The organism is Nocardia sp. NPDC058114 (assembly GCF_042884695.1).
Lineage (GTDB): Bacteria > Actinomycetota > Actinomycetes > Mycobacteriales > Mycobacteriaceae > Nocardia.
Genome location: NZ_JBHVTK010000001.1, coordinates 1 through 115,343 on the forward strand (window position 1 = coordinate 1; position 115,343 = coordinate 115,343).

Below are 115,343 nucleotides of genomic sequence, written 5' to 3' on the forward strand. Positions count from 1 at the left end.
CGGCCCCCCCCCCCCGCCCCCGCCCCCGGTAAACCGCCCCCTGTCGCTGCGGTCCACACCCCCCCCCCCGGACTGCTTGCGCCGCCCGGGCGGCCGCTTCCTCTCCTAGTCCGGGCCGCCTGCTCCACCCTGCGGGGGTGGGATGCGCACGACGCGGTCGTCGAATTCGCCTGGCTCGCCGTCGGTCTTGTTGGTGGTGGTGACCCAGATGCTGCCGTCGGCGCTGGCGGTGGCGCCGAGGAACCTGCCGTACTTGTCCTGCGCGATCAGGGTGGGGGCGGTGGTGACGGCGAACGTCGTGGGGTCCGCGGCGACGGCGGCCAGCGCCTTGCCCTCGCTGAGTGCGATGCCGACGCCGTCACCGGTGGCCGTGCAGCCGCCGACGCCGGGACGGTCGGGCCAGGTCCAGGAGACGCTGAGGGTGCCGTCGGGGCTCAGGTGCTGGAGCCGATCCTCGGCGGCGGTGCGGTCGGTGACCCACATGCCTTCCTTGCCGTCGCGGCAGATGTCGCCGGCCGAACCGATGCCCGACGCCACCACCTGTGGGTTGTTCGTACCCGCCGACGGCGACTCCAGGCGAAGCAGCTTGCCGCCGAGCGAGCCGGGATCGGCTGCGGCGCCGGGGTTTCCGGCGTCACCGGTGAGGATCATCAGCTGCGTCGGCGTCGACCATTCCAGTGCGCCGCGATTTCCGTCGGCGCCCTTGGGAATCCCGGTGAGGATCGGCTTGGCCGCCCCGCCCTTGGACAGCCGCACGACCCGATTGTCGCTGCCGGTGGTGATGTAGGCGTACATCAGCCCGTCCTCACCGAAGGTGGGGGAGAGCACGATATCGGAGATGCCGCCGTCGGCCGACCCGTCGACGGGCACGCTGGCGATCTCCACCGGCGTCTCCTGCGGTGTGCTCGCGTCGACCGGTTTCACCTGCAGGATCCGCCCCGTCTTTCGCTCCGCGACGAAGGCGCCCTCGCCCACCGCGATCAGCCCGGCCCCCGATTCCATGCAGGTGGCGATGACATTGGGATCGGGATCGATACACGGTCCGGTCGGTCGCGGCGGCTGCGAGGGGTCCTCCTGCGGCTTCTTCGGTTCCGCGCCGGACCCACCCAGTTGCGGTTCGGTGGTGAACGGACTCGACGCCGACTCGTCGAAACGGGCGCACCCGGCTAGCAAAACGGCGCTCAGTGCCACCCCGACTGCCACGCGGCCCGCGATTCCCGAACTCATAGGTCAGACGTTACCGGCAGCGGTGCGGGCCTGACACGCCCGTCGCGTCCGAATGCGGCGGCCCGGACGCGACCGGAAGTCGAGCGGGGCTGACACGCCCGTTGCGAGGAAGGGCGGCACACCGGGACGGCACGTCATAAGGTGAGTCGGTGACCGACAAGTCGAATGACACTCCGAAGGCCGAAGGTTCGGCACCGGCCGGGCAGGGCGCGTCGGCGGCGGGTCGCCCGGTGACCAGCCCGTTCGATTCGCCGACGACGCAGATGCGCAAGCCGGATCCGAAGGACATCCCCCGCACCGACGAGGATCTCGGTCTCGACCCCGGTGATGAGGTTCCCGGTGCGAGCACCGCGCAAACCGGTCGTGGCGGCGGCGACGAAGATTACGGGTACGCGACGATCCCGCCCGCGTCGGCGGCCTCGGCGGGCACTGTCCGCTTGCAGCGCCGCAACCGCGAGGCTCGCCGCGGCACCCTGGACCTCGGCCTGTTCGTGCTGCGCCTGGTGGTCGGCTACACCTTCATCTACCACGGTCTGCAGAAGCTGACCGGCTGGTTCCACGGACCCGGCCTCGACGGCACCAAGACCATGATGGAAAGCGGCGGCTGGGACTACCCGTCACTGTCGACCGCGCTGGTGATCGCCGGTGAACTCGGCGGCGGCATCCTCCTGGTGATCGGCCTGGCCACCCCGCTCGCCGCGGGCGCTGTCCTGGCCACGATCCTGAACGCGTGGATGTGGAAGCAGGGCATGGTCCCCGGCTTTCAGTACAACGCGGGCACCCCCACCGGCGTCGAACTCGACTCCGTCCTGGCCGGTTCCGCCTTGGCGATCATCCTCACCGGCCCCGGCCGCTGGTCCTTCGACCGCACCCGAGGCTGGGCCACCCGACCCTCCTACGGGTCCTTCGGGGTCGTCGTCCTGGCTGTCGCCGCCGCCATCCTCACCTTCTGGTTCCTCCACGGCGGCAATCCCCTGAAAGGCGTCGGCCCCTTCTGATCCGACTTTCCGCGTCTTTCGGTCAGATCCAGAGGCGCGGTGCGTCGATGACGCGGCAACTCGGTGAGCCGGTACCCGGTGAGTCGCCGATGTTCTCACGACATCAGTGGTCGCGATGGTGCGGGTTCAGTCAGGTGGGCGGTCATGGTGGCGTGCACGTCGGCCAGGAACGACTCGAACCGTCGCAGCTCCTCGGGGGAGTATTTCCCCATCACCGACTCTTCCACCTTCGTGCCGAGTGGGCCGAAGAAATCGTTGGCGAGAGTGTGGATGCTGGGTGTGCTGCGCAGTGTGATCACGCGACGGTCGTCGTGTTCTCGGCTGCGCACGATATGACCGGCCTGTTCCAGCCGGTTCAGCAGTGCGGTGGTGGCGCTGTTGGACAGCGAGATCCGTTCGCTGAGCCGTGCCGGTGACAGTGTGGTCCCGCGTTCCTCGGCGGTGAGGATCTCGATCAGGGCCTCGGCATCGGTCGAGTGCAACCCGAGCCAGGTCGCGAATCGGCGGGCGAGTTCCCGGTAACTCGCGCCGTAGGCCCGCATTCCTTCGTGGATTCGTTCGTACTGGGCGCGAGCGTCCGACTGGCTCATAGGTTCCTTTCGCATCGTTTGACATCCTATTGCCCTCAATATACTTTGACCATGGAAATATTCCACCATAGAAATAGGAGTGTGCGATGAGTCAAGAGTCGTCCCTTCGTCGATGGCTCGGCTTGATCGCCATTGCCCTCGGCGTGGCGCTGATCGTGGTCGACACCACGATCGTGAACGTGATCATCCCGTCGATCATCGAAGACCTGGACACGGGTTCCACCGAGGCGCAATGGATTCAGGAGTCCTACGCGATCGTCTTCGCGGCGCTGCTGCTGGTGGTCGGCCGGGTAGCGGACATGGTCGGGGCGCGCCGGGTGTTCGTCACCGGTGTGGTGGTGTTCGGCGCGACCAGCATCCTGGCCGGGCTGGCACCGGACGGCGGACTGCTCGTCATCGCCCGATTCCTGCAGGGCGCGGGCGCGGCGATGATCCTGCCGACCTCGCTCGCCCTGCTCAACGCCACCTTCACCGGCAAAGCCCGTGGTCAGGCCTTCGCGGTATGGGGCTCCACGATCGGTGCGGCCGCCGCGCTCGGTCCGCTGCTCGGTGGCTGGCTGGCCGAGCATGTGTCGTGGCGCTGGGCGTTCGGCATCAATGTGCCCCTGGCTGTGCTGATCGTGGTCGGTGTGCTGGCGTGCATCGCGCCGTCGCCGAAGGTCGCCGGTCGACTCGATGTGCTCGGCTCGATCCTGTCGGTGCTCGGCCTCGGGCTGCTGGCCTTCGGGTTGGTCGAGGGCCGCACCTACGGCTGGATCACCACCGTCCATCCGATGGGGATCGCCGGATTCACCTGGGAGAGCGGGCCGTCGCCGGTGCTGGTCGCGCTCGTGCTGAGTGTGCTGGCGCTGGGCGGGTTCGTCGTCCGGCAGGTGCTGTTGCGCCGCGGCGGCAATGCCGACAAGGCGCTGATGGACTTGAGCCTGTTCTCGCTGGCCTCGTTCCGCAACGGCAATATCGCGACGCTGATCATCGGCCTCGGTGAGTTCGGTATCGTCGCCGTGCTCCCGCTGTGGCTGCAGTTCACCCTCGGTTACAGCGCCCTGCAGTCCGGTCTGGCTCTGGTGCCGATCGCCATCGGCAGCTTCATCGCCAGTGGTGCCAGCTTCGGGATGGCAGGGAAGGCCTCGCCGCTGAACATGGTCCGCCTCGGTCTGGGGCTGGAGGTCGTCGGCCTGGCCGCGCTGGGCTTCTTCGCCGCCACCGACAGCTCGTGGTGGTCGATCGCGCTGGTCCTGTGTGTGTACGGCATCGGCGTCGGTTTCGCTACGGCGCAGGTGACCAACGTCGTCCTTGCCGACATCCCCGAAGCCGACAACGGCCAGGCGTCCGGTATCCAAAGCGCCTTCCGCCAACTGGGTTCCGCCCTCGGCATCGCACTGCTCACGACGATCTTCTTCACCACGCTGAGCTCGAATGTCGAAGACGACCTCACCGCGGTCGGTACGCCCCCGGCGCAAGCCCAGCAATACGCGCACGCCATCACCGGCAGCGCGGGCGCGGCGATCGAAGGCTTTGCCGCCCAACCGGATACGCAGGAAGTAGCCACCGCCGGTCGATCAGCCATGACCGCCGGCGTCAACCTCGGCGCCTACCTGGCCGCGGGCTTCGTCCTGCTCGGCCTCGTGGCCACGGCCCTGATTCCCTCCCGAACCGGCCGCGACGACGAGTCGTCGACGTCGACAACACAACCCGCGCTCGTCTGACAGCAGGACAGTCCGCCCCGCCCGCGAATCGCAACCCGTGATTTCGCAAGAACATGGGTAACTTGCCGGGATCGGGCTACCCGATAACAGGCTCGCCGCCGGTCGCATCAACGACCGGCGGCGAGCCTGAATACGCGGGGAGGCGGCTACGGCACCTGACGAACGGCACCCTTGTCCGCCGACGTGGCGAGCGCCGCGTAGGCGCGCAGGGCGGTGGTGACCGTGCGGTCGCGGTTGACGGGCTGCCACGGGCGCTCCGAGGCTTCCATCTTCGCGCGGCGCTCGGCCATGACCTCGTCGGAGACAAGCACTTCCAGCGCGCGGGTGTGCACATCGATGCGGATGCGGTCGCCGTTCTCGATCAGGCCGATGGCACCGCCCGAGGCGGCCTCGGGAGAGATGTGACCGATCGACAGCCCCGAGGTGCCGCCGGAGAAGCGGCCGTCGGTGATCAGCGCGCACACCTTGCCGAGACCGAGACCCTTGAGGAACGAGGTCGGGTGCAGCATCTCCTGCATGCCCGGACCGCCGGCGGGGCCTTCGTAGCGGATGACGACGACGTCACCGGGCTGGATCTTCTTGCCGAGGATCATCGACACCGCGTCCTCCTGCGACTCGACCACCACGGCCGGGCCTTCGAAGGTGAACAGGTCTTCGTCGATGCCCGCGGTCTTGAGGATCGCGCCGTCGGGAGCGATATTGCCGCGCAGCACGCACAGCCCGCCTTCGACGGTGTAGGCGTTCTCGACGTCGCGGATGCAGCCACCGGCGGCATCGGTGTCGAGCGAGGACCAGCGGTTGCTGGTGGAGAACGGTTCCACTGTGCGCACGCCACCGGGGGCGGCGTGGAAGAGCTCGATGGCCTCTTCGGATGCCTTGCCCGAGCGCACATCCCAGGTGTCGAGGTATTCCTCGAAGGAGGCGGTGTGCACGGTGGTGACGTCGGTGTCCAGCAGCCCACCGCGACGCAGCTCGCCGAGGATGGCCGGGATGCCACCGGCACGGTGCACGTCTTCCATGTGGTAATCCGAGTTCGGCGACACCTTCGACAGGCACGGCACCTTGCGGCTGATGTCGTCGATGGTCTGCAGGTCGAAGTCGATCTCGCCCTCCTGCGCGGCGGCGAGGGTGTGCAGCACGGTGTTGGTCGAGCCGCCCATGGCGACGTCGAGGGCCATCGCGTTGCGGAAAGCCTTGGCGTTGGCCACGTTTCGGGGCAGCACAGAGGCGTCGTCGTCCTGGTACCAGCGCTTGGCGATATCGACGATCACCGTGCCCGCCCGCTCGAACAGCGCACGGCGCGCGGAGTGGGTGGCGAGGGTGGAACCGTTGCCCGGCAGCGCGAGGCCGAGCGCCTCGGTCAGGCAGTTCATCGAGTTCGCGGTGAACATGCCCGAACACGAACCGCAGGTCGGGCACGCGGACCGCTCGACTTCGTCCAGTCCTTCGTCGGACACGGCCTGGTTCGCACTCGCGGAGATCGCGCTGACGAGGTCGAGCGGCGCCTGCGCGACACCGTCGACGATCACCGCCTTACCGGCCTCCATCGGCCCGCCGGAGACGAACACGGCGGGGATGTTGAGACGCATCGCGGCGTTGAGCATGCCGGGAGTGATCTTGTCGCAGTTGGAGATACACACCAGCGCGTCGGCGGTGTGGGCGTTGGCCATGTACTCCACGGAGTCGGCGATGATCTCGCGCGAGGGCAGCGAGTAGAGCATGCCGCCGTGACCCATGGCGATGCCGTCGTCGACGGCGATGGTGTGGAACTCGCGCGCGATGCCGCCGGCGGCGGCCACCGCCTCGGCGACGATCTCGCCCATGTTCTTGAGGTGCACGTGACCGGGCACGAACTGGGTGTAGGAGTTCGCGATCGCGATGATCGGCTTACCGAAATCGGAATCGGTCATGCCGGTCGCGCGCCAGAGTGAGCGCGCGCCCGCAGCATTGCGGCCGATGGTGGTGGTGCGTGAGCGAAGCGGTGGCATGGAAGTCCTCGTGATGTCGCTGGGTGCGTGGCGAGCGTGCGCACAGGGGGCTGACCTGCGTGGCACGTGCGCGATCGCGGTGCGTCCGGCAGCCCTTCACGTTACTCCGGCGAGCGATGGTCGCATCGCGCCGGTGGTGGCGTGCGGGGGAGCGGGAACCGGGGCTCGAGGCGGGAGTGTCGCTCCGTGAGGTGTCGCCGCGGTGGTGCCGTCGGCGCGGGGTGCCCGGTCGCCGTCAGCTTACCGGTACAAGGATCGCGCCGACGTGCTCATTCCCACAGTGCCCACGGTCACTGCTCGGTCTTCGGCTCCGCGTCCGGTTCGGCCTTCGCCTCCGACGCTGCAGCTTCGGGCTCGGCCTTCGCGTCGGCTTCCGCCTTCGCCGCGGCCCGCTCGGCGGCGAGACGCTCGGCTTCGGCCGCTTCGGCGGCGGCGAACACATCGGGCAGGCGCCCGCCGGACGCTTCGATCAGCTCACGCAACCGGTCGTAACCGACGGCAGGCAGCTTCACCTCGGATTCGTCGTCGAGCCGGGCGCGCACAGAGCCGCGCTTGGGAATGCTGATCCCCTTGATCCGCGCCCAGTCGAGGTGCTTCGTGCTGGTCATCGAGCTCAGATCCAACCCGGACTCGGACACGGTCGTGTGCGTGCGCACCACCCACCACACCGCGATCACCGGGGCCAGCAGCAGCGGCCACAGGACGGCCGGCCACCCGACGAACGGGAAGAACACGCAGAACGCCAGCACCAGTACGCCGATATAGGCCAGGCGGGGAACGCCGATCACGTGCACACCCGGCGTCGGCGTGTTCGTCCGGCGCGGCATCAGCAGCCAGACGACCACCGCGACGGGCACGATCACCCCGATCCGCACCCCCAGCGACCAGTCCTGCACCGTGCCGACGACGATGAAGACCAGGTAGGCCAGCACCACCGCGCCGATCGCCGCGAGCCGCCCCGGACTGGCCGAGCGCAGGCCGCCGGGTCGCGACGGGCGACCCGTATCGGTTCCCTCGTCGGTGGTGTGGGACGATTTAGCCGGTGGCACGGACTGATGCGGTGATGACACCCTCCTATCCTCGCATCTTGGTACACGGACCCACGCAACCACTCGAGTCCCACAGAATGGGACCGGAGCGGAAAGCCTGTTTGACTCGACGCACTACGCGCGCCTAACGTCGTATGCGTGATTCGAAACGAGCTCGTAATCGGCCGGCGCGTCCAGCGCTGAGCCTGACACCTAGTCAATACGTCAGCTCGCGTTTGCGACGCGCCACCCTCGAACAGCCATGCGCTGGGCGGGGGCTTTTTTGTGTTCGGGCGAATGCCAGCGGCCCTGTCGGGTCAGTCCGAGTCAGAACGAGACAGTGAGGAACGAAGACGGTGAGTGCACCAACCGCACGACCCGGGCCATCGGCCCGCAGGTCAGCGCCTTCAGCTACCCCTGGTAGCCCGGCGACCAACCCCGCCCGCCGCCAGGTCGCGCCCGAGCGCGTGACCGGCGCCCAGTCGGTGGTTCGGTCCCTCGAAGAGCTCGACGTCGACACGGTATTCGGCATTCCCGGCGGCGCGGTCCTTCCTGTCTACGACCCGCTGTTCGACTCGAAGAAGGTCCGCCACGTCCTGGTCCGGCACGAGCAGGGCGCCGGTCACGCGGCGACCGGTTACGCGCAGGCCTCGGGCAAGGTCGGTGTGTGTATGGCCACATCCGGCCCCGGCGCGACCAACCTGGTGACCCCGCTGGCCGACGCCCAGATGGACTCGGTCCCGATCGTGGCGATCACCGGTCAGGTGCCGTCGAGCCTGGTCGGCACCGACGCGTTCCAGGAAGCCGACATCTCGGGCATCACGATGCCGATCACCAAGCACAACTTCCTGGTCTCCGACGCCGCCGAGATCCCGCGCACCCTGGCCGAGGCGTTCTACCTCGCCGCCTCGGGTCGCCCCGGCGCGGTCCTGGTCGACATCACCAAGGACGCGCTGCAGGCCCAGACCACGTTCTCGTGGCCGCCGGAGATGCGTCTGCCCGGCTACCGCCCGGTCACCAAGCCGCACGGCAAGCAGGTGCGCGAGGCCGCCAGGATGATCCTGGAGTCCAAGCAGCCGGTGCTCTACGTCGGTGGTGGCGTCATCAAGTCCGACGCCTCGCCGGAACTGCTCGAGCTGGCCGAGCTCACCGGCATCCCGGTGGTCACCACGCTGATGGCGCGGGGCGCGTTCCCCGACAGCCACACCCTGAACATGGGCATGCCCGGCATGCACGGCACCGTCGGTGCCGTCGCCGCGCTGCAGAAGTCGGACCTGCTGATCACCCTCGGCGCCCGTTTCGACGACCGCGTCACCGGTCAGCTGGATTCCTTCGCGCCCGACGCGAAGGTCATCCACGCCGACATCGACCCGGCCGAGATCGGCAAGAACCGCCACGCCGACGTCCCGATCGTGGGCGACGCGCGTGAGGTGATCGTCGAGCTGATCGAAACCCTCAAGGCCGATCCGCAGGCCGGCGACGCACCGCTGCTGAACCTCACCGAATGGTGGGCCTACCTCAGTGGCATCCGCGAGAACTACCCGCTGGGCTGGAAGACGCCCAGCGACGGCTCGGTCTCGCCGGAATATGTCATCGAGACCCTCGGCCGTCTCGCGGGCCCCGAGGCCATCTACTGCGCCGGCGTCGGCCAGCACCAGATGTGGGCCGCGCAGTTCATCAAGTACGAGAACCCGCGCACCTGGCTCAACTCGGGCGGTCTCGGCACCATGGGCTACTCGGTGCCCGCTGCCATGGGCGCCAAGATGGGCGCGCCGGACAAGGAAGTCTGGGCGGTCGACGGTGACGGCTGCTTCCAGATGACCAACCAGGAACTGGCCACTTGCGCCATCGAGGGGGTGCCGATCAAGGTCGCCCTGATCAACAACGGCAACCTGGGCATGGTCCGTCAGTGGCAGACCCTGTTCTACGAACAGCGCTACTCCAACACCGATCTCGGCACGCATTCCCTGCGCATCCCCGATTTCGTGAAGCTGGCCGAGGCGCTGGGTTGCGTCGGCATCCGGGTGGAGAAGGAGTCCGAGGTCGAGGACGCGATCCGCCAGGCCCAGGCCATCACCGACCGCCCGGTCGTGATCGACTTCATCGTCGGCAAGGACGCCCAGGTGTGGCCGATGGTCGCCTCGGGCACCAGCAACGACGAGATCATGTTCGCCCGCGGCATCCGTCCGCTCTTCGACGAGGACGAGTCGGTCTCCGAGCCGGCCGTCATCCACGAGGCGATGGAACGCGAGCAGGCCACCTCCGAGAAGGGCGACGACGAATGAGCACCACCCACACCCTGAGCGTCCTCGTCGAGGACAAGCCGGGCGTGCTGGCGCGAGTCGCGAGCCTGTTCTCGCGCCGTGGCTTCAATATCGAATCCCTGGCCGTCGGTGGCACCGAGATCCCCGAGATCTCGCGGATGACGATCGTCGTGACCGTCGACGATCTGCCCCTCGAGCAGGTCACCAAGCAGCTCAACAAGCTGATCAACGTCATCAAGATCGTGGAGCAGGACGCCGACGCCTCGGTGGCCCGCGAGCTGATCCTGGTGAAGGTGCGCGCCGACGCGTCGGTGCGCACGCAGGTGATCGAGGCCGTGCAGTTGTTCCGCGCCAAGGTGATCGACGTGTCGCCCGACGCGCTGACCATCGAGGCGACCGGCACCCGTTCCAAGCTCGACGCGCTGCTGCGCATGGTCGAGCCGTACGGGATCCGCGAGATCGTGCAGTCCGGTGTCGTGGCCGTCGGCCGCGGCCCCAAATCGATCACCGCGACCCGCTGAACCTCCTTCAGCAACCTCCGCGATAACTTTTCCTAACCGCATTCATTCAGAAGGGACCAACCAAAGTGGCAGTCGAGATGTTCTACGACGACGACGCTGACCTGTCGATCATCCAGGGCCGCAAGGTCGCCGTGATCGGTTACGGCAGCCAGGGCCACGCGCACTCGCTGAGCCTGCGCGACTCCGGCGTCGACGTCCGCGTCGGCCTGGCCGAGGGTTCGAAGTCTCGCCCGAAGGCCGAAGAGGCCGGTCTGACCGTCGGCACCCCCGCCGAGGTCTCCGCCTGGGCCGACGTGATCATGGTGCTCGCGCCCGACACCGCGCAGGCGTCGATCTTCACCAACGACATCGAGCCCAACCTGAAGGACGGCGACGCGCTGTTCTTCGGCCACGGCCTCAACATCCACTTCGGTCTCGTCAAGGCTCCGGCCGGCGTCACCGTCGCGATGGTCGCCCCGAAGGGCCCCGGCCACCTGGTGCGTCGTCAGTTCGTCGACGGCAAGGGCGTTCCGGCTCTGATCGCTGTCGATCAGGACCCGACCGGCGAGGGCCAGGCCCTGGCGCTGTCCTACGCCAAGGGCATCGGCGGCACCCGCGCCGGCGTCATCAAGACCACCTTCAAGGAAGAGACCGAGACCGACCTCTTCGGTGAGCAGGCTGTGCTCTGCGGTGGCACCGAGGAACTGGTCAAGATCGGTTTCGAGGTCATGGTCGAGGCGGGCTACGCCCCCGAGATGGCCTACTTCGAGGTCCTGCACGAGCTCAAGCTGATCGTCGACCTGATGTACGAGGGCGGCATCGCCCGCATGAACTACTCGGTCTCCGACACCGCCGAGTTCGGTGGCTACCTGTCGGGCCCGCGCGTCATCGACGCCGGCACCAAGGAGCGCATGAAGGCGATCCTGACCGACATCCAGGACGGCACCTTCGTCAAGCGCCTCGTCGCCAACGTCGAAGGCGGCAACAAGGAGCTCGAGGGTCTGCGCAAGGAGAACGCCGAGCACCCCATCGAGGTCACTGGCGCCAAGCTGCGCGGCCTGATGAGCTGGGTCGACCGCCCGATCACCGAAACCGCGTAAGTACTTCGCACATCCGAAAGGCCCATTCGCCATGTGCGAGCGGGCCTTTCGGTATTTCGGTGTACAACGCTGCGCGCCGAGTCTTGCGAATTGCTTGCTGCAACAGGCTGGATATCGAGGTGTCGCGATGCGGGCCGCTCGTTGTTTTCCGGGAAAGGCTGGACAGCGTGCGCGCGGTGTCCCATCCTGGGCCAGGTGACCAATGTGTATGCAGCCATACAGGTTTGGGGTGGACGGTGGCTGCCGTGGAAGCGGTCGATGAATCGACCGCGACAACCCGACGTCTTCATCTCCTACAGCCACCGAGCCGATCATGATCTCGCGCCCGCAGTGCGCACCGGCCTCGCTCACCTCGCGCGCCCGTGGACCCGCACGCCCGCGCTGAGGGTGTTTCTCGACGAGAACGACCTCACCGCGACACCGACCCTGTGGCCCGACATCGAGAAGGTACTCGCCGATTCCCGGTACTTTCTGTTGCTGGCCTCGCCCGAGGCCGCCGCGTCGGGGTGGGTACGCGATGAAGTCGATTACTGGCGTCGGCACAAGGATCCCAGCCGGTTCCTCTTCGCGCTGACCGACGGTACCGCGCCACAATGGGACGCCGGCACCACGGACTACGACTGGGGCGCGACCGATGCGCTGCCGGATGTCTTGCGCGGCTACTTCACGCACGAGCCGAAATGGGTCGACCTGCGCGACGGGCGATTCGATCGGCCAGATCTGCGTGATCTGCGGTTTCAGGATGCGATAGCGACCCTCGCCGCGCGAGTGCACGGGCGCAGCAAGTCCGACCTGGTCGGCGAAGATATCCAGCAGCAGCGAACCTTCGAGCGGCGCCGCAACGCCGCTGTCGCCGGGTTGGTGGGGTTGCTCGTCGTGGCGATCCTGACCGGCATAGGGCTGTTCTTCCAGGTGCGCGAAACACGGGAACAGCGAGACGCCGCCGAACTGCAGGCACGGATCGCGACCTCCCGGGCGCTCGCGGCCCAGGCCGCGAACCTGATCGGCGACGAAGACGATCTGGCGTATCTCCTGGCGTTGGAAGGGCTCCGGCTCGGCGCGACCAGGGAATCGGTCGACGTCTTGAATCGGGCACTCGCCAACGACCGACTGGCGCGGACGCTACGTGGCCACCGCGGCCCGGTGCCGTCGGTCGCGTTCAACGCGAACGCCACGCTGGTGGCCAGTGGCGGTTGGGATTCGACGGCGAGGGTGTGGGACGCGCGGTCCAGTCGACAGCTGCGGCAATTGGAAGGCCACACCGGAGGGGTGTCGGCCGTCGCCTTCAGTCCGAAGGACGCGGTGCTGGTCACCGCGGGCAACACGTCGGACGCGACTGTTCGGGTGTGGAGCACCGAAACCTGGGAGCAGGTAGTTCCGCCGTTGCCACAGGCGGGCGGCGCGGGTCTGCTCGCTTTCAGTCCGGATGCGTCGCTGCTGGCGAGCGCGGGCAGTGGCGACTCGGTGCGGTTGTGGGATACGCGGACCTGGACCGAGCTCAGCGATCCGGTGATCCACCCCGGAGGGGTCACCGCATTGGCTTTCGGCGCGGACGGCACCCTGGCCACGGGCGGGGCGGACAGGACCGTGCGGTTGTGGAACCCGAGTACTCGCCAGCTGTTGGGTGCTCCGCTGCCGGGCGCCGACCAGGGTGCGACCGGGGTGACCTCGATGTCGTTCAGCCCGGATATGCGGCTGCTCGCCATCGCCGATGCCAATCTGCGAGGCACCGTCACCTTGCTGGATCTCGCTACCCGAACCGCGATCGGTGACCCGTTGCAGGGGCATTCTAGTGTTGTGCCACGGGTGGCGTTCAGCGCTGACGGTCGGTGGTTGGCGACGGCGAGCTGGGACGGTGACGTGCGCCTGTGGGATCCGAATACCAGACAGCAGATCGGCGAACCGCTGACCGGCCACGACAATCCGCTGTTCGCCGTGACGTTCAGCGCAGTCGGCAGGCAACTGGCGGTCGGTACCGGCGATGGGTCCGTGCGGCTGCTGGATCCGGACAATGTGAAGGAGACCGGCGGGGTACTCCGTGGTCACCGTGACAGCGTCACCGGTGTCGAGTTCAATGGTGACGAGGTGGTGACCGCCGGGCTGGACGGGACCGTGCGGCGCTGGGACCCGAAAACCGGCAAGCCGGCGGGCAAGGACCTCATCGGTGCGGGCGACCCGTTGCCTCCTGGTCAGATCTTCCGTACCGACGATTCCCGCGTCGGATACAACGGGCCGGTGACGGCGATGGCCATGCGCCCCGGCCCCACGCTGGTCGGCGCGCTTGGACTGATCGAGGAGGACGTGTGGATCTGGGATGTCGAGAACGGGAAGAAGCTCGTCACCGAACTCGATGAGAGGGATGTCGAGGCGATCGCTTTCCATCCGAGCCGAGATGTCCTCGCCGCGGGGTCGGACGGCACGGTCCGGCTGTGGGACGCCAGGACGGGCCGACAGCTCGTCGGGTCGCCGATCGTAGACGCGGGCACGGTGTCGGCGCTGGCGTTTCATCCGCGTACCGGGTTGCTCGCCGTTGGCGCCTTCGACGGTTCCGCGCGGGTCTTCGACATCGACACGGGCAAGCCGATCGGTCCACCGCTGGTAGGTGGCACGGGAAAGATCGAGGCGCTTGCCTTCGATCCCACCGGGGAACGACTGGCGGTTGCCGGTGTGGCGGTGCAGCTGTGGGACCTGCCCTCCGGACAGCCGCTCGGGCCGCCGATGCGTGGCGATATCGAGGGGATGAACTCGGTCGACTTTCACCCGAGTGGAAAGTTGTTGGCCACCGGCGGTGACGACAAGACAGTTCGACTATGGAACGCGCAGACTCGACAGCAAGTAGGCGAACCGCTGCGCGGGCACTCCGGCCCGATCACGTCGACGGCATTCCATGGGGGCGGCGAAATGCTGGTTTCCGCGAGTGACGACGACACCGCCAGGGTTTGGGGTCCGGCGCTGTGGATTCGTGAAGCCTGTCGACGGGCTGGTCGCAATCTCACCGAGACGGAGTGGGATCGGTATCTCGGGGACAGGGCGTACACGCGAACCTGCCAGGAATTCGACGCGGGCGAAGGAGCGGAGCCGAACGCCGGGATCGGCGCGGCCTATCCGACGCTGTACGACATCTTTGTCGGATGAGCCGGACGAGACCACGAATCTCGCTGGTTCGATGAACACTATTGCGGTGCAAGCTGATCGGACGGTCAAGCATGAACGACAGCGTTTTCTCGGCGAAGCCGTTGTGCTTCGTGATCATGCCCTTCGGTACCAAAGGCGAGGCGGCCTCGGCGATCGAATTCGACCGGGTGTACGAGTCGATCGTCAAGCCCGCGGTGCAGGACGCGGGCATGGCCTGCCTGCGGGCCGACGAAGAGCAGTTCGGTGGGTTCATTCACCGAGCGATGTTCGAGCGGTTGATGGTGTGTGACTACGTGGTCGCGGACCTGACGCAAGCCAACGCGAACGTGTACTACGAGCTCGGAATCCGCCATGCCCTTCGACCCTGGAGTACCGTCCTGATCTCGGCCGCGGGATTCCGATTGCCGTTCGATCTCGCTCCTGAGCGAGTCCACCGGTACGAGCTGGACGCGGTCGGGTGCCCGAGCCGCCCGGAGGTCGACCGCGCGGAGCTGACGAAACAGCTGCGGCTCGCACGCGCCGAACAACGTACCGACAGCCCGTTGTTCGAGCTGTTCACCGGGCTGACGACGCCCAAGCTCTCGAAGTCCGATCTCGAGGCCTTCAACGACCGCTTCGAAGTCTCCGAAGCGGTCCGTCGGCAACTCGACGAGGCACGTGAGGCGGCGCGCGGCGATGACCGTCGTGGACGCGAAGAGGCCGTCGAGCAGATATCGCGGGTCCGTCTGGCGCTGTCGGACCTCCACGGGTACGACGAGAGCCTGTTGATCGATCTGTTGCTGGCCTATCGGGACTTTCGAATGTGGCGGGAGATGATCGACCTGGTCGATGACCTTCCGCCCTCGCTCGCCCGCAGTGTGACCGTGCGCGAGCAGCGGGCCTTCGCGCGAAATCGATTGCAGCCGGGAAGCATCGTCGCCGAAAACGAACTGCGTGAGCTGTGTCAGGAGTACGGCAGCAGTAGTGAGACCCTCGGCCTTCTCGGCAGAATCTATAAGGATCGATGGTCCGCCGCGCAGGGCACACCGCAGGCGCGCGGGTATCTTCGGCTCGCGATCGACACCTACGCTGCCGGATTCGAGCTCGACTGGCGCGACTACTACCCTGGCATCAACGCGGTTCATCTGCTGTGGATCGATGACCGACGCAGCAAGCGTCTCGCGCAGCTGCTTCCGGTGGTGGAGTACGCGGCACGCGCCCGCATCGTCCGAGGTGGGGCAACGTATTGGGACTACGCCACCATGATCGAGCTCGCGATCTACGACGGCCGAATGCCTGATGCGCTGGATTGGCTGGACCAGGCGCTCGGCACAACGCCGAGTGATATGGAAAAGGAATCGACCTACACCACGATCAGGCGATTGCGTAGTTACTGTGACGGCGACGACGAATACTGGGACGCGCTGATCGAGGGGTTGGCCCCTGGTTCGCGTGGGCTCGCGGATCAGCCCTGAGCGAACGAAGTATGTTGCGTCACAAGTGAAGTCGACAGAAAGAGCGCCGTGCCCCCGCCAACTATCACCATCCTGGATTCGCTGGATACGATCGACGAATCCCTGCGACGGACCACGCTGACGCCCGGTCGCCCGGTTCTCGTGCTGGTCGGCGGCGCCGCCGGGCTGCCCGTCGACCCGGACAGTCCGCTGGCCCGTCTCCTCGTCGAGCACGTTGTGCCGCTGATCGAACAGCTGGGCGCGGTGGTCGTCGACGGCGGCACCGACGCGGGTGTGATGCGCATGGTCGGTGATGCGCGGCGCTCGGCGGACGCGACTTTCCGGCTGGTCGGTGTGGTGGCCGAAGGCACAGTGCGGTTACCCGGAGCGCCCCCACCTCGAAGTCCGGATTGGGCGCACGTCGAGCCGGGGCACACCGACATCGTGCTGGTGCCGGGCTCGGAGTGGGGTGACGAGTCGCCGTGGTTGGCGGCGGTGGCGACGGCGATCGCGGGCCGTGCGGGCTCGGTGACGATGCTCGTCAACGGCGGTGCCATCGCCTATGTGGATGCGCTCAACAGTTTGGCGGTGGGTAGGGCGGCTGTCGTTTTGGCGGGATCGGGTCGAACGGCCGACGAGATCGCCGATGCCAGGACGATCGGGACGAACGACCGCGCCCTGGCGATCGCGGACTCCCCGCTCACCACGGTCGTCTCGATCGCGGACCCGGTCGCCGTCGCGGCCGCTCTCCGTGCCCGGATCGCCGAATCCGCCGAACTCGAATAGCTACTTCTGTGTCTCGTCGGCGTCTTCGTGCAGCGCGACCCATGACGACGTCTCCGCGGCGATGATCGCCTCGGTGCGATCGGCGAGTGCCCGCTTGCGCCCGCCGTCACGGTAGGGCCCGGACTTGGCCAGATACAGGAACTTCTCGCGTTTGAGCGCCTCCGCCGTCGCGCGATAGCGAATCCAGTTCGACTGCCACTGAAACAGCTGCAGGGCTCCCTCGGCCGCCACGAGGGTAGCCGCGATGGTCGCGGTGATGACAGCGGGGGCGGCCAGTGCCGCGACCGGTAGCAGTGCGCCGATCACGATCTGCGCCAGCTTGATCCGTTTGTATACGCGCTGAGCAGCCGCGGCCTTGGTGCTGTACCACGTCAACTGTCCGGTCAGCCGTTCCCAGGCGACGTCATCGTCGCCGTGGTCAGGGCGGACCGGTGTGTCGATCTGGGTGCTCATGGTTTCTCCGATGGGACCGCGAGAGGGATCGCTGCCGTCCGGGAAAGCGACCGTTTGGTCCAGTCCTGTTGCGGCAGAGTCGATCAGCTGTGCGGTCGAGAATAGACGACCCATTGGTGGTGTGCGGCCGGAACAATCTCGATGTTACCGGCCGGAACCTCCGCCCTCGCGGTGCCATAACTCGTACTATGCCGATGAAATCTGTTGCACAGGAACCTTTTCCAATCGACTCGACCTGCCGGGCAACAATCCGTAACGCAGTGAGGTACTCGACGTGATCAGAATCGACGTGCTCCACCGGCCCGAAGACGCGGACCGAATCCAGCCGCTACTGGCCGCCTTTGACGCGGAAGGGGTGAGAACAGGTGCCCCCCAGGCCGAGCCACCGTCGGATGCGACGCTGGTCGTGGTGTTCAGCGAGGCAATGGCGGACGAGGTCGAGCGGACCGGCATGGATCTCTTGACCGAGGTGACCAGTCGCTACCGCACGGTGGTGCCGATGGCCTACGTCCCCGACGTGCCCGACCCGTTCGACAAACTCAATCCGTGCTATCTGCCCCGGGTCACGGTCAGTGATGCCGCCAAGCGGGTCACCGCGATCGCCCGCTACGGCGGCGCCGATATCGTCGAGTGGGCCAGACTCGTCGACCAGGCCTCGAAGTGGCGAACGGCCGAGTCGACGGCGTTGTTGAACGAGTCGGCGCTGTCGGCGACCCACGGGCTCCTTCGGTCCGTCCCCGCCCGATCGTCACCCCATGTCGAGACGGTGCGCGCGTTCGTCGCCGCGAGCTCGTCGGCGGTGGCCCGGCGTCGCCGTCGAACGGGCGCTGTGCTCGCGGTGACCATTGTCGCGTTGGCCGCGCTGGTCACCTTCGCGACCGTGCAGACCGTGGGAGCGCGTCGAGCACAATCGGCCGCCGACCGAGCCGCCGACGCCGCCACGGCCGACCGTCTCAGTAGGGTCGCCGTCGAGCTGATCGGGTCGGATCCCGACTTGCCGAGCATTCTGGTCACACGAGCCGAGCAGCATGCTGCGACCGACGCCGTCCGTGGTGCCGCCGCCGCCGTCGCGGCGCAGACCTGGCCGCATACCGCTGTCCGGCTCGACTACCTGCCGCGTGAGGTGAGCGCCGCGCAGACCTCGACGCGCATCGCGATCACCGCGTACGACCAGACAGTCATCCGGGTTTACGACGCTCCGGGTGGCAATGAGATCGGGGTTTTCGACTATCACGAAGGTAGCGGGGAACCGGGTGGTGGCTTCGGCGAACTCAGCCCGGACGGCGAGCTGCTGGTGACCACCGAGCGTCTGCCCGGTCCGATCAAGGTCTTCGACGTCGCAGCGCGCGAACAGTTGACACAATCCACCAGTTGGCGAACCGATTACGATCGGCTGCTCGGTTGGTGGGACAACGACGAGGTACTGCTCGCCAGGAACTCGTCACTGCTGCGTATCGACGCTCGAACCGGGGCGAGCGTCGACGCTTTCGCGGCTCCGCCGGGCACGGTCATCAAGGCCGCCGACCGCAGCCGCAACGGCCGTCATCTCGCCGTCGCCACCGAGGAGTCGGTGTTCCTGGTCGACGCGCAGACCGGTGCGGTCACCGGAACTGTCGACGCGCGCGGAATCTCGAAACTACAGGTGAACGATAACGGCACCCGCGCGCTCGGGATCGCCGATGATGGGAATCTGTGGGATCTCGAGCTCGACGACGGCTCCGGCAATGCCGGAGCCACCGATTTCGACGCGTTCGCGTCGTCGATCCTGGATGTCGACGGTCAGTACCAGCTGGTCGGCGATCCGGGCGGTTCGCTCAGTCTGGTCGCCGCCGAGTACACCACCAAGGCGATCCAGCGAGTGCGCGCACACACCGCGGGCAGGGTTCAGCTGGCCGCGTTGTCGACAGGACAGGTGGCGACTGTCGCGGTGGACCAATATCTGCGGATCTGGGACACCCCGGCGAGCGCGCGACTCGGCGTCCCGACCGGAATGGGCATTGTGAGCAGTTCCGCGCGGATGACCAGCCACCTGGTCGAGACCTCGCCGCTCGGCTCGGCCCGCAATCAGATCCGTCACGCGGCTGCCGGGTTGTATCCGACGACGATCCTGCCGGGGTACGCGCGCTTGATCGACCGCGAGACGATGGCCGATGTCGGCACGAAACCCTACTTCGGCGGACTCGATACCGATGTCTTTCTCTCCGACAACGGCCGATACATCGCGACCGTCGGTACGAAGCGGACGCGCGTGTGTGCCTTTGCCGAGCAACCACGATCGCTCAGCGAAGAGTGCAAACAGGCCAAGGGCGGTCCGGTCCCCATGGCCATCGGTGCGGGCAAGCGGGGAATCGGCGATCTCAGCGACGACGGGTCGATAGTCGGCGTGGCAGACAGCCTCACTGTGGGATCTGTCGAGATATCGAGCGCGACGAACCGAACTCATCGCTTCGATGTCGAACGCGCGCCGGTCGCGGTCTTCGCCGCCGCCGGGGAGGCGAGCGTGGTCACCGCCGATGGATATCTCCGAACTCTGACCGGCGCGGAGTACGAGCTGGCGGGCCCGGTGGATCTGGGCGCCGCGGCGATGACCATCGCCGCGGCGGAGGTGATCGACCTCGGTCACATGTACTTCGTGACAGTTGGCGGTGACATCGTGGCACTGCGCTCGGGCCGGACCCGGATCGTCGGCAATATCGGTGCGGAGGCCGCGCCGTTCGCGCTGCGTGTGTCGCCGTCGGGCGAGCGCATCGCGGTGATGACCGAACGCGGGATCGTCGTGGTCGACACGCAGCGCGGAACCGAACTCCTGCGTGAGCCGAGCCTTGGATCGGTGATGGTGACCGATGCGGCCTTCACCGACGATGCGCGGGGCCTCATGCTGGTCACCGGGATCGGGACCGTGCGCAAGCTCGAGCTCGGCGGCTCGGTAACCGGCCACCGAGCACCACGCGAGGCGACCGCGGCGGAAGTTTCCGTATTCGACCTCGGGGGAGAGCCACACCATGGCTGACATCGCGATCTCGTACTCGCATCTCGACACCGAACTCGCGTACGAGGTGCGTAACGAACTTCTCGCCGCGGGGCACACGGTCTGGATCGATGAGACCGGCGACTTCGGGGCAGACGCCGACGGCATCGCGGTGCCCTTCGGTGCCGATCATTGGCAGGTCATCGAGGCGGAGTTCGCGGCGGCCGATCTCGTCGTGGTGATCGACACTGCGCGGTGGTGGGCCTCGCCCAACTGTGCCAGGGAATACGACACGCTCACGAGCTGGGGAAAGTGGGTCGAATTCCACCAGCCCGGTACCACCGACGTCGTCGCGTTGGCCGCACCGCTGGCGTCGAGACGCCACATCACCGGTGCGCACGCGCGGCTCATCCAGCGGATGGAGTCGACCGGCCCGCACTCACCCGGGCTGGTCGAGCGCTGGTTCCGTCGAGCAGACGCCGATGACGCCAGGACGATACTCGGTCCCGACGCCGCCACCGCCGGGATCACGGTCGGCGAGCGACTGGGGGTCGTGGCTGAGCGCGCCATCGACAACGCGAACCGGGTCCGCCGGCGAGTCCTTCGATCGGCGACGGTGCTCACGGCGGTATTGGCCGTCTGTGCTGTTGTCGGGTTGATCGCGCTGAACGTCGCGGTGCGACAGCGTGATTCGGCTACTCGTTCGGCGAATACGTCGATGTCGTTGAACACCGCGTCGCAGGCAGGTGATCAGGACGACACGAGTCAGGCGTTGGCTCTGGCGCATCGAGCGGCCGGTTTCGCGCCGACGTCGGCCGCGACGTCGGCACTGAATGTGGCCAACGCGAACAACAGACGGCTGCAGTCCTTTTCGATAGCGCATCGTGAGTATGTCGGCGCCCAGTGGGCGGCGGACGCACCGATCATCGTGGCCTACACCCGTACCGGGATCTACCAGCTCGACGCGCGCAGCGGACGCGAGATCGCGTCGATCGGGCTCGGTGAACGCTCGATCACATCGATCGCGGTCTCCCGGACGGGCGAGCGGGTCGTGCTCGGCGACGGCGTCTTCCTGCTCGTCGCGGACTTCGTTGGTGGCCGAGTCGAGGAAGTGACCGGCAACGTCAACTTTGTCGCAACCGCTGACGGCGAGCACGTCTGGGTCGCGTCGAGCGCGGAGTGGCCGCAGTTGCGTCGGACCGCGTTCCGTGACGCCGCGAATCCGATCGGTGGTACGACCTATCGGCTGCCGACTGCCCCGAAGGCGCTCGCAATCGATGAGAGCCGCCGCGTCGTCGACTATCTCGACGGTCGGGGAACCTTGCACTCGGCCCGCTTCACCGAGACCGAATTCGTCGACGTCGGCACGCACGAGCTCGTGCCGCCCGCGGAGGTCGACGTGGACGAACGCGGTGCGAGGATCTCGCGTTGCGGGGAGAACGTCTACGGCGTCACGCCGAAACGTGGACTGTTCGACATAAGCTTTTCCCGGATCGGTGGGCGAGTAACCACCGAGGACGTGTCGTTCTTCAGTTACCCGCCCATTTGCAACCCGGACGGGACCGCGTGGGGTACCTACGTCTCAGGGCCGAGCGGTCGGGCTTTCGGTGGTGGTCCGACGCCCTACCTTCCCTGGGGCGTCAACCGGTATGTCCCGGTGGTCGACACGGTCGGCGCCCGAACAGCGGTGGTTACCCCGGACGGGTGGCTCTATGTGATGCCGGGCGAGCGTATCGAGGTGCGCGAAATCGACGATGCCACCGCGCTGATCGCCTTGCCGACCACGGAATTCGCGATCCGGCGCGACGGTTCGGTCGTCGACACCGCCACCGGGGTGGTCACCGGCCACGCGGGAAGCGAGGCACTCAGCCCCCTCGCTCTGACAATCGGCAGTGTCGCCATGATCGGCACCGACGACGGCATCGTGCGCATCGATGAGCGAGGTAGTGCCTCGCTGGTGGTCGCGGTCGACCGTCGCGAGGTCGCCTCGATTCGTGCTGGTTCGGACTCGAAGACGTTCGTGGCGGCCGGCGGTCGAACGGTGCGACTGCTCGGTGTCGACGGCAGCGTTCGCGCGATCGAGATGAGCTGGCTCGACAGCCGATATCGATTGGCCGACGCCGACATCTCCCCTGACGGCCGCTCCCTTGTGGTATCGACGACCGGCGGGCAAGTCGCGGTCGTCGACCTGAACGCGCCCGCTTCCGCGAGATTCTGGGCGCAACAGATGCCGGTCGGCTCGATCCTGCCGGTCGCCTTCGTCGCGCGCACCGGCGCGGTCTTCGTGGTCGGCGCCGATGGGATCGTCCGGTTGCTCGGTCCCGAGCTCGACGTTCGTGCAACGGCCTTTGTCGGCGATCAAGTGCGGCAGGCCGAGCTGTTCGGTGATCACGCGGTCGTCACCTCCTCGCGCAACGGCATCACCGTCTTCGATACCGGCTCCCTGGTCGTCACCGATGCGATCCCGGCGAAGGTCACCTCGGTGACGGCGTTCACCGTTCGGGGGAACCAGTTGGTCGGACTTTCTGTAGGTACCGAAGGCGAGGAGGCAACGCAGAGCCGCCGGATCCGGATTCCATTGCCATGAGGTAGCCGCGTCGACGGCAAGGGCGTTCCGCCTCTGATCGCTGTCGATCTCGAATCGGCCCTGCTGCGCGCGCGAGCCGACATCGACAACGTGGGCTGACGAGATCGAGATCGTCCCCGACCTGAGTCTGCCGGTGGCGGCAACCGGGCACCGACCGCGGCTTCGACCGAGACCGCGACCTGGGGTCGAGTCTCGATGCCCTGCTCGCATTCTGAAGCCCGTTCTCGGGCAGATCGGATCGCTCAACTATCTCCGGGTAACCTGAATCGGTGACGGAAACGACACCAGCCCAACGATTTTGGATCGAGCCAACCGAGGGGTGTGTGTCATCCGCGTCACGGATCTGAACCCTGTGCCTTCGGCTGACCTCGGTGGCGGTGATCTCGCGATTCCGTTCGAGCTGCCCAACGGCGATGTCGGCTTCATCTGGGGCGACTCGTTCTCCGGGGACGGTCCGTACGGTCCACCGATGGGCGGTATCGGGAACTGGCGTTCCCCCATCATCACTCGCACATCTGCGCGCGACCCCGCCGAGCCGATCGTCATGGCCACCGCGCCGGGTACCGACGGCCGCCAGCTGTGGGACTACCAGCACGACAACGCCGAGTACTCCACCGTCCTGCCGTGCGACGCGATGACCATCGACGGCCGGATCTACCTGTGGGTCATGTACACCCAGGGCCTGGGCAACGAGAAGTGGTGCGAGGTATGGACATCCGACGACAGCGGTGTCACCTGGGCGCGCAGCGGGTCGAAGTTCTGGTGCGGCGCGTTCGACGGCAAGCGGGTCATGATCTCCTGGGCCAAGGACCCGCACAGCGACTGGGTGCACATCATCTCCACCGGCGGCCTGGCCAGGAACAAGGACATGCTGCTGTGGCGCGCGACGGTCGACGGCCTGTCCGATCCGCACGCCTGGCAGGGCTGGGGCTGGGACGGCGGCAACTGGGCCTGGAACCGTGAGCCCACGCCGATCCTGCCCGGTTGGCAATTCGGCGAGATCTGCCTGCGCTATGTCGAGAACAGGGCCGTGATCTCCGGATTCGACGCGGGGGACTACTCGATCTTCGTCAAGGTCGGCGACCGCATCGACAACACGAACTGGATCACGACCCACACACACCGGCCGATCACCGGGATGTCGCGCGGTGTCGACACCGTCGCGCGCCTGTACGGCGGCTACATACACCCCTACAGCAGGCTCGAAGACGGCAAGTTCACCCTCATCGTCTCCGAGTGGGCGCAGAACGGGAATCCCTATCGGGCGACCCAATTCACCTGCACCGGGATTCACCGGAAGGTGCTCGTCCCGGCCCCTGACCCGGAACCGGCGCCCGAGCCCTGGCCGACTACACCACCGGACCCGCATCGGACCTGGTGGCAGGAGCTCGTCCGCCGAGTCGACGAGTGGCGCAGGCGCCTTGGTCCGTAGCGCCACCCGCCCCCTTGCTGTCGGCGGTCGATAGCGGGAGTCATCGCTCGATGAGTTGTTCGTGTTTGCTGGGTGGTGGCGCACTCTGTCACCGCATGGTTACCCGCTGGTCCTTGCCGTGGTGGTCCAGTAGCGCGAGACTTGCTCGATGACGACGGTTGAGGATTTCGATCGGCAGGCGGCGGAGGTCGGTAAAGCGGCGCGGAAGCGGGTTTCTCGTACCGCGTTGGGGGAGTGGAAACCGGAGCCGGGCCGGGAGGACCCGGTGGCGATTCTGCTGAAGCAGAACGCGAAGCGGGTGCCGAGCCTGGTGCCGATCCGGATGGCGCGAATGGCGGTATCGCCGTTCACCTTTCTGCGTGGTGCCGCGGCGGTCATGGCCAATGACCTCGGATCCGGTCCCGATACCGGGCTCATCGTGCAACTGTGCGGTGACGCGCACCTGTCGAACTTCGGGCTCTTCGGCACTCCTGAACGCAATCTCGTGTTCGATGTGAACGATTTCGACGAGACGCTGCCCGGCCCGTTCGAGTGGGACGTCAAACGCCTGGTCGCCAGTGTCGCGGTCGCGGCGCTGGGCAACGGCTGTTCGGATGAGGACGCGGCCTCGGCGGCGGAGGCCACCGCCCGCGGCTATCGCGAGGGCATCGAGGCGATGGCTGAGCAGGACAGTCTCGAGATCTGGTACGACCGGGTCGACTCCGACATGGTCCTCGAGCTGGTCCAGAAGAAGAAGGGCCGCAAGCTGGCGGAGAAGACGATCGCCTCGGCCAAGAAGCGCACCAGCCTGCAAGCGCTGGACAAACTCACCGAACCCGATGCCGACGGCATTCCGCGGATCAAGAATCAGCCGCCACTGCTGGTACCCATCACCACCCCTGACGCGGCGACCGTGACGGCGCTGTTCGCCGAATATCGGCGCACCCTGCCCGACCACATGCGCGTGCTGCTCAACCGCTACACCTTCGTCGAGGCCGCCGTGAAGGTCGTCGGGGTCGGTAGTGTCGGCACCCGGTGCTTCATCGCGCTGCTGATGGACAAGGAGTCCGGCGCTCCGCTGTTCCTGCAGTTGAAGGAGGCCGACACGTCGGTGCTGGCGCCGTATCAGAAGGCGAGCCGGTACAAGCACCAGGGACATCGCGTCGTCGCCGGTCAGCGCTTGATGCAGGCGTCGAGCGACATCTTCCTCGGCTGGGCCACCGGCCCCGAGGGCGTGCATCACTACTGGCGTCAGTTCCGCGACATGAAGGGCTCCGTCGATATCGACAATCTGACCCACCGGCAACTGTCCAACTATGGCGCCGTCTGCGGTGGCGTGCTGGCTCGGGCCCACTGTCGCTCCGGTGATCCGCTGGCCATCGACGCCTATATCGGTGGCAGCGAGAAGTTCGACACGGCTCTGAGCGATTTCGCGATGTCGTATTCGGATCAGAGCAAAGCCGACTACGGCCTGCTACAGGCCGCGATCAAGGACGGCCGGGTCGAGGTGGCCGACAACCCGTACTGAGGCCGAACAGGCGGCGTCGGAGCTACAGGGGCTCGCGTCGCCGCCATCTCGGCAACACTCGATACACTCATTACCGATGAGTAACTTCTTTTCCTCGGTGGACCAGGTGACCGACCGGCTGACGGCCGCCGGTTACCTGCCGTCCCTCGATATCGCGACTGCGGTCTTTCTCGCCGATCGCCTCGGTAAACCGCTGCTGATCGAGGGTCCCGCCGGTGTCGGCAAGACCGAGCTCGCCAAGGCGATCGCCGCCGCGGTGAGCGCCGAGCTCATCCGTCTGCAGTGCTACGAGGGCGTGGACGAAGCTCGTGCCCTGTACGAGTGGAACCACGCCAAGCAGCTGCTTCGCATCACCGCCACATCCGGCGAGGACTGGGACAGCACCCGCGACCACGTCTTCACCGAGGAGTTCCTGCTCGCCCGCCCGCTGCTGGCGGCGATCCGCAACCCCGACCCCACGGTTCTGCTCATCGATGAACTCGACAAGGCCGACGTGGAGCTCGAGGGTCTGTTGCTGGAAGTCCTCGGCGACTTCCAGGTGAGCATCCCCGAGCTCGGCACGGTCACCGCCGTCCGCAAGCCCTTCGTCATCCTCACCTCCAACGCTCACCGCGACCTGTCCGAAGCGTTGAAGCGCCGCTGCCTGTATCTCCATATCGACTATCCGACAGCGGAGTTGGAGAAGGCGATCGTCGCGCTCAAAGTCCCCGAGCTGGATGCGTCGCTGGCCGAACCGGTGGTGGCGACGGTGAGCGCACTGCGGCAGCTCTCGCTGCGCAAAGCACCCTCGATTGCCGAAACTGTCGACTGGGCAAGAACTTTGGTCGCGTTGGGAACGCGGACGCTGACCGGCGGCGTGGTCCGCTCGACACTCGGAGTCCTGCTGAAGTATCAGTCGGACCATCGCGTGGCCATCGACCGTCTCGGCCTCGACGATCAGACGGACGGCAGTGTGCGGTGACGAGCCGCGATCACCTCGGCAGCTCGGCGCCTGTCGCGGCAACGGATTCGCGCTTCGCACCCACGGGCGCTCGGCTCGTCGATTTTGTCACTCTGCTGCGCGAGCACAACATTCACGCGGGCCCCAGCGAAACCATCGACGCGGCCGCGGCGGTGGTAGCTCTCGGCACCACCGACCCCCGCGTCCTGCGCTCGGGCCTGGCCGCCTGCTTGCTGCGCCGCAATGGCCAACGCAAGGTCTTCGACCAACTCTTCGACCTGTACTTCCTCGGCGTCTCGCTGCCACCCGTGCGCCCGAGCGAGAGCGCCGAGGACCTGCGCGAGCGTCTGCTGGCCACCCTCGTCCAAGGTGAGGACACTGCCGAGCTGGCCCGCGAAGCACTCGACACCTTCGGCGCCTACGGCGGTGCGGGGGAGAGCGCGGGCCGGGTCACCCAGGCTTCGGGCGCCGGCTGGTCCTCCTACCTGACGATGAAATCGCTACGCCCGGATGAGATCTCCGAGCAGCTCGCCCGAACCATGGGTGGCTCGGGGCAGTTCGATACGGCGGTGCGCACCATCGAGGCCCGTCGCCGTGTCGACCAGTTCCGCACCGATGTGCAAACCGAAGCACGCCTGCGTTCGGCCGAACTGCGCGGCACCGACTACATCGCCCGGCGCGGCGTCGAGAACTCCGCGGACCGAACGGATTTCCTCGGGGCTCGCGAACAGGACCTCGCCGAGATGCGCCGCCTGGTGCACCCACTGGCCCGCAAGCTCGCCTCCCGGCTGGCGGTGCGCCGCAAGAAGGCGGTGCGCGGTCAGATCGATCTGCGCCGCACCCTGCGCCGATCGATGGCCACCGGTGGTGTCCCGGTCGATCCGGTGCTGCGGGCCCGCAAGCGCGGTCGGCCCGACCTCGTTGTGCTGGCCGATGTTTCGGGCTCGGTCAGCGGTTTCGCCGAATTCACGCTGCAATTGGTGCAGGCGCTGCAGGACCAGTTCAGCAAGGTCCGCAGCTTCGGTTTCGTCGACACCTGTGCCGAGATCACCCAGTACTTCACTCCCGGTGAGCCGCCGTCACCGGGCTTCGCGCAGGACATCGTCCGTGAAGGTGGCGTCGCCCGGTTCGGATCCAGCAACTACGGCGAGGTCTTCCAGGGTTTCGTCGACCACTATCTCGACGCTGTCGGCCCGCGTACGTGCGTCCTGATCCTCGGCGACGCCCGCACCAACCGCACCGATCCGAATCTGGCCGCGCTGCAAGCGATCACCGAGCGAGCGAAGGCCGTCTACTGGCTCAACCCGGAGCCGTCGCGCTCCTGGTCGACCGGCGACTCGGCCGCCGAGGACTACACCGACATCGTCACCATGCACGAATGTCGCAATGTAGCCCAGCTCGCCGAGGTGATCGGCAGACTGCTGCCCGCCTGATTCAGCTCGGCTAGGTCGACGCTGACTGTGGGCGATGGTCGCGCCGAGGCGTCCTCGTGGGGCGCTCGGTCCCCCGTGCCTGCCGAGAAGTCTGAAACGCCTCGGCAGGCCCTCTGCTTTCGACACGAGCGTTCAAGCGGTGGCCGCCAGCCGCACGACCGCGTACTCCCGGCCCGCCTTGGCCTGGTACTTGTCGTAGCGGGGCTGGGCTGCGGCGATGTGGTCCCAGGCCGTTGCCCGCTCGGCGCCGTCGAGTACCCGAGGCGTCACGGCGACCGGGTCGCGGTCGGGCAGCTGGACGGTCGCCTGATCGGGATGGCCCATCAGGTTGAGGAACCAGTCGGGGTGCCCGTCCTTGCCGCCCGAGGCGACCAGCAGCCAGGAGTCGTCCTCGCCGGGGAACCAGCTGATCGGGGTATCGCGTGGCTGGCCACTGCGGCGGCCGACCGTGTGCAGGATCAGCACGTCCATTCCCATGAAGGTGCCCTTGCCGCGCCGGATCTTGCGGTTCATGCGCGCGTTCATCCGGTGCTGCATCCACCGGGAGAACCCGCCGTGTGAATTACTCTTGCTCGCTTGCTGATTCGCGGACATCGTCATTGTTCCTTTCGAGGAGAGGGGCGCCTCAGCCCCAGGCGCCGGCGATCTGACGGGTGGTGGCATTGAGCCGGTTGAACATGTTGGTGACGCCGATCATCAGCACGATCGAGGCGAGCTGCTTCTCGTCGAAGTAGCTGGCGGCGCTGTCCCAGATCTCGTCGGTGACCGCGTCGGGACGGTCGGCCAGCCGGGTAGCGGCCTCGGCGAGTTCGAGGGCGGCGCGCTCCTCCTCGGAGAAGAAGGGGGTCTCGCGCCAGGCGACCACGGTGGCGAGGCGGTCTTCGCTGACGCCCGCTTTGCGTGCGGTGGTGGTGCCGCCGTGCACGCAGGCGCTGCACCCGTTGATCTGGCTGACCCGCAGGTGCACCAGCTCCAGGATCTCGCTGTCCACGCCACCGGTCTCCACGGCCTTGAGTACCTGCTGGATGGGGCCCATCGCGTCGGTGAGGACCATGGCGGGGTTCTTCATCCGAGACTGCATGTCGTTCTCCTTGTTCGGTGTTTCTCCGCTGCTTGCGGTGTGACCCAATAACAGCCCGTCCGGCGCTGGAACAGAATGGCTGTGGGACACTGTGGGACAGCTGAAAACGGCCCTGACCACCGGCTTGTCCGTCGTGAGATTTCTGGTTCAGGCCGGGACAACGGGAGTGGAATACGGTGGTTGTGCAACAGCAGACGGCACGGGCGTACCCGCAGGACGAGCTCGCTTCGCGCCTGCGCCTGATCCAGGAACTGTCCGGTCGTGGCGTGCGCGCCCTGGCCCGCGACACCGGCCTGAGCTCGTCCTCGCTCTCGCGCTATCTCAGCGGCCAGACGGTCCCGCCGTGGCCGGCGGTCATCGAGCTGTGCCGCCTGGTCAAACGTGACCCGCGCCCGCTGCGTCCCCTCTGGGAGCGCGCCAACAACCCTCTGCCTGCCCCGCCGAAGACCAGCCGCCAGCCGGCCCCGCCGAGCCCGCCGGCCGACGCCCCACCGCCGCCCCGCAACGACCTGCCCCGCGACGTGCCCGACTTCACCGGCCGCGAGCAGGCACTGGCCGAGGTGATCGCCGCCGTGCGTGCCGATCGCGTGGTCGCCATCGACGGCATGGCAGGCGTCGGGAAGACCTCACTGGCCGTGCACGCCGCGCATCAGCTCACCGCCGAATACCCAGACGCCCAGCTGTACCTGGACCTCCACGGTTTCACCGACGGACGTCAGCCGCTCGACCCCGACGCCGCCCTCCGTGCGCTGCTGGCCGCGTTGCAGGTCCCTTCGGAAAGGGTGCCGCAGGACGGGGGAGTCGAATTGCGCGCCGCCTGTTGGCGTTCGGAGCTGGCGCGGTTGCGCGCTGTCGTCGTGCTCGACAATGTCGCCGACGCCGCGCAGGTCAGCCTCCTGTTGCCGGGTGCGGGCGAGTCGGTCGCCATCATCACCAGCCGCAACCGGTTGCTCGAGCTCGACGAGGTCCCGCCGGTGACCCTCGACGTACTCACTCCCGAAGAGAGCGCCGAACTGCTGGTGCGGGCCAGCGGTGACGCACGGGCCGGACGGCTCGCCAAGGAACCCGAGCAGGCCGCCGAAGTGCTGCGCCTGTGCGGCAATCTCCCGCTGGCGTTGCGCCTCGCGGCCGCTCGTCTGCGTCATCGCCCGGGTTGGTCGATCGGCATTCTCGTGGAGCGGATGTCCGAGGGGGCAAGCGAATTCGACACCGCCTTCGGCATGTCGGTTCGTCAGCTGAACCGGGACCAGCGTCGCCTGTTCCGGCTGCTCGGCCTGATCCCCGGCTCCACGTTCACCGATTACGTCGCCGCCGCCGTGGCCGACGTCTCGCTGCGCAGCGCCCGCGCCATGCTCGAGGACCTCCTCGACGCGCACCTCGTCCAGCAACCGGCTGACGGCCGCTACCGCCTCCACGACCTGGTCCGCCAGCATGCCCGCACCGCCACCTTCGAACACGACACCCCCGCCGACCGTGAACGCGCACTACACCGCATCCTCGACTACTACGTGCACACCGCGGCCGCCGCCGACGGCGCCATGCCGTTCCTGTCGCCGACCCGCCCGGTCTCGGCCGGCGCACCGCCCGCCGAACTGCCGCGGTTCCCCGGCCGCGACGCCGCGTTCTTCTGGTTCGTCTCCGAGTACACCAACCTGATGGCCGTGTTCTACGCCGCCGTCGAAGTCGGCGCCGACACCCACGTCTGCGAATTGCCGCGCTTCATGCGCGCGTTCTTCGCCCGCCGGTGCGGCACCACACATCTCAACGCGCTCTTCGAGCAATCCCTCACCGCCGCACAGAATCTCGGCGACCCACGCCAACTCGCCGAAGCTCACAGTGACCTGGGTTTCGCCCGATACAACGCAGGGCGGATGACCGAAGCGGCCGCCGCGTACGCCGCGGCCGCACCCCTGGTGGCCGCAGTGGGTGACCCGCTACCCCGAGCCGAACTGACGATGCGCTGCGCCCAATTGCGCTGGGACGAGGGCAGTATCGAAGAACCACTGGAACTGTTCCGCCAGGCCCGCGACCTCTACACCACCGGCGGCTGCCCGACGAGCGCCGCCGACGCCATCGCCAGCGAAGCCTGGGCCCTGCTCCAATTGGGTCATCGCGAACAAGCCGTCCAACTCGCCCGCGAAGCCCTCGCGATCCCCGCGGTCAACCCCTCGCTGCAGGCCCAGATCACGCTCGGCGTAGCGATCGCGGCAGACGAACCCGCGCAAGCTCTGGACCACCTCGACCAGGCCCTCGCCCTCGCTCGTGAGGACGGCCACAAACACAACGAAGCCTGGTGCCTGAACTGCCGGGGCGTCGCCCTGCGTGAAATGGGTCGCTACGACGAAGCCCTCGCCGGCCACCGAGAGGCCTTCGCCCTCTTGGACGCCCTTTTCGAAGACCACTGGAAGATCCACTTCCTCAACGGCTACGCCGAAACCTGCCGCCTCGCAGGACTTCCCGAACAAGCCCTCGACCTCTACCGCGAAACCCTTGCCCTGGCACCGAGACTGGGACACCGCTTCGAGGAGGCGACAGCCCACCAGGGCATTGCCGACGTTCTCGACGCGACGGACCCGGCTGCCGCCACCGAACACCGTACGGCGGCCGAGTCCCTGTTCGCCGAGATCACCCCATCGACTTCGCTCCGTCCAGCGATTCACGAATGATGTCGGCGTGCCCGGAGTGCTGGGCGGTCTCGGTCATGATGTGCATCAGCGTGCGGCGCGCGGTCCAGCGTCCGCCGGGCTCGAACCACGGGGCCTCCGGCAGGGGCTGACTCACGTTCAGATCCGGGAGGGTGCGCACGAGCTCGTCGGTGTGTGCGGCCACCCGCTCGTACTCGGCCAGGACGCCCTCGAGCGTGTCGCCCGGCAGCATCCGGAAGATCTCGCCCCACTGCGCGATCTGTTCCTCGGTCATCGAGGAGAAATCGGGGGCTTCCGTGGGCCCGTTGAGGATGAAACCCGCCCAATTCGCTTCCACCGCGGCCACATGCTTGATCAGTCCGCCCAGACACAGCTCGCTGACGGTCGTGCGCAGACCCGCCTGCTCGTCGGTGAGGTCGCGGACAGTGAAGCGCAGGAAGTGGCGGTGCTTGGCGAGCATCTCGAGGATGTCGGTGCGCTCGGTGTCGATCTGGGTGCTCGTGGTCATGTCCGGATCCTTTGCTTGTCGGTGTTGTGAAACCCAAGGTAGAACCCATTGCGGCCAGTTTCTGACCGCAATTGCGAGATACTCGGAATATGGCCGATACGAGCGCACGCACCCTCCGACTGCTGTCGCTGCTGCAGACCCACCGGTCCTGGTCCGGCACGGAACTGTCCGAACGCCTGCGTGTTTCGGCCCGCACCCTGCGCCGCGACATCGACCGCCTTCGCGAACTCGGCTACCCCGTCGATGCCCGCCCCGGCGTCGACGGCGGCTATCAGCTGGCCGCGGGCGCGGCCATGCCACCCCTGGTCCTCGACGACGACGAAGCCGTCGCCATCACCGTCTGCCTGCAAGCCGGTTCTCAGGGTGCGGGCGACGGCCTGGCCGAACCGTCCATCCGCGCACTCGGCAAACTGGTGACCGTCCTGCCCACCCGCCTACGCCGCCGCGTCGACGCCTTACGCGCCATGACCGAATCCACCGCCTGGACCGCCGTCCCCCTGTCCGACGTGGACCCCGCCGTCCTCACCGATCTGGCCCTCACCTGCCGTCGCGAAGAACGCCTGACCTTCACCTACACCGCCGCGGACGGCCGCACCAGTACCAGGGAAGTGGAACCCCACCGCCTCGTCTCCCTGGGCCGGCGCTGGTACCTCGTCGCCTACGACCTCACCCGCCACGACTGGCGCACCTTCCGGGTCGACCGCCTCACCGGCTCCGCGAGCACCGGCGCCCGCTTCCGCCCCCGCACCCTTCCGGCCCCGGACGCCGCCACCTTCGTCCACAACGCCATCGGCGCCCGCCGTTCCGGCTATATCGTCACCGCCGAAATAGCAGCCCCGGCCACCGACGTCCACGCCCGAGTGGGCCGCTGGTGCGCCATCACCGCCCTCCCCGACAACCGCACCCACATAGAAATGACCGTCGACAGCCTCGACTGGCCGATGCTGGTGCTCGGCAAGGTAGAAGCGAATTTCCGCGTCCTCGGCCCACCGGAACTGGTCGAGCAGTTACACGAATGGGGAACCCGCTTCACTTGCTCAACGTAGCGGGTTGCCCGGTCGGTAGGCGCCCTGCGGTGGCTGGTTCGGCTGTTGCCAATGTCCTTGTGGTGCACCGTAACCACCTGTGGGAGGCATTCCGGGTCTGGGCATCGGGTAGGGCTGCATCGTCGGCGCGCCGGGGGCCCAACCTGCCGGGCGCCGATCAGCGCCGCCTCGACACCACCGTTTCGTCGACGGCAGCACGGCCAGGACAACAGTGATCACCGGAAACACCATCATGAGCAGCGAAATTGCCCAGGGAATGTCGACGTCGGCCCCGAGTATCGAGTCGATGCTGGAATTCCCGAGTATCGCTTCCAGCTGCCGACTCAACGGAAACCGGTAATCCATGAGCTGGATGACCGTCGACAGAGCTCCGAGCGCATACGTGCCGATCACGCCGAGACAGCCCAGAACCACGAGCACGCGCCCCGGGTTGCGCTTGCGGAAGATCAGGATGGCCCCGGAGACCAGCATGATCGAGGCGACCAGGTCGATCACCAACAGCACCGCCGTCACGATCGACGCCCATCCCGGCACGAGCCCCCACGCGAGCCACCGCGCGTCGAAGCGCAGCGTGTTCACCACGTACATGACGACCCCGCCGAACGCCGCGAACCCACCGAGCAACGCCAGGATCGCCGCGGTCACCGCCGTTCCTCCGGTGGTTGGGCGCTGGGCGGGAGCGGGATACATGCGGGTCCTCCTGGAAATCAACGGTCGATGTCCGATATACCCACTTTGTCGGACTCGCACGCGGATGTCGCGTCACCCGTTGCGATAGCGCCCCTTCTGCCGCCGCTGATAGAACAGCAGATCCACCTCCACCGGCTCGACCAGCGCGGTGATCTCGGCCAACCGCGAGTCGTACCTGAGCTCGGTGATGCACCGGTGCAGATAGGCCCGCCGCTCCGGCCCCAACTGCGCCCAGATCGACCCGAACCGCGACTGCCCCCGCTCCCCAGAAACCGCCACCAGATCGAGTAGCGCAGGCCAGCAACCGGTTTCGGTCGCCCGCGCGGGCAACTCTGCCACCGCGGACTCCGAGAGCAAAGCCAGCGCGTACCCCACAGCGCTCCTGACATCGTCATCCATCCGCGACATCAACGTGAACAAGCCACGCCAACTCTCCGCATCGCCGCGCCCATCCATCGGCGCGACCAGATCCACCCCGACATCCGGATCGCTGAACACCGGATTGCCGACCAGCGTCCACAGCCCCAGCGGCGTGAGATACCCAGCCAGCGTGAGGAATTCGGGAACCGCCCCGAGCGCGAGCGCGTTGCGCACCAACCGCGCGACATCACCGGGCTGCGCATTCCCGAACAGAATGTCACCGACTCGGCGGATCACATCGGGCGCGCACCGGGAAAACACCGACAGCGCAGCATGCTGCAGGTCGGGAGAACCCGCCAACACCGTCTGCGTCATCCGCGGCACCCGCCGATGCGGCCCATCCAGCAGTTGGCGAACCACCGCACTGAGCACGTCGACGTCGTAGGAGAACGCAGCCGAGAAGATCAGCCCCGCGTCATCGCGCACCCCCGCCTCGACCGCGGCGATCAATTCCGGTGTCGCACAGGACAAGAACGGACCGGCTGTCACATAGTCCTGCCGCCGCAGCAACTCGTTCACGATGTCGACGATCGGCCCCGGCGCCATCTGATCGGCCAGTTGCTCGATGGCCCGTGGATCGAGATAGGGCGCACAATCCGCCGCGTACCCCGCCTCGAGCATCGTCAACGTCTCCGCCGCCTTGCCCGGATGATCCAACCCCACCGACCCCGCCGCCCGCCCCGTCATCATCGGCGGAACCAGCTTCTGCACCAGCGGAATCGAGATCGTCAACGGAATGAACGGCACCAGCGCGCTGATCCGCCGAAACGTGTCCGTGTGCTGATCGAACAACACCCCCGAGATCTGCTGATGCAACGCATGCAGCCGATCGGCCCCCAGATACCGCAGGTGATCCAACCGCTGCGGATGAACATGCAATGTCCGAGCCAGCAGAATCAACTGCGCCCGCGTAGTCAGGTCCGTCATCTGCCGCCGAACATGATCTTCTTCGTCACCCGGCGCAACGGCCGCGGCAACGCGGAGACCATCGAATCGATGGACTTGTCCAACGCGGCCGCCTCGAACGTACTCGCGGCCCTCATCAACTCGAACAGATCCCGAGCCTCATCCGCCGGCAACTGCTCCAGCGCGGGCAATGTCTCCGGCAAGCCACCTTCACGGTCACTTCTGACAGTCATGCGGCTCCTGGGTAACGCGATCCTCTACTCCGAGGGTCCCCCTTCCCGCCGCCACGCGCCAGAACTTCGCCGAATCACTGTGCATGGCAACGAAAACCCCAGCCCAGGTACATGTGAACAGACGTACCACTATTTGGTAACGCGCGACTGCCCGTCCCGCTGGGAGTGGGAGAGCGGAGGGAGTGCAGGGGTACCCCGGTACCGCGAGGTACGGATGCACCCGTGACGCGAAGTCCGCCGGTCGGTCGTCGCTACGGTCGTTTGGTGATGCACGCCCGCCGGGCATTACTCGGCAAGGGCCGGGACTGGGTTGCTGCACAGAGTCAGGAACACCCAGGGAAGCCCTGGTATCCACGCCACCAACCACGGTGGAGCCGTCCGAGTCCGCCTTTACCGGCCGACCCTGTGTCATCGGAATAGATGCATCGGCCCCTCTGACGGGCGACGACTGCGCGGGTAAGGCGCATCACCCGCACAACTCGCCCGGGCGCACAGCGGCAAGGGGGAGGTTGGCGGAGACGCCAGAATCATCGGTAGGCTTCCTGCCTACGGCGGTGAGTCTGCTGGTACCAGATTCTCGCCCAGGGCCTCGGCGGTGTTAGCGCACCTCCGGGGCCTGACTTGTGCGCCGACCGTACCATAGCCGTCGGCTATCCAAGAAACGTCGTCAAATCCTCAGACCACCGATCCTGGTCTGACACAGCCCTTTTCCATCCTTTGGGTGGAGGCCAGGGCACTCCCCACTCGGCCAGCGCGGCCTGCGTGAACCCACCCTTCGACGTCTCGTTGGCGATCAGCTCATCCGGAGAGACGTACCGCGTCGGCACCCATTCGGTCACGGCATCAAGTATGGCCAGGACGCCGGTGTTGTCCGTCGTGGAACGGTATTCTTGGTCGAGTTGCAGTCATCATGACGGCGAGGGGGTGGCGATGAGGGGTGAACCAGCTCACGGTACACAAAGCTTGCCGCGGACAAACCGCCTTACCTCGGTGGAGTTATGCGCAGGTGCTGGTGGACTTGCGCTCGGACTGGAACAAGCCGGATTCGACCCGCTGCTCCTGCTCGATAACCGCGACGTGGCATGTGAAACCCTGCGAGCAAACCGTCCTGGCTGGAATGTGTTGCACAAGGACCTACTCCAATTCGAGCCCAGATTCGAACTGCCGGGACACCGTGAAATCGATGTCATTGCCGCGGGACTTCCGCGGGTGAAGTCGGCAGCTACGGCATCGCGACCCAGGGGCAGCAGTTGGGAGCTGGAACTCTTCGAGACGACCGCACGGCTGACGGTGGAATTGCGACCGCGTGCATTGCTGATCGAGAACGTCCCCGACCTCCTCAAACGTGACGAGTACGAGTCGAGCAGGTCCCGCGTTGCCAAGCATCTCGAGGACGCGGGATATGAGCACTGCTGGTTGTTGTTGGATGCCTGCGAGTTTGGTGTACCACAGCATCGCGAATACGCCGTGATGGCTGCCGTGCGGGAAGGCGGGATCACGTCCTTCATCGAGGGCTTACGCCCGTTCCCTCCTGCGCCAGGGCTGACAGTGGGGGCTGTGTTAAGGGCATCGATGAGTGTCAACGGGTGGCCGCAAGTAGGCGAGTGGGCCGCCCAGGCCGACGTCATCGCACCGACGATCGTCGGCGGCTCATGGGATCGGGGTGGTGGAGATCTTGGGCCGCAGGGATCGGTTCGCGCCTGGGCGAAGGTCGGAGTCAACGGACGAGCTCTTGCCGACAGCTCACCATCGGCAAACTTCGTGTGGAACCCATCGCAGGGACCCGCCCACATGCTCAAGCTAACTGTCGAGCAGGTCGCAGCTTTGCAGGGATTCCCGTCGTACTGGACGTTCGAAGGGCGGAAGACTGCACGATATCGCCAGGTTGGCAACGCAACGCCGCCGCCTTTCGCCTGCGCGCTCGGCGTTGCCTTACGGTCGGCCCTGACGACGCTGTGACGGCCATCGCGGGGGCCGCTGCCGCAGAGCTAAGATTCCGAACCATGCCCAACGACCCACAACAGACCTTGCCGTGTCGAGCGGACATGGTCGATCTGTTCGCCGGGCCTGGTGGTCTCGATGTTGCAGCTCGGTGGTTGGGTCTTGACGTATATGGGTTCGAGTGGGACCGAAATGCGTGTGAGACCCGGCTCGAGGCGGGGTTGAATTTCACGCCCCACGACGTCCGCGAATTCGGCCCAGGTCATGTGCCTGGCGCGTGGATTCTGGCGGGTGGCCCGCCATGCCAAACCTTCACAGTTGCGGGCTCCGGCGCGGGCAGGGATGCGTTGGCCAAGGTGCTGTCGTTCGTCCGGCGGATGGCAGCAGGCGAGAATGTCGCCCGTGAAGTCGCCCGTTTGGACGATGAACGCACCGGTCTGGTTCTCGAACCGCTCCGCTGGGCGATGGATGCGGCGAACGCAGGTACGCCTTACAAAGTCATTGTGCTGGAACAGGTTCAAGCCGTTTTGCCTGTGTGGAAGGAAATGGCCCGGGTTCTGGAAGATAGCCTCGGATACCACGTCGACTATGGGGTTCTACGCACTGAAGAGTTCGGTATACCGCAATCGCGCAGACGTGCGATCCTCATCGCGAGCCTCGACGATGACCGCAAACTGCCTATGCCGACGCATCGCAGATACCGCAAGGGTGTGGACCGGTCTGAGGGGAATGCATCGCTGTTGCCGTGGGAGTCAATGGGTGAGGCGCTCGACCGCGGCGGCCCGTTCAAGGTGATCTCGAACTACGGGACGGGTGGCTTCGCTAAGCAGCGTGGTGTCCGTACCTCGGACCAACCATCGGCCACGATCACAGGGAAGGTATCGCGCAACAGGATTGTCGACCTTGAAGGTAACCCGCTTGAACGATTGACACCGTACGAGGCGGGTCGCTTGCAGACCTTTCCAGCGGACTACCCATGGTCGGGTAAGGAGGTTGCGCAGCAGATCGGCAACGCGATGCCGCCGGTTCTGGCATTGCACGTGCTCGCGGCCGCGCTCGGCTTCAAGGTGAGCCACGAAGACGCCAGAAAGGTGGTCGATCGCCCCTGGCTCGACACCCGAGACTCGGCGCCGATCGACCATCTGCAGCGAATGGATCGCCTGTTCAGCTGATGGTGTAGCGAACTGCTGTTGCCCACCGATAGCCCACATCGACCGGGTAACAACTATCGCACTCACTTCCAACTGGTCGGAACGAGCCGATACTGTTACCCGCAACGCGGGGGAGCGAAACCTCCCATCGTCGACCGAGGGTTAGCGCAGGTGGGAGCATCCGATGAGTGATCTGATCGACAGCCAGTACGACGTGTTCAAGTCCTTCTTGGACAAGGACACCCCAGTCGAGGCGATCAAGAAGCTCCGGCTGTTCGCCTCCGAAGACGTGATCAAGCGGATCATGGAGCGCTACGACGAGGACATGGTTCGGATCAAGGAGATGCGCGAGCCGCACTCGGTGGTCATCGACAACTACGAAACCTGGTATGCGGGACCGCATCCGGATGACAAGCTGTGGCCGGCGATCGAGGACGATCTCATCAAGCAGGGGTGGCCGAGGGATCCGGCCATCAACAGTCTGGACGACTCGTCGACACGGATCGTGTCGTTGCTCCAGCATCCTCGGAAGAACGAGTTCTCCACTCGGGGTCTGGTGGTCGGCTACGTGCAGTCCGGCAAGACCACCAACTTCACCGCAGTGATGGCGAAGGCTGCCGACCGCGGCTACAAGCTATTCATCGTGTTGGCCGGCATCCACAACGGCCTGCGCCGTCAGACCCAGGCGCGACTCATTCAGCAGCTGGTGGAACCGAACCCGACGTTGTGGACGCAGATCACCGACCTCGATCGCGATTTCTCGCCGACTGCCAACCCAGCTAGCTTCTTCGGGAAGTCGAACAAGACCCATGTGCTGTGCGTGGTCAAGAAGAACGCCACGGTGCTGCGCAAGCTGGTCAAGTGGTTGGGTGACGCTTCGGAGTACCTGTCAGACTGTCCCGCATTGATCATCGATGACGAGGCCGACCAAGCGACTGTTGCGACCAAGTCGATCAACCCGCTGATCCGTCAAATCCTCAACACGCTTCCCAAATCCGCCTATGTCGGGTACACGGCCTCGCCGTTTGCGAATCTGCTCATCGATCCATCAGCAGACGATCTCTATCCAGAGCACTTCATCGTGAATCTGCCGAAACCGCACGGACATTTCGGCACCGAGGTGCTGTTCGGCCGCTATGCCCTCGATGGCGAAGACCCGACAGACGTCGACGATGGCTACGACATGATCCGCAATGTTCCGGACGATGACGTGGCGCTCGTTCGCCCGAAGACCAGGGCAGATGCCGAAGATTTCTACCCGTCGATCACCGACACGTTGCGGCGCGCCGTTCTGTACTTTTGGCTGACGACGGCCGCCCGTCGGATTCGCGGTAGCGGAAATCCGCACTGCACCATGCTGATTCATACCAGCGTGCGAACCGCTGTCCACAACAGCTTTCGTGACCCGCTGATGTTGCTGCGTGCCAGGGTCGCGAACAATCTGTCTGACTCCGCCTTGCGGCGCGAACTACGCGACCTGTGGGACGAGGAGACGTCGAGGGTTCCTGCTGTCGAGTTCGATGAGAAGCTGGTCTCATTCGATGAGCTCGCCTCGGAATTGGCTGGTGTTCTGCGTGATTGCCGGATTGTGATGGACAACTCCGAGAGCACTGACCGTCTCGACTACGAGAACGGCCCGGTTGTCGCTATTGCGGTGGGCGGCAACACTTTGTCTCGCGGACTAACTCTGGAAGGCCTGTCGGTCAGCTACTTCGTTCGGACAGTCTCCACCTACGACACCCTCCTGCAGATGGGGCGTTGGTTCGGATACCGGAACGGATATGCGGATCTGCCGCGCATCTGGATGACCGAAGAACTCGAGGATTGGTTCCGTCACCTCGCGACGGTCGAGACCGAGATGCGCCGCGACATCGACGTTTACATGACCGAGGACAAGACTCCGATGACCTTCGCGGTGCGACTGCGGACACACCCGTCGCTCCGTGTTACGGCTGCAGCGAAGATGAAGGATGCTGTGTCGGCGCTGTCCTCCTACGGCGGGCAACGAGTTCAGACCCGATACTTCCGCAAAGACGCCGACTGGCTGCTGGGTAACCAGGCGGCGGCGCGGGCGCTCGTGAAGGCGGCGCTCGGCAGCAGTCGAGCCGAAGGAAACGGCGCGGATGGCCGCTACCTGATTCGCGACGTGCCGAGCGAGTTCGTTCTGGACTTCCTGCGCGACTATCAGTTCCACGAGAAGTCGCAGGAATGCGACGCGAAACTGATGAGCGGGTACATCGAGAAACGAATCCGCAACGCAGGCACCCTGCGGCGGTGGAACATTGCAGTCGTTGGCAAACCAGCCGCAGTAGAGCAGAACCTGTTCGACTTCGCGCCAGGAGTCAGTGTGGGCCGGATCGTTCGTTCGCAATTCGCATCCGGTATCGACCATACGGACATCAAGACGTTGATGAGCCGCAGAGACGCGGGCCTCGATCTCGACGGGATCACTTCTGCCACAACGGAAGGCGATATCGCCAAAGCCCGCAAGGCGCAGCAGCCAGATGCCGGTCTTGTGGTGTTGTATCCGATCGACAAGGTGTCGGAACCCGAGCCGTCGAAGGACAAACGCGAGCCACTGAACGCGCCGGAACATGTGATCGGCGTCGGCCTCGTGTTCCCATCGCCGGCCAACGACGACAGCACTGTCGCTTGGGAATCCGACTACATTTCCGCTGATCTTTCTGGTGTCGAGATCGAAGAGGAGGATTTCAGCCTCCTCGACTCCGAGGACATCTGATGCTGAACGATCTGAAGGAAGTTCTCGACGATCAGTGGCGGCGGCTGGAACGGAGGCCGAGCGCCGAAGCATCCGTCGTCACTGTGTCCGATCTTCCGGTCCCGACAGCGAATGGGTCATTGGCCGCAGGCCTGGACAGCGAAGGAAGCCGCCATCTGCTCGTACCGATCGGTGCACACCAGGTCGTGCGGAAGGGTCTCAACGGCCCGGTTCTGCAGCTGCGCAAGCGAACGTTGGAACACGATGGGCGAGTGCAGGACTACGCTGATCTCACCTGCCTCCGTCGGGATTTGAACGATATCTTTGCGACCCTGTGCGCAGACATTCTCGTTGCCACCGAGGAGTCTTCGGGGAACCCGGTGAAGGTGCTGTACCGCGTCCTCGATCGCTGGCGCGCCCTGTTTCTCAATCCCGGGCCACCACTGGGGACACAGCAGCTCGCCGGACTATTCGGTGAATTGGTGGTGCTGGAGATCCTGCTCGAACATGACAGCGGTGCGATCCAGCTGTGGAAGGGGCCGACTGGCCACCGGCACGACTTCGCGACGAGCGTAGGCGCGCTCGAGGTGAAAACCACGACGAATCCGGATGGGCGATCGGTACGTATCCACGGCCTGGACCAGTTGGAGCCACCGCTCGGCGGCATCTTGGGATTGGTGTGGTTGCGGCTGGAGGCCGACGTCCAGGGCGGTATAGGTTTCCTCGAACTGATCAAGCGTGTGCTGGATCTCTCCGACGACGAGAGCGAGATCCTCACGCGCCTCGCGGCTGTCGGCTATCGCGCCGCCGATAACGATCACTACGTACATTCGCGGTACTCGATCAACGAACACCATTGGTATAACGTCGATGTCGCCTTCCCGAGGCTCACGACCGTAGACCTGGCGGCCGCGTCGATCTCCACCAACGTCCGCAATGTCGACTACACGATCGACCTGTCCGGCGAATCACCTGCTCCGATGGAAGCCAATGACGTCGAGAGGCATATCAAGGTAATGCTCGAGGCATCCCGATGACGGCACCTGCCTGGGTCTCCCAACCATTTCCACCCGACGGCGCGAGCGCTGCGGAAGGTATCAGGAATCAGCTGGGTAAGCCCGAGCTGGATCATCTGACGATCCTGGTCCGCGAATCGGCACAGAACAGTTGGGACGCGCGCCAGGGAGACGGAATTCCGGTCGACTATCGCATCGACCTGCAGACTGTCAGTGCGGCCGATGCCCCTGCATGGCGCGATAACCTTCTGCGCAAGGCGCCCGCCAAGCAGCGGCTACCGTTGCGAGATGCGCTGCAACAGCCCACAATTCGTGTGCTGTCGATTTCCGATCGGGGCACGCGTGGTCTCGGTGGACCGACACGAGCTGACGCAGTCACCGACCAAGGCCGCGATTTCGTAGCATTTCTTCGTAATATCGGCGAGCCACGCGATCGGGCATTGGGTGGCGGAACCTATGGCTTCGGCAAGGGAATCCTCTATCTCGCATCGGGGTCAGGCACGATCCTCGTACACACCCGCTGCCAGTACCAGGGGAAATACGAGACCCGCCTGATGGCTGCCGCGTTATGGAAGAGTTACGACGCCAAGGAAAGCGACCGCGAACGCCGGTACACCGGTAGGCACTGGTGGGGAGACGCATCAGGTGACGTGATCGAGCCATTGGTCGGGGATGCGGCCGACGCGATGGCGCGCAAGTTGGGTCTTCGCCCGTTCGGGGCGACCGAAACCGGAACGACGATCTCGATCCTGGATCCGAACCTGGACGGCAGTGAACCGTCCGATATTGCTCGGTACCTGGCAGAGACCATCGTCTACCAGTTGTGGCCGAAAATGCTGCCCGACAGCTTCGGTGTGCCGCCGATGCGGTTCTCGGTGACCTGTGACGGCATCGAGTACCCGGTCCCTGATCCAGCCCGAATGAAGACCCTGAAGCTGTTCGTCGAGGCCTACCGGAAGATGGTCGGCAGCGGTGCCGACGAGCTCCACTGCAGGCGGCCCAAGAAGCTGCTCGGACGCTTCGGATTGCATCAGACGGTTGCCCTTCGATTCGAACCGAGCAACGCTGAGCACATGGCCGGTTTCGAAACCGGCATGGTGCATCATGTGTGCCTGATGCGACCGGCCGAGCTCGTGGTCACCTACTGGCCAGGACCGAAGCCTGCCAGTGAAATCTCCGCCTATGCAGGGGTTTTCCGTGCTGACAAAGAGCTCGATGATGCGTACGCGAAGGCCGAGCCACCGACGCACGACAATTGGAACTATCAGACGCTTGACCACCCTGAGTATTCGTTCGTGAAAATGACATTCACACGGATGAAGGAGGAGATCGACAAGGTCATCGGGCCCCGTGGAAGCGCCGGCGTCGAGGTGGCGCAAGTATCCCTCGGTGCGGCAAGCGACCGCCTGTCACCCCTCGTCGGTGGTGTCTGGGGCATCGGGTCGGCAACCGACTACGGCAGGCCCGGCGATACCGCGCCACCGCCGCGAGCTGCACCGAAACGGCGGCCTAGCGGGAGGCGAGACGATCCCGCAGAGTCCGATGACCTCGACACTTCGGAAGCGTTCGAGTCCGGCGGCTTGGGCGAACCCACCGTGTCGGACGGCGGCGCTCGAGTCGGTGAAGCGGCCGATCACCAGCCGGGACAGGCTGCGAGGCAGGTGTCTGCCCGTCGTCGTCGGCCCAAGATCGAGTACGTCGGTGATCCCGAACCTGACGAGCTCTGGGGGCATGGCGTTGTAGTGCAGCGATTCAAGCTGCCGGTGCCGATCGCACAGCGGGTCAGCGCGGACGTTGCTGTTGCGTTGAACAGTGAAGGTGGGCTCGAAATGGACCCGCCCATAGGCGCCGAGATGCCTGGCCTCGTGGGCTGGGAAGACCCGCATGGTGAGGTCCACACGACACCCAGGTACGTCATCGAGGGTGGCGACGGCGGTGTGTGGAAGGTTATCGTCAAGCCCGCCCCGGACACGATGACCGATATCGTCCTGTACACCGAGGCGGTCAGCTGATGGCCAATCGTGTTCTGCCGTATAAGAAGCCGACTGCCGGCGTGATCCGGGCGGGGGAGTGGCTACTGACGATCGGTGATGAGGAGATCCCATTGCCGGATCATCTCCCGCACTGGGACTACCAGACGAACCTGCCGCTGCGACGGATTATTCGCATCGATCTCGAGCGAGCGCTGGCCGAGTCGATGCTCGCTCCCGGTACCGAGGTGGCGTTGGCAGCAGTCTGGACATCCACCGGGTCCAAGCTGCGCGGAACGGTGTCACGAGTCATCGTCCCCGCCAACGGCGAGGTCGAGCTGCGGGCGGATCTAGTCGGAGCAGATTTGGGTGGCGTGTTGATGCTCGACACCGTACTGGTTCTGGCGCGCCGCAGACATGGCACCGATCGGCCCGTCGCGCCCCGTCGTGCAGGATCTGTGCTGTGGAGCGATCGTGCGCAGATCCGGCTGCAGGGTGACGCTCCTCAGTTCCCCATCGCTATTGTCGATTTCGAGCAAACCAACTACCCCGGTGATGCCGCCTGGCACCTCGAGATCGGTACAGACCTCGATGTCGCCACGATGGGGTCACTGCTGCTGCTGGTCAATGAAAAGAAGACACTGATCGCTGAAGCATTGCAGCGGGCAGGAAGTCCTCGACTGCAAGACAAGATGGCGCTGTCGATGCTGTACGCAGATGTGGCACGAACCATGGTCGACCACTCGCTGCGAATCAGTGAATTCGACGACGACGCGACATATATCGACGAGACTCTGGGAGCCACTCTGCAGGAGTTGTTCGGTCGTCTGTTCCCCGGCCGGTCCATCACCGACATCCGGCTCGCCGCGCAAGAATCCCCGAACCTCTTCGCTTCACAATTGCAGGCAGCGGTAAAGATTTTCGAGGGGGTCGCATGACACTCCTCTATCCGCGACTCCTTCGTCACCGCGCGAAACTCCTTGCCGCGGAATACAAGGAACTCGGTCCGATCGAGTTGAACAGTCGTTGGTCGCTTGCCGACAGCTCCGCGGTGTTCGTCGCAACCGGTGGTACCCGGATCGAGCAGTCCAAGCTCCAACTCCTGCGCGACATCGTCGTCGACTTGGCCAAGGATTCCGGGTTTCCGGAACCACCGGATGTCAAGCAGAAGAACAGCTTCGATCTGCGACTTGCCGTGGCGCTGCACAGCGAGATGCGAATTTCGCCCGCCGAGGCGGCCTCCGGCGATGTCTGGGCGTTTCTAGCGCTGATCGTTCTTCCTGATGTCGCGCACTGGCGCTACCCGAAACCCCCTGGCGATCGGGTTCTGAGCTCTGATCTCACCCGCCACGTCCTCGGGCGCATGTGGTGGAGAGCCCAACTCGTGTATGCCCCCGCCGATTCCGACCCATACACCGCGCTCCACGTGCTCGGCGAAGCAGCATTCGACCAGATCTACGCCCGGCGCGCCGCGCTCGGCGGCAGCCCTCACCTGATCCAATCGATCCTGCGGACCTGGAAACAGATGAACTTCGCCGGCCCCGACCTCACCGAACGAGACGTCCTTCGAGACTTCCTCAAACGACTCCTACGCTTGGCGCCGTTCGTGGTCTTCGAGGCGCTGGATAGTCGAGCGCTGGACGAGGAGTTGCTCGCGATCGCGAAGGAAACGGTGGTCGGCTATCTGTCGTTCGGCGGACGGGTGCCTGCAACTGAGGTGGAATCCCGAGCGGCGCAGGTCTTCGTCAGCGCGATGGCCTAAATTCTCCACGCTGACGTAGTGCGATCATCTAGCGCCGGACTTGGTTCCAGATCTGACCAAGGCGCGTAGCTGGTCCGGCGTCAGCCAAGGAGACTTGCGGTGGATCATGCGGTGGCAGTTGGCGCACAGGAGGATGAGGTCGCTTGTTCGAGTCTCGGTGGCCCCGGATACATGTAGCGGCGTGACATGGTGGCATTCGGTGTAACAAGACCCTCGTTCGCCATAGACCGTCTCGAAGTCGAACTCGCAGATCTTCAATCTCACTGACGACCAACATGCGGCCGTACGGAGCGGGGTCCAAGTATATTCATCGGAGTTCTAGTTGGAGACTGTGGTTGGTGAAGTTTCGGCTCCGGGTCGGCTACCGTGGCGACCGGCAGTCAGCTACGTTGACGCGGCGCCACGAATGGTGGTGTTCCGGCCGGCGAGTGCCATCAGCAATACGTCGAAGGTCGGTGCGTCCGGCCACGACGGGGTCAGACGTCCTACACGGTCCCAACCCCAGCGGCGATACGCGGCGTACGCCCGGTCGTTCTCTGGCTCGACCAGCAGCGTCGCACGATCTTCGGTGCGGCCTGCGAGTAATTCGTCGTGTAGACGATGGGCAAGGCCGCGACCTGCATAAGATTGGTCGACCATGATCTCGCTCAGCGCGAAAGTTCTTGTGCCGCTCTCACGAATGAAATCTCCGTTGGCAGCGAGCGGACCATCGAGGGTGAGGCCATCCCACCATGCGGTGTTGGGCGTCAGCGGCCAGCCCCAGGTCTGGCCAATCGAGACATCGTTCAGGTAGGCGATGACGAGTTCGATGCCGCTCTCCCGTGTTGGATCGGTGTAGGCGTCGAAACGGTGCATGAACGCCTCCGGCGAATCGAAGGTATGCCCCGAGTCGATAGCCTCGCGGTAGGACCGGCGGTAGATGTCTTCCACAACGCTGCGATATTGGCGCGAGGCGGCAGCCGAGTAGTGGGTGAAATGCAGTCCGTTCACGCTGTGAGAACGCTCCGATCGAGTTGGTCGTAGCGGTCGGCGAATCCAGAGTCCTTGGCGGCGTGGAGCGCTCGAATCGGTGCCATCGTCCTCAGGGTGCGGGTCGATCCGATCGCGTCGAGAGTGTCTAGGACCGATTGACCCGTCGAGAGTGCTTCACGGGTATCCCCCACGGAAGCAAGAGTTGCCGCGTGCCAGGCACGGGTGTTCGCCTCGTTGCGCACGCTCTGACCCTGTAGTGCGCGCTCGTAGTGGGTTAGAGCGGTCCGATAGTCGCCGAGGTCGCTGTGGCCACGTGCCTCGTGTCCCGCCAACTCCGGCGGATCGACAAAGCGCAGCCAACGCGGACAGCGCCCGAGAATCTCGGAGTTCAAGGCTGTATCCATCGCGGCGTGTGCCTTGCTCATCGCGGTTCGGAATCCGTCATGGTTGCCGACTTGCCCCCACGCCTGTGCTTGCCGGACGGCGATCAGCGCGTGCACTCGGCCAGGATTCCAATGCTGTGCCAGACGATCCGCCCGACTCGCATTTTGCAGCGCCAGATGCGGATTGCCCATGCCTTGACGGGACAGCGCGATCTCTTGGTTCGCCGAATAGAGCAGAGCGTGAACGGCGAGTTCATCATCGCCGGAGCGCACGGACATCTCTAGGGCCGTGCGATAGCAAGACCGGGCCAATGCGTGTTGATCGGCATCGTATGCCAGCCATCCTGTAGTGACGGCGAGGTTGCCCACCGCGCTGGCGGCCGCCGCGCCTGTTGCCTGATCACAGTGGCTCTCGTCAACCTCGCGACGGGCATGGGCCAACGCGGAGCTCGCGGCCTTCACCAATCGAGCTCCTCCTTCCCGCTGGTCGCGTTGTTCGAGTTCCTCGGTGTATTCGATCCATGCTCGCACCTCGGAGAGTCCGATTCGCGGTCGTTCCACCACTGGGCCGCGGCTGGCTGCGGGGCCGACAAGCGAGGCCGCGCTCGCGGTGGTTGCGATTCCGAATTGCCGACGGTTCACGTCGTCCTCGCTCTCCGTGTCCAGCGCCGTGAGCGCCAACTCCATTCGGCGAAGTTGGTCGGCGGCAAGTCGAGCAAGTTGTGTGTCGAGCGCGGCCGCTGACGCGCCACGAACCGGCTTTGCCTCGGTTGCCCGGTACTCCCACTTACGAATCGTGACGGCCTCGAAGCCCAGTCGCTCGGCGAATGCCGGCTGGCTCTCTCTCAGTGCATCCACCCGGAGCGCCCGGACATGCGCTGCCGTCCACCTGCCGACGATCATCGTCGCCCCCTCGCCCTTCTTGGTAATCGATGGATCGGGTTCATACCACCTTCGTATCGGGCTCGGCGCTGTTCGGAACCTGCCAGGCCCGCCACGCTGGAAGACGTTCTCGTCCACCCTCTTCCAACGTCGTATTGCCAGGCTACGCGGGCAAATGTGAGAAGAAGATACATTCCAGGGAGACAACGATGTCCACGGTCGACCAAGCACTCGTCCTTCGCATCCTGCAACCCGGCGGACAACTCACCGACCGCCAGATCGCAACCGTTACAGCGCTGTCCATCCGCCGAACCAGGCGAGCATTGCGCACCCTCCACCTCGACGGACTACTCCGCCAGGTCACCTACCGGGCCGCTTGGGAACTATCGCCCTGTGGTAGTGCGTACACGGCTACCCTGACCGGTCAGGCCATGCTCGACGTGCCACGATCGGCTCTCGCCGGATGAAACCGGTCGCGATCGGATACCTGCGCTCCGATCTCTCCGGATCCGCGCAGAACTGGGATGAGATCCGACTTCGTTCACTGGCAAAGCGATTCGGATACGACCTCGCGAAGACGATCGTATTCGACGCTCGAACCCAGAACCCGATGAGCGAGCTGATCGGCATTGCTCAGCGGACCAAAGCCGAAGCCGTGTTCACACCCCACCGTCGACATCTCGGCACTGATGTCCCCGACCTGCTCGTCCGCACTTGCGACGTCATTACCGTCGATGACCAGATGACCTATGCGAGGTCCTATCTAGGTGGCAGAAGTCCGAGCTGACTCGGAAATTCATCGAGTCTGCTTTGCAAGCGCTAGCGCACCGTGTGGTTGCCGAGGCTCCGTCCGGGCGTGACTGAACGTCCGCGACGCGATCCACAATCTGGTTGTCCAACGTCATATGATCTAGGGGCGACGGCGGAGACGTTCGCTGTCTGCCGAACGGCGGCAATCCGACCAGCCCTTTCGGATGTTGATGGCGTGGCAATAGCATGCGACGAGCGCGCGATTGACCGCGCCATCGAAGGGGCCGAGTATGGGCAGAATCGAGTACTACCACGATCCGAAGGCGCCGAAGCCGAATTCGCTTGTGGTGGCCTGCAATTTGTTGGTTGTCGATGGGGCCGGGGCGATCCTGCTGCAGCGTCGGCGTGATACCGGGCAGTGGGCGCTGCCCGGCGGAGCCATGGACTTCGGCGAAACCGCGGCCGAATGTGCGATCCGGGAATGTCAGGAGGAATCGGGCATCACAGCTGAGATCACTGGATTCCTGGGTATTTACAGCAATCCCCACCACATTGTGGCCTACAGCGACGGTGAGGTGCGGCAGCAGTATGAGAACACCTACATCGGGCGACCGGTGTCAGGTGAACCGACGATCAATGATGAAGCCGATGGCGTAGTGTATGTCGCCCCGGATGACTTGGGCGCCTACGACATCCACCCGAGCATGCGGCAGCAGATCGGTGACTTCCTGTCCGGAAGCTATCCATATCTCGGCTGATTCGCCTTCGCTTGTTCGATTATTGTCGCAGCGAACCAAGATTGCCGGCCCTGCGCGTTGAATGAATCTGCCCACCAATGTGTCCGGTTCGTAGCGGCCGACGATCTCGACGACCCGGGCGGACGGGGTACCCGATCACCATGGCTATCCGCCCGCGGAGGTGCGACGATGACCGAGTTCTACGCCGAACTGATCGAACAGGGAATTTCGCATACCGACGCCGCCCAGCTCTGGAGGGAAAAAATGGACACGGATCTGTCGTTCTTCCGTTCGGAATCTGCTCAGCGGCTCCGCGCTCAAGGGCGTGAGCAAGGATTTGAGCAGGGCTTGGAGGAAGGGCGAGAGCAGGGGCGGGAGCAAGGGCTCGGCCAGGGTGTCGCGCGCTCGGTGTTGACCGTGCTTACTGGCCGTGGAATCGAGCTCTCCGCAGACCACCGAAAGCTGCTTGCCGACACCACTGACGTTGATCAACTCAACGCGTGGTTGTTGCAAGCGGTCACCGCAACCCGCGCGGAAGAGCTTTTCGGCTGAGTTCCACCTTGTCGTCGGGGTGTTGGGGTGGCAGGGCTGGTCAGTAACTATTCGTCTACGAGATCACCAGCCGGAGTGGGCGGGGAATAGTGGACAGAACGCTGCGGCGGCGTTCACCCTCTACATCGCGCAGCAGCCATGCGTAGTAGGGCCGAAGTCCTCGGAGTCCGATGCGGCGGCGCATTTCTCGGTCGAGTAGCGACCACTCTCGGTCGTTGATCAATGGCAGTGTTTCTTGCTCTTCGTGGCGCAGGTGGTTGTGCAACAGCTCGGACAGTGCCCCGAGCGTCGGTCGCGCGGCGTCCGGTCCCGCGCTATCGAAGGCCCGGTCCACCTGGGCGAGGAGTGGGTCGATGCGGTCGTGTTCTGCGGCCATCGCCTCGACCAACTGCGCGTTCACGCCGCGGCGGCGCAGACTCGGCCAGAGCACGACGTCCTCCGCGGTGTGGTGGACGGATAGTTGGGTGTGAAACTGCGTCCAGCGTTCACGGTCCGGAGCGCTGGCGAGCGCTCGGAGATCGCGCCGGAACGCGTCGTGTGCTGCGTACATCATGGTCACGTCACGTTCGGTCATGGTCCAATTACATCCGCGCGAGACGAGACGAGACATCGTTCATTTGCTCGAGTCCATACGCGAACGTCTCAGGATCCGAGGCGCTGATCAGTTCGTCTGGCGGACTTTGATGGCGTCTCGGGAGATGTAGACGTCGTATTCGCCGGGGGTGGCGATGGTGGCGTTGCCGTACGCGGAGCGGATGAAAGGGCTGGTGTACCAGCGGTTTTTGTTCATGTCTTCGAAGAAGTCGCGGTCGCCGCCGTTGAGGAAGGTCTGGTCCTGGGCGGGGGATTTGCCGTCGAGGCGTTGGCCGTACAGGCGGCTGAGCTTGTAGCCGGAGTGGAAGCCGAGGGCGTTGACCCACGGTTCGAGTTCGACGATGTTGGACTGGAGGGCGAACATGTCGCCCTCGATGCGATGGGTTGTCGGCTGCCCCGCGTTTCCGTCTTCGTCGAACTGGGTGAGGACGAGGTCGAGTTGGTGTTCCTGGCCGGCAACGGGTTTGGCGACTACGTGGGCGGCCTTGATCTCGCCGGTGAGCCCGAGATAGGTCTGGAGGAGGGTGGCGATCCAGAGCAGGAGGACCGCGACGAGGAGGAGGGCGGTGCCGGGGACCGCGCGGCCGAGAACGGCTTTGGGGCCGCGACGGCGGGTGGCGGCCAGTGCGGCCATGACCAGTAGGGCGATGGCGAGGGCGATCAATGCCAGGAGACCGACCTGGGCGAACCCGAAGGAAACCGGGAAACTCATGATGTGGGTATACCCCGAAAACATCTGCAACAGCGGCGGTCTCGAAGTTCTTGGGTGGGCAATTCGATCAGGAGGGGTGACAGTGGAGAAGTACCGGGTGCTCGTGGGGGTTCACCTGGTGTTGGTCGACGCACAGGGACGGGTGTTGTTGGGGCGCAGGGCGAATACAGGGTTCGGCGATGGGTTGTTCCATGTGCCCGCGGGACATCTGGAGGCGGGCGAGTCGGCGGTGGCCGGGTTGATCAGGGAGGCTCGCGAGGAGGTGGGGGTCGAGATCGACGCTCGGGACGTGGAATTCGCGCATGTGCTGCACAGCGATGAGCGGGTCCAGATGTTCTTCACCGTACGACGCTGGACAGGCGGGGTCGCCAACCGGGAGCCCGAAAAATGTTCGGAACTGGGATGGTTCGAGCCCGAAGCGCTGCCCGAGGAGATCGTCGACTACTGCCGGGTCGGGATCGGCAAGGTGATGACAGGGGAAGCGTTCTCGGAATACGGCTGGGATTCGGCTAGGGGCTGACGATCTCGGAGGTCTCGGAGCGCAGGCGCATCAGGCCCAGGACGGCGATCGCGCAGCCGAGTGCCACGACGATCGCAACCGCGCCGGGCCCGATCCCGCGGTCGACATCCGTGGTGCGGTACCAGGACGACGAATAGGCGAGGTGGCCGAAGTCGGTGTCGCTCAAAGCGACACCGATCGAGGGCACGAACAGGATCGCCAGTCCGACGGTCCCGGACGTGGGACTTTGTGGAACAGCCGTGCCGAGGCAATACCCGGCGACCGAGCCGAGGGCGAGGCAGCCGAGGGCCGCGGTGAGCGTGGCGGGTGGGTCGAAGATATCGGCGGCCAGGACGAGGCAGGCCAGGGCGAGCACACTCGTCGCGGCTACCAGTGGACGCGGTGTGCGGATACCGATCAGTAGGCCGGCGGCGGTGGCGGCGAGGGTGGCGAGATCGACCCAGCCGGAACGCGGCAGCGTGATGACGAGGCTGCCCGCGACCGAGAAACTGCTCATCAGCAGGACCAGAATCCCGTCGCGTCCCGGCAGGATCATCGCGGCGGCGACCGCGGCCGCGATGGCGACGACCGAGGCGACGATCAGATAGGGGGCGCTGGTCTTGTGCGATGCCACGGCGAGCGCGGTGATGATGGTCGTCGTGAAGGCGACGACGGCGGCGAACACGGGCGCCAGCGGAATGGCGGTTTCGGTGGTCCAGCGGGGCGTGGCCACGGTGGTGAGCGCGAAGTAGGCGAGAGCGAGCACGCTCGCGGCGATGAACCACAGGGGCAGTGCGCCGCCGAGCGCACCGCTGAAACCGTCGGAGTTCGGGTCGGTGGGCGACTGGGTCAGGTCGCCCAGGATGGTGCCGCCGAGCGTGCCGAACAGATACACGGTGCGCAGGAGCGGTTCGTTCCAGACCGCGACCGCGAGCGCGCCGATGACAGCCCCCGCCAGTAGTGCGTCGATGAAGTTCAAGGTGGGCAGCGACAGAATGTCGAGGTGACCGTCGGCGCTGTCGGGGAGCAACGCGAGATGGTTCACCAAGATGCCGACCAGGGCGATCAGCGCGGTCCAGCGGGCCGTTCGCACGCTGCCGATCGCCACCGTGACGGCGGCGGTGATCACCGCGATGAACGCCGCACCGGTCATCGCCCGCGGAATGTTGAACACCAGCAGGTCGACGTGCAGCGATGCCGCCAAGGACGCGAAACTGATCGGCAGCATGATCACGAGCGCCGCCACCGAGGTGGTGACGAAGATCGTCACGGTTTCGGCCGCGCAGCGAACGGTCGAAGGCTGCACCGAATCCCCGTTCTCGCGGCTGAGCCGGTCCGGTCGGACCGTGTCCGGAGCATATCCACTTCGTCACCGGGCGATCGGCTCCTCGAATCGAATGCCGGTCGTGTCGCGGGCAGCGGCATGCGACGATTAGCGAATCAGGTTGGCAGGCACAGGAGTCGGAAGGTCGGTGGATGCCGAGCGGGATCGTGGCCTGGTTCGACAGCGGCAAGGGATTCGGATTCATCACTCCCGACGCCGGCGGACCCGACGTATTCGTCGAATACACCGCGCTGGCCGGTGCGGGGTTCCGCACGCTGCGCGACGGTCAGCGCGTGGAATACACCGTCACCGAGACCCGGCGCGGACCCGAAGCACACGATGTGCGGGCCGGGTGATCAGAAGACAGCCACCGCGTAGGCGGCCAACCCCGTTGCCGCCAGTGAGACGACCGCGCTCAGGATGAGCAGCTGATTGGTGAGGCGGTGCGGCCGGCGGGGTCCGACAGGTTTCAGTTCTGGCCGCTGGGCCAGAAGCGGCTGGCGCGTTGACCGTCCACAGGGCGGGTGAGGTTGGGGTCCTCGGCTTCGGTGATGCCGACCTGCATCAGCAGGATCATGGTCACCATGCTGATGCCGATGATCAGGGGTGTGAGCAGCTGGGCCGCGGTGGCGCCGCTGGCATGGGCCACGTGGGCGCTGGTGTGCGCGCTCATCGAGAACATGCCGGTGTAGTGCATGCCGGTGACGGCCACGCCCATCAGCAGGGCCGCGCCCGCGGTGGCGACGATGCCGTGGATGTGCAGGGCGAACCACAGCGCCGCGATCGAGGCGACCACCGCGATGGCGAGCGACGCGGCGACCACGACGGGGTCGTAGATGATCTCGGCGTCGGTTTTCATCGCGTACATGCCCGCGTAGTGCATGGCCCCCACGCCGAGCCCGGTGATCGTGCCGCCGACCGGTAATGCGGCGCTGTCCCAGCTTCGGCGCACCACGATGGACAATCCGAGCCACACCACACCCATGGCGACAGCGGCGCTGAACAAGGTGACGGGAACGTTGTAGCGGATGGTCACGCCGCGTACCGAAAAACCGAGCATCGCGATGAAATGCATGACCCAGATTCCGGTGCCACCGAGTGCGATCGCGGCCGCCGTGAGCCAACCGCCGTGCATGCCGGAAGCGCGCGAGCGAACCATGCAACGCAGCGCCAGCATCGACCCGACGACCGACATGGCATAGGCCAGCAGGGGGGTCACCCAGCCGTAAGTGAAATGGTTGATATCCAGCACCGTCTACTCCTAGCGTGATTTCTCGGCGAGGCGTGCGATCCCTCACGATCTCGGAAAATACGCTGGTAGGGAATTTGCCGTACTGGGTTTCTCGAAAATGTCTAGGGTTGCTGACGATGACATGGCCCTATTGCATAGAGCTCTCGATGGTGAAGCGTTCCAGTCGGTTTGGTGTGCGCTCCCGGCTAATCCGGCATCCGTGGAGCAACTACCTCGGCATACGGCGAGCATCCACCCCGAAAGCAGCCCGCGTCACCTCCGTGCCAGTGGCTGCTGGCAGGATCTGGGGGTTGCCTTCCTCACAGTTCGCACACTTTGCACTGTGCGATGTGGCCGAATTCGTCGGATCATGGCATGGTGGACACCGAGACCAGGGCCGGACTATTAGGACCTAGCTCATCTACAGAAGGTTTTTGAAATGGCACAGGGTGTTGTTAAGTGGTTCAACGGCGAAAAGGGCTTCGGCTTCATCGCCCAAGACGGAGGCGGCCCGGACGTCTTCGTTCACTACTCCGCGATCGGCGGCTCCGGCTTCAAGTCCCTCGAAGAGGGCCAGCGCGTGGAGTTCGAGGTCGGTCAGGGTCAGAAGGGCCCCCAGGCTCAGGACGTTCGCGCCATCTGATTCTGCGCTGACCAGCGTACGAATGTGAAGCTCCGCACCAGTTGGTGCGGAGTTTCTGCTATCCGGGGGTAGTCACCGCAGCGCCTCGGCGCGGAAGAACTCGCCGGTGACGGCCATCGACGCGGTGAGATCACGCGGCCCGCGGGAGTTGAATTCCGTGGTGGCCCTGTCGAATTCGGCGTCGATGAACGCCGTGATCAACGCCGGCGGGGCGGCCGAACCCATCTCCCTCGTCTTCGACTTGAGATCGGTCAGTTCGGTGATCGCCGCCACCAGGTCGACCGGCAACTCGCACTCGGCGAGCAGCGTCGGCAGATGCATCGGCGCCACCGCGGCACCCGGATGCTCACGCAACCAGCGCAGCGCCATCGCGGGCCGCAGCGCGTAGAACACCTTCTTCAAACCGCCGTTGCGCTCGAACAGCGCCCACTGGCGCGCGCCCAGGTGCAGGTAGTGCCGAGCGATCCGGTCGCGATCGGCCACCTCCCTCGCCACCTCGCGCAGCCGGGCGCGAAACGCCTCGTCGCCGCGGTAGACGATCGGCGACGTCAACCATTCGACGAGCACCGCGTTGCCCGCCACCAGCAGGCGCAGCGCCTTGGCCAGATCCCAGCCGTTCACGTCGAGCAGCCCGATCAGCGGCGTTTCGATCACGTCGCGGGTGCGCCACGGAGACAGGTAGGTCTCCAGGCCTGCCACATAGACGAAACGGCAGTCGTAGTCGGAATCGGGCGAGGGGAAACCCCAAGCACGGCTGCCACTTTCGATCGCGAGACGGATGGACACGTTGTGCTCGGCAGCCACCCGATCGAGCTCTGCGTCGACGGCGGCCACCACGGCCGGGTCCATCGATTCGGGGACGGTGCGCAAGGACATGCGGTGATCGTAGAGCGGTGGGTGCCCAGGGTTCACCCGGTTTTCGGGCAGGGGGGTAAGGGCAGCCGAAGTCCGGGCGACTATCCTGGTCGGCGGTAACTGCCGACCCCCTTTCTTCCCCAGGAGTACCCCACAGTGAGCCAAGCAGGCCGTCCTGTAGTTCTGATCGCCGACAAGCTCGCCCAGTCGACCGTCGACGCACTCGGTGACGGTGTCGAGGTTCGCTGGGTCGACGGACCCGACCGCCCGGCGCTGCTCGCCGCGGTCCCCGAGGCCGACGCACTGCTCGTGCGCTCCGCCACCACCGTCGACGCCGAAGTGCTCGACGCGGGCAAGAAGCTGCAGATCGTCGCCCGGGCCGGCGTCGGCCTCGACAACGTCGACGTGCCCACCGCCACCGAGCGTGGCGTGATGGTCGTCAACGCGCCGACCTCCAACATCCACACCGCCGCCGAGCACGCCGTCACGTTGCTGCTCTCGGCCGCCCGGCAGATCCCGGCCGCCGACGCGACCCTGCGGGAGAAGACCTGGGCGCGCAGCAAGTTCAACGGTGTCGAGATCTTCGGCAAGACTGTCGGCGTGATCGGCCTCGGCCGCATCGGGCAGCTGTTCGCGCAGCGCCTGGCCGCTTTCGAGACCAAGATCGTCGCGTACGACCCCTACACCTCGCCCGCTCGCGCCGCGCAGCTCGGCATCGAGCTGCTGAGCCTGGAGGAGGTGCTCGAGCGCGCCGATTTCATCTCGATCCACCTGCCGAAGACGCCCGAGACCAAGGGCATGCTCAACGCCGAGACGCTGGCCAAGACCAAGCCGGGCGTGATCATCGTCAACGCCGCCCGTGGTGGGCTGATCGACGAGCAGGCGCTCGCCGACGCCATCAAGTCCGGCCACGTGCGTGCCGCCGGCCTGGACGTGTTCGAGACCGAGCCGTGCACCGACTCGCCGCTGTTCGACCTCCCGCAGGTCGTCGTGACGCCGCACCTCGGCGCCTCCACCTCGGAAGCCCAGGACCGCGCAGGCACCGACGTCGCCAAGTCGGTGCTGCTGTCGCTGGCCGGTGAGTTCGTGCCGGGCGCGGTGAACGTCACCGGTGGCGCCGTGAACGACGAGGTCGCCCCCTGGCTGGACGTCGTCCGCAAGCAGGGCGCGCTGCTCGGCGCCATCGCCAGCGAGCTGCCCGTCAGTGTCGAGGTCCAGGTGCGCGGCGAGCTGTCCGCACAGGACGTCGCCGTGCTGGAGCTGTCCGCGCTGCGCGGTGTGTTCTCGGCGCTGGTCGAGGACCAGGTCACCTTCGTCAACGCCCCGGCGCTGGCCAAGGACCGTGGCATCACCGCCACCGTCACCACCGCGTCGGAGAGCCCCACTCACCGCAGCGTCGTCGACCTGCGCGCTGTGTTCGGCGACGGTTCGACCCTGAACGTGGCGGGCACCCTGACCGAGCCCAACCTGGTCGAGAAGATCGTCAACATCAACGGCCGCAACTACGACATGCGCGCCGAGGGCCTGAACCTGGCCGTGCTGAACTACAGCGACAAGCCGGGTGCGCTGGGCAAGATCGGCACCCTGCTGGGCGAGGCCGAGATCGACATCCTGGCCGCGCAGCTGAGCCAGGACGTGGACGCCGAAGGCGCCACCGTGGTGCTGCGCGTCAACGCCGAGGTGTCCGCCGAGGTGCAGACCGCGATCGCCGAGGCCGTCGGCGCCTCGAAGGTCGTCCTGGTCGACCTGGCCTGAGTTGTTTCGTCCCGGTACAGCCGGGACATCGGCAGCTGCGCGCCGTCACCTCACGGTGGCGGCGCGCACCTGTATCCCGGCGCGGCACGGTCCGCCCCGACTTCGAACGGAGCTAGTTCATGAAACTCGCAGTAATCGCCGGTGACGGCATCGGTCCCGAGGTCATCGCCGAGGCGCTCAAGGTGCTCGACGTGGTGGTGCCCGGTGTGGACAAGACCGAGTACGACCTGGGCGCCGCGCGCTACCACCGCACCGGGGAGATCCTGCCGGAGTCGGTGCTGCCCGAGCTCAAGCAGCACGACGCGATTCTGCTCGGCGCGATCGGCGATCCGTCCGTGCCCAGCGGCGTGCTCGAACGTGGACTGCTGCTCAAGACCCGTTTCGCGCTGGATCACCACGTGAACCTGCGTCCGTCGAAGCTGCACGCGGGCGTCACCAGCCCCCTGTCGGGCAACCCGGATATCGACTTCGTGGTCGTGCGCGAGGGCACCGAGGGCCCGTACACCGGCACCGGTGGCGCGATCCGCGTCGGCACCCCGCACGAGGTGGCGACCGAGGTCTCCAACAACACCCGCTTCGGCATCGAGCGTGTGGTGCGCTACGCCTTCGCCACCGCGCGGGCCCGTCGCAAGCACCTCACCCTGGTGCACAAGAACAATGTGCTCGCCTTCGCCGGTTCGCTGTGGCAGCGCACCGTCGACGAGGTCGCGGTCGAATTCCCGGATGTGACCACGGCGTACCAGCACATCGACGCCGCGACTATCCACATGGTGACCGATCCGGGCCGCTTCGACGTGATCGTCACCGACAACCTGTTCGGCGACATCATCACCGACCTCGCCGCCGCTGTCAGCGGTGGCATCGGTCTGGCCGCCTCGGGCAATATCGACGCCTCGGGTGTGAACCCGTCGATGTTCGAGCCGGTCCACGGCAGTGCCCCCGATATCGCGGGTCAGTCCAAGGCCGATCCGACCGCCGCCATCCTCTCGGTCTCGTTGCTGCTCAACCACCTCGGCAACACCGAGGGCGCGGCGCGCATCGAATCCGCCGTCGCCAAGGACCTGGCCTCGCGCACCGGCACCGCCTCCACCGTGGAGGTCGGCGACCGCATCGCGGCCATCGTGTAGGACAACTCGACGGGGAAGGGCCTGCACCGGTGCTCGATGGTGCAGGCCCTTCCAGGTTTCGGGTGATTGGTCGCTGAATCTGTACGCGACTCGACGGTGGTGTCTATCCCGGACCGTGGTGATTAGACTGATCACATCGTGGCGTGTCCAGTCGGGCGGTCAGGCAGATGAAGGGTGGAAGGCCCCAGATCGGGAGGCGAGATGACGGTTGACCGCGCTGTCGGTGACAGCGGCTTCGGCCCCTACACTGTGCTCGATCTGCACGACCTGTCGGAGGACGGCAAAGGGTTCGAACTCGAGGACGGGTGGTTGGTCGAGGTGGCTGCGGGGGCTCGGCACAACTGGATCGCGCACCGGCTGGCTCAAATAGTGCGAGGCGCACTGCCCAACGACTCACTGGTGGTTTTCGACGGCGGTGAGTGGGAGATCAGCACCCCTTCCGGTGTACGGAAGCCTGACGTTCTCATCGTTCCTCGTGACGTCGCACGATCGGTGATCGTGGACGAGGTGCCGAAAATTCTTCCAGGACTCGATGTCTTGCTCGTTGTCGAGGTGGTCTCGCCGGGCAGCGGGAGCGAACGTACCGATCGGGTGCGAAAAGTCGGTGAGTATGCGGCGCTCGGGATTCCCGAATATTGGATCGTGGAGCATCGGCCCAGCATTCGAGTCATCCGGCTGCTGCTCGATGCGGGCGCAGGTACCTATCGTGCCGATCCGGCGGTCGGATCCGGCTCGATGTTCGACGCAGTGTTGCGGGGAGACAGCGATGTTCGATTGTCCTTCGATCCCGAACAACTGATCGACTTCTGACAGCTCGGCAACAAGGCTCGCTTCGGCTGAATGCCGGAGCGAGCCTTTGCCGTTGGTGGCGCGGATCGAATTATGTCCGGTAAGTGGGTGATACGGCTACTCGACTGTCCGGGAACGCAATTCGAGGGCAGGGGTGCGAGCAGGGTAGGGGCGCCGTGTCTCGATGAACCAGACTGCCGTGCTGTTACTTTCGGGATTCTCTGGGTACCAAGGGCACCGCCGCCACTGCGGCGACCGCCGCCAAGGCGTAGACCACGGGGAAGCCGGTCGCCGTGATCACCGCACCGAAAAGTGGTGGGACGGCGGCTATCGCGAGGTTCTGGCCGGTGTTCTGGATGCCGAGGCCGCGACCGCTCCAGAAGGGGCCGGCGATCTCGGCCACGGCTGTGAACGCCAAACCGTTGTCGGACACCGAGATCACCGACGCCGCGACCATCAACGGGACGGCGGCCCACCACCAGTCGGTCCAGGCGGTGACGGTCAGGGCGGCCATGGCGAGGGCGGCGGCGATGGCTACCTGACGCAGGGGGCCCAGGCGGGAGCCGACTCGGTCCGACCAGGCTCCCGCGCCGATTCTGCCTGCGGCGCCCAGGAATTGGGTGGCGGTCATCAAGGCGCCCGCCGCGGCCAGCGACCAACCCAGGTCGACGTGGAGCCACAGCAGGCCGAAGGTCCACAGTGTGGCCTGGGGGACGACCAGCAGGATCGAAACGCCGTGGATGCGCCACAGAGTGGAGTCGCCGCGATAGGGATTGGCGCGGTCGGCGGCCTTCGCGGCCGGTCGCGGTGGGTCGATGATGCCGACCAGGCAGCCGATCGCGGCGATCCCCGCCATCAGGGCCGGTACCAGCAGCGCCGCGGGGATGCCGTGGTGCGCGGCCACCCATGGGATGGTGAGCGCGCCGATGCCGACGCCCAGTGGCTGCGCGGTCTGGCGAATACCCATGGCCAGGCCACGCCGGTCCGGCGGGAACCAGCCGACGATCACCCGGCCACTGGCGCCGTTGGAGCTGGCGGCGCCGATGCCGCCCACGAACAGCAGCGCACCGAACGCGACCGGGTTGTCCACCACGGCCGCGGCGACGCCTGCCACGAACATCAGCAGGGTCCCCGCCACCAGCACGATGCGTTCGCCGATCCGGTCGACCACGTACCCCCAGGCGATCAGGGTGCAGACCAGACCTACGGTCGGCAATGCCACCAGGGCTCCGGCGGACGCGAGTGAATCGCCACGAGCGGTGAGCGCGGGCAGCAGGAACGGGGTGCCGTGGATGAAGATCGAACTCGAGGTCTGCGCGAAGACACCGAGGGCGAGCATCATCCAGCGTCTGCCGTCACCGATCCGCGTCACTGGGGCCATCGGCCGCGCGTCTGTCACGATTCTCACCTCGCCGGATTGCACGATTGCATCTCAGTATCTGAGATTGATGTCTCATTTTTTGAACGTCGATGATCACGCTACACCGGTGACCCGTGGAATTTCCGCACCGGCGAGGTGTCTGACAGGTCACATCGGCGCACGCGCGAATCCCGCAGGCGGACAGGGGCTTCGAATCACATCGGTGTGATCTTGCCCGCACTTCCCCCGGGCGGCTATCGAGCGACCGGTGTCGCATCACGGGTGCGTTCGGGCAGGTAGCCCCGTCTCGATAGACTCCGGGGCATGCGCTTAGGTCGAGTTGCCAGTCCCGATGGAGTCGCTTTCGTCAGCATCGAGGGCGACGGAAGCGATGCCGTCGCCAAGGAGATCGCCGAACATCCGTTCGGCTCGCCGACGTTCACCGGACGGAGCTGGCCGCTGGCCGATATCCGCCTGCTGGCACCGATCCTGGCGAGCAAAGTGATCTGCATCGGGAAGAACTACGCCGCCCACGCGGCCGAAATGGGCGGTGCGGCGCCGGTGGACCCGGTGATCTTCATCAAGCCGAACACCTCGATCATCGGCCCGAACGCATCGATCATCCTGCCGCCCAGCTCTTCTCAGGTCGACTACGAGGGCGAGCTGGCCGTGGTGATCGGCCGTCCGTGCAAGGACGTGGCCGCGGCCAAGGCGTCCGAGGTGATCCTCGGCTACACCATCGCCAACGACGTCACCGCTCGTGACCAGCAGCGCCACGACGGCCAGTGGACCAGGGCCAAGGGTTACGACACGTTCTGCCCGCTCGGCCCGTGGATCGAAACCGCGCTGGATCCAAGCGATCTGGAGATCGTCACCGAGGTCGACGGCGAGGTCCGTCAGCGCAGCCGCACGTCGCTGTTCCTGCACGATATTCCGAAGATCATCGAATGGATCAGCTCGGTGATGACCCTGCTGCCCGGTGACGTGATCCTCACCGGCACACCGGAAGGCGTCGGTCCGCTGCAGGCCGGGCAGAACGTGTCGGTCACCGTCGAGGGCATCGGCACCCTCACCAATCCTGTTGCCACCAAGCGCTGAGACCAGCGGAGAAGAGAGTCATGACTGAAGTACGGGTCCGTTTCTGCCCGTCGCCGACCGGCACGCCGCACGTCGGCCTGGTGCGCACGGCGCTGTTCAACTGGGCGTTCGCGCGCCACCACGGCGGCAAATTCGTATTCCGCATCGAGGACACCGACGCCGCCCGCGATTCCGAGGATTCCTACCGCGCGCTGCTCGACGCGCTGCGCTGGCTGGGGCTCATCTGGGACGAGGGCCCCGAGGTCGGCGGACCCTACGAGCCCTACCGGCAGTCGCTGCGCCGCGATCAGCATCTGGATGTGGTGCGCCGGTTGCTCGAGGCCGGGGAGGCCTATGAGGCATTCTCGACGCCGGAGGAAGTCGAGGCCCGTCATCGCGCCGTCGGCCGCGACCCGAAACTCGGTTACGACAATTTCGATCGCGATCTCAGCGCCGAGCAGATCGCGGCGTACAAAGCCGAGGGTCGCCCCGCCGTGGTCCGCTTGCGGATGCCCGACGAAGATCTCGGATGGAATGATCTGGTTCGCGGCGAAACCACCTTCAAAGCCGGCACCGTTCCCGATTTCGCCCTCACCCGTGGCAATGGTGACCCGCTCTACACGTTGGTGAATCCGGTCGACGACGCGATGATGCGGATCACCCATGTGTTGCGGGGTGAGGATCTGCTCTCCTCGACACCACGTCAGCTCGCGCTGTATGCCGCGCTGCAGCGTATCGGGGTTGCCGAGTTCACGCCCGAGTTCGGGCATCTGCCGTTCGTGATGGGTCAGGGCAACAAGAAACTGTCCAAGCGCGACCCGGAATCGAATCTGTTTCTGCATCGGGACCGCGGATTCATCCCCGAGGGTTTGCTGAATTACCTCGCCCTGCTCGGCTGGAGCATCGGCGAGGACCGCGATGTGTTCTCCATGCTGGAAATGGTCGCGGCTTTCGAAATCTCCTCGGTGAATTCGAATCCGGCCCGCTTCGATCAGAAGAAGGCCGACGCGATCAACGCCGAGCAGATTCGCCTTCTCGAGCCCGGCGATTTCGGTCACCGTCTGCGCGAGTTCCTCACCGCGAAGAACCACATCGGGGCCGAAGTCGACGAGAAGACATTCCTGGTCGCCGCCGAACTCGTGCAGACCCGCATCGTGGTGCTCGGTGACGCGTGGGACCTGCTGAAGTTCCTCTTCGTCGCGCCCGCGGAGTTCGCGATCGACCAGGCGGCGGGCACCAAGAATCTCGGCGCCGAGGCCGACCCCGTGCTCGACGCCGCGATCGCCGCTGTGGAGCCGCTGGGCGAGTGGACCACCCCGGCACTGGAGGAGGCGCTGAAAAAGGCGCTGATCGACGATCTGGGGCTCAAGCCGCGTAAGGCGTTCGCGCCGGTGCGGGTCGCGGTGACGGGTTCGCACATCAGCCCGCCGCTGTACGAGTCGATGGAATTGCTGGGTCGCGAGGCCTCACTCGATCGACTGCGTGCCGCCCGTGGTTGGGCTCCTGCCGCGCAGTAGCTGTGGGAAGCGGGTGCGGCCCTGCGCCGCATCCGCTCCAGCGGGTCGAAAACGGCCGAAAAGCGGCTTCTGACCAGGCGATTTGTAGTTTACCCCCTAGTGTTTGGTAATCTTCTCATCGCCGCGGAACACGGCCTCGCAACACCGACAACCACTCGGTGGGGATTGCAAGGTCGGGCGTTTCGGTCTTTGGGGTATGGTGTAATTGGCAACACAGCTGTTTCTGGTACAGCCATTCTAGGTTCGAGTCCTGGTACCCCAGCAAGGTTTCACTCTGTGAGATCGTCCTGGCCCCGTCGTCTAGCGGCCTAGGACGCCGCCCTCTCAAGGCGGTAGCGCGGGTTCGAATCCCGTCGGGGCTACAAAGCAAAGCAAGGCCCCCGGTCGAATCCGACCGGGGGCCTTCTTCGTTTCTACAATCGCTTGTGCAACGCCTCGGCGGCCGCGACCAGATCGGCGGCCCAGCGCGCGCCCGGCCTACGGCCCATTCGATCGATCGGCCCCGAGACCGACACGGCGGCCACGATCACCCCGCCCGCATCGCGCACCGGCGCCGACACGCTCGCCACCCCCTGCGCGCGCTCGGCGGCACTCTGCGCCCAGCCGCGCTTGCGCACCTCGGCCAGTGCCCGGTCGCCGAACACCGCGTCGGCCAGGACCGTGCGCTGCAACTCGGGATCGGCCCATGCCAGCAACACCTTCGCCGCCGAACCCGCGGTGAGCGGTAGTCGCGAACCGACCGGCACCGTGTCGCGCAGGCCGACGGGCGGCTCCAGCGCGGCGACGCAGACGCGGGCGTGACCGTCGCGGCAGTAGAGCTGGACACTCTCGCCGGTGATCTCGCGCAGACGGGGCAGAATGGCACCGGCGGCCTCCACCAGTGGATCGGCCGCCCCCGCCGACAACTCGGTGAGCGCGGGCCCCGGCCGCCACAGTCCGTTGCCGTCACGGGCCAGCAGCCGGTGCGTCTCCAGCCCGACCGCCAGCCGATGCGCGGTGGCGCGTGGCAGGCCGGTGCGGGTGCACAGGTCGTTGAGACCGCAGGGCTCGTCGGCGACGGCATAGAGCACCGCCACGGCTTTGTCGAGAACACCGATACCGCTATGCTGTCTCATAGAACGATACTAACGTCTCAAATGCTGAGATACCAAGTATGCCCGTCGAAAGGTGATCAAGCTATGGCCGAGCGCGCTCGCACACTGGCCGAGAAGGTGTGGGAACAGCACGTCGTCGTCACTGGCGAAGGCGATGGTTCCTCCCGCGAACCCGACCTGATCTACATCGATCTGCACCTCGTGCACGAGGTGACCAGTCCGCAGGCCTTCGACGGGCTACGCGCGGCGGGCCGTCCGGTGCGCAGGACCGATCTCACCATCGCCACCGAGGACCACAACGTCCCCACCACCGATATCGACAAGCCGATCGCCGACCCGATCTCGCGTACCCAGGTGGAGACGCTGCGCCGCAACTGCGCCGAATTCGGCGTGCGCCTGCACTCGATGGGCGACGCGGAGCAGGGCATCGTGCACGTGGTCGGTCCGCAGCTGGGTCTCACCCAGCCCGGCATGACCGTCGTCTGCGGTGACAGCCACACCTCCACCCACGGCGCCTTCGGCGCGCTGGCGATGGGCATCGGCACCAGTGAGGTCGAGCACGTGCTCGCCACCCAGACGCTGTCGCTGCGCCCGTTCAAGACGATGGCGATCACCGTCGACGGTGAATTGGCGCCGGGCGTCACGAGCAAGGACCTGATCCTGGCCGTGATCGCCGAGATCGGCACGGGCGGCGGCCAGGGCTATGTGCTGGAATACCGCGGCGAGGCGATCCGCAAGCTGTCGATGGAAGCGCGGATGACGATCTGCAACATGTCCATCGAAGCGGGCGCACGCGCCGGCATGATCGGCCCCGACGAGGTGACCTACGAATTCCTGAAGGGCCGCCCGCACGCACCGCAGGGAGCCGACTGGGATGCCGCAGTGGCCTCCTGGGACGCGCTGGTCACCGACGAAGGCGCGCAGTACGACGCCGAGGTCCACATCGACGCGAACACGCTCACCCCGTTCGTCACCTGGGGCACCAACCCCGGCCAGGGCCTGCCGCTGGGCGCGAATGTGCCCGACCCGGCCCAGATCGCCGACGAGAACGAGCGCGAATCCGCCGAGAAGGCCTTGCGCTACATGGACCTGACGCCGGGAATGCCGCTGCGTGAGGTGAGCGTCGACACCGTATTCGTCGGCTCCTGCACCAACGGCCGGATCGAAGATTTGCGCGCGGTGGCCGATGTTTTGAAGGGACGCCAGGTCGCCGAGGGCGTACGAATGCTGGTTGTGCCTGGCTCGATGCGGGTGCGCGCGCAGGCGGAAAAAGAAGGACTCGGCGAGATTTTCACCGCCGCGGGCGCGGAATGGCGTCAGGCGGGCTGCTCGATGTGCCTGGGTATGAATCCCGATCAGCTCGAACCCGGCCAGCGCTGCGCGTCGACCTCGAACCGCAATTTCGAGGGCAGGCAGGGCAAGGGCGGTCGCACGCACCTGGTCTCGCCGCTGGTCGCGGCCGCCACGGCAGTCCGTGGAACCCTGTCCTCGCCTGCCGATCTGGCCTGAGTCACCGATCACCTACAGATCGAAAGGGAATCGTTATGGAAGCCTTCACCGTTCACAAAGGCATCGGCGTACCGCTGCGCCGGTCCAATGTCGACACCGATCAGATCATCCCCGCCGTTTACCTGAAGCGCGTGACCCGAACGGGTTTCGAGGACGGCTTGTTCGCCGGTTGGCGTGCCGATCCGGAGTTCATTCTCAACACCGAGCCGTACACCCGGGGCAGCGTGCTGGTGGCAGGCCCGGATTTCGGTACCGGTTCTTCGCGTGAGCACGCTGTGTGGGCGCTGTCGGACTACGGCTTTCGGGTGGTCATCTCGTCGCGTTTCGCGGACATCTTCCGTGGAAATGCGGGCAAGGGCGGGCTGTTGGCCGCGCAGATGTCACAGAACGATGTCGAAATGCTCTGGAAGCTGATCGAGGAACAGCCCGGCATCGAATTGGTTGTCGACCTGTCCGCGCGCACCGTCACAGCGGGAACCGTCGTGTTGCCGTTCGATATTGACGACTACACCCGGTGGCGTCTGCTGGAGGGTTTGGACGATGTCGGCCTCACGCTGCGCCGCGCCGACGAGATCAGCGAGTTCGAAAAGGGAAGGCCGTCATGGAAACCCGTGACGCTGCCGGAGCCTATTTCACGGGCGTAATCAGCTGGGGCGCTTAGGGGCGCATCCTGGGCGGCGGTAGCTGGACGTGTGCTAAACCACATGAATTTTGGCGTGGCACATAGACTCTTGCTCAAACTGGGTTTACCGTGGTACCTAGTCGGTCCGACGACGGGCCATTAGTCTGCGGAGGATTCAATGAACAAGGCGGAACTGATCGACGTTCTGACCGAAAAGTTGGGTACGGACAGGCGGACGGCTACCGCGGCTGTCGAGAATGTTGTCGACACCATCGTCCGTGCCGTGCACAAGGGTCAGAGCGTCACCATCACCGGATTCGGTGTGTTCGAACAGCGCAAGCGTGCTCCCCGGGTTGCCCGTAACCCGCGTACCGGTGAAACCGTGAAGGTGAAGGCTACTTCGGTGCCTGCCTTCCGGCCGGGCGCGCAGTTCAAGGCAGTCATCGCGGGTAAGCAGAAGCTGGCCTCGTCCGGGCCTGCCGTCAAGCGGGGCGTGAATGCCCCGGTGGCGGCGAAGAAGGCAGCAGCCAAGAAGACCGCGGCGAAGAAGACCGCGGCCAAGAAGGCCACGCCGTCCAAGGGTCCGGCCAAGACCACGGCCCGTAAGGCCGCCACCAAGGCACCTGCCGCCAAGAAGACCACGGCGGCAAAGAAAGTGACGGCGGCCAAGAAGGCGCCCGCCAAGAAGGTGACGGCGGCCAAGAAGGCTCCTGCCAAGAAGGTGACGGCGGCCAAGACCACGGCCGCCAAGAAGACCACCGCTGCGAAGAAGGCTCCTGCCGCCAAGAAGACTGCTGCTAAGAAGACTGCCGCCCGTCGTGCTCGTTGATCCTGCCGCAGCGGGATCAGGTCGGGGAATGTGCACGTAGGCCGCATCACCCACCACTGGACCGAGAACGGCCCCGGGAATCCCGGGGCCGTTTCGGCTGTTTCCGAGCCGGTCCGGGTGACTCAGGTGGTGACGATTGCCGTCGACAACGAACGGTCCATATGGTCCGCCGCGACCAATCGGTCCGCGACGAACGACAATGCCCAGACGCTGCCCTTGCGATTGCGCGCCGAGGGCAGCGTGAGCCCGCCCTGCTCGGCCAGCCACTGGGTGAGATCGGGAATCACCCCGCCCTGACTACACACGACCGGCACCCCCCGATCTGTTACCAACGACAGAAATCGTTGCCGCGCCGTGCTTTTCGCTGAATCGTAACCTTGCTCGGAAAACATTGGCTCGCAATTGATTTCGGTGTTGAGCTGTTCCGCCAACGGGGTCACGGTTTGGATGCAGCGCAGCGGATCGGCGGAATAGATCTCGGATGCGCCGAACGCCAGCAGATTCGGCGTCAATGCCTTCGCCTGCTGTTCCCCGGCGGCCTCGAGCGGCCGTAACTCGTCGGGTCCGTCGAAGCGGTTGCGCTTGCCCGCCTTGGCGTGGCGCACCAGCAGCACCGTGTTGGTGCGGGCGGGCAGCCGCGCGAAGATCCGCACGATCTGGCGATCCATCGGATACGACAATTGGTCCATCACCCGGGCCAGCGGGAACCACCGCAGCTGGTCGACTTCGTCGTTGACGGCGAAGTCGCCGTCGGCCGCCTCGGCGGCCCAGTAGTCGACCCGCTTGAGCTGACGGTGGCCCGGGATCGGATAGGTGACGTGGCCGAGATAGCGCCCCAGCGTGGCAGCGAGGCCGGTTTCCTCGCCCACCTCGCGCACGGCCGCGACCACCGGGGTCTCGCCGGGATCGAGCTTGCCCTTCGGCAGTGACCAGTCGCCGTATTTCGGCCGGTGGATCACGCCGATCTCCGGGCCGAGCGTCCCCGCCCGCCACAGAACCGCCCCGGCGGCATGGATGTTGGGCCGTACGCGCGGGTCGCGCAACGACCCGTCCTGACTCTGTGCGCTCACGGCTGATCGGGGCGACGCCGGCGCATGAGGAAGGCCTGGTGATCACGCACCTGGTCGGCCTCGACATCGGTGGGACTGGCCTGCCAGGTGCCGTCCGGCAGCAGGATCCAGCAGCGGGTCGCCGGATCGAGCGCGGAATCGAACACCTGCGCGAGCTGATCGACGAGTTTGGGATCCTTCACCTGCACCATCACTTCGACGCGGCGGTCGAGATTGCGGTGCATCATGTCGGCGCTGCCGATCCAGGTCTGCTCCTGCGCGCCGAATTCCATGACCCGGGAATGTTCCAGGAACCGGCCGAGGATCGACCGCACCTCGATGTTCTCGCTCAGACCGGGCACACCCGCGCGCAGGCCGCAGATGCCGCGCACCACGATCTGCACCGGCACGCCCGCCTGGGAGGCCCGGTAGAGCGCGTCGATGATCTGCTCGTCGACGATCGCGTTGGCCTTGATCCGGATCCGGGCGGCCGCGCCCTGTCCGGCCAGTTCGATCTCGCGATCGATCCGCTCGATGATGCCCGCGCGCACGCCCAGCGGCGCGACCATCAGATTGCGGTAGTCCTCCTTGCGGGAGTAGCCGGTCAGCGAATTGAACAGGTCGGTGAGATCGGCGCCGATCTCCGGTGCGGCGGTGAACAACCCCACGTCCTCGTACAGGCGCGCGGTCTTCGGGTTGTAGTTGCCGGTGCCGATGTGGCAGTAGCGCCGGATCGTGGAACCCTCGCGGCGCACCACCAGGCAGGTCTTGCAGTGGGTCTTCAGACCGACCAGGCCGTAGACCACGTGCACGCCCGCCTGTTCCAGCTCGCGTGCCCATTTGATGTTGGCCTGCTCGTCGAAGCGGGCCTTGATCTCGACCAGCGCGACGACCTGCTTGCCCGCCTCGGCGGCCTCGATCAGCGAATTGATGATGGGGGAGTCACCGGAGGTGCGGTAGAGCGTCTGCTTGATCGCCAGTACCTGCGGGTCGGCCGCGGCCTGTTCGATGAAGCGCTGCACGCTGGTGGAGAAGGAGTCGTAGGGGTGGTGCACCAGCACGTCGCCCTCGCGTAGCGCGGCGAAGACGTTGCGTGGAGTCTCGCGCTCGCCGAAGGCCGCCGGAGTGGCCGGAACATACGGCGCGTCTTTCAGCTCGGGGCGGTCGACACCGTAGACCTGCCACAGGCAGGACAGGTCGAGCAGGCCGGGCACCTGGATCACATCGGCGGGGTCGACCTCGAGCTCACGTAACAGCAGCTCCAGCATGTGCTCGGTCATGTCGTCGGAGACCTCGAGGCGCACCGGCTTGCCGAAGCGGCGGCGGGCGAGTTCGCGCTCCATCGCCTGCAGCAGGTCTTCGTCGCGGTCCTCGTCGACCTCGAAATCGGCGTTGCGGGTGATCCGGAACGAATGCGTCTCCACCACGGTCAGACCGGGGAACAGCAGGTCGAGGTGGGCGGCGATGAGGTCTTCCATCGGCAGGAACGCCGCGATCGCCGACGGCGCGCCGGTGCGGCGTACGCGCACGAAACGGTCGACGTTGTCGGGCACCTTCACGCGGGCGAAGTGCTCACCGCCGGTGCCGGTATCACGCACGGTCACGGCCAGATTCAGGCTCAGGCCCGAGATGTAGGGGAACGGGTGCGCCGGGTCGACGGCGAGCGGTGTGAGGACCGGGAACACCTGATCGGTGAAGTAGTTCGACAGGCGTTGGCGCTCATCGTCGTCGAGGTCGCTCCAGCCGATGATGTCGATGCCCTCGACGGCCAGCGCCGGGTTCACCGCGTCGATGAACACCTTCGCGTGCCGCTCGGCGAGCTCCTGGGCACGGGCGGTGATCATCTCCAGCTGTTCCGACGGTGAGCGACCATCGGCCGAGCGCACCGACAGGCCGGTCTCGGCACGGCGTTTCAAGCCGGCCACGCGCACCATGTAGAACTCGTCGAGGTTCGACGCGAAGATCGCGAGGAATTTGGCGCGCTCCAGCAACGGCAACGAGGCGTCCTCGGCCAGGGCCAGGACACGGGCGTTGAAGTCGAGCCAGCTCAACTCGCGGTTGAGGTAGCGATCTCTGGGCAACCGCTGCGCGCTCGCGTCACCGCCCGAGGCGAGGGCGGCCGCAGGTGGCGGGGAAATCGGGGGCAGCTGCTTGATGGTTTCCGTATCGCTCACGAGATCAATCATCCCTCGAGGAACGGGCGCCGCGCATCACGACATTGCACGATTCGTTCCGACCGGTCCGATTGTGGCGATCAGCTAGCACACAGTGCGAACGGGATCACTTCTGTGCGATGAGAATCCGAATTCGCGCAGCGTCGAGGTGGTGAATTCGCCGACGCCGAGCGTGCGGACGAGATCGAGATCCTCGGGGGTGTCGACATCGCAGCGCAGGCCCGGCCAGTGCCCGAGCAGCGGCACGGCGCCGTCGTCGCGGTGTGCGCGCGCGGAATCGGCGCCGAAGCGGGGCGACAGCGGTGCGGTGGCGTCGCGGATCAGCAATGCGGCGGTGCCGGTACCGGTGTGATCGATCACCACCGATCGCGCGCTGACGGCGACGGTGAGCACGTCGGCCAGTTCGGACGGGCGAAGAGCGGGCAGGTCGGCCTGCAGCGCGAGCAGCGCGGTGGGTCCGTGGCGATCGCGCACGTGGGCGGCGCCCGCGGCGAGCGCGGTGTTGAGCGGGTCGGCACCGGCCGGTGGCTCATCGAGCACGTGCGCGCCGAGCTCGCGCGCGCGGGCGGCGACCAGCGGATCGGGCGTGACCACGGTCAGCGACGACAACTCGGGCACCGCGGTGGCGGCAACGGCGGTGTCGGTGAACATGGCGAGCACGAGCTGGGCCCGCTGCTCGGTGCTCAGCACGTTCGCCAGCCTGCTCTTGGCCCGGCCGATGTGTTTGACCGCCATCACGGCGTGCACGGTGTGCATGGTTCCGATCCTTGCATGGCATATTGGGCTGATGACGAGGGCGGCGGTTATGGGTGCGGGGTCGTGGGGTACGGCGTTCGCGAAGGTGTTGGCCGAGGCGGGGACCGACGTGACGATCTGGGCCAGGCGGCCCGAGGTGGCGCAGGCGCTCGATACCGAGCACCGCAATCCGTTCTACCTGCCCGGCGTGCAGTTGCCACCGGTGCGGGGCACCGATGACCATCGGGTCGCGCTGGACGGGGCGGATCTGGTGGTGCTGGCGGTGCCGTCGCAATCGTTGCGGGCGAATCTGGATCTGTGGAAGGGCGATATCGGGTCCGACGCCACGCTGTTGAGTCTGGCCAAGGGGATCGAGACCGGCACGCTGCTGCGGATGAGTCAGGTGATCGCGGAGGTCACCGGGGCCGAGCCGGGACGCATCGCGGTGTTGTCGGGTCCGAATCTGGCGCACGAGATCGTCGAACGGCAGCCCGCGGCGACGGTGATCGCCTGCACCGACACCGAGCGGGCCGGGGTCGCGCAGCGCGCGTGTGCCACCGGGTACTTCCGGCCGTACACCAATACCGATGTGATCGGCTGCGAGATCGGTGGCGCGTGCAAGAACGTCATCGCGCTCGCCTGCGGCATCGCTTCGGGAATGGGGTTGGGCGACAACACGGCGGCCAGCCTGATCACGCGCGGGCTCGCCGAGGTGATCCGGCTCGGGGTGGCGCTGGGCGCGCAGCCGGTGACGCTGGCCGGGTTGGCGGGTGTCGGCGATCTGGTGGCTACCTGTACCTCGCCGCTGTCGCGCAACCGGTCCTTCGGGTACGCGCTCGGTGCGGGCGGCACGATGAGCGCCGCGCAGGAAGCGACCAATGGGCAGGTGGCCGAAGGTGTGAAGTCGTGCACATCGGTGCGGGCCCTGGCCGCCGAGCACGGGGTGGAGATGCCGCTCACCGACGCGGTGCACAGGGTGTGTCATGAGGGGCTATCGGTGAGCGAGGCGGTCGGCAGCCTGCTCGGCAGGCGGATCAAGCCCGAATAAGGGCGATAGCGCCACGGCGGCGAGAACCTACTACGGTGACGTTCATGACGGAACGGATCAGGGTGGCTGTGGTGTTCGGCGGGCGCAGCAGCGAGCACGCCGTCTCGTGTGTGTCGGCGAGCAGTGTGCTGCGCAACCTCGATCCCACCCGCTACGAGGTGGTGCCGATCGGCATCACCCCGACCGGCGGCTGGGTACTGGCCGACGGGATCGGCGAGCTGGCGCTGAGTCACGGCGTGCAACCGCAGGTCGACGCGTCGGGAACCGCCCTCACCCTCGCCGCTGACCCCGGCCGCTCCGGTGCGCTGGTCGCCCTCGATTCGAGCGACGTCCTCGGCAATGTCGACGTCGTGTTCCCGATCCTGCACGGGCCCTTCGGTGAGGACGGCACGTTGCAGGGCATGCTCGAACTGGCCGGGATTCCCTACGTCGGCGCGGGCGTGCTGGCCAGCGCGGCGGGCATGGACAAAGAGTTCACCAAGAAATTGCTGGCCGCCGAATCGCTGCCCGTCGGCGTGCAGGTCGTGCTGCGGCCGGGCACCGAGACCCTGTCCGAGGCCGACCGGACCCGGATCGGCCTTCCTGCCTTCGTGAAGCCCGCGCGCGGTGGCTCCTCGATCGGCATCACCAAGATCACCGATTGGGCCGATCTCGCCGCGGCGATCTCCGCCGCCCGTGCGCACGACCCCAAGGTGATCATCGAAGCGGGCATCGTCGGACGCGAAGTCGAGTGTGGCGTACTGGAATTCGCCGATGGTGAGGTGCGCGGCAGCGTCGTCTCCGAGATCCGCATGCCCGATGCCGACGCGGCCGCCCCCGAGTTCTACGACTTCGCCACCAAATACCTCGACGACGTGTGCGAATTCGATGTGCCCGCCAAGCTCGACGACGATGTCGCCGACGAGATCCGGGAGCTGTCGGTGCGGGCGTTCCGCGCGCTCGACTGCCAGGGGCTGGCGCGGGTCGACTTCTTCGTCACCGAGAACGGTCCGGTGATCAACGAGATCAACACGATGCCCGGCTTCACGCCGATCTCGCAGTACCCGCGGATGTGGGAAGCGACCGGTATCGACTACCCGACGCTGGTGTCGACGCTGATCGAGACGGCGCTAGCGCGCGGAACCGGGCTGCGGTAGTTCTGTTCGGCCGCAGGGCTTTCGGCGGGATTGTGCGCGAAAGCCGCACGGCACCAGTCAGTTAGCTCAGAGTTCGCCCGGAGTCGGTTCGCGGGCAGGCAGATTCGCGTTGATGATGTCGGACACGGTCTGCACCGCGCTGGTGCCGGAGCCGTCGGGGACGGTCAGCGCGATGTAGGTCTCGCGGTCGACGGCGAACCAGGTGCCGGTCTTGCCGACCTCGTCGCGGACCTGGAACCACTTCACGCCGTCGATCACCGTCAGCGGTGACGCGCGGTTGAACTCGAGGGGGCGGTCGAGGCCGCAGCGCAGCGTGATCGGATCGCCGCCGTCGGGGAGCTGCCAGGCGCGGGTGGCCGGCGGGGCGGGTTCGACGAGGGTCGACTTGGTGTAGTCGCCGAGCTCGGCGGGCAGGGCCGGGAGCAGTGTTTGACAGGCGGGGCCGTCGGCGGCGGGGGCCGGGACCGGGCCGAGGGCGAGGGGCTCGCGTTCGACCGGGGCGCGCAGGGCGATGAAGGCGGCGACCAAGACGGCGACGATCAAGACGACGGGCAGGGCGACCGCGGTGGCGATCAGCGCGGGAGAGTGGTGTGACTCGAGGTCGGCATCGTCGGAGTCCTCGTCCTCGTCGTCGGACTCCGAATCGCCCGCGTCCCTGTCTGTGTCGGCGGCGAGGCTCGGCTCGGCGGCGGGTTCCGGGTGGGCGCCTTCGCCGGACGGCGGATTGTCGTCGGACGTCGGCTCGTCGCCGGACGATTTCGCGTCGGCAGCGGCGGTGTCGTCGGGAGTGGTCGCCTCGTCGCGATCCTCCGGTGTCGAGTCCGCCATAGCTGTGTGGTCCTTCCGTTCGCTGGTTCGCCTGCGCCGTCGGTGGTGCCCGATCGCCTCCGAAAGGGTACCGTCGGGGCGATTTCGTCGGTCAGCAGCACAGCGGGAAGGGGTCGGTCATCAGCGAGGACAGCCGTCCGCAGACGGTGCGTGAGCTGGGCGAATTCGCCTTGATCGACCGGATCAACGCCGGTCGGGAGCAGGCCGCGCACGTGCTGCTCGGCCCCGGTGACGACGCCGCGCTGGTCGCGGCGCCCGATGGGCGGTTCGTGGTGAGCACCGACATGCTCGTCGAAGGCAGACACTTCCGCCTCGACTGGTCCTCGCCCGTCGACATCGGCCGCAAGGCCATCGCCCAGAACGCCGCCGATGTGGTGGCGATGGGTGCGCGGCCTACCGCGTTCGTGGTCGCGCTCGGCTGCCCGGCCGACACCCCCGTGTCCGTGGTCGAAGGGATCGCCGACGGGATGTGGATCGAGGCCGGCCGCGCCGGGGGTTCCATCGCGGGCGGCGACCTGGTGCGCAGCGATCAGCTGATCGTCTCGGTGACCGCGTTCGGCGACCTCGGCGGACAGCCCGCGATCACCCGCTCGGGCGCGGTGGCCGGTGACATCGTCGCGGTGGCAGGCGAACTCGGCTGGTCCGGCGCCGGGCTGGCCGTCCTGACCGGCGGCGCGGACCTCGCCGATCCCGAGTTCACCTATGCCCTTGCGACGCATCGTGTTCCGCAGCCGCCGTACGCGGCGGTGATCGACGCGTTCGGCGCGCACCCCCCGACCGCCCTCACCGATGTCTCCGACGGACTGCTCGCCGACCTCGGGCATCTCGCCGCCGCCTCGAACGTCGCGATCGACGTGCACAGCGCGGCACTGACCGACCCCGAACTGGCGGCCCTCGCGACATTGCTCGATGCCGATGCCGCGCAATGGATTCTGGCCGGCGGCGAAGACCACGCCTTCGCCGGAACCTGGCCGGCCGAGGCGGCGCTCCCCGCGGGCTGGCGGCCGATCGGCGTAGTAACCGCAGGCAGTGGCGTCACCGTCGACGGCGTGACACCCACCGGCGGCACCGGCTGGGAATCGTTCCGTGGGGCGGACGCCACGCCCACCGACGGCGAACGATAGGTTGTGCGGTCATGGGTGCCAAACCACTGTCGGAGATCATCGATCCGGGCTGGGCCCGGGCACTGGAGCCGGTCACCGACCGCATCAGCGAAATGGGCGAATTCCTTCGCGAAGAGAACGCGGCGGGCCGCGGCTATCTTCCCGAAGGGGAGAACGTGCTGCGCGCGTTCCAGCGCCCGTTCGACGCGGTGCGCGTGCTGATCGTCGGCCAGGATCCGTACCCGACACCGGGCCACGCGATGGGGCTGAGTTTCTCTGTCACACCGCAGGTTTCGCCGGTTCCACGCAGCTTGTCCAACATCTTCGCCGAATACAGCAAGGATCTCGGCTTCGATACGCCGACCTGCGGGGACCTGAGCCCCTGGTCGGATCAGGGTGTGCTGCTGCTGAACCGGGTACTCACCGTCACCCCCGGCGCGCCCGCCTCGCACCGGGGCAAGGGCTGGGAAGCGGTCACCGAGCAGGCGATCCGGGCGCTGGTCGCCCGTGACGAGCCGCTCGTGGCGGTGCTGTGGGGCAACGACGCCCGCTCACTGAAGCCCACACTGGTCGACGCCGAGGTGCCCTACGTCGAATCGGCGCACCCCTCACCGCTTTCCGCCTCGCGCGGGTTCTTCGGTTCACGACCGTTCTCCCGGGTCAACGAACTGCTCGACGAACTCGGCGCCGACCCCGTCGACTGGCGGCTGCCCTGACCCGGGGCGTCGCCCGCACCAGAAGAGAATGATGAAGGAGCACAACCCGATGCACATCTCCACCGTTCGCGCTGCCCTCGCGACCGCCGCCGTCGCCGCCGCCATCACCGCGGGCGCGGGCTCGGCCACCGCCGCAGGCCTGCAGCTCGAGCCCTACAACGAGCAGGCCGCACCGGTGGCCACCACCCAGGTCGGCGAGGAATGGACCTCCACCGGCACCTCGACGATCTCCTCGGGCGTGAACGCGAAGGTGACCTGCCTGCTGCAGAACACCTTCAGCGCCCTCGGCGCTGCGTGTTAGAGCGGCTGGCGCCGCGGGGTTTTCGGCCCTGAGGGCCTCGCATCCGAAGGGCGATACTGCGCCTTCGGCGTTCCGTCTCGCCCTTCGGATGCGAGGTGGCCGAAAACCCGTGGTGGCTGACACCCGGCGTGGCGTTGGTCGCGCCGGGGTGGTCAGTTCAGTCGCGGGAGTTGGTGACTTCTATGTCGAAGTTGGTGGCTTCTAGGTGAGGCCGACGTAGTTCGGCTTGCGCTTGCCGACGAAGGCGTCGACGCCTTCGCGGCCGGTGTCGCTGTTCGCGGCGGCCGAGATGCTGTCGCGTTCGGCATCGAGCTGCTGGTCCAGAATCGCTGTGGGCGACTGGGCCAGCAGTTTTTTCATGGCCGAGTAGGTGGCGCGGGGGCCGTTGACGAAGGTCTGTGCCAGGCGGAGGGCTTCGGCGCGGATGTCGTCGTCGGCGACCGTGCGGCTCAGGATGCCGAGGCGGACGGCTTCGTCGGCGTCGAGGACGGCGTCGGTGAGCAGGATCTCGCTGGCGCGGCCCAGGCCGACGATCCGGGGGAGCAGCCAGGACATGCCGCCGTCGGGGGACAGGCCGATGCCGGGGTAGGCGGGGCGCAGTTTCGTCGAGGGCCCACCGATCGCGATATCGGCGGCGCAAACCAGGCTCATGCCCGCACCCGCCGCCCAGCCCTGCACCGCGGCGATCACGGGAACGGGGGCGGCCGCGAGCGCGCGGACGAACTCGTGGAGTTCGTCGGCCAGCTGGTGCAGGTAGGCGCCGCGGTCATCGGCCCCGGCGAAATTGCGGACATTGCCGCCCGCGCAGAAGTTCGCGCCCGCGCCGGTGAGCAGGATCGCGCCGACCGACGGGTCGAGGGCGCGCAGGGCCGCGGTGCCCGCGTTGATCAGGTCGAAATCCATCGAGGTGCCCGCGGCGGAGGTGGCGATGGTCAGCTGGAGCACGCCGTCGATGATCTCGGCGGCGGCGACCGGTTCGGTGGTACTCATGGCGTCACATTAACCCGGCTCGCGTCGCCACAATTGTTCGGGCAGCAGGGTGAACGGGTCGGTGCGGCGGTTGCCGGTGTCGGTGAAGCCGTGCCTGCGGTAGAAGGCGTGGGCGCGCGGATAGTCGGCGAAGACCCAGAGGGTGCACGGCGATCCGGGGGCCGCCGCCTCGATCAGGGCGTCGGCGATGCCGGTGCCGTGCCAGGCGCTGCGGACGTAGAGCGCTTCGAGTTCGGCCTCGGTGGACGGGCACCGGTCCGCCGGTCGACCCGGTACGGGCAGATCCCGCCCGGCGGCGAAACCGATCAGGCGGTCGCCGACCAGCGCGACCGGCAACCGGTGGGTGCCCGCGGCACGACGACGTTCCCAATTGATCGCGGAGCGTTCGAGGTCGAAGCCGTCGAGGATGTGGGCGGGCACGAGCGTGTCGTAGGCCTCACGCCAGCTGGCGATGTGGCACGCGGCGAGTTCGGTGACCCGGTTCGCCGTGAGCGGCGCGATCCGCCAGTCAGACACGGCGCGCTCGTTCGAGGGCACGGGACCGTTGTACGACAACGCCCCGGATCACCCACGAGGGGTGCCGGGGCATTGTCGGCAGAATGTACGGGCTGAAAATCAGCCGCGGACGACCTTGCCCGCCTTCAGGCAGGAGGTGCACACGTTCATCCGGCGGGTGTTGCCAGGGGCAACCTGCGCACGCACGGTCTGGATGTTCGGGTTCCAGCGACGGTTGGTGCGCCGGTGCGAGTGCGAGACCGACTTCCCGAAACCGGGGCCCTTGGCGCAGACGTCGCAAACGGCAGCCATGTCGCGAGCTCCTTCATGTCATAAGCGGACAGCGGCGCACGTATGCCCGCTGAACCGGAAACTGATGTCGTCAAATGCCTTGCCGACTGTCGTCGGCCAGCGCAGACCCACGTGGGCCGCACAAAGCAACCCTGCAAGACTAGCGGGCCGGGCCTCGAAGTTCCAAACCGGGTATCCCGGTCGACCTGCCGAGCACAGCCCGGCTGAGGGCCCGTCCGAGGTCAGCGTACCCCGGTCGGTAGCTGCCGCTAACCTGGCGTGCGTGCTCGGCGCGCGGGTACGCAGAACGGGGAGCGAGGTGGCGGTGGCGCACGTGCGGGAGTCTCTCGACGGCCCCGATCTGCTGGTCTGGGCCTGCGGTTGCCGCACCGACCTGGAGCTACGCCGCGCGGAGATCGACGCGCTCAACGTGTTCCCCATCGCCGACGCCGACACCGGGACCAACCTCCTGGCCACCATGCGCGCCGCGGTCGCGACGGCGGAGCGGGCCGTGCTCGACGCGCAGGACGCCACGTCCCACCTCGTCGCCCAGGCCTTGGCCCGCGGCGCGACCACGGGTGCGCGCGGAAACTCGGGCATCATCCTGTCGCAGGTCCTGCGCGGGATCGCGGAGGCCGTTGTCGCAGGCCCGTTGACCGGTGCGCGGCTGCAGGAGGCATTGCGGCGGTCGGCCGTGCTCGTGCGCACGGGACTGAGTGCCCCGGTCGAGGGCACGATCCTGACGGTTCTCGACCGCGCCGCCGCCGCGGCCGCCGAGGTCGCCGAACCCTCCCTGGAAGAGGTGGCCCGTGCCGCCGCCGAAGGTGCCGCGCGGGCACTGAGCCGGACTCCGACCCAGCTGGGCGTGCTGCGCGCGGCGGGAGTCGTCGACGCGGGGGCGCGCGGGCTGCTGGTGTTGCTCGACTGCCTCGTGGCCGAAGTCTGCGGTGAGGCTCCCGCGCGAGTCAGATACACGCGGGGCGAGCGCGCGGACCAGGGGCCGCACCGGCGGCCGGACGACGGCGACGAGCAGGGAGTGACTCTGCCCGGCGGGTCCGGTGACATCGATCACGAACCTGCGCGCGACGGCGAGGGGGAGGCCGTTTCCGACGGCCGGGAGCAGCGGATACGCGACGACCATGATCACCGTGATCGGGACGCTGATCCACACTTCGAGGTCATGTACGTGATCTCCGGCACCGACGAGACCGCCGCGGGTGGGCTGCGCGATCGGCTCGCCGTTCTCGGTGATTCGGTGGTGGTGGTCGGCGACGGCGACAGCACCTGGTCGGCCCACGTGCACTGCCGCGACGCGGGGGCGGCGATCGAGGCCGGGCTCGCGGTGGGCACGGTGACGAGCATTCGAATCGAGAGTTTCGCGGTGACCGCGCCGCACAGCGGCCACCACGAGCCCGGCCATCACGATCACGGCCACCACGCGCGAGGCGCCGACCGGCTCGGTGCGCGGCACGCGCGGGGCGGGACGGGTGCGCGAGACAACTCCGCGGTGTGCGCGCAGTTTGCGAGCGGTGCCGGTGATCGACTGTCGCGTCCCGCGGAGGGAGACGTCTTTCCCGTCACCGGCGGTGCTCGCGATGGTCGCGTCTTCGGCGATCCCGCCGCGCGCGGTGTCCTCGCGGACCGCGGCGTCCTGGCGGTGGTGGCAGGCGCTGCCGCCACGCGCCTGTTCGAAGATGCCGGGGCGGTGGTGTTGCGCGGGGATCGGCAGGTCGATACGAGCACTCTGCTGACCGCGATTCGGCGGATGCCACATCGCGAGGTGCTCGTGCTGCCCAACGGCGCCCTGCCCGCGCAGGAACTCGTCGCGGTCGGTGTGGCCGCGCGTGACGGGTCGCGTGATGTGTTGTTGCTGCCGAGCGCGTCGATGGTGCAGGGCCTCGCGGCGCTGGCGGTGCACGATCGCGGGCGGATCGCGGTGGATGACGCGTTCGCGATGTCGGAGGCGGCGGCGACCATGCGCTGGGGTGCCCTGCGGGCTGCCCGGGTGCGGGCCCTGACGATGGTCGGAATGTGTTCTCCCGGTGACGGACTCGGGCTCGTCGGCCAGGATGTGGTGGTGATCGACCCCGATGTGGTCGGCGCGGGACGCATTCTGCTCGACCGGATGCTCGGTCTCGGTGGGGAATTGGTGACCCTGCTGATGGGCGCCGATACGGGGCCAGAGCTGGCGCAGGTGCTCGCCGAGCATGTGACGGCCGGTTTCCCCGGCGTCGAGGTGGTCGTGTATTCCGGTGGACAGCAAGCGGATCTGGTGCAGATAGGGGTCGAGTAGATGGCGACGTTGAGTGACCGGCTCGACCATGTGCTGGGCGTCAAGGCGGCCGACCGGCTGACCGAGGCGTTCGACATGTCCACGGTCGAGGATCTGCTGCGCCACTATCCGGTGCGCTACGCCACGCAGGGGCAGCCCCTCACCGAGGAGGAGCCGGAGGAGGGTGCGCACATCACCGTCATCGGCCGCATCACGAAAACCGAACTGCGCCCGATGAAGAACCGGCGCGGCTCCCTGTTGAAGGTGCAGCTCGACACCGGCGCCCAGCGTCCACTGGAAGCCACCTTCTTCAACGGCGACAAGGTGCGATATCTGGTGAAAGAAGGTGTGCGAGCGATGATGTCGGGCACCGTGCACTGGTGGCGTCCCGACCGCTGGAACCTCTCGCACCCCGACTACCTGATCCTGCCCGACAAGGCCGAAGCCGGCGTGGAGGAACTCACCTCCGTGCGCGGTAGCGGCGCGCTGCGCGGGCTGGCGCAGAGCGCGAAAGGCGCGGGCGGAGTGGATGCCTCGTTCTTCGAGCGCGAATTCGTCCCCGTGTATCCGGCGACCGCGAAGGTCCAGAGCTGGGACCTGCTGGCCTGCATTCGCCAGGTACTCGACCAGCTCGACCCCATCGACGACCCGCTGCCCGCCGACCTGCGCGAGGAGCGCCAACTGCTTGCGCTCTCGGAAGCGCTGCGCCTGATCCACCTCCCTGAGCACAAGCTGGATATCGAGAAGGCCAGGGACAGGCTTCGTTTCGATGAGGCGCTCGCCTTGCAGCTCGTGCTGGCCGAACGCCGCCACGAGGTGGAGGGCCGCACCGCCCCCGCCTGCCCGCCCTCGGCCGACGGCATCGCCGCCACCTTCGACGAGCGCTTGCCGTTCGAGCTCACCGAAGGCCAGCAGCAGGTGCTCGCGGAGATCTCCGAAGACCTCTCCCGTACCCGCCCGATGCACCGCCTGCTGCAGGGTGAGGTGGGTTCGGGCAAAACGATCGTGGCACTGAACGCCATGCTCCAAGTCGTGGACTCGGGGCGTCAATGCGCCCTGCTCGCGCCGACCGAAGTCCTGGCCGCCCAGCATTATCGGTCGCTGCGGGCGATGCTCGGCGACCTCGGCAACGCGGGCGAACTCGGCGCTGCGGAGAACTCGACGAAGGTCGTGCTGCTCACCGGATCGATGTCGACGGCCGCGAAGAAGGCGGCATTGCTGGACGCGATGACCGGCGAGGCGGGCATCGTCATCGGTACCCACGCGCTGATCCAGGATGCCGTCGAGTTCTACGACCTCGGCCTCGTGGTGGTCGACGAACAACACCGCTTCGGTGTCGAACAGCGAGACGCGTTGCGCGCCAAGGCGAAAGACGGCATCAGCCCGCACCTGCTGGTGATGACCGCCACCCCGATCCCGCGCACCATCGCGATGACGACACTCGGCGATCTCGAAACCTCCACGCTCACCCAGCTGCCCAAGGGGCGCTCACCGATCGTGTCGAAAGTTGTTCCGCGCAAACTGCACCCGGGCTGGGTGGATCGTGCCTGGGAGCGCATCGTCGAGGAGGTCGGCCAGGGCAGGCAGGCCTATGTCGTCTGTTCGCGCATCGGCGAGGATCCCGACGCGCCACCGGCCAAGGGGAAGAAGGCGGAGAAGGAGGGCCCGACCACCGCGGCCGCGGTGGAGATGTACGAGACGCTGAGCGCCGGTCCGCTCGCCGGCGTACGCGTCGGCCTGCTGCACGGCAGGCTGCCGTCCGATGAAAAAGACCACGTGATGCGCCAATTCAACGACGGCGCCATCGACGTGCTGGTCTGCACCACGGTCGTCGAGGTCGGTGTCGACGTGCCGAACGCGACCGTCATGGTGATCGTCGACGCCGACCGGTTCGGGGTGAGTCAGCTGCACCAGCTGCGCGGTCGCATCGGCCGAGGCAAGCACCCGGGCCTGTGCCTGCTGGTCACCGATGCCGCGCCGGGCGGGACAGCGATGGCGCGGCTGGAGGCGGTGGCGGCGACGACCGACGGCTTCGAACTCTCGGTGCTCGACCTGCGGCAACGTCGCGAAGGTGACGTCCTCGGTTCGGCGCAGTCCGGTACCGCCCGGTCGTTGCGGTTGCTCTCGCTGCTCGACGACCTCGAGGTGATCACCGCCGCACAGGAACTCGCCCGCCAGGTCGTCGCCGAGGACCCGGGTCTGGTGCATCATCCGGGCTTGGCGGGCATGATGCACGCCGCCGTCGACGGCGAACGCATCGAATACCTCGCCAAGTCCTGACCCCCGCGATGTCAGCGAGGTAGGCGCGGGTACGGCAGGTCGGTGCTGGTGTGTTCGGTCACCGACAGTGGCCGCCCGATCTGCGGGAACGCGCGCTGCGGGCACGACGGACGCTCGCACACCTTGCACCCGGCCCCGATCGGCACCGCCACCTGCGGATCGTCGAGCTGCAGCCCCTGCGAATACACCAGCCGGTCGGCGTATTCGATGTCGCAGCCGAGCCCGATGACGAAGTTCTTCGACGCCGCCCCGAACCCCTGCGCGGCGGCGGGGGTGGTGCGCGCGATCCACAGGTACCGGCGCCCGTCGGGCATCTCCGAGATCTGCGTGAGGATGCGTCCGGGGTGCGCGAATGCCTCGTGGGTGACCCACAGCGGGCAACTGCCGCCCACCCGGGAGAAGTGGAACGCGGTGGCGGACTGGCGTTTCGAGATATTGCCGGCCCGATCGGTACGCACCAGGAAGAACGGCACGCCGCGCTGACCCTGCCGCTGCAGGGTGCTGAGCCGATGGCAGACCGTCTCGAAGCCGACTTCGAACCGCAGTGCGAGCAGGTCGACGTCGTAGCGCAATTCCTCGGCCGAGCGCAGGAACCGGCCGTAGGGCAGGATCAGCGCACCGGCGAAGTAGTTGGCCAGCCCGACCCTGGCCAGGGTGCGCGATTCGCCGGTGAGCGCCCGGGATTCGGCGAGCACGTTGTCGATCTCGCGGCCGTAGAGCAGCAGGCCGAGGGTGGTCGCGATCTGGAAGGCGCGCTGCCCGGGGCGCAGTCGCCTGGCCAGGGTGAGGGTTCGGGTGTCGGGGTCGTAGTGGCGTTTCGGGATGGCCGGGTCGGCGCCGTCGCCGCGGACCAGCACCGTGACGCCGGCGCGTTCCTCGGCGATCCTGGCCAGCTGACGATCCAGCGAGCCGATGCTCAGACCGGATTCCTCGAACAGTTGCTCGGCGGCATGGTCGAGGGTCGAGATGTGGTTGCGGTGGTCGTAGAAGAAGTCGCGCACGTCCTCGTACGGCATGGGGGTGCCCGGCGCGCCGGCCGGTGTGTCGACGCGCGAGGACAGCAGGTCGAGCTGGTCGGTCGCCGCGCGCAACCGCCGGTGCATCGCGATGACGATGCGCGCCACCTCGGGCAGCCGGGTCGCCAGTTCCTCGACCTCGGTGATCGGGGCGGTGTCGCCGCCGCCCGCGGCTTCCACCAGTACCTCGTGCAGGTCCGAGACCAGGCGCGCGTCGGAGTCGGCGGCGAAGAACTGCACGTCCAGATCGAAGGTCGAGTTGAGTTTCAGCAGAACAGGAATGGTCAGCGGGCGCTGATCACGCTCGAGCTGATTGAGATAGCTGGGTGAGAGGTCCAGCGACTTCGCGAGCGCTGCCTGGGTCATCCGCCGTTCTTCGCGCAGCCTTCGTAGCCTGGCCCCCGCGTACATCTTCCGCACGTCGCAGATCCTAACGCGACCTGTTCGCAATGTTTGCTCAAAGTGGCGAATGCCTCGGGAGAAGTCCAGTCCCGCAAGGGATTTTACCTGTGTCTACCCGTGCGTAACATGCGAAGTCGCGCTCGGTGGCAGAGGCGGGCTCGCGTGCGGCGACCGCATTATCGCCGAGGGCCGCCCGCGCGTTCTCTGCGTGGTTGCCGGGAGAATCAACCATAGCGCTTCGGTATCACCGATCCAGCGATGATCGTCAATCTTCGCAATAGTTGCTGATTTGTCGTCCATCGCACGCAAAAATACGCTTGTTCAGCCCGTTTTCAGCGATAGATCCAGTGCGTAGCGTGCGAACCATGGCAATGAAAACCCATATCGTTCGCAGCGTCGGGGCCGCCGAGGACTTTCCGCGGTCACAGCATCTGGCCACGCTGATCGCCGAGGTGGCCACCGATCCGGTGGCGGTGACCGGCGAGGTCACCGACATGATCGTCAACCGCATCATCGACAACGCCGCCGTGGCCGCGGCGTCGGTCCTGCGCGGTCCGGTCCGCACCGCCCGCGCGCAGGCGGCGGCCCATCCACTGTCCGCCGCCTCGCCACGCCACGGGGCCACCGTCTTCGGACTGCCCGGCGGGCAGCGATTTTCACCCGAGTGGGCGGCGTGGGCGAACGGGGTCGCGGTGCGCGAGCTCGACTTCCATGACACGTTCCTCGCGGCGGAGTACTCGCATCCGGGCGACAACATCGCGCCGATTCTGGCCGTCGCCCAGCACATGGGCCGGTCCGGCGCCGAGCTGATCCGCGGGCTCGCCACCGGCTACGAGATCCAGATCGACCTGGTGCGCGCGATCTGCCTGCACGAACACAAGATCGACCACGTCGCTCACCTCGGCCCGTCGGTCGCCGCGGGCATCGGCACGCTGCTCGGCCTCGACACCGAGACCATCTATCAGGCCGTCGGCCAAGCAGTGCACACCACGACCGCCACGCGGCAGTCCCGCAAAGGCGAGATCTCCAGCTGGAAGGCCTACGCCCCCGCGTTCGCCGGGAAGATGGCCGTCGAGGCGGTCGACCGGGCGATGCGCGGTGAAGGCGCCCCCGCACCCATCTGGGAGGGCGCCGACGGTGTGATCGCCTGGTTGCTCGGCGGCACCGATGCCGAGTACCCGGTGCCACTGCCGACTCCGGGCGCGGCCAAGCGCGCCATTCTCGACAGCTACACCAAGCAACACTCCGCCGAATACCAGAGCCAGGCCCCGATCGACCTCGCCCGCCGACTGCGCGAGCGGATCACCGACACCGCCCGCATCACCTCGATCGTGCTGCACACCAGCCACCACACGCACTACGTGATCGGCACCGGATCCGGCGACCCGCAGAAGTTCGATCCGCATGCCAGCCGCGAGACCCTCGACCACTCGCTCCCTTATATCTTCGCGGTCGCCCTCCAGGACGGGACCTGGCATCACGAGCGCTCCTACGCGCCCGAGCGCGCCCAGCGACCCGACACGGTGGCGCTGTGGCGCAAGATCTCCACGGTCGAGGATCCCGAGTGGACGCGCCGCTATCACGCGACCGATCCGGCCGAGAAGGCCTTCGGCGCCCGTGCCGTGGTGACTCTCGACGACGGCGAGGTGATCGTCGACGAACTCGCGGTCGCCGACGCGCATCCACTGGGCGCGCGGCCGTTCGCGCGCGAGCAGTACATCGAGAAGTTCCGCGTCCTCGCCGACGGTGTCGTGACGCCCGCCGAGCAGGACCGTTTCCTCGATGTTGCCCAGCGCACACAGGAACTCGGCGCGGGGGAGCTCGATCAGCTGAGCTTCACCGTCGACCCCGCGCTGTTCGACCGGCTGCCCGCCGCACGGGAAGGACTGTTCTGATGACTGTTTCCGGACTGCTCGCCGCGCACACCACAGCCGCGCAGAAGCGCGCGAGTTTCCGCGCCGGGCTGGCCTCAGGTCGCTTGCAACGACTGCCAGGAGCGGTGAACCCGCTGGTGGCCACACTGATCCAGGAGCTCGGATTCGACGGCGTCTACGTCTCGGGCGCGGTGATCTCGGCCGAGCTGGCACTGCCCGATATCGGCCTGACCACGCTCACCGAGGTCGTCGAGCGTGGCCGCCAGATCGCCCGCGCCACCGATCTGCCCGTCCTCATCGACGCCGACACCGGCTTCGGTGAACCGATGAACGCCGCCCGCACCGTGACCCTCCTGGAGGACGCGGGCCTGGCAGGCTGCCATCTGGAGGACCAGGTCAACCCGAAACGCTGCGGACATCTCGACGGCAAGGCGGTCGTCGACACCGCCGAGATGGTGCGCCGGATCCGGGCCGCCGTGGCGGTGCGCCGCGATCCGGACTTCGTGATCTGTGCCCGCACCGACGCACGCGCGATCGAGGGTCTCGACGCGGCGATCGAGCGGGCAAGAGCCTACGTCGACGCGGGCGCGGACCTGATCTTCACCGAGGCGCTGGCCGAGGAGGCCGAGTTCGCGAAGTTCCGCGCCGCCGTGGCTGTCCCACTGCTGGCGAACATGACCGAATTCGGTAAGACGCCGCTGCTGAGCGCGCGGACACTGACCGATCTCGGCTACAACGCGGTGATCTATCCGGTCACCACGCTGCGCCTGGCGATGGGCGCGATCGAAGACGGTCTGCGCGAGATAGCGACGGCTGGAACACAATCGGCGCTGCTGGACCGGATGCAGCACCGGTCTCGGCTCTACGAACTGCTCGGCTACCGGCACTACAACGCATTCGACTCCGGCATCTTCGACTTCACAGTGGGTGAGTGACGCCATGACCAGTGGACACACAACGCAACCCGCCATCGCCAAGGGCTTGGCCGGGGTGGTGGTCGACACGACGAGCATTTCCAAGGTCGTCGCCGAGACCAACTCGCTGACCTACCGTGGCTACCCGGTCCAGGACCTGGCCGCGCGCTGCGGTTTCGAGGAGGTCGCCTACCTGCTCTGGTACGGCGAACTCCCCGACGACAGTCAGCTGCGACTGCTCTGCCAGCGTGAACGCGCCCAGCGCCGGATCGACCGGTCGGTGCTCGCCCTGCTGGAGAAGATGCCGCAGACCTGCCACCCGATGGACGCGGTCCGTACGGTCGTGAGCTACCTCGGCACCGAGGACGCGGCCTCCGAGAGTACGAGCGAGCGCGAAAGGCTCGACGGCGCACTGCGATTGACCGCGCTGCTGCCGACGGTGATCGCGACGGCGATGCGCAGGCGCCGGGGGCTCGACCCGATCGCACCGCACTCCCAGCTCGGATTCGCCGAGAACTTCCTGTACATGTGTTTCGGTGCGGTACCGGATCCGCGGATCGTGCGCGCGTTCGAGATCTCGCTGATCCTCTACGCCGAGCACGGATTCAACGCGTCGACCTTCGCCGCTCGCGTGGTGACCTCCACCGGCTCGGACTCCTACAGCGCCATCACGGCGGCGATCGGCGCCCTGAAGGGACGATTGCACGGCGGCGCCAACGAGGCGGTGATGCACACGATGCTCGAGATCGCCGATCCCGCGCACGCGCAGGCATGGATCGCCGAAACCCTCGGCGCCAAGCGCAAAGTGATGGGCTTCGGGCATCGCGTGTACCGCAACGGCGACTCCAGGGTGCCGACGATGAAGGCGGCCCTCGACGAGGTCGCGGCGGTGACCGGAGGACAGCAGTGGGTCCGCATGTACGACGAACTCGCCGCCGCGATGGCCGAGAAAACCGGCATAGCGCCGAATCTCGACTTTCCGGCAGGGCCTGCCTACTACCTGATGGGCTTCGACATCGAGATGTTCACGCCGATCTTCGTGATGAGCCGGATCACCGGCTGGACCGCGCACATCGCCGAGCAGTCGGCCGCCAACGCGCTGATTCGGCCGCTGTCGGAGTATCGCGGCGTGGCCCAGCGTGCGGTTCCGGTCGCCAGGGCGAGCTGATCCGAACCACTGCCCCGGACGGAAATCTCCGTCCGGGGCAGTGGTCTGTGTGCCGCTCACCGTCGCGGTGCTCAGCTCCCGTCGGTCAGCGCAGCGCCGCGGCGGCCGTCACCAGATTGCGTAGCGACGCCTCGACCTCCACCGGTCCGCGGGTCTTCAGGCCGCAGTCCGGATTCACCCAGAGTCGTTCGGCCGGAACGGCTTTCAGCGCCGCGGACAGGGAGATCGTGATCTCCTCGACCGACGGCACCCGCGGCGAGTGGATGTCGTAGACGCCAGGCCCGACACCGAGCGCGAACCCGGCCGCGTTCAGATCGTCGAGGACCTCCATGTGCGAGCGCGCCGCCTCGATCGAGGTGACATCGGCGTCCAGGCCCGCGATCGCCGAGATGACCTCACCGAACTCCGAGTAGCACAGGTGGGTGTGCACCTGGGTGGTGTCGGCGACGCCCGCGGTGGCGAGGCGGAACGAGTCCACCGACCACCGCAGGTAGGCAGGCTGTTCGGCCGCGCGCAGCGGCAGCAGCTCGCGCAGGGCGGGCTCGTCGACCTGGATGATCCGCGCGCCCTGGGCTTCCAGGTCGAGCGTCTCGTCCCGGATGGCGAGCGCGACTTGGCGGGCCGAGTCACCCAGCGGCTGATCGTCGCGGACGAACGACCACGCCAGGATGGTCACCGGGCCCGTGAGCATGCCCTTGACCGGCTTGGTGGTCAGCGACTGGGCGTATCCGATCCACGACAGTGTCATCGCCGCGGGCCGGGTGACATCGCCGAACAGGATCGGCGGACGCACGCAGCGGGTGCCGTAGGACTGCACCCAGCCCGCCTCGGTGACGGCGAAACCGTCGAGCAGTTCGGCGAAGTACTGCACCATGTCGTTGCGTTCGGGTTCACCGTGGACCAGCACGTCGAGACCGAGCTCTTCCTGCAGGGTGATCACGTCGGCGATCTCGGCCCGCATCCGCCGCACGTACTCGGCCTGGTCGATCTCGCCCTTGCGCAGCGCGGCACGGGCCAGCCGGATGGTCGAGGTCTGCGGGTAGGAGCCGATGGTGGTGGTCGGCAGCACCGGCAGGTCGAGGTGATCGCGCTGGCGGGCGCGACGCTCGTCGGCGGGGGAGCGGGTCAGGTCGTTCTCGTCGAGCGCGGCCAACCGGCCGCGGACCTGGTCGTTGTGCAGACGCGGATCGGTCCGGCGTGAGTCGGCGGCGGCGCGGGCCGCGGCCAGCTCGTCGGCGACCGCGTCGACGCCCGCGGTGAGTGCGGTGGCCAGGACGCGCACCTCGCCGACCTTCTCGGTGCCGAAGGCCAGCCACGAGCGCAGCCGCTCGTCCAGCCCGGTCTCGGGAGTCAGCGAATACGGCACGTGCAGCAGCGAGCACGAGCTCGACACGGCCACCGCGTCGGCGCTGCCGAGCAGGGTGCCCAGGGTGCCGAGGGCAGCGTCGAGGTCGGCGCGCCAGATATTGCGGCCGTCGACCACACCCGCCACCACCAGTTTGCGGGACAGGGTGGGCAACGCCGCGACCGCCGAGAGATCGGCGCCCGCGGTGACATCGAGGGCGACACCCTCGATCTCGGTGTCGGCCAGCACCGCCAGGGCGGCATCGGGGTGCCCGAAGTAGGTCGCGACCAGGATCGCGGGCCGGTTCTGCGCGGCCGACAACGCGCTGTAGGTCTGGCCGACCAGGGCGAGCTCCGCCTCGGTCAGGTCGGTGACCAGCACCGGCTCATCGATCTGTACCCACCGCGCGCCCGCGTCCGCCAGCCGGGCCAGCAGGTCGAGATACAGCGGCACCAGCTCGGGCAGCCGCTCCAGTGCGGCGCCGTCGACGGCTTTGGCCAGCTTCAGGAAGGTGATCGGACCGATCACCACCGGCCGTGCGGGGACCCCCAGCTCGATCGCCTCGTCGAGTTCGGTCAGCAGCTTGCCCGGATGCAGGGAAAAGGTGGTGGCCGCGTCGATTTCGGGCACCAGGTAGTGGTAGTTGGTGTCGAACCACTTGGTCATCTCCAGCGGAGCGATCGTGTCGGTGCCGCGCGCGGCCGCGAAATAGCGGTCGAGCGGATCGGCGATTCCGGCGACCCGCACTGGCAGTGCGCCCAGCAGTTCCGCGGTGTCGAGCATCTGGTCGTAGTAGGAGAAGGTGCCCACCGGCACCGAATCCAGTCCGGCCGCGGCGAGTTCGGTGAGCTGGGCGCGACGGAGCTGGCGGCCCACTGCGTGCAGGTGCGCGGCATCGGCGCGGCCCGCCCAGTAGGACTCGGTGGCGCGCTTGAGTTCCCGGTTCGGACCCACTCGCGGTAGGCCGAGAACCGTTGCGGTGAAGGGGGTATGCGAAACAGTCACGGAGATTCTCCAGTGTGGTGCGGGGAGAGCCGCCGCCTTTTCGCGGGCACACGCCACACGGCCGACAGAGTCGCGAAAGAACACGACAGGTCGGTATCGGTGGTCCGCGCGCCCGATCCACGAGGCGGTGGCCGCCGGATACGGCGTATCCGGCACAGTCGGCAGGTCTTCGGACTCGCGGGCACCGGTCGTGTGATCGACCGACCTACTGGCCGTCGCTTCCCAGGCGTGCAGCCCAGTGCTGATGACGGCGGTCGTTCCTGCTCACCGCTGCGGGACAGTCCCGGATTCTCACCGGGTTCCCTCTCACCCGGTGCGGAACATGATCCGCACCCGGGTTTCGACGCCTACGCGGGAGGTCGGGGCTCCGACTCTTCCACCGCGCACGCGAACCAGCTGCCTGCCCAGCATAGGCCCTCGGCGGGGCCATGGGTCACCGCCCCATCCGGTACACGGCCGTGACCTGCGGTTGCGCCCACGTTGTCCGTGCGCACCGCGCACCGCTGCGCACGGTGAGATGTGACGGCCCGATGAACGCAACTTCGCAGGTAGGCAGGTGTGCGGTGTGAAGATTGCTGCGAAGCCACCTTGCGTGTCCGGCCCCGGCTCGTGGCCGGGTACCGTAGGCCAATGTTCTCGAAAGTCTTGGTCGCAAATCGTGGTGAGATCGCTATCCGTGCCTTCCGCGCGGCCTACGAACTCGGCATCGGAACGGTCGCGGTGTTCCCGCACGAGGATCGCAATTCCGTCCATCGCCTGAAGGCTGCCGAGTCCTATCAGATCGGCGAAGAGGGTCATCCCGTTCGCGCGTACCTGTCGATCGAGGCGATCATCGAGGCGGCCAAGAGCGCCGGCGCCGACGCGATCTACCCCGGCTACGGCTTCCTGTCGGAGAACCCCGACCTCGCCGCGGCCTGTGCCGCCGAGGGCATCACCTTCATCGGCCCCACCGCCGAGATCCTGGAGATGGCGGGCAACAAGGCCACGGCCATCGCGGCGGCGAAGGCGGCCGGACTGCCGACGCTGAAGTCCAGCGAGCCCTCGGCTGATATCGACGAATTGCTCACCGCCTCGGCCGAACTCGAATACCCGATCTTCGTCAAGGCCGTCGCCGGTGGTGGTGGCCGTGGCATGCGCCGGGTCGCCGCGCCCGAGCAGCTGCGTGAGTCGATCGAGGCCGCGTCGCGCGAAGCGGAGTCGGCGTTCGGCGATCCGACGGTGTTCCTCGAGCAGGCGGTGGTGAACCCGCGCCACATCGAGGTACAGATCCTGGCCGACCAGCACGGCAACGTCATGCACCTGTTCGAGCGGGACTGTTCGCTGCAGCGTCGCCACCAGAAGGTGATCGAGCTCGCGCCCGCCCCGAACCTGTCACCGGAACTGCGCGAGCGCATCTGCGCCGACGCGGTGGCCTTCGCCCGCCAGATCGGCTACATCAACGCGGGCACCGTGGAGTTCCTCCTGGATGAGCGCGGCAACCACGTGTTCATCGAGATGAACCCGCGCATCCAGGTGGAGCACACGGTCACCGAGGAGATCACCGACGTCGACCTGGTGCAGTCGCAGCTGCGCATCGCGGCGGGCGAATCCCTCGCCGACCTGGGGCTGAGCCAGGAGACGGTGCAGATTCGCGGCGCCGCCCTGCAGTGCCGCATCACCACCGAGGACCCGGCCAACGGCTTCCGCCCCGACACCGGCCGCATCACCGCCTACCGCACCCCCGGCGGCGCGGGCATCCGCCTCGACGGCGGCGCGAATCTCGGCGCCGAGATCGGTGCCTACTTCGACTCGATGCTGGTGAAGCTCACCTGCCGTGGTCGTGACCTGCCCGCCGCCGCCGCGCGCGCCCGCCGGGCGCTGGCCGAATTCCGTATCCGCGGCGTGACGACCAACATCCCGTTCCTGCTGGCGGTGCTCGACGACCCCGATTTCCAGGCGGGCCGGGTCACCACCTCGTTCATCGACGAGCGCCCCGAACTGCTCACCTCGCGCGGCTCGGCCGACCGCGGCACCAAGATCCTGACCTATCTGGCCGACATCACCGTCAACAAGCCGAACGGCGACCGCCCGACCACGGTGTACCCCTACGACAAGCTGCCCGCTGTCGACCTCACGCTGCCGCCGCCGGACGGCTCGCGCCAGCGTCTGCTCACTCTCGGCCCGGAGGGTTTCGCGAAGGCCCTGCGCGAGCAGAGGGCACTCGGCGTCACCGACACGACCTTCCGTGACGCACACCAGTCGCTGCTGGCCACCCGCGTCCGCACCAACGGTCTGCTCGGTGTGGCGGGTCATGTCGCGCGGCTGACCCCCGAACTGCTCTCGATCGAAGCCTGGGGCGGCGCGACTTACGATGTGGCACTGCGGTTCCTGCACGAGGACCCGTGGGAGCGCCTGGCCGCGCTGCGCGAAGCCGTGCCGAACATCTGCTTGCAGATGCTGCTGCGCGGTCGCAACACCGTGGGCTACACGCCCTACCCCGAACAGGTCACGCGCGCTTTCGTTTCCGAGGCCGCCGCCACCGGTATCGACATCTTCCGCATCTTCGACGCGCTCAACAACGTCGACCAGATGCGCCCGGCGATCGACGCGGTCCGCGAAACCGGTACCGCCATAGCCGAAGTCGCGCTCAGCTACACCGGCGACCTGCTCGACCCGAACGAATCGCTCTACACCCTCGACTACTACCTGAAGCTGGCCGAACAGATCGTCGACGCGGGCGCGCACGTCCTCGCGATCAAGGACATGGCCGGTCTGCTGCGTGCCCCCGCCGCCGCGAAACTCGTGACCGCACTGCGCAGCAACTTCGATCTGCCGGTGCACGTGCACACCCACGACACTCCCGGCGGCCAGCTGGCCACCTATCTGGCGGCCTGGCAGGCCGGGGCCGACGCGGTCGACGGTGCGTCCGCGGCCATGGCGGGCACCACCTCACAGCCCGCGCTGTCGGCGATCGTGGCCGCCACCGCGCACACCGATCGCGACACCGGCCTGAACCTGCAGAACGTGTGCGATCTCGAGCCGTACTGGGAGGCGCTGCGCAAGGTCTACGCGCCGTTCGAGTCGGGTCTGCCCGCGCCGACCGGTCGGGTGTACACCCACGAGATCCCGGGTGGTCAGCTGTCGAACCTGCGTCAGCAGGCGATCGCGCTGGGTCTGGGCGACCGGTTCGAAGAGGTCGAGGCCAAGTACGCGGCCGCCGACCGGCTGCTGGGTCGCCTGATCAAGGTGACTCCGTCGTCGAAGGTCGTCGGTGATCTCGCGCTCGCCCTGGTCGGCACCGGTGTCGACATCGAGGACTTCGCCGCCGACCCGGGCCGGTACGACATCCCCGATTCGGTGATCGGCTTCCTGCGCGGTGAGCTCGGTACCCCGGCCGGTGGCTGGCCGGAGCCGTTCCGCAGCAAGGCGCTGGCCGGGCGCAACGAGCCCAAGCCCGAGACCCCGCTGAGCCCGGCGGATCAGAAGGCCCTCGACGGCTCGTCCGCCGAGCGTCGCGCCACGCTGAACCGGCTGCTGTTCCCCGGCCCGACCGCCGAGTTCAACGCCCACCGCGAGAAGTACGGCGACACCACCGGGCTGTCGGAGAACCAGTTCTTCTACGGCCTGCGCCGCGGCGAAGAGCACCGCGTGCAGCTGGAGAAGGGCGTCACCCTGCTCATCGGCCTCGAGGCGATCTCCGAGCCGGACGAGAAGGGCATGCGCACAGTCATGTGCATCATGAACGGGCAGTTGCGCCCGGTCGCGGTGCGTGACCGGTCCGTCGCCTCGGAGGTGCCCGCGGCGGAGAAGGCGGACAAGAACAACGCGGGCCACATCGCGGCACCGTTCGCCGGTGTGGTCACCCTGGCGGTGTCCGAGGGCGACGAGATCCACGCCGGCGACACGGTCGGCACCATCGAGGCGATGAAGATGGAAGCGGCCATCACCGCGCCGCGCGGTGGCGTGGTGGGCCGGATCGCGACCACCAAGGTGGCCCAGGTCGAGGGCGGCGACCTGCTGGTGGAACTGGTCGCACGCGAGTCGGAATGACACGCATCGTCGCGGGTGTGGCGGGCGGGCGGCGCTTGAAGGTGCCGCCCGCCGGTACCCGCCCTACCTCCGATCGGGTGCGTGAAGCGCTGTTCAGCGCGATCGACGCCCGCCTCGATCTGGACGGGACGCTGGTCCTGGACCTGTACGCGGGCTCGGGGGCGCTGGGGTTGGAAGCGCTGTCGCGCGGGGCGCAGCGGGCGCTGCTCGTGGAGTCCGATCGCAAGGCGGGCGAGGTGGTGCGCGCCAATATCGCCGAGCTCGGTCTGCCCGGTGCCGAACTGCGGCTCGGCAGTGTGTCCTCGGTGCTGAAACAATCCGCGCCGAGGGCCTACGACGTGGTGTTCTCGGATCCGCCCTACGACGTGAGCACCGAGGACGTGATCGCCGACCTCACCGCGCTGGCGAACAACGGCTGGCTCGCGCCGGAAGCGCTGGTGGTGGTGGAACGGTCGAGCCGCTCACCCGAGATCACCTGGCCCGCAGGCTATGTGGCGTTGAAGACCCGCAAATACGGGGAGACCAGAGTCGAGCTCGCCGAGTTCGGTGCTAGCGTCTGAGGTATGGCTGCAGCACTGTGCCCCGGCTCCTTCGACCCGGTCACCAACGGTCACCTCGACGTGTTCGCTCGCGCGGCCGCCCAGTTCGACGAGGTGATCGTCACCGTCAACGTGAACCCCAAGAAGCAGGGCATGTTCACCGTCGAGGAGCGCATGGAACTGCTGCGCGAATCCGTCGCCCACCTGCCGAACGTGCGCGTCGCCTCCTGGCAGGGCCTCACGGTGGACTTCGCCAAGCAGGAGGGGATCAGCGCGATCGTCAAGGGGCTGCGCGACGCGGGCGACTTCGGCTACGAGCTCCAGATGGCCCAGATGAACCACAAACTGGCCGGTGTGGACACCTTCTTCATCGCCACCAACCCGTCCCTGAGCTTCCTGTCCAGCTCGCTGGTCAAGGAAGTGGCGGCCTATGGCGGCGACGTGAGCGACATGCTCCCGCCGGCGGTCCACAAGCGCCTGCTGGACCGCCTGGCCGAACGTAAGGGCTAGGAAGTCGCGGGCAGGCGGAACAGTCCACGCAGGGCGAGGAATCGCATGCCGCCGACCGCGGCGGTGATGGCCAGGACCGTCAGTGCCTGCGTGATGTCACCCAGTCCGGGTGCCCAGAAATCCAGTCCGGCCAAACACGCGGTCGTGATCGCGAGTCCGATCAACGCGATCCCGCCGCCTTCCCACTGCGCCGTGAACCAGGTGACCCGGTCGGTGGCGTGGAACGTGAGCTGCCGGTGGAATTCGTTGGCGATGATCGTGCTGACCACCGATCCGGCCACATTGGCGACCAGTGGGCCGATGCCGTGCATCGCGAAGAACAGCAACACATACGCGATGTTGCTCGACCCGCCGACGAGGGCGAAGCGGAAGAGCTGGGGCAGCGCGCGGTCGCCGCGCAGGTAGGTGAGCGCGCCCTCGAACTGCGGGCGCAGCGCGGGTGCGACTTCACTCGGCGTCACCACGGGGAACGGACCGGTCCAGGGAGTGAACATGCCCGCGACGTGCGACACCGGACTCCTAGGAGTTTCCAGGAGGGTCATGTTCGACTCCGATCCCAAATGAACAGACGTCGAGGAGTACAACAGCGAAAAGGTTGCGGTGCTTCCCGGCGGACGGCGTTGTCGTGCTTACCGATGGTAGCCGAAGTGGAGGGCTGCACTCCACTTGATATCTGTGCGATCTTGGACACTGTCGCGACACACCGCGACGACATTCGGCACAGCCGCCCCGGACAGGCACACTGGGCGTCGGCGGTAGTGGTTTCGCCGTGAGTCCGCAGGAGGGTAGTGAGCATGTATCGCGTATTCGAAGCACTCGACGAACTGGTCGCCATCGTCGAAGAGGCGCGTGGCATCCCGCCGACCCGCAGTTGCATCGTGCCGCGCGGCGATGTTCTCGAGCTGCTCGACGACGTCCGCGACGCGCTACCCGGTGAACTCGACGACGCCCAGGACGTGCTCGATCATCGCGACAAGATCGTCGGCGACGCCCGTTCCGGCGCCGAAACGACGGTCACCACGGCCAACGAGCAGGCACGCACCACCATCGACAAGGCGCGCGCCGAGGCCGATCGCATCCTCGCCGACGCCAAGGACCACGCCGACCGGATGGTCGCCGAGGCCACCGCCCACGCCGACCGCCTGGTGACGTCGGCCCAGGCCGAGGCCGATCAGGTCGTCGCCGACGGCAATGCCGAGTACGACGAGCTCACCGGTCGCGCTCAGATCGACGCCGACCGGGCCATCGAAGCGGGCAAGGCCTCCTATGAACGTTCGGTCGCTGACGGGAAGGCCGAGCAGGCCCGCCTCGTCGCGCAGACCGAGGTCGTCCGGGTCGCGCACGCCGAATCCGCCCGTCTGATCGACGAGGCCCAGGCCGAGTCCGACCGGGTGCGCACCGAATGTGACGACTACGTCGACGAGCAGATGGCCGATTTCGGCAACAGGCTCGCATCCATGGAAGAGACGCTCAACACCACCCGGCGCTCGATCACCCGCGGACGCCAGCAGATGCGCGGCGCACCGGCCGCCGAATACCCGGAATACGCTGCCGAGCACCGGCGCTGACCGGCCCTGGCGCCCAGCGCGCGTTTTGAGTTCCGGCGGGGTCCTGCCGTACTGTGGAGTGGTTGCCCATTATCCCCTCAACGGTAAGTGAGTCCGTGATGTCCGCCGGTTCCGGTTCGTCCGCGCGTCCACGCAAGACCAGTGGTCCTGTGTCGGAGGCGGGCTTTGTGCTGGATGTCCGCAATCTCGGCCGTCGGCCGGGAACCATGCGGGAGCTGCGTCGCACGGTCACCGACCACGAGCGGCTGGGTCTCGACCTGATCGCCATCCCGGCCGATGCCGAGGTGGAACTCGATCTGCAATTGCAGGCGGTCTCGGAGGGTGTGCTGGTCACCGGCACGGCGTCCGGGCCGACGGCCGGGGAGTGCTCGCGCTGCCTCGAACCGTTCGAGGACCAGGTGGAGATTCGTCTGACGGAGTTGTTCGCGTATCCGGACAGCACCACTGAGCAGACGACCGAGGATGCCGAGGTCTACCGCATGGAAGACGACCTCGTCGACCTCGAGCCGGTGATCCTCGACGCCATCGGGCTGGAGCTTCCGCTGCAGCCGCTGTGCTCGCCGGACTGCGCGGGCCTGTGCCCCGAGTGCGGTGTGCGGATGGCGATTGCGGGTCCTGATCATGGGCATGAGATACTGGACCCTCGCTGGGCGAAGTTGGCGAATTTTGCCACTGACGAGCCCGGTACCGGCGACCCCGCCTGAGGGTTCCACCACCAAGACCAAACCGTTGCCGCGGCATCTGATGCCGGTGTAGTCAGCGAAAACCAAGAGGAGAAGTAGCCGTGGCTGTTCCCAAGCGTCGGATGTCGCGTTCCAACACCCGGTCGCGGCGCAGCCAGTGGAAGGCCACCGCGCCGACCCTGGTCACCTGCCCGAACCGCGCGTGTGGTGAGAAGACCCTCCCGCACATCGCGTGCCCGTCCTGCGGCACCTACAAGGGCCGCCAGGTCACCTCTGCAGTCTGATCGTTGTAGATCATTCCTAGCAACGTGACAGCCAGTAAAGACAATGTGGGCGCGGCGGATCACGCCAGCCTGCTCACCGCCCTCGGTGTCGACGTACGACCGGAGCTTCTGCGCCTAGCGCTGACGCACCGGTCGTACGCGTACGAGAACGGCGGTTTGCCGACCAACGAGCGCCTGGAATTCCTCGGCGACTCGGTACTCGGCCTCAGCATCACCGAGCGCCTGTATACCGAGCATCCGGAGAAGTCCGAGGGTGAACTCGCGAAACTGCGCGCCAGCGTGGTGAACATGCACGCGCTCGCCGAGGTGGCGCGTGGTCTGGGCGACGGCGGACTCGGTCAGTACCTGCTGCTCGGCAAGGGCGAGGAGCTCACCGGCGGTCGCGACAAGCCGAGCATCCTCGCCGACGGCATGGAATCGCTGCTCGGTGCGGTGCACCTCGAGCACGGCATCGAAACCGCGCGCGGTGTGGTGCTGCGGCTGTTCGCCGACCTGCTCGAGCGCGGCCCCCGCATGGGCGCCGGCCTCGACTGGAAGACCAGCCTGCAGGAGCTCACCGCCGAACGCGGTCTCGGCGTGCCCGCCTACGAGATCACCTCCACCGGACCGGACCACAACAAGGAGTTCACCGCCACCACGGTGATCGCCGGTGTTCCGTACGGTTCAGGCGTGGGTCGCTCCAAGAAGGAAGCCGAGCAGAAGGCCGCCGGTACCGCGTACAAGGCGCTGACCGCCGAATCCGCAGACAAAGCCTGAGCCGTGCCCGAACTGCCCGAGGTCGAGGTTGTTCGTCGCGGTCTCGCCGAGCACGCCGTCGGTAGGGCCATCGATACCGTCACCGTCACCCACCCGCGAGCCGTGCGCAGGCACATCGCGGGTGGTGCCGATCTGGCGGCGAGGCTCACCGGGTTGCGGATCGACTCCGCGCAGCGCCGCGGGAAGTATCTGTGGCTCACCTTCGACGAGCCCGATACCGCACTGGTGGTGCATCTGGGCATGAGCGGTCAGATGCTGGTGCAGCCCGCCGACGCTCCCGTCGAGAAGCACGCGCACATCCGGGCCGTGCTCGGTGACGGCGCCGAATTGCGCTTCGTCGATCAGCGCACCTTCGGCGGCTGGGCGCTGGCCGACCTCGTCGAGGTGAACGGGACCGTGGTGCCCGATTCCGTGGCCCATATCGCGCGCGATCCGCTCGACCCACTGTTCGATCGCGAGGCCGTGGTCGCGGCCATCCGCGCCAAGAACACCGAGATCAAACGCGTGCTGCTCGACCAGACGGTGATCTCGGGTATCGGCAATATCTACGCCGACGAAGCACTGTGGCGGGCCGGATTGCACGGCACCCGCGTGGCCGCCGAACTCACCCGGCCGGTCGTGCGTACCCTGCTCGACGGAGTCAGCGCGGTCATGACCGAAGCGCTGGCCGTCGGTGGCACCTCCTTCGACGCCCTGTACGTGAATGTGAACGGCGAATCCGGCTATTTTTCCCGGTCACTGGCCGCTTACGGGCGCGAGGACGAACCGTGCGATCGGTGTGCGACGCTGCTGGTGCGGGAACAGTTCATGAATCGGTCGTCGTTTTCCTGTCCGAAGTGTCAACGGAAGCCGCGCCGCCGCTGATCCGGGCACGCTAACGTTTCCTCTGACAGGTCGTGACAGACCGGGTCCGTGCAGGGAGGACGTTATGCGCAAGCTGACCTATTTCGTGGCATCGACAATCGACGGTTTCATCGCCGCCGAGGACGGAACGCTGGACTTCTTCCCGGTAGGCGGTGATCACGGGCCCGCGATCATCTCGCAGTACCCGGAAACCCTGCCCACCAAGGTGCGCGAGGCGCGCGGAATCGCGGCGGGCAACATCTACTTCGACACCGTGATCATGGGCCGCAAGACCCACGACTTCGGGGTACGCACCGGCACCGCCAGCCCGTACGAACACCTGCGCCAGTACGTGGTGTCCACGACGCTGCCCGAATCGCCCGCGCCCGGGGTGGAATTGATCGCCGAGGATCCGATCGCCGCGGTGCGTGAGCTCAAACGCGAAGACGGACTGGGCATCTGGCTCTGCGGTGGCGGTGAACTGGCGCAGGCGCTGCTGCCCGAGATCGACCAGGTGTTCCTGAAGCTGCACCCGGTGGTGCTCGGCACCGGCAGGCCGCTGTTCGGCGGCGGGGCGAAACTGCCCGCGCCGGAGAAGTTCCGGGTGATCACCAGCCGGGTGTACGCCGACGGCGTCGCGTTCCTCAAGTACGGCCGGATCAAGTAGTCGCGATGACATCGGCGGCGAGTCCGGGTCCGGTGGCGGCACTGCGCGAGGTCGGGTTCTGGCTCGAACGCGGTCGTGCCGAAACGCACCGGGTGAAGGCTTACCGCCGTGCCGCCGATGTCGTCGCCGGGCTCGCCGACGACGAGGTGGCGACGCGCGCCCGCGAACACAGCTGGCGTGAGCTCGCCGGGATCGGGCCCAAGACGGCCGCCATCATCGAAGCGGCCTGTGCCGGTGAGGTTCCCGGCTATCTTGCCGAGCTCCGCGCACAGGCGAAGCCGATCGCGCCCGCGGGCGAGGAGCTGCGCGCGGCGCTGCGCGGTGATCTGCACACCCACTCGGACTGGTCCGACGGGGGCAGCCCGATCGCCGAGATGATGGGCGTCGCGGCCGCGCTCGGCCACGAATACTGCGCGCTGACAGACCATTCGCCGCGTCTCAAGGTCGCCAACGGGCTGTCCGCCGACCGGCTGCTGCGCCAGCTCGACGTGATGGCCGAACTCAACGAGCAGATGGCGCCGTTTCGCGTCCTCACCGGTATCGAGGTCGACATCCTCGACGACGGCACCCTCGACCAGCGGCCAGATCTCCTCGAACGCCTGGATGTCGTTGTCGCCAGCGTGCACTGGCACCTGCGCGACGACAGCGACACGATGACCAAGCGCATGGTCTACGCCGTCGCGAACCCTCACGTCGATATCCTGGGTCACTGCACGGGCCGTCTCGTGGAAGGGGCGCGCGGCACCCGGCCGGAGTCGTCGTTCGACGCCGAACTCGTCTTCGAAGCCTGCCGTCGTTACGGCACCGCCGTCGAGATCAACAGCCGCCCCGAACGCCGTGATCCACCCGGGCGTTTGATCGAGCTGGCCGTCGAGATGGACTGCCTGTTCTCCATCGACACCGACGCGCACGCGCCGGGCCAGCTGGCGTGGCAGGGGTACGGATGCGAGCGGGCGCTGGCGCACGGTGTGACGGCTGAAAAGGTGATCGACACCTGGCCGGTCGAGCAGTTGCTCGCCTGGTGTTCGGAATCGAATGGGTGAAGTCTTGCCCAACAACTGATTTCGATCTCTGATCCGCCGAATCCCGCCTGGTACACATCAACTCGCTGATCGACATGGTTTAGTGGGGGATTTGATGGACATTCCGGTGGAGCTCGTACTTTCCGCGGTCGGCCTCGTGGTGGCCTCGGCGGCGTTCGTTCGCGAATTTGTCCTGGTCGGGCGGCGTCGGCTGGGATACCGCGTCCAGATGGACACGCCGGTGACAGGCGAGACGGACACCGCGTCGCTGGTCGGCGCCCTGGCGAATCTGAGCACCCCGGAAGCCGGTGGGCCACAGCTGGACCTGTCCAAGCTGTCGGTCGTGCTGGTCCGCGTCGAGAACAACGGCACGCTCGCCATCGACCCCGACGACTACACGATGAGTGGAGCCGATCCGCGGGTCGGGCTGCATGTCACGTTCCCTGGTCGTGAGGTCATCGGTTTGGCGGTGACCGAGCTGGACGGGCCGCTCTCCGACAATCTCGGCCCCGCATCGGGTATCGGCAAACGGGCCAGAGGCGAGGGCGAGAACTTCGCCGGCATCATCGATCTGCCGAAGGTGCAGCTCGAACGACGCCAGCACTACAAGATTCTCGCGGTGCTCAAGCGGGTGCACGGTGACGGGGAGCCGGTGGAACCGGCCCTGACCGGGCGGGTCAAGCGAGGCAAGGTCGTCGAGACCACGAGTCACTCCGGCCCGTCGAAGAAACTGATGGCGCTGTCGGGCTTCCTGGTCGCGCTGATCGCGGTGCAAGCGGTCCTCGCTCTGCAACCGGACCCGCCACCGCGTGACTGCGCGGAGGGTGCCCTCACGCTGGTCGGTTCCACCGCGATGGCGCCGATGATTCGCACGGCCGCGCAGAACTATGCAAAGACCTGCACCGGAGCGAAATTCACCTTCGACTTCGCGGGAACCTCCGACGGGCTCGTCGAGCTGGTCCAGACCGGCCCGACGCAGGAGATGCTCGCGATCAGTGACGGTCCAAAGGGCAACGGCTTCGACAAACTGATCGAGTATCAATTGGCTCTCAGTTCCTTCTCGATCGTGACCCACCCGGGTGTCGACCTGCCGAATCTCACGACGCAGCAGGTCCGTGATCTGTACCGGGGAAACATCAAGAACTGGAACCAGATCGGTGGGCCCGATCAGCCGGTGGTGCTGATCGACCGGGAGGCGGGTTCCGGCACCCGAACGGCGCTCGAGAACCGGTTGCTCGAAGGTAACCGTAAGGTGTTCCCGTTCATCCCGTGCGCCGGAAGGCCATCGGAGGGCGAACAATGCGAGGTCAAGACCACCGAGGGGGTGGCATCGTTCGTCGCCCGTACCCCGGGCGCGGTGGGTTACATGGAGACTTCGGCGGTCAGCGGTGAGGTGAAACTCGTCGCGCTGGACGGGGTCAACGCGTCGGAGGACACCATGAAGATGCGGACGTACCCGCTCACGGTGGTGGAGTACGCCGATACACATGGACAGGTGGCCGGTGATTCGCTAGCGGCTCAGTTCATCGACTACCTGATGCACGGTCAAGGCAGGGCCACTATTCGGGAGTTCGGCAATATTCCGTGCCTGGATTCGGTTGGACAGGCAATCTGTACGCCGTAGACCGCCTCTGACCGCGTAATCTCCTGCCGTGGTAGGTAATCGATATAGAACATTTCCAGCAACACGCTGGTTTACTCTGCGGTAGCGGGGTACGTTCCTTGACGGCCCCTCTGTTCAGGCGGGCACCCGAAACGGTGCGTATTGCGTCTGGCCAGGCCAACCATGCCCCATGGACGGCGGTGAAGCTCTCGTCTCCACCTCCGCCGAGGCGGCCATCTCTTGTTCGCGCAAGTGTTGCTAGGTTGCGTCCCTGGAAGGAAGGTCATGAGTACAGACACGTCGGCAATGTCGCCGACCGGTTTGTCCGCGTCCGATCTCTACTCGATCGATCACCACGGTGGTCCCCTGCGGATCGCGATGGTTGTTCCACCGTATTTCGATGTTCCACCCAAGGCCTACGGCGGCGTCGAGGCCGTCGTCGCCGATCTGGTCGACTCCCTGTGTGAGCGTGGCCATCACGTCACCCTGTTCGGTGCGGGTGTCGACGGTACCAAAGCGGATTTCGTTCCGCTGTGGGACCGGATCCAGCCCGAACGGCTGGGCGATCCGTTCCCGGAAATCGTGCACGCGCTGCGGGTGCGCCGCGCCATCGAGCGGCTGGCCGATACCGAAGGCATCGACCTGGTCCACGACCACACGTTCGCGGGCCCGCTGAACGCGCCCGCCTACGCCAATCTCGGGTTGCCGACGGTGGTCACCGTGCACGGCCCGGTGCAGGACGACTGCTACCGCTACTACAAGGAACTGGGCCAGGAGTGCTCGCTCGTCGCGATCAGCGACCGTCAGCGCGCGCTGGCGCCCGATCTGCCATGGGCGGGCCGGGTCCACAACGCGCTGTGTCCCGATCAGTGGCCGTACGAGACCGAGAAGCAGGACTACGCACTGTTTCTCGGCCGGTTCAGCGACGACAAGGGCCCGCATCTGGCGCTCGACGCCGCCCACGCCGTCGGCATGCCGCTGATCCTGGCGGGCAAGTGCAGTGAGCCGCCGGAGAAGGCCTACTTCGAGGAGTTCGTGCGGCCGCGGATGACCGATCAGGATCAGATGTTCGGTCTCGCCGACGCGGCCGCCAAGCGTAAGCTGCTCTCCGGAGCTAAGTGTCTGCTGTTCCCCATTCGATGGGAGGAGCCGTTCGGCATGGTGATGATCGAGGCGATGATCTGCGGTACGCCCGTGGTCGCGTTGCGTGGCGGTGCGGTGAGCGAAGTGGTGGTCGACGGGGTCACCGGGCGGATCTGTGACGATCCGGCCGAGCTGCCCGCGGCCATCGCCGAAGTTCAGACCTACGATCCGGCGGTCTGCCGCAAGCACGTGGTGGACAACTTCAGCGCCGACACCCTCGGCCGCGGCTACGAACAGGTGTACCGGGATCTGCTCGCCCGCACCACGATCGGGTACGACACCGCGTATGCGATGCCGATGCCCGTCGGGGTAGCGGCCAACGGGCGCGCATGAGCACCGACAGCGCCTCGGCGCCGAGCCCCCTCAACGCGGGGGAACCCGCGGGGCTCGGTGGCGGCGGCGGCAACATCACCCTGGTCGAAGGCGGCACGTTCTGCCTGTCCGACCGGCTCGGCGATATCGAGCCGGGTAAGCCGCAGGGCCTGTTCTTTCGTGACGCCAGGGTGATTTCGCGCTGGGAGCTGATGATCGACGGCAAACGGCCCGAGGCGCTGTCGGTGTTGAGCCCGGAGGCCTTCGCGGCGCGGTTCGTGCTGCGCAGGCCGCCGCAACAGGGTCGGGCCGACAGCACCCTGCTCGTGGTGCGCGATCGGCTCGTCGCCGAGGGCATGCACGAGCTGATCACGCTGGAGAACATGAGCCGTGAGGCGACAGCGGTGGTGCTCGAACTGCACGTCGACGCCGATTTCGTCGACCTGTTCGCGGTGAAGGAAGGCCGGACCCACGGGCGCCGGGCGGAGATGACCACCACCGACGGTGAACTGCTGCTGCACGATCGCGCCGATCTGTCACGTGGGCTCGCGCTCACCTCGACCGTCGAGCCGATGGTGTTGCCCGGCACCATGATCTGGCGGGTCGTGGTCCCCGCGGGCGGGCGCTGGCAGACCGAGATCACCGCCCAGCCGGCGGGTGCCGCGCAACGCCCGCAGACCGCGGGGACGCCGGGCGAGCGATATCGGGCCAGCGAGCCCGTGCGCAAGATCCAGGCCTGGCGAGCCACCGCCACCGATATCTCCGCGGATTCGGGCCTGCTCAACCAGATCCTGCGGCGCACCGAAAGCGATCTGGGCGCCTTGCAGATCCACACCGATTCGGGCACCAACCGGCCCTTCGTGGCGGCGGGCGCGCCGTGGTTCATGACGTTGTTCGGCCGGGACTCCCTGCTCACGGCGTGGATGTCGCTGCCACTGGAAACCGATCTGGCACTGGGCACTTTGCAGCAGCTGGCCGAATTGCAAGGGCAGACGATCGACCCGCTCGTCGAGGAGGAGCCGGGCCGGATCATGCACGAGATGCGGCGCGGGCCCTCGGTCGGGCAGGTGCTGGGCGGGCAGATCTATTACGGAACCGTCGACGCCACACCGCTTTTCGTGATGCTGCTCGCCGAATGTCTGCGATGGGGCGCGGATCCGGCGTCGATCGCCACCCTGCTGCCCGCGGCCGACGCCGCGATCAGCTGGATCACCGATTTCGGTGACCGCGACGACGACGGTTTCGTCGAATACGTGCGCGCCACCGATCGCGGCCTGATCAATCAGGGCTGGAAGGACAGTTTCGACGGAATCAACGACGCCGCGGGACATATCGCCGAGGCCCCGATCGCGCTGGCCGAGGTCCAGGGATATGTGTACGCGGCGTTCCTGGCCCGTGCGGAGCTCGCCGACCAGTTCGACGACCCCGAGCTGGCCGTGCGAATGCGGGAACGGGCCGACGAGTTGCGAACCAAGTTCGCCGAACAGTTCTGGCTACCCCATTACGGGTGGTACGCGGTGGCCTTGGACGGACGCAAACGCCAGGTCGACGCGTTGACCAGCAATGCGGCGCACTGTCTGTGGTCGGGCATCGCGACCGACGAGCACGCCGAGATCCTGATCCGGAATCTGTCCCGGGCGGAGATGGATTCGGGCTTCGGGCTGCGGACGCTGGCTTCCGATATGGGCGCCTACAACCCGATGAGTTATCACTGCGGGTCGATCTGGCCGCACGACACGGCGATCGCTGTCGCCGGGTTGATGCGATACCAGCATGTGCCGGGCGCGGTGGAACTGGCGACGAAGCTGTCGGGTGGTCTGCTCGATGCCGCCGCGGCGTTCGACGGCCGGTTGCCCGAGCTGTTCTGTGGTTTCCCGCGGGCGAGATTCGCCGCGCCCGTGCCGTATCCGACGTCGTGTTCGCCCCAGGCCTGGGCCAGTGCGGCGCCGTTGCTGCTGGTTCGGTCGTTCCTCGGGCTCGATCCCGATGTGCCGGCCAGGACGTTGACGCTGCGGCCGCAGATTCCCCCGGCCTGGGGGTGCGTGCGGATGTCGGAGTTCCGGCTCGGCGACGGGGTGACGGTGGATCTCGAGGTGTGCGGCTCGGCGGTGACCGTGACGGGCCTGCCCGAGGGCTGGGCGCTGATCACCGACGAGGAGTAGATCGCAGAATCGGGGCCGCGACCAGCGATGGTTGCGGCCCCGATTGCTGTGCTTCAGCCTTCGAACGGGTAGCGGGCGTCGAGATCGAGGTTGAGTTCGACGACGTTCACCCGTGGCTCCCCGAGGAATCCGAGCGTGCGCCCGTCGGTGTGCGCGGCGAGTAGTTCGCGCACCTGGGTGGCGGTGATGCCGCGTGCTGTGGCCACCCGATCGACCTGGATGGTCGCGTATTCGGGGGAGATGTGGGGGTCGAGACCGCTGCCGCTCGCGGTGACCGCGTCGGCGGGGACCGTGGCCTCGGCCGGCGCGTCACCGAGGATCGGGATGATCCGGCCGACGGCGTAGTCCTCGCCCGCCTGCGCACACTCCACGGCGACGCCGCGGAACGTGGTCAGGAACGGTCGCGCGGGGCAGAGTTCGTTGACGCTGACCACCTGCACCGGCCGCGACACGTCGCCGTCGGCATCACGCGGCCCGATCACCGAGAGCGCCGCGCCCACACCGTCTTTCGTGCAGAACTGCCGGGCGCCGTCGACCCCCTCACGGTCGCCGACCTCCTTCGAACGGGCGCACACGGTGGTGAGCAGGCTGGTGCGGTCGGCGGTGTCGACGATGTCCTCCGGGCCGAGATTGCTCGCGGCGGTGGACAGCGGGTCGTAGCCGTCGCCCGCGGCCGACGGGCGGCTCTGGAAGTACTGCGCCATGGCCTTGCCGTCGGCGCCGGCGAACGACTGCCCGATCAGGCTGGAGCCCACCAGCTTTCCGTCCCGCTCGATGAGCGAGCCGTCGGCCTTGTCGTCGAGTCCGGGCAGCTGAGCGACCGCGAAAACCGCCACGGGATAGATGATTCCGGTGATCGCGGTCAGCACGAGCAGGGCGCGCAGGGCGGCCAGGTGCTGGCGGATCCAGGTTGACATACGCATTTCAGGACATCCCGGGGAGGAGTTGGACGAACAGATCGATGACCTTGATGCCGAGGAACGGCGCGATGATGCCGCCGAGGCCGTAGATCGTCAGGTTGCGGCTCAACAGCTTCGAGGCGTTGCTCGGCCGATAGTCGACACCGCGCAGCGCGAGCGGGATGAGCGCCACGATGATGATCGCGTTGAAGATGACCGCGGACAGGATCGCCGACTGTGGGCTGGCCAGGCGCATGATGTTGAGTGCGTCCAGACCGGGGAACAGTGCCACGAACAGCGCGGGAATGATCGCGAAGTACTTGGCGATGTCGTTGGCGATCGAGAACGTCGTGAGCGCGCCACGGGTGATCAGCAACTGCTTGCCGATCTCCACGATCTCGATCAGCTTGGTCGGATCCGAGTCGAGATCGACCATATTGCCCGCCTCTTTGGCGGCCGAGGTGCCGGTGTTCATCGCCACGCCCACGTCGGCCTGAGCCAGGGCGGGAGCGTCGTTGGTGCCGTCACCGGTCATCGCGACCAGGCGGCCGCCGTCCTGTTCGGACTTGATCAGCGCGAGCTTGTCCTCCGGCGTCGCCTCGGCGAGGAAGTCGTCCACGCCCGCTTCGTCGGCGATCGCCTTGGCTGTCAACGGGTTGTCGCCGGTGATCATGACCGTCCGGATGCCCATGCGGCGCATCTCGTCGAAACGTTCCCGCATGCCCTGCTTGACAACATCTTTGAGATGGATGACGCCGAGCAGACGCGGTGTTGCGTCGCGGACTTCGCCGACCATCAGCGGGGTGCCGCCGGAGGCGGAGATGCCGTCGACGATCGCCGAAGCCTCGGCCGGGATCGAACCACCCTGGGCGCGAACCCATTCGGTGACCGCACCCGCTGCCCCCTTGCGCAGCTGGTGCCCGTCGGCCAGGTCGACGCCCGACATGCGGGTCTGCGCGGTGAACTCGACCCAGGTGGCCCCGGGCAGTTCACCCGCGCTGCGCTCGCGCTTGTTGAACACCTCCTTGGCGAACACGACGATCGAGCGCCCCTCCGGCGTCTCGTCGGCGAGGCTGGACAGCTGTGCCGCGTCGGCCAGGTCGTCGTCGAGAACGCCGGGTACCGGGATGAACGCGGCTGCCTGGCGGTTGCCGAGGGTGATCGTTCCGGTCTTGTCCAGCAGCAGTGTGTTCACATCCCCCGCGGCTTCCACCGCACGACCGGACATGGCCAGCACATTGCGCTGCACGAGGCGGTCCATGCCCGCGATGCCGATGGCAGAGAGCAGCGCGCCGATGGTGGTGGGGATGAGGCAGACCAGCAGCGAGACCATCACGATGCCGGTGATGCCGTGCGCGTCCAGCGCCGAGGTGTCCGGCACGCCGGGGTTGTTCGACTTGGCGAAGACGGCCAGCGGCTGCAGGGTGGTCACCGCGAACACGAAGATGATCGTGAGCGCGGCCAGCAGGATGTTGAGCGCGATCTCGTTCGGGGTCTTCTGCCTGCTCGCACCCTCGACGAGGGCGATCATCTTGTCGATGAAGCTGGCGCCGGGTTCCTGGGTGATCCGCACGACGATCCGGTCCGAGAGCACCGTGGTGCCGCCGGTGACGGCCGAGCGGTCGCCGCCGGATTCCCGGATCACGGGCGCGGATTCACCGGTGATGGCCGATTCGTCCACCGAGGCGATGCCTTCGACGACGTCACCGTCGCCGGGGATGATCTGGCCCGCTTCGACGACGACGTAGTCGCCGCGTCGCAGTTCGGGAGCCGCGAGGCGTTCCTCGACGACGCGCCCACCCGGTGTCCAGTCGGCCAGGCGGCGGGCGATGGTGTCGGTCTTGGCTTTGCGCAGCGAGTCGGCCTGCGCCTTGCCGCGCCCCTCCGCGACGGCTTCGGCCAGATTCGCGAAAACGACGGTGAGCCAGAGCCAGACGACGATCGCCCAGGCGAAGAAGCTCGGGTCGGCGATGGCGAGGACGGTCGACCACACGGCGCCGATCTCGACGATCAGCATCACCGGGTTCTTCCACAGCGTGCGCGGATCGAGTTTGCGCACGGCGTCGGGAAGGGAGGTGAGCAGCAACTTCGGGTCGAGGACGCCGCGTTGTACGCCCTTGGTGCGGTGTTCGGGCCGCGGTGCGGATTCTAGTGTGGGAGTGGTCATTTCAGTGAATTCCTTCGGCGAGCGGCCCGAGCGCGAGAGCGGGCAGGAAGGTGAGCGCGACCAGGATCACCGTCACGCCGACGACCATGCCGACGAACTGCGGCCGGTGCGTCGGCAGCGTGCCGATCGACGCGGGGGTGGTGCCCTGCTGGGCCAGCGAACCCGCGAGTGCCAGCACGATGATGATCGGCAGGAATCGGCCGAACAGCATCGCGAGGCCGAGTGCGGTGTTGTACCACTCGGTGTTGCCGGTGAGACCGGCGAAGGCGGAACCGTTGTTGTTGGCCGCGGAGGTGAAGGCGTACAACACCTCCGACATGCCGTGTGGCCCGCCGTTGAGCATGCTCGCTCGTTGTCCCGGCAAGGCCATGGCCACCGCCGTGCCGACCAGGACGATCAGCGGACTCACCAGGAAATACGTTGCCGCCAGCTTGATCTCGCGCGGGGTGATCTTCTTGCCCAGGTATTCCGGGGTACGTCCGACCATCAGGCCCGCGACGAACACCGTGATCACGGCGAGGATCAACATGCCGTAGAGACCGGACCCGACACCGCCGGGCGCGACCTCGCCCAGCTGCATGTTGAACATCGTCATCATGCCGCCGAGGCTGGTGTAGGAATCGTGGAACGAGTTCACCGCGCCGGTCGAGGTGAGGGTGGTCGCACCGGCGAAGGTGGCCGAATCGGCGACGCCGAAACGGGTTTCCACGCCTTCCATGGAGGCGCCGATCGCGGTCGGCACCGTGCCGTGGTGCTGGAGCTGGAACAGGTTGGTCAGCGAGATGCTGGCCAGGGCGATCGTGCCCATCACCGCCACGATCGCGTAGCCCTGCTTGGTGGAACCGACCATCCGGCCGAAGGTGCGCGGCAGCGAGAACGCGATCACCATCAGCAGGAAGATCTCGAGGAAGTTCGTCCAGGTGCTCGGGTTCTCGAACGGGTGCGCGGAGTTCGCGTTGTAGAAGCCGCCGCCGTTGGTGCCGAGTTCCTTGATGACCTCCTGGCTGGCCACCGGACCGCCGGTGATGGTCTGTTCGGCGCCGCCGATGGTCTGCGCGACCTGATCGTGGAGGTGGAAGTTCTGGATGACGCCGCCCGCGACCAGCACGATCGCGAACACGAACGCCAGCGGAAGCAGAATGCGCAGGGTGCCGCGCACCAGGTCGACCCAGAAGTTGCCGAGGTCGCCGGTGTGGCGACGGGCGAAGCCACGCACCAGCGCCACCGCCACCGCCATGCCGACGGCCGCGGAGACGAAGTTCTGCACCGCGAGACCGGCCATCTGCACCAGGTGACCCTGGGTGGACTCACCGGAATAGTTCTGCCAGTTGGTGTTGGTGACGAAGCTGACCGCGGTGTTCCACGCGAGCGCGGGGGTCATCTCGGTGCCGGGATCGTCGAGGTGCAGCGGCAGCGCGCCCTGCACCAGCTGGAAGAAGAACAGGAACAGCACGCTGACCGCCGAGAACGCCAGCACGCTGCGGGCATAGACGGGCCACGTCTGCTCGACCTCGGGCTTCGCGCCGATGGCGCGGAAGATCAGCCGCTCGGCGCGGGAGTACTTGTCGCTGCTGTAGACCCGGTACATGTAGTCGCCCAGCGGCACATGGACCAGGGCGAGCGCGAGAACCAGGGCCGCCACGAAGACGATCCCCGCAGTAGTCGTGTTCACCTAGAACCTCTCGGGGAAGAGCAGCGCCGCGACCATGAAGACGGCGACTCCGGCAGCCAGAGCGAGACCGGCAAGGTTCGCGATCACAGCTTCTCCACCCCTCGCTGGATCAAGCCCAGCAGCGCGAAGATCGCCACGGTGAGCACCGTGAACACCACGACAGACATTTCCAACCTCCTTGCGCTCCGAGGTGGAGCACCTAGGTGAGTGAAACGCCGGATCGCGGCTCGGCGTGGCTTCCTTACGACTCCTTAGCGCCTCGGGGCCCGGCCTTTGCGCAACGTTGACGCTGCCGATGGGTGTGAGGATGCCGTCAAAGCAGGCGCGATAGCTGTCAACACACCGTAAAGATCGAGATCACGCGCCTGTTCGGGCGGTAGAAAGTGGGCACCGGTCGGCGAATGGCGCCGGCGGTCCCTGGTGCACGGAAAGTGAGATCGCGGTGTCGGTAGTGACCCTTGCGGTGATTTTCGGTTTTGCCGGATCGCTGCTGTTGATCCGGATACTCGGTCGGCTGAACACCTCGCACGCACCGATGGTGAGCGTCGGTGTGTTGCCGGTGCGCACGTCGGCTCCGGCGCGTCGACACGCGATGATGGACCGGTGAAACGCGGACAACTGCGCATCTACCTCGGTGCGGCGCCGGGCGTGGGCAAGACCTACGCCATGCTCGGCGAAGCGCATCGGCGGTCCGAACGTGGCCGTGATGTGGTGGCGGCCGTCGTGGAGACGCACGGGCGTAAGAAGACCGCCGAACTTCTGGACGGCATCGAGCAGATTCCGACCAAGACGGTCTCCTATCGCGGGACCGAGTTGCCCGAACTCGATGTCGATGCGGTACTCACGCGCAAGCCCGCGGTGGTGCTGGTCGACGAACTGGCGCATACGAACGCACCGGGCAGCGTGCACGAGAAGCGTTGGCAGGACGTGGAGCAACTCCTGGCCGCGGGTATCGACGTGATCTCCACGGTGAACGTGCAGCACCTCGAGAGCCTCAACGATGTGGTCCAGCAGATCACCGGGATCGAGCAGCGGGAGACCGTGCCCGACGCGGTGGTGCGCGGCGCCGATCAGGTGGAGCTGGTCGACCTGACACCGGAAGCGTTGCGGCGCAGGCTTTCTCACGGGAATGTCTACGCCGCCGACAAGGTCGACGCGGCGCTGCGCAATTACTTCCGCCCCGGAAATCTCACCGCGCTGCGCGAACTCGCGCTGCTGTGGCTGGCCGACCAGGTCGACGCGGCGCTGGCCAGGTACCGGGCCGACCACAAGATCACCGAGCTCTGGGAGGCGCGTGAGCGCGTCGTCGTCGCGGTCACCGGTGGTCCCGAGTCGGAGACGGTGGTGCGCCGGGCCGGGCGGATCGCGTCCAAGTCCAGTGCCGATCTGGTCGTGTTGCACGTGGTGCGCGGCGACGGGCTGGTCGGGGTGTCGACCGAACGGATGACCAAGCTGCGCGATCTCGCCGCCGGTCTCGACGCCTCGCTGCACACCGTGACCGGCGACGACGTGCCCACCGCGCTGCTGGAATTCGCGCGAGAGGTCAATGCCACCCAGCTGGTACTCGGTACTTCGCGGCGTTCGCGCTGGGCGCGGATGCTCGATGAGGGCATCGGCTCCACCGTGGTGCAGCGCTCGGGCAAGATCGACGTGCACATGGTGACGCACGAGGAGGCCAATCGCGGGGTGCGCAGGCATTGGCTGCGTCCGAGGCGGCCGGTGAGCGCGTGGCCCGCGGCGGTGATCGTGCCGGTGCTGGTGAGCGCGATCTGTGCGGTATTCCTCGACGGGTGGTTGCAGCTGGGCGGGCTCAGCGCCATGTTCTTTGTCGGCGTGGTAGCGGTCGCGTTGTTCGGCGGTATCGTTCCCGCCGGTCTGTCAGCGCTGTTGTCGGGGCTGCTGCTCAACTGGTACTTCACCGATCCGCGCTTCAGCTTCACGATCGCCGAGCCGGACAACTTCGTCACCGTGGTCGTGCTGCTCATCGTCGCGGTGGCCGTGGCGGCGCTGGTCGATGTCGCGGCGAAGCGAACACTGCAGGCGCGCAAGGCATCCCGGGAAGCCGAGCTGCTGACGATGTTCGCCGGATCCGTGCTGCACGGCGCCGACCTGAACAACCTGCTCGAGCAAGTCCGCGAAACCTACGGCCAGCGCGCGGTGAGTGTGCAGTGCGGCGATCGGATCGTCGCCGCGGTCGGTCCCGAACCACCGACACGTCCCTCCGATGCCGAGACCGTCATCGAAGCCGGTGACGCGCAGAGTCACCTGCTGCTCGCCGGTCGGTCGATCGACTCCTCCGATCGGCCGGTGCTCAACGCGGTCGCCAATCAGGCGGTCGGGCTGGTGCGCCAGGCCCGATTGGCGGAGGAAGCCAGCGCGGCGGCGGCGCTGCTGGAAGCCGACCGGCTGCGCCGTGCGCTGTTGTCGGCGGTCAGCCACGATCTGCGCACCCCCCTGGCAGGCGCGAAAGCGGCCGTGTCCAGCCTGCGCAGCGACGACATCGAATTCTCGGCGGAGGACACCGGCGAACTGCTGGAGGCGATCGAGGAATCCGTCGACCAGCTGACCGCGCTGGTGGGCAATCTGCTCGACTCCTCGAGACTGGCGGTCGGCGTCGTCACGCCGCAGTTGCGACAGGTGTACATGGACGAGGCGGTGCATCGTGCGCTGGTGAGCGTCGGCATGGGCACCCGTGGCCTGCGCCGCGCGGCGATGGACCGGGTGAAGGTCGAGGTCGATGAGGTTTCGGTGCTCGCCGACAGCGGTCTGCTCGAACGCGTCCTCGCCAACCTGATCGATAACGCCCTGCGCCATTCCGGTCGCGAGTCGCCCGTGCGGGTGACCGCCGAGCACGACGGTGACCGGGTGTCGATCGCGGTTGTCGACGTCGGCCCCGGCGTCCCGTCCGGCACCGAAGAGCAACTGTTCGAACCCTTCCAGCGCCTCGGCGACCGCGACAACACCACCGGCGTCGGCCTCGGCCTGTCCGTGGTCCGCGGCTTCGTCGAAGCAATGAGCGGCACCGTCCACGCCGAGCCGACCCCGGGAGGTGGGCTCACGATGCTCGTCGATCTGCCGTCCGGCACACCCGCGGCGCCGTCACACGTCGACTCCCGAGGAAAGTGAGCACATGGGCAACTCATCGGGGACGGGCGAACCGGTCCGCCGGCCGCCGGCGGTGGACGACCACGCGCAGGAGGCCGATCCGAAGACGCGGGGAGGCGGGGCAGCGCATCCCCCGGTCAAAGTGCTCGTCGTCGATGACGAGCCACAGATCGTCCGCGCCTTGCGGATCAATTTGTCGGTGCGCGGGTACGAGGTCCTGACCGCGGGAAACGGCGCCGCCGCCTTACGGGTGGCGGCCGA

General features: G+C 66.8%; 98 protein-coding genes, 2 tRNA genes and 1 riboswitch (1 of these 101 running past the window's edge). Of the genes, 65 read left to right on the top strand and 35 right to left on the bottom strand.

What is annotated here, in order from left to right; all coding sequences use genetic code 11:
• Positions 1 to 105: 105 nt before the first annotated feature.
• Positions 106 to 1,227: a PQQ-dependent sugar dehydrogenase gene (locus ACFVVI_RS00005; RefSeq protein WP_387442016.1), complete on the bottom strand. Its 1,122-nt coding sequence runs from the start codon at positions 1,225 to 1,227 to the stop codon at positions 106 to 108.
• Between the two features lie 149 nt (positions 1,228 to 1,376).
• Between ACFVVI_RS00005 and ACFVVI_RS00010 the strand changes: the two genes are divergently transcribed.
• The gene (locus tag ACFVVI_RS00010) at positions 1,377 to 2,225 is read left to right on the top strand and encodes a DoxX family protein (RefSeq protein ID WP_387442019.1); all 849 of its coding nucleotides are present in this window, start codon (positions 1,377 to 1,379) and stop codon (positions 2,223 to 2,225) included.
• Positions 2,226 to 2,320: 95 nt separating this feature from the next.
• On the opposite strand, the gene ACFVVI_RS00015 is transcribed toward ACFVVI_RS00010, so the two are convergent.
• Entirely contained in the window at positions 2,321 to 2,815 is a 495-nt protein-coding gene (locus ACFVVI_RS00015; RefSeq protein ID WP_378997061.1) for a MarR family winged helix-turn-helix transcriptional regulator, read from the bottom strand.
• An 86-nt stretch (positions 2,816 to 2,901) separates the two neighbouring features.
• Here ACFVVI_RS00015 and ACFVVI_RS00020 point away from each other — a divergent pair, with 86 nt between their 5' ends.
• The gene (locus ACFVVI_RS00020; protein WP_378997059.1) at positions 2,902 to 4,521 is read left to right on the top strand and encodes a DHA2 family efflux MFS transporter permease subunit; all 1,620 of its coding nucleotides are present in this window, start codon (positions 2,902 to 2,904) and stop codon (positions 4,519 to 4,521) included.
• A 146-nt stretch (positions 4,522 to 4,667) separates the two neighbouring features.
• Here ACFVVI_RS00020 and ilvD read toward each other — a convergent pair whose 3' ends face one another.
• Together ilvD and ACFVVI_RS00030 are read right to left on the bottom strand one after the other, a co-directional pair.
• Entirely contained in the window at positions 4,668 to 6,509 is a 1,842-nt protein-coding gene (gene ilvD / locus ACFVVI_RS00025) for a dihydroxy-acid dehydratase (protein WP_378992058.1), read from the bottom strand.
• A 290-nt stretch (positions 6,510 to 6,799) separates the two neighbouring features.
• Positions 6,800 to 7,579 carry a PH domain-containing protein gene (locus ACFVVI_RS00030; RefSeq protein ID WP_378992059.1) on the bottom strand — a complete coding sequence of 260 codons (780 nt, stop codon included), beginning with the start codon at positions 7,577 to 7,579 and terminating at the stop codon, positions 6,800 to 6,802.
• 314 nt (positions 7,580 to 7,893) lie between these two features.
• Between ACFVVI_RS00030 and ACFVVI_RS00035 the strand changes: the two genes are divergently transcribed.
• The 6 genes from ACFVVI_RS00035 to ACFVVI_RS00060 all read left to right on the top strand — a co-directional run bounded on the left by ACFVVI_RS00035 (position 7,894) and on the right by ACFVVI_RS00060 (position 16,755).
• The gene (locus tag ACFVVI_RS00035) at positions 7,894 to 9,822 is read left to right on the top strand and encodes an acetolactate synthase large subunit (protein ID WP_378992061.1); all 1,929 of its coding nucleotides are present in this window, start codon (positions 7,894 to 7,896) and stop codon (positions 9,820 to 9,822) included.
• The gene (gene ilvN / locus ACFVVI_RS00040) at positions 9,819 to 10,322 is read left to right on the top strand and encodes an acetolactate synthase small subunit (RefSeq protein ID WP_019048314.1); all 504 of its coding nucleotides are present in this window, start codon (positions 9,819 to 9,821) and stop codon (positions 10,320 to 10,322) included. The genes ACFVVI_RS00035 and ilvN overlap by 4 nt, the downstream gene beginning before the upstream one ends.
• Positions 10,323 to 10,399: 77 nt before the next feature.
• Positions 10,400 to 11,401: a ketol-acid reductoisomerase gene (gene ilvC / locus ACFVVI_RS00045; protein ID WP_174551969.1), complete on the top strand. Its 1,002-nt coding sequence runs from the start codon at positions 10,400 to 10,402 to the stop codon at positions 11,399 to 11,401.
• A 258-nt stretch (positions 11,402 to 11,659) separates the two neighbouring features.
• Positions 11,660 to 14,536 carry a toll/interleukin-1 receptor domain-containing protein gene (locus ACFVVI_RS00050; protein WP_387442024.1) on the top strand — a complete coding sequence of 959 codons (2,877 nt, stop codon included), beginning with the start codon at positions 11,660 to 11,662 and terminating at the stop codon, positions 14,534 to 14,536.
• 71 nt (positions 14,537 to 14,607) lie between these two features.
• Positions 14,608 to 15,990, top strand: a complete 1,383-nt coding sequence (locus ACFVVI_RS00055) for a TRAFs-binding domain-containing protein (RefSeq protein WP_387442026.1) — start codon at positions 14,608 to 14,610, stop codon at positions 15,988 to 15,990.
• A gap of 48 nt (positions 15,991 to 16,038) precedes the next feature.
• Complete coding sequence (locus ACFVVI_RS00060; protein WP_387442028.1) at positions 16,039 to 16,755, top strand: hypothetical protein; 717 nt, start codon at positions 16,039 to 16,041, stop codon at positions 16,753 to 16,755.
• Here the strand turns inward: ACFVVI_RS00060 and ACFVVI_RS00065 are convergent, their stop codons facing one another.
• Positions 16,756 to 17,208: a DUF4231 domain-containing protein gene (locus ACFVVI_RS00065; protein ID WP_378992067.1), complete on the bottom strand. Its 453-nt coding sequence runs from the start codon at positions 17,206 to 17,208 to the stop codon at positions 16,756 to 16,758. It lies immediately after the preceding gene.
• A gap of 274 nt (positions 17,209 to 17,482) precedes the next feature.
• Between ACFVVI_RS00065 and ACFVVI_RS00070 the strand changes: the two genes are divergently transcribed.
• The 6 genes from ACFVVI_RS00070 (at position 17,483) to ACFVVI_RS00095 (ending at position 28,075) form a co-directional block, all read left to right on the top strand.
• Positions 17,483 to 20,218, top strand: a complete 2,736-nt coding sequence (locus tag ACFVVI_RS00070; protein ID WP_378992068.1) for a WD40 repeat domain-containing protein — start codon at positions 17,483 to 17,485, stop codon at positions 20,216 to 20,218.
• Positions 20,211 to 22,763 carry a TIR domain-containing protein gene (locus ACFVVI_RS00075; RefSeq protein ID WP_378992069.1) on the top strand — a complete coding sequence of 851 codons (2,553 nt, stop codon included), beginning with the start codon at positions 20,211 to 20,213 and terminating at the stop codon, positions 22,761 to 22,763. The genes ACFVVI_RS00070 and ACFVVI_RS00075 overlap by 8 nt, the downstream gene beginning before the upstream one ends.
• Positions 22,764 to 23,115: 352 nt before the next feature.
• Positions 23,116 to 24,195: a DUF4185 domain-containing protein gene (locus ACFVVI_RS00080; RefSeq protein WP_387442032.1), complete on the top strand. Its 1,080-nt coding sequence runs from the start codon at positions 23,116 to 23,118 to the stop codon at positions 24,193 to 24,195.
• A gap of 148 nt (positions 24,196 to 24,343) precedes the next feature.
• Positions 24,344 to 25,702: a DUF2252 domain-containing protein gene (locus ACFVVI_RS00085; RefSeq protein ID WP_387442034.1), complete on the top strand. Its 1,359-nt coding sequence runs from the start codon at positions 24,344 to 24,346 to the stop codon at positions 25,700 to 25,702.
• A gap of 76 nt (positions 25,703 to 25,778) precedes the next feature.
• Entirely contained in the window at positions 25,779 to 26,663 is an 885-nt protein-coding gene (locus tag ACFVVI_RS00090) for an AAA family ATPase (protein ID WP_387442036.1), read from the top strand.
• The gene (locus ACFVVI_RS00095) at positions 26,660 to 28,075 is read left to right on the top strand and encodes a VWA domain-containing protein (RefSeq protein ID WP_387442038.1); all 1,416 of its coding nucleotides are present in this window, start codon (positions 26,660 to 26,662) and stop codon (positions 28,073 to 28,075) included. Before ACFVVI_RS00090 ends, ACFVVI_RS00095 begins: the two co-directional genes overlap by 4 nt.
• Before the next feature lie 132 nt (positions 28,076 to 28,207).
• On the opposite strand, the gene ACFVVI_RS00100 is transcribed toward ACFVVI_RS00095, so the two are convergent.
• Together ACFVVI_RS00100 and ACFVVI_RS00105 are read right to left on the bottom strand one after the other, a co-directional pair.
• On the bottom strand, positions 28,208 to 28,669 hold the full coding sequence (locus tag ACFVVI_RS00100) for a nitroreductase family deazaflavin-dependent oxidoreductase (protein ID WP_378992076.1): 462 nt from the start codon (positions 28,667 to 28,669) through the stop codon (positions 28,208 to 28,210).
• 31 nt (positions 28,670 to 28,700) lie between these two features.
• Positions 28,701 to 29,156, bottom strand: coding sequence for a carboxymuconolactone decarboxylase family protein (locus ACFVVI_RS00105; RefSeq protein ID WP_378992078.1), 456 nt, complete (start codon positions 29,154 to 29,156; stop codon positions 28,701 to 28,703).
• A gap of 176 nt (positions 29,157 to 29,332) precedes the next feature.
• Between ACFVVI_RS00105 and ACFVVI_RS00110 the strand changes: the two genes are divergently transcribed.
• Positions 29,333 to 31,822, top strand: a complete 2,490-nt coding sequence (locus ACFVVI_RS00110; RefSeq protein ID WP_387442040.1) for a tetratricopeptide repeat protein — start codon at positions 29,333 to 29,335, stop codon at positions 31,820 to 31,822.
• On the opposite strand, the gene ACFVVI_RS00115 is transcribed toward ACFVVI_RS00110, so the two are convergent.
• Positions 31,782 to 32,309: a DinB family protein gene (locus ACFVVI_RS00115; protein ID WP_387442042.1), complete on the bottom strand. Its 528-nt coding sequence runs from the start codon at positions 32,307 to 32,309 to the stop codon at positions 31,782 to 31,784. The two genes, ACFVVI_RS00110 and ACFVVI_RS00115, sit on opposite strands and share 41 nt — an antisense overlap.
• Positions 32,310 to 32,398: 89 nt before the next feature.
• Here ACFVVI_RS00115 and ACFVVI_RS00120 point away from each other — a divergent pair, with 89 nt between their 5' ends.
• Complete coding sequence (locus ACFVVI_RS00120; RefSeq protein WP_387442045.1) at positions 32,399 to 33,355, top strand: helix-turn-helix transcriptional regulator; 957 nt, start codon at positions 32,399 to 32,401, stop codon at positions 33,353 to 33,355.
• On the opposite strand, the gene ACFVVI_RS00125 is transcribed toward ACFVVI_RS00120, so the two are convergent.
• The 3 genes from ACFVVI_RS00125 to ACFVVI_RS00135 form a co-directional block, all read right to left on the bottom strand.
• A complete protein-coding gene (locus ACFVVI_RS00125) occupies positions 33,347 to 34,000 on the bottom strand; it encodes a hypothetical protein (RefSeq protein WP_387442047.1) in 654 nt (217 codons plus the stop codon). The genes ACFVVI_RS00120 and ACFVVI_RS00125 overlap by 9 nt on opposite strands.
• Before the next feature lie 117 nt (positions 34,001 to 34,117).
• Entirely contained in the window at positions 34,118 to 35,392 is a 1,275-nt protein-coding gene (locus ACFVVI_RS00130; protein WP_387442048.1) for a hypothetical protein, read from the bottom strand.
• Entirely contained in the window at positions 35,389 to 35,604 is a 216-nt protein-coding gene (locus ACFVVI_RS00135) for a hypothetical protein (protein ID WP_056812051.1), read from the bottom strand. The genes ACFVVI_RS00130 and ACFVVI_RS00135 overlap by 4 nt, the downstream gene beginning before the upstream one ends.
• Before the next feature lie 963 nt (positions 35,605 to 36,567).
• Here ACFVVI_RS00135 and ACFVVI_RS00140 point away from each other — a divergent pair.
• From ACFVVI_RS00140 to ACFVVI_RS00170, 7 genes are all read left to right on the top strand, one after another.
• On the top strand, positions 36,568 to 37,563 hold the full coding sequence (locus ACFVVI_RS00140) for a DNA cytosine methyltransferase (RefSeq protein WP_387442050.1): 996 nt from the start codon (positions 36,568 to 36,570) through the stop codon (positions 37,561 to 37,563).
• Positions 37,564 to 37,607: 44 nt separating this feature from the next.
• Positions 37,608 to 38,717, top strand: coding sequence for a DNA cytosine methyltransferase (locus ACFVVI_RS00145; protein WP_387442052.1), 1,110 nt, complete (start codon positions 37,608 to 37,610; stop codon positions 38,715 to 38,717).
• Positions 38,718 to 38,880: 163 nt separating this feature from the next.
• Complete coding sequence (locus ACFVVI_RS00150) at positions 38,881 to 41,436, top strand: Z1 domain-containing protein (RefSeq protein ID WP_387442054.1); 2,556 nt, start codon at positions 38,881 to 38,883, stop codon at positions 41,434 to 41,436.
• The gene (locus tag ACFVVI_RS00155; RefSeq protein WP_387442057.1) at positions 41,436 to 42,452 is read left to right on the top strand and encodes a PD-(D/E)XK motif protein; all 1,017 of its coding nucleotides are present in this window, start codon (positions 41,436 to 41,438) and stop codon (positions 42,450 to 42,452) included. Before ACFVVI_RS00150 ends, ACFVVI_RS00155 begins: the two co-directional genes overlap by 1 nt.
• Entirely contained in the window at positions 42,449 to 44,443 is a 1,995-nt protein-coding gene (locus tag ACFVVI_RS00160) for a hypothetical protein (RefSeq protein ID WP_387442059.1), read from the top strand. Before ACFVVI_RS00155 ends, ACFVVI_RS00160 begins: the two co-directional genes overlap by 4 nt.
• A complete protein-coding gene (locus ACFVVI_RS00165) occupies positions 44,443 to 45,339 on the top strand; it encodes a hypothetical protein (protein WP_387442061.1) in 897 nt (298 codons plus the stop codon). Before ACFVVI_RS00160 ends, ACFVVI_RS00165 begins: the two co-directional genes overlap by 1 nt.
• Positions 45,336 to 46,163, top strand: a complete 828-nt coding sequence (locus ACFVVI_RS00170) for a DUF6339 family protein (RefSeq protein ID WP_387442063.1) — start codon at positions 45,336 to 45,338, stop codon at positions 46,161 to 46,163. The genes ACFVVI_RS00165 and ACFVVI_RS00170 overlap by 4 nt, the downstream gene beginning before the upstream one ends.
• A gap of 24 nt (positions 46,164 to 46,187) precedes the next feature.
• Here the strand turns inward: ACFVVI_RS00170 and ACFVVI_RS00175 are convergent, their stop codons facing one another.
• The 3 genes from ACFVVI_RS00175 to ACFVVI_RS00185 all read right to left on the bottom strand — a co-directional run bounded on the left by ACFVVI_RS00175 (position 46,188) and on the right by ACFVVI_RS00185 (position 48,421).
• Positions 46,188 to 46,427, bottom strand: a complete 240-nt coding sequence (locus ACFVVI_RS00175) for an HNH endonuclease (RefSeq protein WP_387442065.1) — start codon at positions 46,425 to 46,427, stop codon at positions 46,188 to 46,190.
• A 120-nt stretch (positions 46,428 to 46,547) separates the two neighbouring features.
• Positions 46,548 to 47,153 carry a GNAT family N-acetyltransferase gene (locus ACFVVI_RS00180; protein WP_387442067.1) on the bottom strand — a complete coding sequence of 202 codons (606 nt, stop codon included), beginning with the start codon at positions 47,151 to 47,153 and terminating at the stop codon, positions 46,548 to 46,550.
• On the bottom strand, positions 47,150 to 48,421 hold the full coding sequence (locus ACFVVI_RS00185; protein WP_387442069.1) for a helix-turn-helix domain-containing protein: 1,272 nt from the start codon (positions 48,419 to 48,421) through the stop codon (positions 47,150 to 47,152). The genes ACFVVI_RS00180 and ACFVVI_RS00185 overlap by 4 nt, the downstream gene beginning before the upstream one ends.
• A 188-nt stretch (positions 48,422 to 48,609) precedes the next feature.
• On the opposite strand from ACFVVI_RS00185, the gene ACFVVI_RS00190 reads away from it, so the two are divergent.
• The 4 genes from ACFVVI_RS00190 (at position 48,610) to ACFVVI_RS00205 (ending at position 50,439) form a co-directional block, all read left to right on the top strand.
• On the top strand, positions 48,610 to 48,867 hold the full coding sequence (locus ACFVVI_RS00190) for a hypothetical protein (RefSeq protein ID WP_387442071.1): 258 nt from the start codon (positions 48,610 to 48,612) through the stop codon (positions 48,865 to 48,867).
• The gene (locus tag ACFVVI_RS00195) at positions 48,864 to 49,187 is read left to right on the top strand and encodes a hypothetical protein (protein ID WP_378654995.1); all 324 of its coding nucleotides are present in this window, start codon (positions 48,864 to 48,866) and stop codon (positions 49,185 to 49,187) included. The genes ACFVVI_RS00190 and ACFVVI_RS00195 overlap by 4 nt, the downstream gene beginning before the upstream one ends.
• A 253-nt stretch (positions 49,188 to 49,440) precedes the next feature.
• Entirely contained in the window at positions 49,441 to 49,908 is a 468-nt protein-coding gene (locus tag ACFVVI_RS00200) for an NUDIX hydrolase (RefSeq protein WP_387442073.1), read from the top strand.
• A 168-nt stretch (positions 49,909 to 50,076) separates the two neighbouring features.
• A complete protein-coding gene (locus ACFVVI_RS00205) occupies positions 50,077 to 50,439 on the top strand; it encodes a hypothetical protein (RefSeq protein ID WP_387442074.1) in 363 nt (120 codons plus the stop codon).
• A 55-nt stretch (positions 50,440 to 50,494) separates the two neighbouring features.
• On the opposite strand, the gene ACFVVI_RS00210 is transcribed toward ACFVVI_RS00205, so the two are convergent.
• Positions 50,495 to 51,013, bottom strand: a complete 519-nt coding sequence (locus tag ACFVVI_RS00210) for a hemerythrin domain-containing protein (RefSeq protein ID WP_387442075.1) — start codon at positions 51,011 to 51,013, stop codon at positions 50,495 to 50,497.
• Positions 51,014 to 51,100: 87 nt separating this feature from the next.
• Positions 51,101 to 51,745, bottom strand: a complete 645-nt coding sequence (locus tag ACFVVI_RS00215) for a hypothetical protein (protein ID WP_378992102.1) — start codon at positions 51,743 to 51,745, stop codon at positions 51,101 to 51,103.
• Positions 51,746 to 51,821: 76 nt separating this feature from the next.
• On the opposite strand from ACFVVI_RS00215, the gene ACFVVI_RS00220 reads away from it, so the two are divergent.
• Positions 51,822 to 52,265: an NUDIX domain-containing protein gene (locus ACFVVI_RS00220; RefSeq protein WP_378992103.1), complete on the top strand. Its 444-nt coding sequence runs from the start codon at positions 51,822 to 51,824 to the stop codon at positions 52,263 to 52,265.
• Here the strand turns inward: ACFVVI_RS00220 and ACFVVI_RS00225 are convergent.
• Positions 52,255 to 53,550: a hypothetical protein gene (locus ACFVVI_RS00225; RefSeq protein ID WP_379313001.1), complete on the bottom strand. Its 1,296-nt coding sequence runs from the start codon at positions 53,548 to 53,550 to the stop codon at positions 52,255 to 52,257. The genes ACFVVI_RS00220 and ACFVVI_RS00225 overlap by 11 nt on opposite strands.
• A 170-nt stretch (positions 53,551 to 53,720) precedes the next feature.
• Here ACFVVI_RS00225 and ACFVVI_RS00230 point away from each other — a divergent pair, with 170 nt between their 5' ends.
• Positions 53,721 to 53,924, top strand: a complete 204-nt coding sequence (locus tag ACFVVI_RS00230) for a cold-shock protein (RefSeq protein ID WP_358063985.1) — start codon at positions 53,721 to 53,723, stop codon at positions 53,922 to 53,924.
• A 113-nt stretch (positions 53,925 to 54,037) separates the two neighbouring features.
• On the opposite strand, the gene ACFVVI_RS00235 is transcribed toward ACFVVI_RS00230, so the two are convergent.
• Positions 54,038 to 54,820: an MHYT domain-containing protein gene (locus ACFVVI_RS00235; protein WP_378992106.1), complete on the bottom strand. Its 783-nt coding sequence runs from the start codon at positions 54,818 to 54,820 to the stop codon at positions 54,038 to 54,040.
• A 418-nt stretch (positions 54,821 to 55,238) separates the two neighbouring features.
• On the opposite strand from ACFVVI_RS00235, the gene ACFVVI_RS00240 reads away from it, so the two are divergent.
• Positions 55,239 to 55,442, top strand: a complete 204-nt coding sequence (locus ACFVVI_RS00240) for a cold-shock protein (RefSeq protein WP_056812000.1) — start codon at positions 55,239 to 55,241, stop codon at positions 55,440 to 55,442.
• 72 nt (positions 55,443 to 55,514) lie between these two features.
• On the opposite strand, the gene ACFVVI_RS00245 is transcribed toward ACFVVI_RS00240, so the two are convergent.
• Positions 55,515 to 56,318, bottom strand: coding sequence for a DNA polymerase beta superfamily protein (locus tag ACFVVI_RS00245; RefSeq protein WP_387442079.1), 804 nt, complete (start codon positions 56,316 to 56,318; stop codon positions 55,515 to 55,517).
• A gap of 135 nt (positions 56,319 to 56,453) precedes the next feature.
• Between ACFVVI_RS00245 and serA the strand changes: the two genes are divergently transcribed.
• From serA to ACFVVI_RS00260, 3 genes are all read left to right on the top strand, one after another.
• Positions 56,454 to 58,052, top strand: coding sequence for a phosphoglycerate dehydrogenase (gene serA / locus ACFVVI_RS00250; protein ID WP_387442082.1), 1,599 nt, complete (start codon positions 56,454 to 56,456; stop codon positions 58,050 to 58,052).
• 119 nt (positions 58,053 to 58,171) lie between these two features.
• Entirely contained in the window at positions 58,172 to 59,179 is a 1,008-nt protein-coding gene (locus tag ACFVVI_RS00255; protein ID WP_387442084.1) for a 3-isopropylmalate dehydrogenase, read from the top strand.
• 201 nt (positions 59,180 to 59,380) lie between these two features.
• Positions 59,381 to 59,989: a Uma2 family endonuclease gene (locus ACFVVI_RS00260; RefSeq protein ID WP_379313008.1), complete on the top strand. Its 609-nt coding sequence runs from the start codon at positions 59,381 to 59,383 to the stop codon at positions 59,987 to 59,989.
• 184 nt (positions 59,990 to 60,173) lie between these two features.
• Here the strand turns inward: ACFVVI_RS00260 and ACFVVI_RS00265 are convergent, their stop codons facing one another.
• A complete protein-coding gene (locus ACFVVI_RS00265) occupies positions 60,174 to 61,349 on the bottom strand; it encodes an MFS transporter (protein ID WP_387444388.1) in 1,176 nt (391 codons plus the stop codon).
• Positions 61,350 to 61,652: 303 nt separating this feature from the next.
• On the opposite strand from ACFVVI_RS00265, the gene ACFVVI_RS00270 reads away from it, so the two are divergent.
• The 4 genes from ACFVVI_RS00270 to ACFVVI_RS00285 all read left to right on the top strand — a co-directional run bounded on the left by ACFVVI_RS00270 (position 61,653) and on the right by ACFVVI_RS00285 (position 64,284).
• Complete coding sequence (locus tag ACFVVI_RS00270) at positions 61,653 to 62,426, top strand: fumarylacetoacetate hydrolase family protein (protein WP_378626299.1); 774 nt, start codon at positions 61,653 to 61,655, stop codon at positions 62,424 to 62,426.
• A gap of 20 nt (positions 62,427 to 62,446) precedes the next feature.
• A complete protein-coding gene (gene gltX, locus ACFVVI_RS00275; protein WP_387442087.1) occupies positions 62,447 to 63,922 on the top strand; it encodes a glutamate--tRNA ligase in 1,476 nt (491 codons plus the stop codon).
• A gap of 190 nt (positions 63,923 to 64,112) precedes the next feature.
• Positions 64,113 to 64,184 (top strand) — tRNA-Gln (locus ACFVVI_RS00280).
• A 27-nt stretch (positions 64,185 to 64,211) separates the two neighbouring features.
• Positions 64,212 to 64,284, top strand: a tRNA-Glu gene (locus tag ACFVVI_RS00285).
• Between the two features lie 51 nt (positions 64,285 to 64,335).
• On the opposite strand, the gene ACFVVI_RS00290 is transcribed toward ACFVVI_RS00285, so the two are convergent.
• The gene (locus tag ACFVVI_RS00290; protein ID WP_101466364.1) at positions 64,336 to 65,037 is read right to left on the bottom strand and encodes an IclR family transcriptional regulator; all 702 of its coding nucleotides are present in this window, start codon (positions 65,035 to 65,037) and stop codon (positions 64,336 to 64,338) included.
• Between the two features lie 63 nt (positions 65,038 to 65,100).
• Between ACFVVI_RS00290 and leuC the strand changes: the two genes are divergently transcribed.
• The 3 genes from leuC to ACFVVI_RS00305 all read left to right on the top strand — a co-directional run bounded on the left by leuC (position 65,101) and on the right by ACFVVI_RS00305 (position 67,976).
• Complete coding sequence (gene leuC, locus ACFVVI_RS00295; RefSeq protein ID WP_378992116.1) at positions 65,101 to 66,525, top strand: 3-isopropylmalate dehydratase large subunit; 1,425 nt, start codon at positions 65,101 to 65,103, stop codon at positions 66,523 to 66,525.
• Positions 66,526 to 66,560: 35 nt separating this feature from the next.
• Positions 66,561 to 67,169 (top strand): 3-isopropylmalate dehydratase small subunit, encoded by a 609-nt coding sequence (gene leuD, locus ACFVVI_RS00300; protein WP_378626302.1) that lies wholly within the window; start codon positions 66,561 to 66,563, stop codon positions 67,167 to 67,169.
• Positions 67,170 to 67,325: 156 nt separating this feature from the next.
• Complete coding sequence (locus ACFVVI_RS00305) at positions 67,326 to 67,976, top strand: HU family DNA-binding protein (protein ID WP_358105333.1); 651 nt, start codon at positions 67,326 to 67,328, stop codon at positions 67,974 to 67,976.
• Between the two features lie 122 nt (positions 67,977 to 68,098).
• Here the strand turns inward: ACFVVI_RS00305 and ACFVVI_RS00310 are convergent, their stop codons facing one another.
• The 3 genes from ACFVVI_RS00310 to cofC all read right to left on the bottom strand — a co-directional run bounded on the left by ACFVVI_RS00310 (position 68,099) and on the right by cofC (position 71,955).
• Entirely contained in the window at positions 68,099 to 69,019 is a 921-nt protein-coding gene (locus tag ACFVVI_RS00310) for an NUDIX domain-containing protein (RefSeq protein ID WP_378992118.1), read from the bottom strand.
• Between the two features lie 23 nt (positions 69,020 to 69,042).
• The gene (locus ACFVVI_RS00315) at positions 69,043 to 71,211 is read right to left on the bottom strand and encodes an RNA degradosome polyphosphate kinase (protein WP_378992119.1); all 2,169 of its coding nucleotides are present in this window, start codon (positions 71,209 to 71,211) and stop codon (positions 69,043 to 69,045) included.
• Between the two features lie 72 nt (positions 71,212 to 71,283).
• Entirely contained in the window at positions 71,284 to 71,955 is a 672-nt protein-coding gene (gene cofC / locus ACFVVI_RS00320) for a 2-phospho-L-lactate guanylyltransferase (RefSeq protein WP_378992120.1), read from the bottom strand.
• A 31-nt stretch (positions 71,956 to 71,986) separates the two neighbouring features.
• On the opposite strand from cofC, the gene ACFVVI_RS00325 reads away from it, so the two are divergent.
• Together ACFVVI_RS00325 and ACFVVI_RS00330 are read left to right on the top strand one after the other, a co-directional pair.
• Positions 71,987 to 72,982, top strand: a complete 996-nt coding sequence (locus tag ACFVVI_RS00325) for an NAD(P)H-dependent glycerol-3-phosphate dehydrogenase (RefSeq protein WP_378992122.1) — start codon at positions 71,987 to 71,989, stop codon at positions 72,980 to 72,982.
• 44 nt (positions 72,983 to 73,026) lie between these two features.
• The gene (locus tag ACFVVI_RS00330) at positions 73,027 to 74,118 is read left to right on the top strand and encodes a D-alanine--D-alanine ligase family protein (RefSeq protein ID WP_378992123.1); all 1,092 of its coding nucleotides are present in this window, start codon (positions 73,027 to 73,029) and stop codon (positions 74,116 to 74,118) included.
• Positions 74,119 to 74,184: 66 nt separating this feature from the next.
• On the opposite strand, the gene ACFVVI_RS00335 is transcribed toward ACFVVI_RS00330, so the two are convergent.
• A complete protein-coding gene (locus ACFVVI_RS00335) occupies positions 74,185 to 74,946 on the bottom strand; it encodes a DUF3515 domain-containing protein (protein WP_378992125.1) in 762 nt (253 codons plus the stop codon).
• A 119-nt stretch (positions 74,947 to 75,065) separates the two neighbouring features.
• Between ACFVVI_RS00335 and ACFVVI_RS00340 the strand changes: the two genes are divergently transcribed.
• Genes ACFVVI_RS00340 through ACFVVI_RS00350 form a run of 3 tightly spaced genes read left to right on the top strand, consistent with a single transcriptional unit; the run spans position 75,066 to position 77,066 of the window.
• Complete coding sequence (locus ACFVVI_RS00340; RefSeq protein ID WP_387444391.1) at positions 75,066 to 76,070, top strand: thiamine-phosphate kinase; 1,005 nt, start codon at positions 75,066 to 75,068, stop codon at positions 76,068 to 76,070.
• A gap of 11 nt (positions 76,071 to 76,081) precedes the next feature.
• Positions 76,082 to 76,765 (top strand): uracil-DNA glycosylase, encoded by a 684-nt coding sequence (locus tag ACFVVI_RS00345; protein WP_358064032.1) that lies wholly within the window; start codon positions 76,082 to 76,084, stop codon positions 76,763 to 76,765.
• Between the two features lie 49 nt (positions 76,766 to 76,814).
• Entirely contained in the window at positions 76,815 to 77,066 is a 252-nt protein-coding gene (locus ACFVVI_RS00350) for a hypothetical protein (RefSeq protein WP_266291645.1), read from the top strand.
• 201 nt (positions 77,067 to 77,267) lie between these two features.
• On the opposite strand, the gene ACFVVI_RS00355 is transcribed toward ACFVVI_RS00350, so the two are convergent.
• The 3 genes from ACFVVI_RS00355 to rpmB all read right to left on the bottom strand — a co-directional run bounded on the left by ACFVVI_RS00355 (position 77,268) and on the right by rpmB (position 78,863).
• Positions 77,268 to 78,056: an enoyl-CoA hydratase/isomerase family protein gene (locus tag ACFVVI_RS00355; protein WP_378626314.1), complete on the bottom strand. Its 789-nt coding sequence runs from the start codon at positions 78,054 to 78,056 to the stop codon at positions 77,268 to 77,270.
• Positions 78,057 to 78,065: 9 nt separating this feature from the next.
• Positions 78,066 to 78,572: a GNAT family N-acetyltransferase gene (locus ACFVVI_RS00360; RefSeq protein WP_387442093.1), complete on the bottom strand. Its 507-nt coding sequence runs from the start codon at positions 78,570 to 78,572 to the stop codon at positions 78,066 to 78,068.
• A 99-nt stretch (positions 78,573 to 78,671) separates the two neighbouring features.
• Positions 78,672 to 78,863, bottom strand: a complete 192-nt coding sequence (rpmB, locus tag ACFVVI_RS00365; protein WP_011210730.1) for a 50S ribosomal protein L28 — start codon at positions 78,861 to 78,863, stop codon at positions 78,672 to 78,674.
• Positions 78,864 to 79,176: 313 nt separating this feature from the next.
• Between rpmB and ACFVVI_RS00370 the strand changes: the two genes are divergently transcribed.
• Both ACFVVI_RS00370 and recG read left to right on the top strand, forming a co-directional pair.
• Positions 79,177 to 81,135 carry a DAK2 domain-containing protein gene (locus ACFVVI_RS00370; protein WP_387442095.1) on the top strand — a complete coding sequence of 653 codons (1,959 nt, stop codon included), beginning with the start codon at positions 79,177 to 79,179 and terminating at the stop codon, positions 81,133 to 81,135.
• Positions 81,136 to 83,394, top strand: a complete 2,259-nt coding sequence (recG, locus tag ACFVVI_RS00375) for an ATP-dependent DNA helicase RecG (RefSeq protein ID WP_378992128.1) — start codon at positions 81,136 to 81,138, stop codon at positions 83,392 to 83,394.
• 11 nt (positions 83,395 to 83,405) lie between these two features.
• Here recG and ACFVVI_RS00380 read toward each other — a convergent pair whose 3' ends face one another.
• Positions 83,406 to 84,830 (bottom strand): short-chain fatty acyl-CoA regulator family protein, encoded by a 1,425-nt coding sequence (locus ACFVVI_RS00380; protein WP_378626319.1) that lies wholly within the window; start codon positions 84,828 to 84,830, stop codon positions 83,406 to 83,408.
• Positions 84,831 to 85,183: 353 nt separating this feature from the next.
• Here ACFVVI_RS00380 and ACFVVI_RS00385 point away from each other — a divergent pair, with 353 nt between their 5' ends.
• From ACFVVI_RS00385 to ACFVVI_RS00395, 3 genes are read left to right on the top strand one after another with little or no spacing between them, the layout of a single operon-like run.
• Positions 85,184 to 86,707, top strand: a complete 1,524-nt coding sequence (locus ACFVVI_RS00385; RefSeq protein ID WP_387444394.1) for an MmgE/PrpD family protein — start codon at positions 85,184 to 85,186, stop codon at positions 86,705 to 86,707.
• Positions 86,707 to 87,621, top strand: coding sequence for a methylisocitrate lyase (gene prpB, locus ACFVVI_RS00390; RefSeq protein WP_387442098.1), 915 nt, complete (start codon positions 86,707 to 86,709; stop codon positions 87,619 to 87,621). The genes ACFVVI_RS00385 and prpB overlap by 1 nt, the downstream gene beginning before the upstream one ends.
• Positions 87,622 to 87,625: 4 nt before the next feature.
• Entirely contained in the window at positions 87,626 to 88,768 is a 1,143-nt protein-coding gene (locus tag ACFVVI_RS00395) for a bifunctional 2-methylcitrate synthase/citrate synthase (RefSeq protein ID WP_387442100.1), read from the top strand.
• Between the two features lie 85 nt (positions 88,769 to 88,853).
• On the opposite strand, the gene metE is transcribed toward ACFVVI_RS00395, so the two are convergent.
• Positions 88,854 to 91,124 (bottom strand): 5-methyltetrahydropteroyltriglutamate--homocysteine S-methyltransferase, encoded by a 2,271-nt coding sequence (gene metE / locus ACFVVI_RS00400; RefSeq protein WP_378992395.1) that lies wholly within the window; start codon positions 91,122 to 91,124, stop codon positions 88,854 to 88,856.
• A 136-nt stretch (positions 91,125 to 91,260) separates the two neighbouring features.
• Positions 91,261 to 91,458, bottom strand: a riboswitch (cobalamin riboswitch).
• Between the two features lie 290 nt (positions 91,459 to 91,748).
• Here metE and ACFVVI_RS00405 point away from each other — a divergent pair.
• The 3 genes from ACFVVI_RS00405 to coaD are packed head-to-tail and all read left to right on the top strand — an operon-like array spanning position 91,749 to position 96,196.
• Complete coding sequence (locus tag ACFVVI_RS00405) at positions 91,749 to 95,147, top strand: pyruvate carboxylase (RefSeq protein ID WP_378992132.1); 3,399 nt, start codon at positions 91,749 to 91,751, stop codon at positions 95,145 to 95,147.
• Positions 95,144 to 95,707, top strand: a complete 564-nt coding sequence (rsmD, locus tag ACFVVI_RS00410; RefSeq protein WP_387442104.1) for a 16S rRNA (guanine(966)-N(2))-methyltransferase RsmD — start codon at positions 95,144 to 95,146, stop codon at positions 95,705 to 95,707. Before ACFVVI_RS00405 ends, rsmD begins: the two co-directional genes overlap by 4 nt.
• Positions 95,708 to 95,710: 3 nt before the next feature.
• Positions 95,711 to 96,196 (top strand): pantetheine-phosphate adenylyltransferase, encoded by a 486-nt coding sequence (gene coaD, locus ACFVVI_RS00415; RefSeq protein ID WP_056811926.1) that lies wholly within the window; start codon positions 95,711 to 95,713, stop codon positions 96,194 to 96,196.
• On the opposite strand, the gene ACFVVI_RS00420 is transcribed toward coaD, so the two are convergent.
• Positions 96,193 to 96,738, bottom strand: a complete 546-nt coding sequence (locus ACFVVI_RS00420; RefSeq protein ID WP_378992136.1) for a GtrA family protein — start codon at positions 96,736 to 96,738, stop codon at positions 96,193 to 96,195. The two genes, coaD and ACFVVI_RS00420, sit on opposite strands and share 4 nt — an antisense overlap.
• A gap of 252 nt (positions 96,739 to 96,990) precedes the next feature.
• On the opposite strand from ACFVVI_RS00420, the gene ACFVVI_RS00425 reads away from it, so the two are divergent.
• The 10 genes from ACFVVI_RS00425 to ACFVVI_RS00470 all read left to right on the top strand — a co-directional run bounded on the left by ACFVVI_RS00425 (position 96,991) and on the right by ACFVVI_RS00470 (position 107,239).
• Positions 96,991 to 97,764 carry a DivIVA domain-containing protein gene (locus ACFVVI_RS00425; protein ID WP_378992397.1) on the top strand — a complete coding sequence of 258 codons (774 nt, stop codon included), beginning with the start codon at positions 96,991 to 96,993 and terminating at the stop codon, positions 97,762 to 97,764.
• Positions 97,765 to 97,862: 98 nt separating this feature from the next.
• Positions 97,863 to 98,468: a DUF177 domain-containing protein gene (locus ACFVVI_RS00430; RefSeq protein ID WP_364401610.1), complete on the top strand. Its 606-nt coding sequence runs from the start codon at positions 97,863 to 97,865 to the stop codon at positions 98,466 to 98,468.
• 80 nt (positions 98,469 to 98,548) lie between these two features.
• Complete coding sequence (gene rpmF / locus ACFVVI_RS00435) at positions 98,549 to 98,731, top strand: 50S ribosomal protein L32 (protein WP_040708879.1); 183 nt, start codon at positions 98,549 to 98,551, stop codon at positions 98,729 to 98,731.
• Between the two features lie 24 nt (positions 98,732 to 98,755).
• On the top strand, positions 98,756 to 99,487 hold the full coding sequence (rnc, locus tag ACFVVI_RS00440; protein ID WP_358064067.1) for a ribonuclease III: 732 nt from the start codon (positions 98,756 to 98,758) through the stop codon (positions 99,485 to 99,487).
• A gap of 3 nt (positions 99,488 to 99,490) precedes the next feature.
• The gene (gene mutM / locus ACFVVI_RS00445) at positions 99,491 to 100,351 is read left to right on the top strand and encodes a bifunctional DNA-formamidopyrimidine glycosylase/DNA-(apurinic or apyrimidinic site) lyase (protein ID WP_378992137.1); all 861 of its coding nucleotides are present in this window, start codon (positions 99,491 to 99,493) and stop codon (positions 100,349 to 100,351) included.
• Between the two features lie 64 nt (positions 100,352 to 100,415).
• Positions 100,416 to 100,997, top strand: coding sequence for a dihydrofolate reductase family protein (locus ACFVVI_RS00450; RefSeq protein WP_378992139.1), 582 nt, complete (start codon positions 100,416 to 100,418; stop codon positions 100,995 to 100,997).
• 5 nt (positions 100,998 to 101,002) lie between these two features.
• Entirely contained in the window at positions 101,003 to 102,040 is a 1,038-nt protein-coding gene (locus ACFVVI_RS00455) for a PHP domain-containing protein (protein WP_387442109.1), read from the top strand.
• A 94-nt stretch (positions 102,041 to 102,134) separates the two neighbouring features.
• Positions 102,135 to 103,643, top strand: coding sequence for a PstS family phosphate ABC transporter substrate-binding protein (locus tag ACFVVI_RS00460; protein ID WP_387442111.1), 1,509 nt, complete (start codon positions 102,135 to 102,137; stop codon positions 103,641 to 103,643).
• Positions 103,644 to 103,928: 285 nt separating this feature from the next.
• Positions 103,929 to 105,098 carry a glycosyltransferase family 4 protein gene (locus ACFVVI_RS00465; protein WP_379316068.1) on the top strand — a complete coding sequence of 390 codons (1,170 nt, stop codon included), beginning with the start codon at positions 103,929 to 103,931 and terminating at the stop codon, positions 105,096 to 105,098.
• Complete coding sequence (locus tag ACFVVI_RS00470; protein ID WP_387442114.1) at positions 105,095 to 107,239, top strand: glycogen debranching N-terminal domain-containing protein; 2,145 nt, start codon at positions 105,095 to 105,097, stop codon at positions 107,237 to 107,239. The genes ACFVVI_RS00465 and ACFVVI_RS00470 overlap by 4 nt, the downstream gene beginning before the upstream one ends.
• 53 nt (positions 107,240 to 107,292) lie before the next feature.
• Here the strand turns inward: ACFVVI_RS00470 and ACFVVI_RS00475 are convergent, their stop codons facing one another.
• The 4 genes from ACFVVI_RS00475 to ACFVVI_RS00490 all read right to left on the bottom strand — a co-directional run bounded on the left by ACFVVI_RS00475 (position 107,293) and on the right by ACFVVI_RS00490 (position 112,144).
• Positions 107,293 to 108,162, bottom strand: coding sequence for a potassium-transporting ATPase subunit C (locus tag ACFVVI_RS00475; RefSeq protein WP_387442115.1), 870 nt, complete (start codon positions 108,160 to 108,162; stop codon positions 107,293 to 107,295).
• Between the two features lies 1 nt (position 108,163).
• Positions 108,164 to 110,305 carry a potassium-transporting ATPase subunit KdpB gene (gene kdpB / locus ACFVVI_RS00480; RefSeq protein ID WP_387442118.1) on the bottom strand — a complete coding sequence of 714 codons (2,142 nt, stop codon included), beginning with the start codon at positions 110,303 to 110,305 and terminating at the stop codon, positions 108,164 to 108,166.
• A 1-nt stretch (position 110,306) separates the two neighbouring features.
• Entirely contained in the window at positions 110,307 to 111,977 is a 1,671-nt protein-coding gene (gene kdpA / locus ACFVVI_RS00485) for a potassium-transporting ATPase subunit KdpA (RefSeq protein WP_387442119.1), read from the bottom strand.
• Positions 111,978 to 112,060: 83 nt separating this feature from the next.
• Positions 112,061 to 112,144 (bottom strand): potassium-transporting ATPase, encoded by an 84-nt coding sequence (locus ACFVVI_RS00490; RefSeq protein ID WP_067449012.1) that lies wholly within the window; start codon positions 112,142 to 112,144, stop codon positions 112,061 to 112,063.
• A 436-nt stretch (positions 112,145 to 112,580) separates the two neighbouring features.
• On the opposite strand from ACFVVI_RS00490, the gene ACFVVI_RS00495 reads away from it, so the two are divergent.
• Together ACFVVI_RS00495 and ACFVVI_RS00500 are read left to right on the top strand one after the other, a co-directional pair.
• Complete coding sequence (locus ACFVVI_RS00495; protein ID WP_387442122.1) at positions 112,581 to 115,103, top strand: ATP-binding protein; 2,523 nt, start codon at positions 112,581 to 112,583, stop codon at positions 115,101 to 115,103.
• Between the two features lie 121 nt (positions 115,104 to 115,224).
• A protein-coding gene (locus tag ACFVVI_RS00500; protein WP_378992399.1) for a response regulator crosses the window boundary here: on the top strand, positions 115,225 to 115,343 show its beginning. Its footprint extends 553 nt past the window's final position; only the first 119 of its 672 coding nucleotides appear in the window; its start codon is at positions 115,225 to 115,227; the stop codon falls past the right edge of the window.

Coding starts and splice junctions, on each gene's coding strand:
- ACFVVI_RS00005 (WP_387442016.1), bottom strand. CDS start 1,227: ATGAGTTCGGGAATCGCGGGCCGCGTGGCAGTCGGGGTGGCACTGAGC.
- ACFVVI_RS00015 (WP_378997061.1), bottom strand. CDS start 2,815: ATGAGCCAGTCGGACGCTCGCGCCCAGTACGAACGAATCCACGAAGGA.
- ACFVVI_RS00020 (WP_378997059.1), top strand. CDS start 2,902: ATGAGTCAAGAGTCGTCCCTTCGTCGATGGCTCGGCTTGATCGCCATT.
- ilvD (WP_378992058.1), bottom strand. CDS start 6,509: ATGCCACCGCTTCGCTCACGCACCACCACCATCGGCCGCAATGCTGCG.
- ilvN (WP_019048314.1), top strand. CDS start 9,819: ATGAGCACCACCCACACCCTGAGCGTCCTCGTCGAGGACAAGCCGGGC.
- ilvC (WP_174551969.1), top strand. CDS start 10,400: ATGTTCTACGACGACGACGCTGACCTGTCGATCATCCAGGGCCGCAAG.
- ACFVVI_RS00050 (WP_387442024.1), top strand. CDS start 11,660: ATGAATCGACCGCGACAACCCGACGTCTTCATCTCCTACAGCCACCGA.
- ACFVVI_RS00055 (WP_387442026.1), top strand. CDS start 14,608: ATGAACGACAGCGTTTTCTCGGCGAAGCCGTTGTGCTTCGTGATCATG.
- ACFVVI_RS00065 (WP_378992067.1), bottom strand. CDS start 17,208: ATGAGCACCCAGATCGACACACCGGTCCGCCCTGACCACGGCGACGAT.
- ACFVVI_RS00075 (WP_378992069.1), top strand. CDS start 20,211: ATGGCTGACATCGCGATCTCGTACTCGCATCTCGACACCGAACTCGCG.
- ACFVVI_RS00085 (WP_387442034.1), top strand. CDS start 24,344: ATGACGACGGTTGAGGATTTCGATCGGCAGGCGGCGGAGGTCGGTAAA.
- ACFVVI_RS00090 (WP_387442036.1), top strand. CDS start 25,779: ATGAGTAACTTCTTTTCCTCGGTGGACCAGGTGACCGACCGGCTGACG.
- ACFVVI_RS00100 (WP_378992076.1), bottom strand. CDS start 28,669: ATGTCCGCGAATCAGCAAGCGAGCAAGAGTAATTCACACGGCGGGTTC.
- ACFVVI_RS00105 (WP_378992078.1), bottom strand. CDS start 29,156: ATGCAGTCTCGGATGAAGAACCCCGCCATGGTCCTCACCGACGCGATG.
- ACFVVI_RS00115 (WP_387442042.1), bottom strand. CDS start 32,309: ATGACCACGAGCACCCAGATCGACACCGAGCGCACCGACATCCTCGAG.
- ACFVVI_RS00120 (WP_387442045.1), top strand. CDS start 32,399: ATGGCCGATACGAGCGCACGCACCCTCCGACTGCTGTCGCTGCTGCAG.
- ACFVVI_RS00130 (WP_387442048.1), bottom strand. CDS start 35,392: ATGACGGACCTGACTACGCGGGCGCAGTTGATTCTGCTGGCTCGGACA.
- ACFVVI_RS00135 (WP_056812051.1), bottom strand. CDS start 35,604: ATGACTGTCAGAAGTGACCGTGAAGGTGGCTTGCCGGAGACATTGCCC.
- ACFVVI_RS00145 (WP_387442052.1), top strand. CDS start 37,608: ATGCCCAACGACCCACAACAGACCTTGCCGTGTCGAGCGGACATGGTC.
- ACFVVI_RS00150 (WP_387442054.1), top strand. CDS start 38,881: ATGAGTGATCTGATCGACAGCCAGTACGACGTGTTCAAGTCCTTCTTG.
- ACFVVI_RS00155 (WP_387442057.1), top strand. CDS start 41,436: ATGCTGAACGATCTGAAGGAAGTTCTCGACGATCAGTGGCGGCGGCTG.
- ACFVVI_RS00160 (WP_387442059.1), top strand. CDS start 42,449: ATGACGGCACCTGCCTGGGTCTCCCAACCATTTCCACCCGACGGCGCG.
- ACFVVI_RS00165 (WP_387442061.1), top strand. CDS start 44,443: ATGGCCAATCGTGTTCTGCCGTATAAGAAGCCGACTGCCGGCGTGATC.
- ACFVVI_RS00170 (WP_387442063.1), top strand. CDS start 45,336: ATGACACTCCTCTATCCGCGACTCCTTCGTCACCGCGCGAAACTCCTT.
- ACFVVI_RS00185 (WP_387442069.1), bottom strand. CDS start 48,421: ATGATCGTCGGCAGGTGGACGGCAGCGCATGTCCGGGCGCTCCGGGTG.
- ACFVVI_RS00190 (WP_387442071.1), top strand. CDS start 48,610: ATGTCCACGGTCGACCAAGCACTCGTCCTTCGCATCCTGCAACCCGGC.
- ACFVVI_RS00195 (WP_378654995.1), top strand. CDS start 48,864: ATGAAACCGGTCGCGATCGGATACCTGCGCTCCGATCTCTCCGGATCC.
- ACFVVI_RS00200 (WP_387442073.1), top strand. CDS start 49,441: ATGGGCAGAATCGAGTACTACCACGATCCGAAGGCGCCGAAGCCGAAT.
- ACFVVI_RS00205 (WP_387442074.1), top strand. CDS start 50,077: ATGACCGAGTTCTACGCCGAACTGATCGAACAGGGAATTTCGCATACC.
- ACFVVI_RS00210 (WP_387442075.1), bottom strand. CDS start 51,013: ATGACCGAACGTGACGTGACCATGATGTACGCAGCACACGACGCGTTC.
- ACFVVI_RS00215 (WP_378992102.1), bottom strand. CDS start 51,745: ATGAGTTTCCCGGTTTCCTTCGGGTTCGCCCAGGTCGGTCTCCTGGCA.
- ACFVVI_RS00230 (WP_358063985.1), top strand. CDS start 53,721: ATGCCGAGCGGGATCGTGGCCTGGTTCGACAGCGGCAAGGGATTCGGA.
- ACFVVI_RS00240 (WP_056812000.1), top strand. CDS start 55,239: ATGGCACAGGGTGTTGTTAAGTGGTTCAACGGCGAAAAGGGCTTCGGC.
- ACFVVI_RS00245 (WP_387442079.1), bottom strand. CDS start 56,318: ATGTCCTTGCGCACCGTCCCCGAATCGATGGACCCGGCCGTGGTGGCC.
- ACFVVI_RS00255 (WP_387442084.1), top strand. CDS start 58,172: ATGAAACTCGCAGTAATCGCCGGTGACGGCATCGGTCCCGAGGTCATC.
- ACFVVI_RS00260 (WP_379313008.1), top strand. CDS start 59,381: ATGACGGTTGACCGCGCTGTCGGTGACAGCGGCTTCGGCCCCTACACT.
- ACFVVI_RS00265 (WP_387444388.1), bottom strand. CDS start 61,349: ATGGCCCCAGTGACGCGGATCGGTGACGGCAGACGCTGGATGATGCTC.
- ACFVVI_RS00270 (WP_378626299.1), top strand. CDS start 61,653: ATGCGCTTAGGTCGAGTTGCCAGTCCCGATGGAGTCGCTTTCGTCAGC.
- gltX (WP_387442087.1), top strand. CDS start 62,447: ATGACTGAAGTACGGGTCCGTTTCTGCCCGTCGCCGACCGGCACGCCG.
- ACFVVI_RS00290 (WP_101466364.1), bottom strand. CDS start 65,037: ATGAGACAGCATAGCGGTATCGGTGTTCTCGACAAAGCCGTGGCGGTG.
- leuC (WP_378992116.1), top strand. CDS start 65,101: ATGGCCGAGCGCGCTCGCACACTGGCCGAGAAGGTGTGGGAACAGCAC.
- leuD (WP_378626302.1), top strand. CDS start 66,561: ATGGAAGCCTTCACCGTTCACAAAGGCATCGGCGTACCGCTGCGCCGG.
- ACFVVI_RS00305 (WP_358105333.1), top strand. CDS start 67,326: ATGAACAAGGCGGAACTGATCGACGTTCTGACCGAAAAGTTGGGTACG.
- ACFVVI_RS00315 (WP_378992119.1), bottom strand. CDS start 71,211: ATGATTGATCTCGTGAGCGATACGGAAACCATCAAGCAGCTGCCCCCG.
- cofC (WP_378992120.1), bottom strand. CDS start 71,955: ATGCACACCGTGCACGCCGTGATGGCGGTCAAACACATCGGCCGGGCC.
- ACFVVI_RS00325 (WP_378992122.1), top strand. CDS start 71,987: ATGACGAGGGCGGCGGTTATGGGTGCGGGGTCGTGGGGTACGGCGTTC.
- ACFVVI_RS00330 (WP_378992123.1), top strand. CDS start 73,027: ATGACGGAACGGATCAGGGTGGCTGTGGTGTTCGGCGGGCGCAGCAGC.
- ACFVVI_RS00335 (WP_378992125.1), bottom strand. CDS start 74,946: ATGGCGGACTCGACACCGGAGGATCGCGACGAGGCGACCACTCCCGAC.
- ACFVVI_RS00345 (WP_358064032.1), top strand. CDS start 76,082: ATGGGTGCCAAACCACTGTCGGAGATCATCGATCCGGGCTGGGCCCGG.
- ACFVVI_RS00350 (WP_266291645.1), top strand. CDS start 76,815: ATGCACATCTCCACCGTTCGCGCTGCCCTCGCGACCGCCGCCGTCGCC.
- ACFVVI_RS00355 (WP_378626314.1), bottom strand. CDS start 78,056: ATGAGTACCACCGAACCGGTCGCCGCCGCCGAGATCATCGACGGCGTG.
- rpmB (WP_011210730.1), bottom strand. CDS start 78,863: ATGGCTGCCGTTTGCGACGTCTGCGCCAAGGGCCCCGGTTTCGGGAAG.
- recG (WP_378992128.1), top strand. CDS start 81,136: ATGGCGACGTTGAGTGACCGGCTCGACCATGTGCTGGGCGTCAAGGCG.
- ACFVVI_RS00385 (WP_387444394.1), top strand. CDS start 85,184: ATGAAAACCCATATCGTTCGCAGCGTCGGGGCCGCCGAGGACTTTCCG.
- prpB (WP_387442098.1), top strand. CDS start 86,707: ATGACTGTTTCCGGACTGCTCGCCGCGCACACCACAGCCGCGCAGAAG.
- ACFVVI_RS00395 (WP_387442100.1), top strand. CDS start 87,626: ATGACCAGTGGACACACAACGCAACCCGCCATCGCCAAGGGCTTGGCC.
- ACFVVI_RS00405 (WP_378992132.1), top strand. CDS start 91,749: ATGTTCTCGAAAGTCTTGGTCGCAAATCGTGGTGAGATCGCTATCCGT.
- rsmD (WP_387442104.1), top strand. CDS start 95,144: ATGACACGCATCGTCGCGGGTGTGGCGGGCGGGCGGCGCTTGAAGGTG.
- coaD (WP_056811926.1), top strand. CDS start 95,711: ATGGCTGCAGCACTGTGCCCCGGCTCCTTCGACCCGGTCACCAACGGT.
- ACFVVI_RS00420 (WP_378992136.1), bottom strand. CDS start 96,738: ATGACCCTCCTGGAAACTCCTAGGAGTCCGGTGTCGCACGTCGCGGGC.
- ACFVVI_RS00425 (WP_378992397.1), top strand. CDS start 96,991: ATGTATCGCGTATTCGAAGCACTCGACGAACTGGTCGCCATCGTCGAA.
- ACFVVI_RS00430 (WP_364401610.1), top strand. CDS start 97,863: ATGTCCGCCGGTTCCGGTTCGTCCGCGCGTCCACGCAAGACCAGTGGT.
- ACFVVI_RS00450 (WP_378992139.1), top strand. CDS start 100,416: ATGCGCAAGCTGACCTATTTCGTGGCATCGACAATCGACGGTTTCATC.
- ACFVVI_RS00455 (WP_387442109.1), top strand. CDS start 101,003: ATGACATCGGCGGCGAGTCCGGGTCCGGTGGCGGCACTGCGCGAGGTC.
- ACFVVI_RS00460 (WP_387442111.1), top strand. CDS start 102,135: ATGGACATTCCGGTGGAGCTCGTACTTTCCGCGGTCGGCCTCGTGGTG.
- ACFVVI_RS00465 (WP_379316068.1), top strand. CDS start 103,929: ATGTCGCCGACCGGTTTGTCCGCGTCCGATCTCTACTCGATCGATCAC.
- ACFVVI_RS00470 (WP_387442114.1), top strand. CDS start 105,095: ATGAGCACCGACAGCGCCTCGGCGCCGAGCCCCCTCAACGCGGGGGAA.
- ACFVVI_RS00475 (WP_387442115.1), bottom strand. CDS start 108,162: ATGCGTATGTCAACCTGGATCCGCCAGCACCTGGCCGCCCTGCGCGCC.
- kdpB (WP_387442118.1), bottom strand. CDS start 110,305: ATGACCACTCCCACACTAGAATCCGCACCGCGGCCCGAACACCGCACC.
- ACFVVI_RS00490 (WP_067449012.1), bottom strand. CDS start 112,144: ATGTCTGTCGTGGTGTTCACGGTGCTCACCGTGGCGATCTTCGCGCTG.